Here is a 115,343-nt window from a genome sequence, read left to right as displayed (position 1 = left end):
CGACGATGGCGAGGTCGACGCCGCTGAGCAGCGTCGTCGTCCCGAACGCCATCGTCAGCACGGCGATCATCCTGGCGTCCAGCCACTGCCGGCGTGGGGGTCGTTCCGCAGCGGCGGCGTCCACCTCGTCCTGGGCGCGCATCGGTGGGTTGAGCACGGCGATGCCGACACCGCCGGCCAGGATCGCGGCGCCGACCCCCCACGCCACCACGTCGGGGGACACCGTCGCCGCGCCCAGGATCACCACCGCAGGCCCCACGATGTACGACAGTTCGCCCTGCACCGATTCCAGCGCGAACGCGGCCCGGCGCTGCTGCGCCGTCGTCATCGCGGCGATCGCCTGTCTGCTCACCGCCTGGGCCGGCACCATCAACAGGCCCGCCGCGAAGCTGGCGACCAGCAGGAACCCGTACGGCAGGACGGGCACGCCCAGCCAGAACACGACCTGCGCGGTGGCGGTCACCAGCAGGACGAGGCGCAGGCCCCGCGAGTCGATCATGCGGCCGAGCAGCGGCCCGCCCAGCGCCACTCCAGCCGTCAGGGCCGCCGCGACCCCACCGGCTGCCGCGTAGCTCAGCTCCAGGCCGAGGACGACGACGAGGGTCAGCGCCATCACGTCGGCCGTTATCGCGGTGCGGGCGAGCAACGAGACACCCAGCAGCGGTGCCATCCCTGGCACGGCGAGCACCTGCCGGTAGCTGGTCACCCGGTTGACGCTAGTTCCGCCCGTACGTCATAAGAAGACGCCATTTCGTTGAGGCTGGCATAATGACTGCTTATGGCAAGGGACCTGGAGACCGCCCTGCTGCGGTCGTTCGTCGCCGCCGTGCGGGAGGGCAGCATCAGCCGTGCCGCTACCGCTCTCGGGCAGACCCAGCCCGGTCTCAGCCAGCAGCTACGCAAGCTCGAAGGCGTCGTCGGTCGTCCGCTGCTGCACCGGTCGTCGTCCGGTGTGTCGCCGACAGGGGCGGGCGAAGAACTCCTGCCGTACGCCGAACGCATCCTCTCGCTCTCCGCACAGGCACTCGCCGAAACCGGACGCGCGCTCACCGGCCACTGTGGCGTCGGGTTGCTCGAAGACCTCGCCGCGGCCCACCTTCCGCAGGCCCTCGCCGACCTCGCCCGGCTGCATCCCGGGGCGACGCTGGAGGTGCTCAGCTGCTCCAACGCCGCCATGCGGGAGGCCTACGACGCGGGCCGCGTGCACCTCGTGCTCGACGCGGTACCGGACATTCCCGGGCCGCCGCGCTGGACGGTGCGCGCCCCGCTGGTCTGGGCGACCGGGCAGGGTGTGGACGTGAGCGCCGATCCGCTGCCGGTGGTGCTGTTCTCCAACCCGTGCTCCTGGCGTACGTCAGTGCTGGACGCGCTGGAGCGTGCCGATCGACGTTGGCGGGTGGCCTTCGAGAGCAACAGCCTGGTCGGGGTGCTCGCCGCGGTACGGGCCGGGCTCGGCGTGGCGGCGCTCATGCCCGCGAACCTCGAACCGGTCATGATCTGCCGTGACACGGCTGCCCTGCCCGTCCTGCCGGACGTCGAGTTCGGTCTCGCCCGGCACCCGCGGACCGATGGTGATCCGCTCATCGACGCCGTGGAGACGGTGCTCCGTCGCATCGTCTGAGCACCTGGCCCGGAGCCCCGGGGACGAGGACCCCGTCCTGTTCGCGAACGGTCAGCGTGGTCATCGGCTCGCCCTCTCCGGGCGCGACCGGGGCAGGCCGATGATGAGGATGACGCCGACGCTCAGGTGCAGCAGTGCGAGGGTCACCTTCGCTCCCCCGCCGACGCCACTCGGCGGCCCAATCACGAGTGACAGCAGCAGGACGGCGACCGCTGTCGAGGTCCACCAGACGCGGAAACGGTTGGTACGGCGTTCCAGCACCGCGAGCAGCGCCCAGCCGGCCAGCGCCGCGACTGTGGTGGCCACGATGACCGCGGCCACAGTGACCTGCCGGGTCGAGTTCGCGGACCTGACCGCCAGGTCGACGCCGGCCGCCACGTGCAGGAGCACGAACTCGACAACCGACACCACTATCGCGCCGGCCGCCACAGCGGCCCGTCCCAGGAAAAGGTTGTTCGTCATGGTCTGAGTCTGTGGACCGGGCCGGGCCGGACGCGTCGGTCCAGACGCCGCGGCGGGTACGTCCGCTGGCGCCTCGGCGTACTACCAAAGGAGGTGGTCCGGCCGACCGCGAGCCCAGTAGCGTGCGCCATGTGGAAGCGGCGACGTGCGAGGTCGAGCCGCCGCGGACGTGGCGTTCCGTTCCGGTGGTCGTGACGACAGTGGCGATCGGCGTCCTCGTCGCGACCATGTTGTGGTCGGCCACCCGGTCCAGCTCCGCCGGCCTGGTCGGCGTCGACGTCGCGCTGGCGGTGGCCGCCCTGGCCCTCGTCCCGGTGGTCGTCCGCCGCCCGCAGGTCGGTGGCGTGCTGGCCGGCCTGCTCGTCGCGTTGTCTCCGGTGGCCACGCCGGTGGCCAGCTTCGCGGTGCTGTTCGTCGCCCGCAACCGGCCGTTTCGGCAGGCGGCGGCGGTGGCGGCGGTCGGCGTGGCGGGCGAGGCGGCGCAGGCGTTCTGGCGGCCGGTGCCCAGCCTGACGTACGGGTGGCGGCTGGTGCTGATGACGATCGCCTACGCGGCCCTGCTCGGCTGGGGCACCTGGGCGCAGGCCCGCCACGCCCTGTTGGCCGCGCTGCGGGACCGCGCCCGACGGGCCGAGCAGGAGCAGGAGCGGCGGGTCGACGAGGCGCGGGCGGCGGAGCGCAACCGGATCGCGCGGGAGATGCACGACGTGCTGGCCCACCGGCTGTCCCTGCTGGCGGCGGCCGCCGGCGCGATGGAGTACCGGCCGGACGCGCCGCCCGAGCGACTCAGCGCCGCCGCCGGGGTGATCCGGGCCAGCGCACACCACGCCCTCGACGAGCTGCGCGAGGTCATCACCCTGCTGCGCAGCGACGACACCGAGTCGCCCACCGACGCACCACCCGGGCAGACCCTCGCCGACCTGCCGCGCCTGGTGGACGAGGCGCGGGCCGCCGGGCAACAGATCGAGGTCGACGACCCGCTCGGCCCGTCGGTCGAGATCCCCCCGACGGTCGGCCGCACCGCGTACCGGATCGCGCAGGAGGCACTGACCAACGCCCGCAAGCACGCGGCCGGTCAGCCGGTCCGGCTGGTGCTCGGCGGCGCGCCCGGCTCCGGCCTGAGCATCGCGGTGAGCAACCCGACCACGCCCGACAGCGGTGCCACCGGTAGCGCCGGTACCGGCCTGATCGGCCTCGCCGAACGGGCTGCGCTCACCGGCGGTCGGGTCGCCCACCAGGTCGACGCCGCGGGCCGGTTCCACCTCACCGCGTGGCTGCCGTGGCCGACGTGACGGGTCCGATCCGGGTCGTCATCGTCGACGACGATCCCCTCGTACGGGGGATGCTCACGCTGATGCTCGACGGCGCCGACGGGATCGTCGTGGTGGGCGAGGCCGCCGACGGCGCCACGGCGATCACTGCGGTGGACCGGCACCTGCCGGACGTGGTGCTGATGGACATCAGGATGCCCGGCGTCAACGGCATCACCGCCACCGAGCGCCTGCGCCGCCGCCACCGGCCACCCGAGATCATCGTGCTCACCACGTTCGACACCGATGAGCACGTGGTGCGGGCCCTCCGCGCCGGCGCGAGCGGCTTCCTGCTCAAGGACACCCCGCCCGAGCAGATCAGTCAGGCGGTCCGTGCGGTGGCGGCCGGCAACCCGATGCTGTCTCCGGGCGTGACGCGCCGCCTGATGCAGCGGGTCGCGTCGGGGGCCGAGTCCTACGAGCAGGCGCACGAGCGGTTGACACTGCTCACACCCCGGGAACGCGACGTCGTGCTGGCCATCGCGCAGGGGCGCTCCAACGCCGAGATCGCCAGCGAGCTGCTGATGAGCGTGACGACGGTGAAGGCCCACGTGTCGCACATCCTGACCAAGCTGGATCTCGACAACCGCACCCAGATCGCCCTGCTCGCCCACGACGGTCGGCTCCTCTGACCGGGAGCCGGTCAGGCCAGCACCGCCGGCAGGACGAGCACTGCGAAACGGATCACCCGCCCGGAGAGGCAGGCGACGGCGAACTCCCAGCGTCGAAGGCCCGCGGTGCCGGCGGCGAGGCTGACGACTGCCAACGGTGGAACCCCCACCGCCGCGGAGGCCAACACCGTCGGTAGGGCGGTGCGGCGGCGGGAGAGCCAGCGTCGGATCGGTTCGGTCCACCGCGCGGCCCGAGCCGCCGCGCGCCCTGACTTTCCCCGTTTCGCGACCCTGCGGGCCAGTCGCCCCGACCCGCGACGCGCCGACTCGAACAGCAGCAGCTTGCCGGCGGTCTGCCCGAGCGCCAGGGCGACCACCACGGCGACGAGAGCGTGGCCGCCGCGTTGCCCGGCGACCACGGCGAAGGCCTCGGCGTTGACGATCGGGACGAGCGCCGAAGCGACACCGTAGCCGAGCGCCACCACCGCCTCGGCGAGGCTGCTCATGCCCGGCCGTCCCGTTCGAGCAGCCGGACCACCGCTGCGACCGACCACAGCTTGACCACGACGACGGCGACGGCGACGCCCAGCGCGAGCAGGTACTGCCCGAACGCGATGGCGCCGATGACGCCGGCGGTGTTGGCGACCTTGGCCACTGGCGACCAGTTCAACGCCCACACCCGCCGGTCGACCCTGTGGAAGTAGTTGGGGCTGAGCACCGGCCAGCACAGGAACGCCAGCGACAGCATGGTGTCCAGCACCAGGAACGAGAGCAGGAAGACCACTGCCACGACAGCGACGTCCGGCACGAGGGAGACCAGGCCCACGCAGAGTACGGCGGTGCAGGCGCGGTCGCTCACGATGTCGAAGACGGCCCCGGCCCGGGTCTCCTGGCCGAGCCGGCGGGCGGCCCAGCCGTCGAGCACGTCGCCGAGCCAGTAGATACCGTACGATACCGCCATCAATGCCACCGATCCGGAGACGAGGGCCACGATACCGACGGTGACGGCGGCGACCGTGCGAACGGCGGTGATGTAGTTGGGAACCGTACGAAGCGGGCCGACGGTGATGGCGGCGCGGGAGTCGACGAGAGTCACCTCCGCAGAGTCGTCCGGCAGGCGTTTTCGCGGAACGTGCCAGGGTGCCGAAGTGGTTCCGAGGGCGGTACCGGGGTGCCGGCCGATCCGGTACCTGGGTACTGGCCGGCCTTCCGGCTGGTCACGGAGACTGTGCGGGTGATGACTGGAATCCGCGAACGGTTGCGCGACCCCGAGCGAGTGCGCCGGCTCGCGTACGGTGCGGTTGGTTTGATCATCGCCGCCGTGGTCACCACAGTCGAGGACGGCGTGTCCGTCCCGGCGGGCTGGGCGTGGCTGGTGCTGCCTGTCGGCCTCGGGGCCACGGCGCTGCGCCCCCGCTACCGAACCGCGGTCTTCGCGGTCTGCGCGGGGTTCGTGGCGATCGTGAGCACCGGCGAGTCGGTGCAGTTGGGCCTCGCGGCCGCCGGCCTGGTGTTCGTCTCGGTCTGCGAGGATCCGGCCCGACACCCGTGGCTGGGGTGGGTGGGTGGCCTGATCGGCGCGGCCGGCGCCCTCACCACCGCGCTGTTGAACGAGCGCGGGGTGTACGAGCAGCCGTTCTTCTTCGTGACGGCCGGCTACCTGCTGGCGATCCTGATGCGGTCGTGGTCACGCGGCCGTGCCCTGACCCGGGAGACGGACGACCTGCGCGGCCAGGCCGCCTGGCTCGAACAGCGCACCAATCTGGCCCGTGAGCTGCATGACGTGGTCGGCCACCACGTCACCGCGATGGTGGTGCAGGCCGAGGCGGGGCAGCTCAGTGACGACCCGGGGGCGGCGCTGCGGGCGATCGCGGGCAGTGGCCGCACCGCACTGAGCGAGCTGGACACGCTCGTCGTGCACCTGCGCGATCCGGACGCGTCGATCGCGGTGAGCGCCCCGCCGCGCCTGTCCGACATCGACGAGCTGCTCGCCCAGCCGCTGCGCCAGCAGGGCGTGACGGTGCGGGTCCAACTGGACCCGGAGCCGGGCCTGGACGAGATCGGTGTGTTGACCGCCTACCGCATCGCCCAGGAGGCCCTCACCAACATCGCCCGCCACGCGAAGGCCAGGGAGGCCTGGGTCGAGTTGGTCCGCGTCGGCGACCACGCCCGCCTGCGGATCAGCGACGACGGCGTCGGGCCGCCCCGGGCACCCACGAGCGGCTCGGGCCTGCTCGGCATCGGGGAGCGCGTCGCCGCGCGCGGCGGGAGCTGGGAGTTGAGCCAGCGCCCCGGCGGCGGCACCGTGGTGCAGGCCGACCTGCCGGTGGCGACCAGATGATCCGCGTCGCTATCGCCGACGACCAGGAGCTGGTCCGGGACGGCTTCAGCCTGATCCTGCGGTCCCAACCCGACATCCAGGTAGCAGCCGAGGCCGCCGACGGCCGGCAGTTCCTCGACGCCGTACGTCGCGACTCCCGCATCGACGTCGCCCTCGTCGACATCCGCATGCCGGTGCTCGACGGCCTGCAAGCCACCCGCGAGCTGGCCACGATTCCCCACGCCCCCGCTGTCATCGTCGTCACCACCTTCGACGACGACGCCTACGTCCTGGACGCCATCGCCGCCGGAGCACGAGGGTTCCTGCTCAAACGGTCCAGTGCCCGTGACCTGATCGCCGCGGTGCGCACCGTCGCGGCCGGCGAGGCGGTCCTCTCCGCCGAGGTCACCGGCGCCGTCCTCGACCGAGTCCGCGCGACCGGGCCGGCCACCCGCGTGGAGTTGGCGGCCTACCAGCTCACCGCTCGGGAGACCGACGTGCTCGCCCTGATCGGCGCCGGACTCAACAACAACGAGATCGCCGAGCGCCTCTACCTGTCCATGAGCACCGTCAAGACCCACGTGACAAACGTGCTGGCCAAGACCGGCAGCCGCGACCGCGTACGAGCCGCCATCCTGGCGATCCAGGCCGGCCTGACGCCGTGAGTCAGGGATCGGCGCGGGGGCCCACAGACTCTGCCTGCGGCCCTGTCGGCCGGTTCACATGGGGCTGGGAGCGCTAGCTGACGCGGTCGCGGCCGATCGGTCGTAGGGTTGCCGTATGGCACAGCGACTCGTCAGCGTGTGGCAACCGTTCTTCCTTGCTAGCGAGAGTCGGGGCGCGGCCATCGACGCCGCGACCGAGTTGGAGGATCTCGGCTACTCACGTATCTGGTTCTCCGGGGGTTTCGGCGAGAACGTCGCCAGCCGTTTCCGGGAACTCCTGGACGGGACCACGCGCATCGGGGTCGCCACCGGAATTCTGAGCATCTGGCATTCATCGCCACCCGAGGCGGCGGCGTTCGCGCAGGACGCGGAGCAGGCGCATCCCGGCCGGTTCCTGCTCGGTCTCGGCGCCAGCCACGCGGTGGTGGTGGAAAGTGGCGGCACCGACTATCGCAAGCCGTACTCGCGAATGGTGCAGTACCTCGACGGCCTCGACGCGGCCGGGCTTTCGCCCGAGCGACGCATCCTGGCGGCACTGGGCCCGCGAATGCTCGAACTCTCCCGCGACCGCTCCGCCGGGGCGCACCCGTACTTCGTCCCCGCCGAGCACACCGCCGAAGCTCGGGCGGCAATCGGGCCCGACCGGCTGCTCGCCCCCGAGGTCGCTGTGGTCCTCGACGCTGACGCCACCACCGCGCGCGCCACCGCCCGCCAGTACACGAGCGGGTACCTCGCACTGCCGAACTACACAAACAACCTGCGGCGATTCGGCTGGACCGACGAGGACTTCGCCGACGGCGGCAGTGACCGCCTCGTCGACGCCCTGATCCCGTGGGGCAGCGTCGAGAAGGTGGTGGCCGGGTTGGAGAAGCACTACCAGGCCGGCGCGGACGAGGTGGCGATCCAGGTGCTCAACGGCGGCGACGACACGGCGTTCCCCGCCGACGCGTTCCGCGCCCTCGCCGCAGCCCTGATCTGACCTCCGAAAATCGCGGCACCGTCGGCCGCCGTCGCGGCTCGGATGCCGTCAACCATGTGGACCGGCACCAACTGACCGCTCTCCTGGCAGGCAAGGGCGCTGTGCCGGGATGACGGGTGGGGTCTGACCGGCTGGTGGCATCGTCGAGCCATGCCTGGGTCGCCTTCGATGACGCCACGTGCGAACTGCTGACCGCGGCGCTTCAGGGTTGAGATTGGTGGCCGCGACACCGCTCAGACTCGCCCGACGAGATCGAGGCCGGTCAGGTCCGCCGACAGCGCCCACAGGCGGGCTGCCTCGCTGCTGTCCGTGGGGCTGCCGTCGGTGATGCGGCAGTCCACGCAGTAGTCGCCGCCGTTCGCGTCGAGGTGGGGTGACGTGGCGGCCCAGACCTGGGTCGCCGCGCCTTGCTCGACGGTCTTGAACAGGCCCGGCGCGGGAGTGCCGTCAGCGTCGATCCAGCCGGCGGCGACCATCTCCTCGGCTGCGAGGTGCCGTTGCAGGGCAGTGAGGATCCAGCCGGGGTTGACGGAGAAGGCACGGACGCGGTGCGGCCTGCCGAGCAGGTCGAGGTGGCGGGCGAACAGGATGTTCGCGAGCTTGGACTGGGTGTACGCCTCCCACTTGTCGTATCCGCGCTCGAACTGCACGTCGTCCCACCGGATACGCCACGCCGGGTTGCGCCCGGAGGCCACCGAGACGACGCGAGCCGTGTCGGGGGCGGTGAGCGCGGGCCACAACAGGTTCGTCAGCGCGTAGTGGCCAAGGTGGTTGACCGCGAAGTGCCCTTCCCAGCCGGGTCCAACCCGGGTTTCGGGGCAGGCCATGATGCCCGCACTCGCGATCAGGATGTCGAGCGCGGGGTGGCTGCGGAGGAACCGTACGGCGAAGGCGCGGACGGAGGTGAGGTCGGCGAGATCGAGCTGGTCGACCTCGACCCCGGGTACGTCGGCGAGTGCCTGCTGCGCTGCATTCGGACGGAGAGCTGGGACGACGACCCGAGCCCCCGCTCGGGCGAGCGCGCGGGTTGTGGCGAGACCGAGACCGGAGTAGCCGCCTGTGACGAGGGCGGTCTTTCCGGTGAGGTCGAGCCCGGCGAGGACGTCTCCGGCCGTACTGTGGGCACCGAACCTGGTGTGGGTCGTTTCGCTGGTCATGCCGCGGACGCTAGGTGCTAGACCGAGGTCTAGGTCAATGGCTACGGTCGAGGCCATGGCGGACGGCGGCCTGAGCATCGGGCAGGTGGCGCAGCGCACCGGGTTGAGCGTGCACACCCTGCGGCTCTACGAGCGTGAGGGCTTGCTAGCCAGCGAGGTGCGGCGCGACAGGTCCGGCAGGCGCGTCTACAGCGCCTGGGACGTCGAGTGGCTGGCAAACTGCGTGAAGTTCCGTGCCTCCGGGATGCCGCTCACCACGATCAGCCGCCTGGCCCAGCTCGTACGCGAGGGCAGCGGCAACGAAGCCGAGCGGCTCACGTTGCTTCGCGAACATCAGCGCCACATCACCGAGCAGCTCACGCAGCTGCACGACACCCTCGAACTCATCAACGGCAAAGTGGCCAGCTACGAACAGCACCTCGCCGCCGGCGCCTCCGGTGATCCCTGGCAACAGCAACCCCAGCCCGCCCCGACAGAGGGCACACCTCAGTTGGGCTGACGAACACCGCCGGCCGGACCGGGCTCGCTTGCTCTCGTGGCCGTTCGAGTGCCTGGTTGCGGTGCCTGGTTGGTGGGTAGGACCTGAGTGTCGGGCAGATGGGTACGCTGCACTGGCGGTGGCCTCGGCCAAGCACCTCCGCACCACTGCCACCCTCACCGCCCGGGTGGCACCACCGGCGTTCCCGTATTCGCAGACGAGAGGCGAGACCCACACCATGACCGCCGTACCAGGCCAACGGTCTACTGCTGCTGTGGGTTCGGCGGCTGCCGAGCAAGCAGCGGAGGAGGACCTGCGGGCGTTGTTCGGGCAGTCCATCGCCGTCTTCGCGTCTCTGGCGGGGCCGTCGCACCTGGTGGAGACGGCGAACCCGGCGTTCTTCGCCAGCATCGGCGAAGAGCGGGCACGGGTCGGGGTGGCGATCGCCGAGCTGATGCCCGAACTGGCCGGTCAGGGATTCATCGCGCTCCTGGACCAGGTCTTTCAAACTGGTGAGCCGTACACCGGCCGTGACGTCCGGGTCGTGCTGGGCAGCGGCCCGCAGGCGCGGGAGGCGTTCTTCGACTTCACCTACGAGCCGCGGCGGGACGCCGACGGCAACGTGACCGGGATCCGCGTGCTCGGCGTGGAGACCACACAGGTCAAGCATGCCCAACGGCTGATGGCCGAACACCGTGCCCTGCTGGAGCAGATCGCCCGTCAGGCACCCCTGACCGAGGTGCTCGACGGGATGGCCCGCTGTATCGAGAACCTCGCACCGCAGGAGGTGCTGGTTTCCGTCCTGCTCGCCGATCCCGACGCCCGACACCTGCGCCACGGCGCCGCGCCGAGCCTGCCCGACTTCTACAACCAGGCCATCGACGGCATCGCGACCGGCGAAGGTGTCGGTTCGTGCGGCACCGCCGCCCACCGGCGGGAACCAGTCATCGTCACCGACATCGCCACCGATCCGTTCTGGGACGACTTCCGGGACCTGGCCGACCAGGCCGGACTGGCGGCGTGCTGGTCCACGCCGATCCTGGCCCGCGACGGCGGCCTGTTGGGCACCTTCGCGATGTATCACCGCACCCCGCGCATCCCGCAGGACACCGACCTCGCCCTCACCCGGCTCTTCGCCGGCACCGCAGCCCTGGCCATCGAACGCCACCACATCGAGCAGGCGAAGCTCGCCGCCGAGGCACGCGCCAAAGCGGCCAACGACGAACTGGCCAAGGTGCTGCGCGTGGAGCGGGAACTGCGCGCCGAGGCGGAGCAACGCGCCGCCGTCGCCGCGGAACTCGCCACCCAGATGCGTGCCGCCGCGGCCGCGCAGGCCGCCGCGCCGCACCCCGAGCACTGCCAGCTCGGCGGCGCCGCCGGGTGCACCGCGCCGGCCGAGGTCAAGATCGCCGATTCGTGGGGTGACGCGGCGTGGGGCTGCCCCGCCCACGTCGAGGAGGCCATCCTCAACGTGCGGTCGGTGTTCATCGCCAGCGAGGAACTCGGCGGCCTGACCGCCTACCTCAACCGCTGATGGCTCACGGGCGCCTGCCGAACAGCTACGGGCGGGCGCCACTCCTTGCGGTAGTCGGGGTGCTCGTTGTACGACTGCACGAGCACTCGGAGCGCGTACGCGAGACCGGCGAAGCGCTCGTCGCCGGGGTCCATCGCCTCGTACTCCCGCGCCAGCATGTCGACCAGGTCGAGCATCGGTAGTTGGCTGTCGAGGAGAGCTTCGCTCCCGAAGCGGTGAAACACGTCGACGTACGCGTGGCCCATGTTCGTGACGAAGGTGAGGTGGCAGCCGCGCACCTGCTGATCCTCGTCCGCCGCCCGATAGTTGCTCGGCGACGGATCGTGGCCGCTGCCCGAGCGGTCTTGGCAGAGCCAGGAACCGTCGCCGCAGGTCCGGTGCAGGGTCAGGGCGTCCACCGTACGCCCGGGTTCACCCGCCCGGACCAGTCGAAGACGGCCATGTTGTCCCACTGGTTTCCGGTGCCGTTGATGTTGGCCGGGTCCCAGCCGTTGCCACGGACGGCGTACCAGGTCGGTTCCCAGTAGAAGACGCCGATGGCACCCGCGTTGCGGGCGGTGTTCTGCACCCAGTCGAACTCCTGGGCCTGCCCGGACCAGGTCGCGCTGATGCCGTCGCAGGTCGCGTCGCCGATGGCGTTCGGCTCGCTGTCCGCGTTGTTGCGGGTGAAGGGGTACGCGGTCTCCACGATCACCACCGGCTTGCCGTAGCGCGTGCGCAGGTCGACGATGGTGTTGTAGAGGTTCGCCAGGCTGCCGTGCCACATGCAGTAGTACGACTGGGCGGTGATGTCCCACTGCACACCCTGGGCGCGGATGCCGTCGTAGAACCATCGGGCGTTGGCGTTGCTGTCGGCGTTCGCGGTATGGATCATCACCGGGATGGCGCTGCCGCACGCCTTGGTCGCGTTGTAGCCCTGCTTCAGCAGCCCGGCCAGCGGGGCGAAGTCGTTGTTGACGACCTTGCCCTCGTTCCACAGCATCCCGACGTTGATCTCGTTGCCGATCTGCACACTGTCCGGTGGGGTGCCCTGCCCCCGGAGGCTGGCGCAGACGTCGTAGGTGAAGGTGTAGACGTCGGTACGCAGTTGGCTCAGGCTGTGGCCGGCCCAGGCGGCTGGCTTGTACTGCTTGCCAGGGTCGGCCCAGGTGTCGGAGTAGTGGAAGTCGACGAGCACCTTGAGGCCCTTCGCCCTGGCCGCCCTCGCCTGACCCAACACCGCGCTCTTGTTGTTGTAGCCACTGATCGGGTTGTTCCAGACGCGCAGCCGGACGTAGTTGACGCCGACCGACTTCAGGATGTCCAGCGGGTCGCGGGCTACCCCACCGGCGTCGTAGTACCTGGCGCCGAGATCCAGGCTGCGCTGCAACGAGGAGACGTCGGCACCGCGCATGGTGAGCGTGTTCGCTGCGGAGACGGGCGCGGGCGCAGCGGCGAGCGTGGTGGCGACGGTGACGATGCCGGCCGCGACAGCCCCGAGCAGGGCCCGCGCGCGGCGATGGTGGGGTGTGGCCGGATGTGTGTTCACGAGGCCCCTTCAGCCCACTGTGCAGGAAGCGCCGTTCAGCGAGAGGCCGGTCGGCGGCGCGTCGCTGACACTCCACCGCCCCTGGACGCCGAAGGTCGCGGAGCCGTTCGGCGCGAGGACGCGGTTCCAGTCGACGTTACGAGCGGTCACTGTGGTCCCGCTCTGGCCGATCGTGGCGTTCCACCCCGAGGTGACCTGCTGGTCTCCCGGGAAGTTGAAGGTGACGGCCCAGCCGTCGATCGGTGCCGCCCCGGCGTTGTGGACCGTCGCCGTGGCCACGAAGCCGCCCTGCCACTCGGACTGGTTGCGGTAGGTCACCCGGCAGGTCGAGGGCGGCGGGGGCGTCGGAGTGGTCGTCGTCGTGGGCAGAGTGACAGTGTTCGACGCGATCGACACGTTGCCCACCGCGTCGCGGGCCCGCACGTAGTACAGGTTCCGCAGCGGCGTCGACGCAGGTAGCGGCGTCGTGTACGTCGTACCCGGCACTGTGGCGACCAGTTGCGAGGTGAACCAGCCGTCGAATCGGTAGACGTTGTACCCGAGCACGCCGACGTCGTCCGTCGACGGCGACCAGGACAACGTGCCGGTCGAGGCGGTCACCTCGCCGACGGTCAGGTTCTGCGGCGCGGTCGGCGGGGTGGTGTCCGGGCCGGTGTCCGTCACCGGGGTGACCACTGTCAGGGCGTTCGACCAGTTCGAGCGTTGCCCGAGGCTGTCCCGGGCGATCAATCGGAACGTGTACTGCTGGCCCGGCCCGAGGGAGCGGGTGATCGTGGTGCTGGTGACGGCCCCGACGCTGGCGCTGAAGACGATGTCGCCGAACTCCTGGTAGTACGTGATGTCGTACCCGGCGATGGCGCAGCAGCCGGACATGGCGGCCGTCCAGGTGAGGGTGACCGACGCGCTCCGGACCTCGCTGGCGGTCAGGTTCGTGGGCGCACTCGGCGGGACGGGCGAGGTGCTCGGCGTACTGGACGGCGTTGGCGACGCGGTTCCGGCCGGTGCTGCGACGGACACCGCGGCCCCTCCGGGCGCTGGGGCGACCCCCGGGTACGCGGCGGGCGTCACGATGCCGGCGTCGGCCGCCGGTGTGACGCTCAGAGCGGTGCCGAGCACCACAGTCGACAGCACGACGGCGGTCAGCAGACCCGGCCGCAGGCGGCGGAACGGCGAGGACGAGCGAACGCCTGTCATACGTCGACGATGCCGCAGGAGATCGATGATCGCCAACGTGTCTCACGCCTCGGCCGACAACCGGACCGGCTCATGCCCGACTTCTTACCGAACCATGACGTGCAGGGTGACCGCTGACCGTTGACCGCCCGTTCGCCCGTACCGAGGGGAGACAGCACAGCACCGGAGCCCTTTCCGGCTTTGAGGAGATTCCGATGAACCGCAGAAAGAACGGGACCGCACTGGTCCAGACCCGGCCGGCCCGAATCGCCATGGCCGCGCTCGTGCTGGCGGCCACCGGCGCGCTCACCGCCACCTTCGTCTCCAGTGGTGGCAAGGGCACCGCGGATGCCGCCACCAGCCTGGACCAGTTCGTGTCGATCGAGAACGTGCCGCCGAACGTGCAGAACCTGAGGCCGGCCGCCGGTGCGTCGACCGGCCGGTTCACCGTCGACTGCGGCACGAACGGCAACGGCAAGTTCAGCCCGGACAATCCGGTGGCGCAGCCCGGCATCCGCAACGGCGCCGAACACGTCCACGACTTCGTCGGCAACCTGGCCATCACCGCGAACTCCTCCGACGCCGATCTGGACGCCTCCGGCACCACCTGCCGCAACGGCGACAAGTCGTCCTACTTCTGGCCGGTCGTGCGCATCGACAAGACCGTCCGCGGCGGCAAGCAGGTCCAGCAGGCCCTCGCCCAGACCCAGCCGATGGTCGTCTGCCCCTCGGTCGGCAAACGGCTGCGGGCCGTCCCCATTGGGGCCCGCGGCACCGTCGACCGTCTGCTGGCCGAGTTGGATCGCCAGCAGGCCGCCGCGAACCAGCGGATGACCGCCAGCCGGGGCCGCATCGACGCCGCATTCAACCGGGAGGTCATCGACTCTCTCCGGGCCCGCCGCGCCGCGATGATCAAGCAGATCAGCACCACGATCACCGCCGCCGGCGGTAGCCAGCCTGGCCTGGTCTCGCTTGTCGACTGTGACGTCAGCTACGACGACATGCACGCCCGGATGCCCGGCAGCGCCCACCGGGAGAGCGTCAAGGCAGCCCAGGCCGCGAATCCGCGAATTCAGTGCCCGGCCGTGCGGGACAGGTTGCCCGGCGTACCCGATCGGGCGCTCGCCGAGGTGAACCGCAACCTCGACGACCTCGACCGGCAGATCTCCGAAGCCAACGAACGCCTCGTCACCAGTCGTGGCCAGGGCGACCCGGCGTTCGTCGACAACGCCATCCTCGGACCGCTACGCGCCAAGCGGGTCGCCGTGCTCAACCGGATCGCCACCGCGATCGGGCGGCAGGCCCCTCGCCCGCAGGGTCTCGAAGCGCTCGCCGGCTGCACGCTGGACCAGGCCCCCAGCACCCCGACGGCACCGAGCAGCGCGCCCACCACCGCCGCCGCTGCGCTCCCCGACCCGCAGGGACCCAACCTTGAACTGCCCGGCAACACCGGCGGCATCGTCCGCCCGGCGCAGGTGCTGATCGAGTACCGCGGCAACCCCGTCAGCGCTGTGGTGCCGATGCCGAAGTTCCTCCGGGCCCTCACCGGCGACGCCAAGCCCACCAGCCGTGGCCCGGCCAACGCCCGTGCCACCTGGACCTGCTCGGGCTTCACCGACCGGCTCTCCGACAAGTACCCGATCTGCCCCGCCGGCAGTCAGGTGCAGCGCGTCCACGACTTCCCCGGCTGCTGGGACGGCCGGAACGTCGACAGCGACAACCACCGCAACCACGTCGCGTTCGCCGACAAGGCCACCGGCGCCTGCCCGCAGGGCTTCCGGGCGATCCCGCAGCTGCGGATCACCGTGGCCTACGACATCGCCCGCGACGTGCAGGTCAAGGGCCAGTACGCCCTCGACTCCTTCCCCGAGGAGAACCACAACCCCTTCTCCGACCACAACGACTTCGTCAACGTCAACTCCGCCCAGACGATGCAGCGCATCGCCACCTGCATCAACAAGGGCAAGAACTGCTCCTGACGCCGGGGCCGCGTCGCTCGGGCGGGGCGGGTCGCGGCCGGCTGCCGGCCGCGACCCGGTGTGTCGCCAATATCGAGGGGGGGACGATTCACTGGGAGCGATACCAGTGGGGCAAAATTCGACCCTCCCGATCGTTACACTCGCCGGAACGCCGGCACCGCCGCAGACCTCGACCTGCGCCAATCCCCATCGAATGGAGACGCCTGTGACCCGCGACAAGGCGGCACCCCCCGGTATCGACCCCAACATCCCCAGCGTGGCCCGGGTCTATGACTTCTTCCTCGGCGGCAAGGACAACTTCGAGGCCGACCGGAAGGTCGCCGAGCACGCTCTGCGGATCACACCGGACGGGCCGGCAGCCGGCCAGGCCAACCGGGCCTTTCTGCGTCGAGTGATTCGCTTCCTCGTCGGCGAGGCCGGCATCGACCAGTTCCTCGACATCGGTTCGGGGCTGCCCACCCAGGGCAACGTGCACGAGGTCGCCACCGAGCAGAACCCGAAGGCTCAGGTGGTCTATGTGGACAACGACCCGATAGTTCTGTCGCACGGACGGGCCCTGCTCGCCGCGGAGGGCACCGCGACGGTGATCCAGGCGGACATCCGTGAGCCGGAGGCGATCCTCAACCACCCTGACGTACGCCGGTTCCTCGACTTCGACCGGCCGATCGGTTTGCTGCTCTTCGCGATCCTGCACCACCTCGGCGACGACGAGGACCCGAAGGCGGTGGCGGCCGCGTTGATCGATGCGCTGCCCTCCGGCAGCTACGTGGCGATCTCGCACTTCCGCGACCCGGGCGAGCGAGACCCGGAGGGCTCCCGCAAGGCCCGCGAGGTCGAGCGGGTCTTCAACGAGTCGCTGGGCACCGGCCGCTGGCGTACCGACGAGGAGATCCTCTCGTTCGCCGACGGGCTGACGGTGCTGGAGCCGGGGCTGGTGCCGCTGGCCGAGTGGCGCCCAGAGCCGGACGCACCGGCTACGGTGCAGACCGACACCTATCACACCTTCGTCGGGCTCCTCGCCCGCAAACCGTAGGCGGCGTCTCACGTTGAGGTCCGTCGGCGGAAGCTCGCCCCGCCGACGGACTCGCCGCGTCGGATCTGACCCCCGGCGAGAACAAGGCCGCCAGTCCCCCGTACGTGGTGCGGCCAGACCCACCCCGGCTACTGCCGTCCGCTTCGGCCGTCCAGCCGCCCTCCTCAGCCTGGCGGCAGGAAGACGGCCCTGGCGCTGAGCGCCAGGGCCAGGCCTCCCAATCGATCACGCGGAGGCTGAGACATCAGCTCCCGGAGTCCGGGAACAGGTAAAGGTCGAACCGCATCCCCTGGTTGTCAAGCTCCAACTGCTGGCTGCCGTAAAGGCTGGGCGGGCCGGCGTACGTGCCGATGAGGTTGTACAGGCCCGGGTCGACAACGAACTGGAAGGCACCATCGGGGCCAGTCACGACCTCGATCCCGGCCGGCTCCAGCCGAATCGTCGCCCCCTCCAACGGCAGCCAGGTGGTGGTGTCGAACGCTTGGCCCTGGAGGCTCCAGATGGCAGACACCGTGAAGCTTCCCTGCGTCATGGGGCTCAGCCGGCCGCGGCGGTCGACCGCCACCGCGTACACCGGCCGCTCACCCGTCACGCTGCCTACGTCGATCGTCACACTGGCCGTACCGTCCGACGCCGCTTGGACCTCGCCGTCCAGATGCGTGTTGTCGACGCTGTAGCGGAACTTGGTCACCCGGGTGTCGCCGTTCGCGGCGAACGTGATGGCGATCTGGCCACCTTCGGCGGCGCTGTCCCCGCCCGGGAAGCTGATTGCCGGCTGAAGAGGCGCCTTCGTCCCGGACGGCCCTCGGACGGCCGCCGATGCAGGCGGCGCCACCAGCATCGAACCGGCGGCCAGTGCCAGCGACGCGGCCAACGCGGCAACACCACGGCGAGTGAGACGGGTGTGCGCACCCAACGTTGATCCGACGAACATTCCAGCCCCCGTATCATCAGAACGTCATAGCGCGCTCACCCTAGCCAGCAAGATGATCTACGTCAACGCTGTTCAATGCGTTGCTAATGGACTGTCGTGCGGCATGCCGCCGCCCACTTTCGCGGATGAAACGTCGCTTCGGCGACCGGGCCACCTTTTGGTGCGGGTGGGCGAGATCGCTCACTCCATGCGGGCGAGCACGCCGCGGGTGCACCGAGGTGACGTCACGTGCCTACCGCGCGGGTTCCAATACGACGACCGGAATCTGGCGGGTCGTCTTCCGCTCGTAGTCGGCAAAGCCTGGATACGCGGCCTTCTGAGCGCTCCAGATCCGCTCCCGTTCGTCCCCGGCGGTGACTCTGGCGACCAACTCGACCTTGTCCGTACCGATCTCCGCTTGGGCCTTCGGGTCAGCGAGCAGGTTGTAGTACCAGTCGGGATTGCTGGGCGCGCCGCCCTTGGACGCGAACACGGCATAGCCGCCGTCCACCTTCTGGTACATCATCGGGCTCACGCGAGGCTGGCCGCTCTTGGCACCGACCGTGTGCAACAGCAGTAGCGGGGCGCCAGCGAACTGGCCGCCGACCTGCCCACCGTTGGCGCGAAACTCCGCGATGATCTTGTCGTTGAAGTCGCTCATGCCTTCTCCTCACCCCGCGCATCGGCTCCGTCGACACGATTCTGACAGTCCCCGGCGCTCACTGCTTGCGTGCGCAGGCCGCAGTCGCCGAGTGCGCCAACGTGGCGTCCCGGCCATGGGCGAGGGTCGCTTCAGGCGCTATGACCGATGTTCCCGAATCAAGCGCAGGAAGATGCGCACCGCGAGCACCCCGAGCACGACCACGGCTGGAATGGCCAGAAGAGTCCACGGTCTATCGAGCAGGTTGGCGGTCCCGAGCAGGGCGACCGCGAGGCCCTCCCATAGCAACTCGCGTCCACTGAGAAGTTCTCTGCGAGGCGGCCGCGGGCCCCGCCGTCTCTCTGCCCGCAAGCGTCGAACCGCGTGCAGCGTGAACACCACGCCAAGTGCGAGACAGAGCGGGCCCGCCAGAAAGTCCAGCGCGTTCGGCACGACTCCTCCTACGGGCTTCTCGGCTGGCAGGGGGAAGCGCCGAGCGACGGACCGATCTTGCCATCACGGCGAATGTGCATCGCGAGGGTGAAGCTGGTTTGTTGCGCTGGTGCGCTGTCATGATCACGCCATGCGGGTACATCAGTACGTGTACTTCTGTGTGCGTTCGGACCTTCTCTCTGCGCGCGAGTTGACGACGCGGTTAGGCATCGAGCCAGACGAGATCAGCGTCAAGGGGAGCAAGCGGGAGAATCCTCCGGTGCCGGCTGTCCACTCGTGGAGGGTTGTGTGTCGTGACAGCGGCTTGACGGTCGATGAGCAGATCGACCGCATCATCGACCGCCTTGGGCCTATCGCTGATCAGATCGCGGCCCTCGTGAGAGTGATCGATGAAGCGGAGGGTGAGGGCATCACCTCGACACTCCAGGTGGTGCGCTACTTCAAAGACGACGATGGCGACCAGCATCAACGACTCGGCTGGCACCTCGATCGCCGAGCCCTGGAATTCCTACACCACACAAGGGCCGAGCTGGACGTGGACGAATACGGAGACGACTGAAGCACGGCTGGCACGCTTCGGTGTCAACTCTCGGCGAGCCGGTCGGATCGGGCTTGATGCGGGGTCAGACGGCCCGCTGACGCCCTTCTCGGCGCGGTTCGGATGGCACGATTGCTGCACTTGGCTGCTGTGCTGCCGGCTTCGACAGCTCGGTTTCCCTCGTCCATCCGAGGAACCGGCGGTGCAGCAAGCCGGCCGGGGTCCAAGGCATGTCCTCGGTTTGCCTGAACGAGGTAGGACCCCAGGTAGAGAGCCAGCGACACCGGAGCATCCGCATACTCTGCCCGCAGCTCGCGCTTCCTGGTCTGGCAGGGCCAGGGCAGGCCGCAGCCACCGCAGCTCCAGATCGGCAGGACCGGGCCATGGACGGTCACCGCACACCCGCCAGGAAGCGAGAGGTGATCCCCCGTGCCTGCCGGCTGCTCACCGCTCACCTTCCTGGGGCCAGTGGCCGCGACTAATCGGAATCCGGTGCCGGGCACGGCACGGCAGGTCGGCTCCGCACCGGCAGACATGCCGCCAGGATCGCCACGACCACACCGGCCGGTGCCTACGGGCGAGAGTCAGCGCGGTGGCCGAGAGGTACTCGTCATACGAGACGCGCCGCACGGACCCTCCCTCGGTCGAGCACGAGGACGGCTTCCTGCCCTCGAAGCTGAGAGACGCGGCGGCCAGGCAATACCGCACCGCCCGCCGCATCCCGTGAGCAAGAAGCTACGGTGGGTCGCGGAGCGGAATGGGTAAGATTCCTACCCCTGGATCACGTGAGAAGCCCGACCTTGATCGCAAGGTCACGGGCATCGTCACGAGTGGAACGTGGGCCGTCGAGCAGGTCCAAGGTGATCTGGCGGGCGTACCCGTTGAAGCGGATCGTCTCCGGGGCCGACTCGTACGCCTGCCGGAGGGTCATCACGGCCGCTTCCTTGTCGTCCTTGCCGTAGTGCGCCCGCGCGACCTCGATGAGATGGCGTGCCCGGCGCGGCCTCGACGGAATCGCCGCGGGGTCATGACGGCGTGCCTGCCGCACCGCCTCACCGGACTTCTGCAACTCCACCGCAACGGTCACCGCATGTGCGCCCATGATGATCCGCGAGAACGATGTCTGCGGCTGATAGAAGCCCTGCGGCAGGCGCTGCGCCACCTGATCCGCGCGGTCCCAGTACCGCCAGGCGTGGCCTTCCTCACCAGCACGGGCGGCGGTGTAGGCAGCCTCGAAGTTCAACGCACCCCAAAGCGCCAGCAGGTTCGTGTTCCCGTCGGCCGTACGCGGCTCCAGCGCCGACAGAAGGTCCAGGGTCACCGCCATCGCGGTGTCCCAGTCACCGGAATCCCGATGCACCTGGCACAGGAACCACCCCGCGCACGCCACCGCCTCCGGGTCGCCGGACTCCTGTGCCGCCACCATCGCTCGGTCCGCGACCCGCCACAACAACTCAGCGGCGGGTTGGTAGGCAAGGAACATCTGCGTCAGCCCAAACGTCTCGGCCAACAGGGCCTGAGCCTGCCGACGCTCATCACCCTCGTACGCCAACGCGGCGCGCTGCACGTCGCGCAACAGCCCCGGCAACAACCCGCCGAGCACCGTACGGTGATCCGACGCTTGGTGGCGTGCCCGCCATGCCGCCGCGAGCCGCTCCCTCAGGCTCGTCAGCGACTCCGGGGAAGTCTCGTCGGAGATTGCGAAGCGGTTCACGGCGTCCCGGACCGACGCCAGCGCCGGGTGCTCCGGCCCGTTGACCACAGCGGACCGGGCGCTCAACTCCCCGACCAAGGCAGACACCTCGACCTTGAGGGCACGCGCGATGCGATCGAGCATGTGAATGCGCGGCGGCAGGATGCGATCGGTCTCCACTGCCTTGACCCACTCGGCGCTGCGCCCCACCAACCCCCCGCGCACCGCACGGGTCTTCCCGGACCGCTCCCGGTAGACCTTCAACCGCTGCCCGAAAGTCAACTCCGGCAAGGAATCCATCCCGGACCTCCTCGTAGCGCGGAACGCGTCGTCGGCGCCCAGGCCGCCGTGCCACCCAACGCTACCGGCCTGGCTGCCGCCTTAGAACCCCTCACACGCCGGGCGCCGCCTTCCACGCCGACGCCCAGGTCCCTGGGACCCTCGCTCGTGAGTTCTCGGCGCTCCGTCCATGCGCGTCCGCGTTGCTGTCGACGGCACTGCGTGACCCACAGACCCTCCGCGCTCCCACTTCCGCCGCCATTCGACGCGACCTCGATGCGCCACAGCCGGGACATCCCCTCGCTGGACGTACAACACCTCGTCCTCAACCCACCAGACGTCGCCGGCACGAAGCAAGACTGGATCATCGTCACCGCACTGCCCGACGTCGATTCCCGATCCCGGAACGTCTCTCAGGTCGAACGCGGTCATCGACTCACCACGGCCCGCTGCGCCTGCCGTCGGCCAAACCGACCAGAGGGCCCACGAGCTAGGTCCAATGCGGCGTAGTTAGCGGTTGTGGCGGGACGTCAAGCGGGCGTGTCGATGCATATGGAACAACGGAAGCGGGGTTGTCCTCACAAGACACCCTTCGAGCTGACGCAGGTCGTGCCGTTCGAGATGGTTGATGACGTCCTCGCCACGACCGGCACGACACAGACCCGGATCCGGGACCTGCCGTCACGAGTCGTGGTCTACCTGCTGCTGGCCGCCGGCCTGTTCGCCGAGTCCGGCTACCGCAAGGTCTGGGCCAGACTCGTCTCCGGCCTCGGCGGTCCCGCCGTGGCCGCTCGGACGTCATCGGCTCTGGCCCAGGCCCGCCGCCGGATCGACGTCAAGCCGTTGGCCGCCCTGTTCACCCTCATCGCTGGCCCTGCCGCCGCAGCCGAACGGTGGCGGGGATCCGGCGCTGCGGGTAGATTCGGAACATGTCTTCCACATCTGTCACAGATGTCGAAGGGCTGCGCGCGCTGGCCCATCCCGCGCGGCTCCGGATCCTGGATCTGCTCCGCGTCCACGACCGGCTGACCGCCTCGGAATGCGCGGCGCAGCTCAATCTCTCTCCCAAGTCCTGCTCGTATCACTTGCACGTGCTCGCCAAACAGGGCCTGGTGGAGCAGGGCTCTCCACTTGCCGAAGACAACCGGCAGCGACCCTGGCAACGCCGTTTCGACGAGGTACGGACGCCCCTGCCAGGAAAGACCGGCGGCGCGGACTCCGACAGCGCCCGCACGGACGCGATCGGCGCCGCGGCCCGGCACGACCTCAGGCTCTTCCTCAGCTTCCTGGCGTCACCGCAGGCAGGGAGCGACGACTGGGCATCGAGTACCACCGTGTACACCCGGACCGCCCTCATGACACCCGCCGAACTCAAAGCCTGGGGCGAGGCGGTCGAAGAAATCACCCGCGACCACGTGGAGAAGGCGGGCCGGACCCGCCGCGACGGACGCGGCCCGGTCCGGCTGGCCGTGCGCGGCTTCGCTCAGACCGCACCAGGGACGGAGACTGCCGAATGACCGGTAACGAGACGACGGGCCTGCGCCGCTACGCCGGAGTGGTCGCGAACCGGCAGATTCTGGCGGCCCTGATCGGCGCACTCGTCGCACGGCTAGCCCAGACGATGTCGCCGCTGCTCATCCTGCTGCTGGCCAACCAGCGGTACGGCGGGTTCGCCATTGCGGGCGCGGCCGCCGCCACCTACGGGCTCTGCGCGAGCCTGAGCGGGCCGCTGATCGCCCGGCTGGCCGAGCGCTACGGCAACCTCGTCCTACTGATCGCCGGGATCCTGAGCAGCACCGGCCTGTTAGTCATCGTCCTGCCGTGGCAGTCGTGGAACTTCTGGGCCGGTGTCGTGCTGGCCGGTGCGGCGATCCCGCCGCTGAGCGCAACGCTCCGAGCCACGATCGCGACTACCATCGAGGACCCGCAGGAACGCATCGCCGCGTACGGCCTGGACACCGTGGGCACTGAAGTGCTGTTCGTACTGGGGCCTGCCCTCGTCGGGCTGGTCGTGGCCTTGAGCAGCCCGACGGCTGCCCTGGCCGGAACCGCGCTGCTCCCGGTTGCCGGTGCCACCACCCTGCTGCTCCAGCAGCGTCGCGTCCCGTCGCCGGAGTCGTCGCCGGACGCGCCGGAGCAGGCTGCGGACCGCCGGATGCTGATCCGGCTTTCCCCGTGGCTGGGCGTGGCGGCGGTCCAGATGGCCGCGATCGGTCTTGTGGAGGTCGCGCTGATCGCGGTCGCGGTCACGTTCAGCTCCTCGGCCGCCAGCGGGGCAGTGCTCGCGACGTGGGCGGCGGGCAGTGTCGTGGGTGGATTGTGGTACGGGGCGCGGTCCTGGCGCGCACCGGTGCGCCGGCAGGTACGGCTGCTGCTGCTCGGCAGCGCTGTCGGGTTCGCCCTGCTGCTCGCCGCCCGGTCCGCTCCGGCCCTGTACCCGCTGGCGTTCCTCGCCGGCGTGTTCATCACCCCGGCGGCGGCGGCCCTGCTGACCGATCTGAGCGAGAACCTGACGGGCGGGCATCGGCTGACCGCGTTCGCTTGGCTGGCGTCCGCGAACGGGCTGGCCGGATCCTTGGCCTACGCCGCGGGCGGAGTGCTGGTCACCGGCGCTGGGCCGTGGGCGACGATCGCCGTCGCCGCCACCCTTCCCGCGCTCGCGGCACTACTGTTCCGTAGCCGCGGTACAGGTCCCGGCATTCCACAGTGGACCCCCCAGAGTCAAGGACCACCGCCAGTTGATCGAGCCGGTCAGCGACACCTCGAGGGCCAACTCGACTCGGAGAAACATGGCGGGGCGCCGACTGGTGAAGGACCGGACCGACAATCTGGCCAGTCGGTTCTTCGCTGAGGCCGTCGCGCTCATCGACGTGGCGTGGTCGGCGGTCGCCGCCAACGACCTGCGCCTCCCGCAGGCTATCGGAGACCGGTCGATGCTCGACCCGCAACAGCGGCTCGAGTTCGTCGCGGTGCATCTCGTACGGCTTGGACCGCATGGCTTCGAAGAACGACTCACCTGGTTCGAACAGGCTCTCGCCACGGAACAGGGTGGCCTGGTCAGAGACGGTCCGCTCCGCATCTTGGAATGCGAAGCGGACCGCCTGCACAGCTAGGGATACGGCGGTTACACCATTCCGCCGCTAGGCCCTGTTTCCAAGGTTTGTTGGCGCGGTCGCGTCTGGGAGCTGGCGTTAGTCTGGGGTGTGGCTGATGATCGCGTTCGTGGGCTGGTGGCAGCGATTGCCGACGGGGTGACGGCTACCGGGGAGCAGTTGCAGGGTTTGACGCAGTCCGAGATCGACGAGATTGAACATGATCAGGCGGTGCCGCTCGTCCAGAGCTACCGGCGGTTCTTGGAGTTGGTGGGGCGCGGCGCCGGGCACTTTTTGCAGGGCAGTGATGTTTTCTACCCGTCGGTGCTGGGTTTGGGTCAGGCCGCTCGTGAGTTGTTGGAGGAGAACCGGGTCCCGTTCGTGTGGACCTCCGAGGATCGGGTGATCCTGATGCATCAGGGCTACCAGTTCGACTTCCTTCGGGGTGCGGGCCCGAATCCCGAGGTCTGGTCCTACAGCGAAGGCACGACAGTTGGCGTGCCGGTCATCAGCTACTCCTGCTTCACCGACTGGCTGCAGGCGCAGGTCGAGCAGCAGACCCAGGCATGGGCTCGACTCGTACCCCGGTACGAAGCCGAAAAGGCGAAGCCGCCAGGAGAGCGACGACTGTTCTTCGGTCGGGTGAACTCGGATGGCAGCATCACCGAAGGGCTGTAGTCCGCTGTTCAAAGCCATTCGTTGATGGCCACGATGTGGAGTGTGGCCAGGTACCGGACGGCGAGCTTGTCGTACCTGGTGGCCACAGCCCGGTGCCGTTTGAGTCTGTTGATGCCGCACTCGACCGCGTGGCGCCGTTTGTAGATCTCCGGTTCGGAGGTTGGTGGCCGGCCCTTGGACCCCCTCTTCCGCCGGTTGTCCGCCTGATCGACCTTGATCGGGATGGTGGCTGGGATGCCACGGCGGCGTAGGTGCTCGCGGTTTCCACCGGCGACCACGCTGAGGTCGCTTCGACGGTGACTGGACCAGCCGGACAGATCTTCGTCAAGGCGGCCTCCGGCGAGTTGAGCGTTCGGTCGCTGCGCTACGAACTGGCGGTAACCCGGGCCATCAACCGGCACCCGCCCGCAGTTCTGTGGCACTTCGAATCCGATGGCTGGCTGGTGGTGGGGACCGAGCATCTTGCCGGTCCCCACCCCGACCTGTCTCCCGGCAGCGCGGATCTCAATCTGCTCCTAGCCGCAGTGAAAGCACTTCAGGAGATGCCGGCGCCCGGCGAGACGTGGTTCACCCCGGCAGCCCGGCTCGGGTTCGCGCACCCGGCGATGGACGGCGGGACACTTATCCATTCGGACCTCAAGAACGCAACGAAGTGGGCGGCCAAGTCCCGGCAGAACACCGAGCGCTGGGTACGCGACCTCGCAATGTGGACCGGCGAGTGGGCGTATCGCCGACCGACGGCCAACAGTCAGCCCGTGAGCCACAGCGCGGGGGCACCCTCTCGTGAGGTGGGCGCCAGCCAGCAAGCCCTCTCGGGGACCGCAAATCAGGTCGCTCAGCCGGGCAGGTCCATGGCCTTCCGAACCGAGAACCAGCCGCGCCGCTCCCAATCTGCTCCCAATGTAAGCCGCACATACCGCAAAGCCCGTTACCGATGACTCCGGTAACGGGCTTCTGACCTGCGCAAACTGAGAGTGGGCGATGCTGGTATCGAACCAGCGACCTCTTCGGTGTGAAACAGGACGCCGCACCGACTCTGACCTGCGGGAACGTAGAGCCGCAGGCAGGGGTGGGTGCAGTTGAGCGCCGTTCGACGCCGTTGGGCGCAGTTCAAGGCCGTTCAGGGCACCCCGCTGCTCCCAACCTGCTCCCCCAAACCGGGCCCGCGCCGGGCCGCCGACCGCCGACCGACCGTGAAATGCCGGCCCAGTACCCATGCTTGGCGCCAGCGCTGGCTCCCGCAAGCCGCATCGGTCGACAAGGAAGCACGTCCACGATCGCCGCGCCTTGTCAGCGGCTACTTGTTTCATTGACCTGCGACCGTGGCCCGGCCAGGCTTCGGTCGAGGCGCCCGGGCTGTCGCTCTCATTGCGGCTGCCCACGCTGGTCGTGTGGCTCTCATTTGGCCTGCGCGGTCCGGGCGCCGCCCCAGGGCGGGGAGAGGCTCAAGAGGGGTTTGCTCGGCTCGAAGTAGCGTTGCCCTCCCGGCTCGACAACCCAAGCGGATCGAGCATCGGAGGACGCGGTGAGTGGCATGTCAGATCGTGTGGTCATCGGGATGGACCCGCACAAGCGCTCCGCCACGATCGAGGTCATGACCAGCGACGAGACTATCGTCGGCGGCGGCCGGTTCGACACCGACCGCGACGGCTACACGGCGATGACAAAGTACGCCAAGCAGTGGCCGAACCGGGTCTGGGCGATCGAGGGCTGCCAGGGCATCGGCCGGCACATCGCCAACCGGCTGCTCGCCGACGGCGAGCAGGTCGTTGACGTCCCGCCGAAGCTGTCCGCCAGGGCGCGGGTGTTCGCCACCGGCCAAGGCCGCAAGACTGATGCCACCGACGCCCACTCCATCGCGCTGGTCGGCACCCGCATGGCCGGGCTGCGCCCGGCGGTCAACGACGAACAGCTCGCCCTGCTGCGGATCCTGATCGACAGGCGTCGTTCCCTCGGTGTCGACCACACCCGAATAGTCTCCCAGCTGCACCAACTGCTGCTGGAACTGATTCCCGGTGGGGCGAAGAAGAGCCTGTCCGCCGCCCAGGCCAAGGCACTGCTGGCCAAGGTCCGACCCCGCGACACGGTCGGCAAAGCCCGACGCCGCGTCGCCGCGGAGCTGATCAGCGACCTCGAACGGGTCTACCAACGCACCAAGGACGCCGACAAGGAACTGAAAGAACTGGTCGCCTCCACCGGCACCACCCTCATGGACCTGCACGGCATCGGACCATCCGGCGCCGCCCGGCTCCTGGTCGAGGTCGGAGACATCACCCGGTTCCCGAACCGGGCCCACTTCGCCTCCTGGAACGGCACCGCCCCCATCGACGCATCCTCCGCCGAGCAGGTGCGACACCGGCTCTCCCGCGCCGGAAACCGGCAGATCAACCGAGTGCTGCACATCATGGCCACCGTCCAGCTCCGCAACCCCACCGAAGGACGCGCCTACTTCGACCGCAAGAAAGCCTCCGGCAAGACGTCAATGGAAGCGTTGCGCGCGCTGAAACGACGCCTGTCCGACATCGTCTACCGGTGCATGATCAACGACGCCGTGGCCGCCACGGCAGCGGGCCCGGGAGGACAACGGGGAACGACCACTGACTCCAGCGTGACCAGCTCGCATCCCCAAGCCGGCTCTTCGGAGAAGTCACTTCCCGGACCCGCCAAGACCCAGCTTAGAACTCCGCTCCCAGCGTTGTCTTGACACAGAGGGGAGCCAAATGCGGTTCGATTCCGGCCGTACGGCAGGATTGACGTCCTGTCCTCACGTGACCTCGATCAGGACTAGGTGCCGGTGGCCTGCCGCAGGAGTTCGATCATGAGCCGGTCCTGCGGCTTCAGCGCCCCCGGGCTCTTGTAGTCTGCCTCGCGGAACAGCAATTGCCGCTGACCGTTGCCGACCTCCCGATCGAGCATCCGCCGCAACGACCGCTCCACCCGGGCATGAACGTCATCCGCCGGCCGGTCGGCCAACAGTGACAGGGCACGGTGCAGGGCGGCCTCAGCGTCAGGCACGTACAGGTAGTCCGGGCCGCTCGGCAGGCGCTGCCGAGTCAGGTCCACGCCGAAGCGAAACGCCGTATCGACCAAGTCAGCACCAGAGAAATCATTACCGTGAAACTCGTTGGACTCCCGCAACGCAAGCGCCCGATACCCCGGAGGTTCCACCCGCCCCTGCCTCGCCAAAAACGCCAGATCGCTGGCGAACCGCTCCGCGGAGCCGGGCGGCGGAGCGCCCCGGAAGGTCGTCGACCTGATCCGTCCGGTGAAGACGCAGTCGACAAGCTCCAAATAGCTCGCCGTCAGATCACGGATCTCCGTGTCGCGGAAGGTGCAACCGACGAACCGGGAGTAGCCAGCCCCTCCGGTCAGCAGCGCACCATCGAAGGAACACTCGACGTACTGCGACAACTCCATGCCCGCGCCGAGCGCCACGTCTTGGAACCGCAATCCGTCGAAGCGGCACCGCTCGAAACGGGCACCGACGCCGACGAGCCCAGTCAATCCCTGCCGGGAAAAGTCGACCCCAACAATCTCCTCGTGCTCGACGATCAACCGGTTACCCTGCTCACCAGCCACGATCTGCCCTTACCGCTCGCGGCTCGTCCGGGACGCTGATCGCCACGCCGCCGGTCGCAGTGCAGCAGGCGCCGACGTTGCGGGACGCCGTACTGGCGGCGCTGCCTGGCGGAATGTCTTCGGCGCAGGTGCGCGACGCTGCGTACGCGAACGCTCCTTGAGCCGAGCAGCATGCCAGATCGGCGCGCCTCTTAGGGTAGATAAGCTGCGGATCATGACTCAGGTGGCGGTGAAGAGTACTGAGCGGTCCGCCGCCGCGGCCCGGTCGTAGAACGTCTGAACATCAACGAAGTTGTTCCAGGTGTACTCAAAATCTTCGTCGTCCTGGGCACCGTCGTAGTCGCGACCATCGATCGAATCGAAGCGGCGGCGTAGCCAGGTTCGGTCAACAGTTCGCAGTGCCTCGGCCACATCCCTCACCTCGGCGGCACTGACGTACACGACGTACCAGTCAACGTGTAGGTGCCGGCCACCGAGCACCGCGTGGGACCACGGATACACGCCGCCGTCTGGGTCGAGAGTGCCATCGCTCAGGCAGCGATGGATCGCGTCCCAGGCTTTGTCGGTGTCAACCGTCAAAGCGTCGTCTTCCCGAGACTCCTCTAGCTCCTCAAGGAACTCGCCCACCTTGTCGTCGTCCGCCGCTAGCAGCAAGCGCTCCTGCTCGGATGTAATGGCGAAGTGCACCCCTAACATGCCGGCGATCGTACGGGCGTGCACTGGACGCTGCGGGACGACTATGCCCGGCGATCCGGATGCAACCGCCTAGAGAGCGGTCACGTGGCGTAGGAAGGTGCACGACTTTCGGCATGAGCGGACACCGCCCCGGCCGCTGCAGAGAACGCCAACGCTGGCTCCTACGGGCACGCCGAAGAGGTCGCCACAGAACATGCGTTGGCTGTTCCACCGCCGGGTGGTGGTGTGGCAGGGTGACCGGATGATCGACAGCCGTGAGGCGTTGGAGGCTGTGGTCCGGCACGCCATGGAGCTTGAGGACGATTACGACGACATCGCGCCGACGGTCACGACACTGGCCGCATCCGGGGACACCACCTTGGTACCCCGGCTGCAGGAGGTACTGGACCGGTTCCTCGACGAGGGGAACTTCTACGGCCGGGACCTGATTGCCGGTGTCTTGGCTGGCATCGAGGGCGTGGCGGCGCTGCCGGTACTGCTACGCGCTTCGGCGCGCGACCTCGGGGACGACCAGGACAGCCTCCAGGCCGAGATCATCCAGCTGCTGCACGCAGACCGTTCGGCCAGCCGGCGTGTGGTCCGTGATTTCGCCATGGGTGATACGCCGGAGCTGCGCTGTGTGGGGCTGTGGGCGCTCGGGTTCGTGGTCGACGCACAGGATGTCGAGCTGCTCGCCGCGGCCGTGACCGACTCCGACCCGGAGATCAGGTCCATGGCGGTCGGCTCGATCCCTGACCCAGCCGGCGACGACTGGGCATTCGGCGCGCTCGTTCTGGCGTTGCGTGACCTGAACGAGCAGGTCCGGGTATCGGCCGCGAGCAGGCTTGGCTACACCCGCCGGGCTGAGGCGGTCGCACCGCTCGCTGCCCTCGCCGCCGACCCGACACCGCGAGTACGGTCCATGGTCGCCTACGCACTCGGACGACTCGGAAGTCACGAGGCGACCCCGGCCCTGCAACGGCTCCTCCACGACCCCGATCGGCACGTCCGCGAAAACGCTGCGGAAGCCCTCGGCTCAGTCGGAGGGCCAGCGGCGGTCGATACGCTACTGGCGCTGGCTGCCGACCAAGACCCACAACTGCGAGTCCAAGCCGCCAAAGCGCTGGCGAAGGCGGCTGACTCGGATCCCCGCGTGGCGCCGCAACTCACGATGCTGGCACGAGACGGCGAGGCCGCAGTACCAGCGGCGACCCTCAGCGGACTCGCCAGCGCCGAAGGCGGGCCATCACTCCGGGGGCGACTCCTGGTCGAATTGGCGGACGACCCAGATCCAATGGTCCGTCAGCGCGTCGCGGTCGTGGCACGACACCTCGCGCCCGACGCTGCCCCGGACATCCTCCACCGGTATACCCGCGACCCCGACCAGACCCTGCGCCAACTCGCCGCAACCGAACTGGGCCGACTAGCCAACCCCACCGCTCGCTGACCCGGCAGCCCACAGTCAGCAATCTGCTGGCGAGACTGTCGGGCGCCGCGGTTCCGGCCGCCCTGGTCGCGCTCGGCGCGTCGATGCACCGCACGGCGCCGTCGCGGGCCGAGCCGGCCAAGCCGGCCGAGCTGGCCGAGCTGGCCGAGCTGGCCGTGATCACCGCGCTGAAGCTCGTCGCACAGCCGGTCATCGCGTACGCGGCCGGGCTGGCCTTGCACCTATCCGCGCCGCAGTTGCTCGCCGTGGTGGTGTGCGCGGGCCTGCCGACAGCGCAGAACACGTTCATCTTCGGCCAGGAGTACGGGGTCGGCGAGGCGGTGGCCAACCGGGCGGTCGTGGTGACCACGACGCTGTCGCTGGCCACCCTGGCCGCGGCCGCGGCGCTGCTCGGGTAGGTCCATCAGCCGACTCGTCCAGCAATATGGTCAGTCACGCCGACCATGGCGCTGGCCGGCCAGGTCTGCAGCCACGATCATCGCCTGATGATTCGGCGGGCGATCTCGATGCCGCACTGGCCGTGGGAGTGTACGGACGGCTAATGCGCCATGTCGGCGGCAGATGTTCGCATCAGGTTGCGTGTTACTAGAAGCCGCGGAAGATGCCTTCGCCGTTCGCATTGTCGGCAAAATCTTCCCAGTCCATGTTCGAAATCGTGAGGTTGTTCTGAACCGACCACATCTCGGACGGCAGGACTCGGAACGTGGCACCGTACTGCGGCCCTTTGCCCTGGTCCTCTAGATCTTCCACGTAGTCGTAGAGGTTGACTACCAGGATCGGCCGATCAGGGTGGGTCAGCGCCTTCGTGTCGACGAGGAAGGCAACGGCATGATTGAAATCCGCAGGTACCACCTCCAGGAGCTGCGGCGGCGTGATCCCCTCGAACGCACGATCATCGACGAATGCAACGAGAGCGGTGAACCCGTCTTCTGTCTGCGGTTCAACGATCGCCGCCTGAATCGCTGCCCATTCCTGCGGATGGGCAAAATCGGTACGGATGACAAGGGAAACGTCGGAACTCTGGTGCCACATGCGCTCATCCACGCACGGGAGGATAGGCCACCGGCAGCATCGAACGCACTCTCATCGACATGAGCGGACGTCGCCCAAGTGACGGCCGGAAACCCCATGGCTGACATCTTCGGACCGCCGAAGAGGTAACCGTTCAGGAAGCCCTGCTCAGAGGTTCGCCAGTGGGATCTGGGTCTCAGCTCGCGGGATCCGTACCGACGCCACCGCAGGCACAGTCAGAGCCGTGCATCGATGCGGGCTGGCCTCGTGATCGGTGTCGGCAGGCGTCAGTTCAACAGCCAGCACCAACCAGTCGGAGTGCTGGAGGGTTGACCTCTTCGGTATCCACTGGGAGGTCAACCCCTCCGGAGCGCACCAGCTCTGCTGCTCAGCGGCCTGGCCAGGGCACAGCGGGGTGACCTCTTCGCTACGGTGACCACTTCGCCGAGCTGCACCCAATCTGCTCCCAACGCAAGGCCCAACCACCACACCAGGTCGCTACCGCCTTGACCTGCGCACACTCCCCCATCAGGGGAGATAGAGAATCGTTGAAGTCCGTCCAATGGCGTTGAGTACTCCGCAGTGAACCAGGACGCGGCACCAACTCTGACCTGCAGAAACGAGAAGGCGCAGGTGGGGGCAGGTGCCGTTGAGCGCCGTTGTGCGCTATTCGATGCAGTTCAACGCCGTTCAGCGCACCCAACTGCTCCCAACCCGCTCCCCCGATCGCGACCGCACATGGACCGGGCCTGCCTTTCGCTGAACTTGTGACGGCTGTCGATGATAGTGATGATCTGCGCCATGCCTGCGGGATTCCTGACGAAGGTCCCTCCTCGGCTGTGCAACCTGGTTGTCGACATGGTTGGGTCGCCCGCTGGTTCGGTCCGGATGCGGGCGCGGTTCCGCCCTCGACGGGGAGTTTTCCGGTGAACCGGCGCCGCCGACCAGGAGACATCGTCGCCGCGAACTCATCCTCGGCCAGGTTCCAGATTTAGGCCCGCGAACGCGGTAACAAGATCACGCTGCTCATTCGTTGGCAGGGCTTGCAAGTGGGCGAGCTTGTTTCGCGCCTGCCACAGGAGGTACACCGCATCGCGCAAGGCGGGCCGGTTCCGGCCGGACAGCGCTTTTACCGCCACGAAGAGCGGACCCACTTCAAGTACGTCGGACGCGCCGCCGATCACGGACTGCACTGCCGTCTTCCCGCGTGCCCGGAGCAGGTCCGCAGCGACCGCCTGGCGGCGCGTCTCAATCCAGGGCAGCAGGACTCGGGCCTGGGCAGCCCAGATGGCGTGCCGGACTGCCTTCGCCCGGTCGGTGGCTGACCGGATGGCTGGCATGCACTCGTCGTGCCAGAGGTCTACGGCGCCGTTATCCCAGTAATCGACCAGGTCACCCGTGGGTCGTCGCCCGGAGTTGCGCGCTAGCCGGCCGGGCGGGAATTTCGCGACGGCCGGCGCAGCGGCCTCGTCGATCAGTGCTGGCAGCAAGTCGGGGTCCCCGTCCCAGCCGTCGGCAAGAGCAGTGGCCAGACGTATGTCCCACCGGCAGACCTCGATCAGCGTCTCCAGGCGCACGTCTCGCAGGACACCGGGCTCGGACCGTGCCTCTATCGTCTGCTGGATCTGCGCCGCGACGTCCCACCTAGTCAGGCGTCCCCACCACCAGAGAGGCTCAAACGTCACGTCGGTGTGATCGGCACCGAGACGCGGTAGAGCGTCGCGGGTACAGATCAGCAGTAGGCGCGGTCGGTAGTCTGCAGGACGAGGCCTGGACTCGGTCACCAGACGGGTGACGGTGGCGGCAACCTCGTGGCGGAGCTTAGGGTGTAGCGGAGTGCAGTCGAGGACGGCCGTTTTACCCGCAGCCTCGCCATGGTCAAGCAACTGGGATGTGCTGAGCGGGCTCTCGTTGACGTCCAGGGCCTGGGCCAGCCAGGCCAGCGGCTCGCTGTCCTCCTCGTCCGTGGTAACCCGTCGCGGATCCTCGTTGGCCGCCCACAGCGCGGTGGTCAGGGAACTGGTCAGCCCGGACACGAAGTCCTTGTCATCACCGAGGACTGCTGGAAGCACCACTGCGGTGTGGCGGCCGCGTTTCACTTCCCGCACGGCTTCGGCGACCAAGCGTGACGGTCCGGGCAGTCGCCAGATGTCGTCGTCCATCGACTACGTGCCGCAGCTGAGTAGAGCGGCTGCGACGATTCGGTCTAGCAGCCAGCCCTTGCCTTCGGCGTCCTGCTCGGCGATGTCCAGGTCGAGCATGCGGTTGAGCAAGTGGTCGGCGTCCTTGTTCCAGATAGCCTCCAGGTCGCCGTGGGTCACCGGCTCCACGGCGATCCGATGGGTGACTGGGTCGATGGTGGCGCAGTACTGGGCCCACAGCATTGCCTCGTCGAGGTGCTCGGTGAGGCCGGCGCCGGACAGGAACGTCGCAGCGCGCTTGTCAGTACTGAAGGGGACAGTGAGGCTGTCCAGTACGTCCTCGGTTGATCGCCCCCTCGAAACCAAGAAGACGGCGTTCTCGACGAGGCCCGGCCAGCCGGACGTCAACTCATGCAGTCGGCGCCGCTCCTGCGGGTTGTCGAAAGGGAAGTCATGCCAGGCCCGCAAGCCCTCGGCCGACCAACGGCGCAAGTTCAGTCGCAGCACATCACCCGAGACCTCGGGATCCTCTACCGGGAGCGTGTAGTCGGCCGAGTTCACGACCATGATGGCACGGACGGTGCGTAGCGCGGCGACCGCCCGGAGCGCCCGCGCGTACTCTGCCTCGAACTGTTGGCGCCGTCCCGGTGGACACTCCACCAGAAGGAAGCGATGTCGTCCTCGGCTGCTGCCAGTGAGGTGCCGCGGTACGTCTGCAAGTGTCACTCTCTCGAAGTTCAGGTGCTCCCGCGATGCGGCACTCATGGTGAGGGCCTCCACCACCCGGTCGATGCCTAGCGCGGGCGAGCCGATCACCAGGGCAGTGGAGTACCGGGCACCCGTTCGCAAGACGCGCGAGGCGCTCCCGCTGTCGTGGTTACGCTCACCGATCAGGTCGGCGATGTCTGCGTCGGTCAGCGGAGAGCGCAGCGGACCGGACCCGCGGGCAGCGTTCGTCATCGCCGCGCGGCTCATCGTGGGGTTGTACTCGTAGGGCAACTCGAAATGCGTGGATGCCTCGCGCAGCTCTTGGTCGAGTGCGCTCTGCGTACCCAGCATGGGGGCCACGTTCGGCGAGCGCATGCCGTACGACTCGCCGCTGCGGCGCAGCACCCCCAGCCCGACCATCTCGTCGAGATAGCGGATGAATTCCTTCCGAGTGAGGACGTCGCTGGAGAACGCTTCCGGCCAGTATGTTTCGCAGTACTCGCGCAGGTCCTCGGGGTTGAACCGGGCACCGGCCGGCGACTCGTTGCCGAGCAGCGCGACCACGATGGCGATGACCCGGTACCGGTTGTCCAGGTTGATGGTCCAACGGAAGCGCTGCTCGATCAGGTTGCGGACGTCTCGGTTGGTGTACACCGCGTCGATGTCTTCGCTGGTGATGGTTACACGGCCGCCGGACGACGACAGCGGACGTTCGCGCAGGTGGTTAACCAGAGCCTCACAGAAGATCTGCACCAGGCTGGCCTGGTAGTTGGTGAACGCGGCGACCCGCCAGACAAGCTCGTTGCGCTCGAACTCGTACCCGATCGCCCGCAGCGGCTCCGCGACCAGCTTGCGCACCTCGGCCGCGCGCAGCGGTCCGATGAGGATGTCGGTGCCGCCGTGCGCCACCGGGGTATTGGCCGAGTCGTGAAACCGTTGTACCTGGTGCAGACCGGCGAACACTGGCTTGAATCGGCGGCCGGAGGACTCCATCAGGTTTTTCAACCGCTGGAGGGTCTGGAAGCGGGCCCCGGAGTCGGAGTCCTTTGGGGCGAAGTCGGCGGTCAGGAATAGGTCGGCCTCGTCCAGCAGCAACAGCAGCTGGTTAGCCTCGTGCTTGTCCAGCCAACGTTTAATGCCATCGGCAACGACCTGCGGGCCGGCGTTGGCAGCCATCCCGGACGGCAGCACCTCCAGCGCCTTGAGGTGGCGGTTGAGTAGGGCCCACAGCTCTTTGGGCTCGTGTGACTCGCCGATACCTTCCGACTTGAGGTCAAGGTAGAGGGCCACTCGGCGGCCGGTGGACGCTCGGCCGGTGGTTTCGGTGAAGAGTTTCTCTACCCGGCGCAGCAGTGCCGACTTGCCCAGCTGCCGGCCGCCGTAGACGAACATTGAGCCGGTGGGCGACTCCACCTCTGCCCTTTCGCGGTCACGTCCGACGAAGACCTCGTCAGGTACGTCACCGCCAGCGAAGGGCGTGTATGGGTTGATCGAGCTGAATGGCAGCGCGATCCGCTGGGTGAGTCGGAAGTCTGGCTCCTCCCGGGAGGCCAGCCAACCAACCACCGCCTCGTCGACTAGCAGCACGGTACCGCTGGTGTCGCGGCCCGGGCTGCTCAAGTTCCGCAGCTGAAGCCGCTGCTGGGCAGGTAGGGTGCCGAAGTACAAGATGATGTTGGGGCCGGTGCGGAGCCGGTCCGGGATCAGACCTAGCAGACGACCGGGCGTCGCCCGCTCCCACATGATCGCGACGTTGTAGCGGCCGTTGGCCTGCGTGCCGAACTGCGGCACGTACGAGCGGCCTGCCAGCTTCGCGCGTACCTGAAAGAGCGCGGACCGGGTGCGCGGCGCGTCAGAAAGAGTGTTGAGGTAGCTACCCTCGGCTGGAACCAAGCCCAGCATACGGAGCACGTCGCCGATCAGGCGGCGAAGGTGGGGAGTCTGGGTGTTAGCGATCTTGAGCTGGCGCAGCGTACGCCACGAGGCGATACCGTCCCGGATGATCTCCGACATCGGGTCGCCGGTGCCTAGCTTGCGCTGAAGCTGGGCGATGACGTCGTCCGTCGGATCGCCGACCGCTGCGGTCGCCTCTGTGGCCATCTCGACGACCCGGGGAAAGAACGCCGTGAAGTCGTCGTCGGTCGGCTCGGCGTCATCCTCCGGCAGCTGCTGGCCTGCGGCCAGCAGGGTGAGGAACTCCTCAGCGGTGACCTCATCGCCGTTGTCCAGCAAGTTGGTGATACGGGTTGCGTCGATAGGCGACTGGGAGACGTCGCTGATGCGCTCGCGCAGTTCCTCCCGGTACTCCGTGAGCTTCGACCGGGCCTCCTGGAGCACCGCGTCGAGACGCCCCATGGTCAGATCGAAACGGTCGACGAGTGTTGCGCGCAGCCCTTCGAGGTCCTCCTCAAGTCGGTGCGCGGTCTCGTCCCGGCCCACCGACCGCAGCTTGGCGATCGCCGACTCCACCGAGGCCACAGCCCTGCTGTGCCGCTGCCTCAGATCCCGCCGGGCCTGCTGGCAGGCCTGCCGCAGATCGTTCGGCTCGGTTCCGCTGGCTTCGTCGAGCAGTCGGAGGGCCAGAGCTACGTTTCCCCGCTTGAGATGGCCACGCACCGCCTCGGCAAGGGTTCTTCCGGCCAGTGCGCCCCGCAGTTGCTGCAGCGTCATCTGCTCGTCTGGGCGGCCGTCCTCGTCCCGGTCCACCTCGTACACGAGCCGGGCGGCGTGCTGTTCGAGGGATTCGACCGTTTGCACACCGACCGGGGCGGGTTCCGAGGCGATCCAGAGGGCAAGCTGATGCAGTGCCGCTGAGCCGACCGTGCGAATCTCCGCTGGCTGCCGGTACTGCCTTGAGGCCCGCCGCAGCGCATCAATTTGAAGGAACTCCATCGAGCGGTCGGGCTGCCGGATCGCCGCGTACAGGCCCATGGCTTGCTCGATGAAATCGCGGACCTCGTCGATCGACGCCTCTAGCCGGGTCCGGGCGTTCGCCACGATCTCGTTGCGAAGCTGCGATTTGGTGCTGACGCGGGCATCAGCTTTGTCGATCAGGCCGCGCACCTTTGACCGATCGTGCAGCTGGGCGGCAAGCCGTTGGAGTTGCTTGATCCGCTCGTCCGGGCTGCCGTTCGTCGGCAGGCCGGCGTCGGCGAGCTGCACGACTTGGGTAAGGGCAATGCCCAGCTCGTTGCCGTCCTTCACCAGGTCGTGCAGGATCCGTGTGGCCCGGTGCATCTTGATGTTGCGGAGTAACAACGACTGCCGCAGCTGCTCTGCTGCGGCGGCGAGACCCGACCACTGCTCCAGCATCTGCGGGAAGCTGGCATCATCGCCAGCAAGCCGCCGCTGTCCGCGGTGGACGGCCGGGACCGCGGTCACCACAAGCTCGTGGGACGGCTCGGACTCCATGCTGGCCCTGTCCACCAGCTGCTGCAGTCCCAGTGGGGAGTAGCCGGTGGTCAGCCCGAAGCGCAGGCACGCCGCGAGCAGCACTCGGGCCTCGTCCACGCTTGCGGTGTTGACTTCCTCCTCGTCCGGGGCGAACCCGGCCTGCTTTGCCGCCAGGTCGGCCGGGTCACAGCTCATCGCGGCCGCAAAGAAGTGCAGAGCCTGCCGCCGCACCTTCGATTCGCCCGCTGCCCGGGTGAGCAGCCAGGCCAGCCCGTACTCCTCCTCGAGCAACAGATTGACGATTGGCGGCGGTTCACCCTCATCCCAGGGTGACGCCGACACATCGGCCCCCATGGCTTTGAGCCCGACCAGGTGGTTGGGGGGCTCGGCCATGGCTTCGGCGGGCTCAGAAACCTCAACTACGGCTTCGGCATCGGCCTGTTCCGGGCCTACCTGCTGGGCTGGCTCTGGAGCGAAAGGCTCCTTGAGCTCCTCGATGAATGCCGGATCCATCGGCTCATCCGGCACGATCCCATCGACTTCCTCAGGCAAAAGGTCGGCCGGCACCTCGCTGGGCCCGTCGTCCGTGCCAGGGGTGTGGGATGCCGGAGGCTTCTCGACGTCCAGCTTCGCCAGAATCTTGTCGGCTTGGTCGTAAAGGCCGAGTTCGCGCAGCTTGGCCGCAGCCTCTGTCAAGACGCGCCGGCCCTCATCCTGCTTGCGGCGCTCCTCCTCGGCTTGCCGGACGCGCTCCTCCGCCTCATGGAGCGCCTCTTGCCGTTCCGCGAGCACAGCTGCCGCCTCGGCCAACGATTCCGGCTCCTTCCCGAGCAGCTCACCGATGGAGCTGATGACCTCATCCGCGCGCCGAAACCAGCCCGTGAGGTCGGTAAGCGAGTCCGCTGTCGGCCTTACCGAGTCGATGGTGTCCGCTTCCTCCCGCAGAGCCCGCGCCACCTCGGCGCCCTCGGCCCGGATCTCGGCCACCACAGTCACGAGATCGTCGAGCTCTTTAACGGGATCGGGCAAGGCGGTATCAGGCGGGCCAAGGTTGGGAGCGCTCGGATCGGACGGGTTGATATCCGGCACGAAATCGACCTCGCCCGTCAAGCGTGCCACGATCTCGTCCCAGCGATCATCGAGGAACTCGCCGCCCGACACGCCGCCATCGGCCACTGCGGCGAGGAAGATCACGGCTACCGCGTATGGTTCATGCTGGCGGAGGTGACCGACCAAGGCATCCATGCCTTCGTCAGAAGAAGTCACTCGGCCCCTACGCAGATCCTCCGGGAAACGGTCCTCGACATCCCGCAGAAGGGGCACAAGCCACGCTCGCAGGCGCGTGGTGTCGGCACGCATTGCCTCCGATCGGAGGGACCGCAATGCGCGGGGCCGTCCCCCCATTAGTTCCGCAGCCGTGACCCGTACCAGCGGTGCGACGGCCTGAGCGAGGGACGGGCTGGCCGCGAGAAGCTCACGGAGATCGTGATTATTCAAACCGGTGAAGGCCATTTTCAAGCGCGGCATGTTGCGTTTCCTTCAGACACCACTCGGGTTTCACTGGCCGTGGGGCAGTGAGGACTGAGGCGTTGGACGCTATCCGAGGCCGTGGAATGACACCAGCGGCCGAAGGGGTGGAACCCGCCATGCCGGCGGCCTTCCGCTGATCAGTCATCCATCGACGTTCCGCCGCCTAGTCCTGGCCCGCCTCGATGGACATCCGAGACCAGGAGCCGAGAGGTCTCAGGAGGATGTCCAACGGCGCCGTTGCTTTGAGTGATCGGCTGCCGTGTTGAACCATCTCGGTCCGAAGTCAGGTCGCCTGGGCGAGTTCGGTGAACGCAGCGGCGACCCGCCGAGCGGGCGGGGCGTCGACGGCGAGTTCGTACTGTCCCAGTGCAGGTTCGGCACGGACGCGTGTCCATCGATGATCACCCTGCGCTGCCTTGTCCGTTCGCAGACCCGTGCATCGACTTCAGCCGGTGTTCCAACTGGCTGAGATGAGCCTCGATTTGATTGTTGGCGTACTGCTCGACGTCGTGCCACGCATGCGGAATCAGCTCGTCGGGGACGCCGGGATAGCCGCAGCGGCGGCGGTGACTACCTCGGCGGGTGTCACCTTCAACGTTGACAGCGCCCATTGGAAGAACCGCCGGGCCACGCCGACGTCCCGGCGGGCCGAGATGAGCACGTCGATGAGCTGCCCATCCTGGTCGACCGCCCGGTAAACGTACCGCCACACCCGTTGACCTTGACGTACGTCTCACCGGCGTGCCCTCTGTCGCCTGGTGAGCGCCCACAGAAGCGGGCGGTGTGAACTATTCGGATGCGCCGAAGAGGTTTCCAGCCCGAAGGGCCTGGTCAGGGCACCGCACGTGGGATCGGTGTCTCGAATGACGGAACCGCGGCGGACTCCAGCAAGCTCGCCCGCAACACTCCACATCGATCTGCAGCACGCCTACAAGCATGGCCTAAGCGAACCGAGACGCCGGCCGGCGTCAACCATCCCGGGAGCAGCAACGCCTGACCACTTCGCCCGCTACCGGGAGGTCATACGGCACCGCTCGACCGCATCCCCACAGGTCAAAGCCCTCGTCGCTGTCCGGCGCCGATGAGCACTTCGGGCGCGGTGACCCCTTCGCCAACCTGCACCCAATCTGCTCCCATCTGCAAGGCCAGGCCAACCAACGGCTCCTTACCGCCTTAACCTGCGCACGCCGCCCTGCCAGGTGGCATAGCACCTCGTCGATCGCTAGGCAAAAGCGCGGAGCACTCCGCGGGAAACAGGACGCTGCACCGACCCTGACCTGCGGGAACGTGGAACCGCAGGCAGGGGTGGGTGCAGTTGAGCACCTTTTCGACGCCGTTGGGTGCAGTTCGAGGCCGTTCTGGGCATGCTGTTGCTCCCCACCTGCTCCCCCATTTGCAGTTCGCGCCGGCCCGTGGAACACCGATGCTATGGCCCCACGTATAAAGCACGTGTTGCCCAGGTTGGTGTCTCATCGCGGAAGCAGACGGCGGTATCGTGCCCTGCCAATAACAAGGCGCTTCCGCAACGGGAGGCGATCAGACTTGTCGGGAGGACTTGTTCGTGAGCATGGAGCTGATCGGGCGCCGACTGTCGGCCGAGGAACTGCGGGCCGTCTTGGATGATCCGACGACGGTCAGTTTGCTGCTCTTCGGCGACCTCGACGATGAAAACGTAGAGATGCCCGATCCCGAACTGGATCTGCACAAGTCCTGGCACGCCCTGTACTACCTGCTGGCCGGAACCGCCGGGAGGTCGGACGACCCAGCCGCTGCGGCCGTCCTCGGCGGCGAGGACATCGGCGAGGAGGGCGGTTACGGGCCGCCACGCCTCCTCGATGTGGAAACGGTCCGCGTCGTAGCCGCCGCGCTCGACATGCTGGACGTCGACACGTTGCGCGTCCGCTTCGACCCAGACGCCCTGGCGGCCGCGGACATATACCCGGGTGGGTGGGTTCGCGGCGTCGACGACTTCGACAGCTTCCTCGCACCGGCCTTCGCCGACCTCTGCCGCTTCTACCGCTCAGCCGCTGCCCAGGACCAGGCGATACTTCTTGCCATCGTCTGACATTGCCACTCGGACGCACGACCCGCAGGCATCCTCTACGGCCCCCGCGGCGGAGACGGTGAGGTAGAGAGGAACGACTGACGCTCAACAGTGCAGCAATCCCGAGACGCTCTCGAACTGCCCGCATAGTCGTCAACCAGACTGCAGCGCGCCTACGGCCAGCACGCTCTCTCAACGGCTATGAGCGCGAACAAGATCAAACGGCTAGTACTCGGTTCAGCGGGCTGTTTGCTCTCGGGCCCGTGTTCGTGCGCCGCCCTGCCTGGTGAAGCGCGATGCAGATCTGCGGGGCCGCGAAGAGGTGGGGCTCAGCCGATGGCGCCTTCGATCTTGTCGGTCAGGTCGAGGATGTCAGGTACGGCGCCCAGAACGGTGACCTCGACCAGGGCGCCATCGCGGCCGAACCGGCGGCGGTACTCGTCGTAGGGGTAGTCGGCGATCGGCACCCAGGATCGGTGTCCTCGCAAGGGGTGGTTCTTCTGCGTCACCGCCCCAGAGTTGAGCCGGCAGAGTTCGATTCGTGGGCCGTATCGCTCGACGAGGGCGCGGGTGTCGACGTGCAGGACGACTTGGTCCTCGGTGCGGTACTCCTTCGCTTGACGCAGCCGGTCCAGTCGCTCGGCGCTGGCCCAGAAGAAGACCCGAGAGTTGATGGCGGCGAGGTACTCGGCCAGCGACGAGTCCGGATCAATCTTCTCGGCGATGAATTTCATTGGCTTCTGATCGCGGATCACGGCCGGAGGCAGGCGGGGCGCGCGCAGAACGGTGGACTGCTTGCGAGGTGCACTCAAGAGTCGCTCACGCTCGCCAGCGTCGAGGCCGTACAAATCGATCAGTTGCCGCGTGGACAGCAGGCCGTGCCGTTGCACCGATGGCCAAGCAGTCGCCGACAGCGTGTGGAAGACCTGCGGATGGCGCGCGATCAGTTCCTCGACGTCCATGCCGGCCATGATGCCGAACGTCCACGAGTACGGGCCATCAGTGATCCGGTCGACATCCCCCATCCCCTGGTTGACGGGTCGTCTGCAGCGCTGGCGGTCTGCGGCGCTACCCTTACGCCTCCCGAGGCAGCCACTACCCGTAACGACCGGCTCGCCCCCATGAGCGCATGTTCAGGGTCAGGAAGGCTTGAGCGGCTGCTCGCGACTGGCGCCCGGGTCGACAGGCATGAGTTGTGTCGGTTGGCCGTGGGAGACTCTCGCGCCGTGGACGTTGACGAGTTTTGGGCAGTCGTGAAGTCGGCCGGAGCGGGTCTCGACGGGCGGACCGGCGACGACGGTGAGGCCGTTGCCGCGGCACTGGTAACGCGCTTGGCCGCAACATCACCGGAGGGCATCCTCGAGTTCCAGGAGCTGTTTGATCAGCTCCATGACGCGCTCTACCGCTGGGACGTGTGGGCGGCTGCGTACCTGATCGGCGGAGGATGCTCGGACGACAGCTTTATCGATTTCCGGGCCGGAGTCATCGCGCTAGGGCGCGAGTGGTACGAACGTGTCCTAGCCTCGCCTGACGGACTGGCTGACCAACCCGCGGTACGACAAGCGGCGGCCGAGGAAGACGACGGCGCGCTGTTCGCCGAGTCGGTGAACTACGTGGCAAGCGAGGCCTACGAGCAGGTCACGGGTGGCGACGATGCCTTCTACGAGGCGATGAAGTCCCGCCAGCAGGCTGCGGTCGACATCGACAAGGCCCGCGAGCCCGACATGGGTGAGGACTTCGACTTCGATGACGATGACGAGATGCGGAGTCGGCTCCCCCGGCTGGCCGAGCTGTTCCTCGACCCCGACGAGGATTGATCTCGGCAGCTGAGCCCCGACGCTTGGAGACGGCGCGGTCAAGCCAGGACAGGACAGGATCCCTTCGTGGTGTGCCCTTACTTCCGTCGCCGGTGAAACAAATCGCGGGGCGACGAGTTCGACATCTGGGGCGACGAACTGCCTCGAGACCACGAAGGACGGCTGGCCGGTGCGCCAGCTTGAGGTGCACGACTCGGGGCTCAATCCTCATCCTCGGGCTACTCAGAAAGCGCGACGTGCTCGTGGCTGGGAAGCTCATGCAGTCGGGTGCGAACCGCCAGGTCGAGAATTCGCCAGTACCGAGCCGGCGCCCGCGGACACGGTCATGATCTGCGCAGCCTGATCCGCTGGGAGATCAAGGAGTAGCCGCTACCGGCAACCGCCGTGCACGAAGGGCTGCACAGCCCAGTAATGAGCGGCGGCCGACGGCACCGGACCGACGGCGAGAACCCACTCGTCGCCGAGCGTGCCGATAACGAGGTCGCCGTCCTCGAACCGCAGTACGAGACCAGCGCAGACCTCGTCAACGTCCTGGCCGACGATCACAGCGCCGTCAGTGAGCCGGGCGCCGATGGACCCGGACAGCACGTCCGGGTGCCGTGCCGGGCCGACCCTGGTCTCTCCGTACTCGTCCATGTCGTAGGAACGGTACGGATTCTCCTTCGCGAGCAGGAGTTGGTCACCGCGACCGTGCAGACCGACCGGCATCGCGTTTCCGAAGAACAGCCACGCGTGCAGCAGGCACTCGGCATCCGGTCACGCCGTCCCTCACACCAGTACCGGGCCTCCGTCACGCCCTCGAGCCGTCGGCCCACCATGCTCTTCAGCCACGACGCGACCATCCCAGGATCGCTGAAACCCACGTACGGCACCGGGTACTCGACGCGCAACGCCTGCCACACAGCGCGGGCAGTGGCCTCGTAGACGTCGCCCACACTGATGTCGACCTCAGGGACGACCAGGTCGGTCACGATTACCCTCGCCGCCGAAGAGAGTCCACGCAAAGCCCACCGAGCGCCCAGCTCAGCTTCCCGCCGGTGCTCGTCGACCGCGACGGCAGCCACCTCTACGTCGGACCGGCTCGACGCGGCAGCCTCGACGGTGACCTTGGCGAATCGCGAGTAGCGATTCGTCTGCCGCAGCAGGCGGAAGGTCGTCACAGCTCTGATGGTTCCAGGCAGGTTCCGGCCCCAGCATGTCGGGGCGGAGCACACCGACCGGGGTGGCGATCGGTGGACGCAGCTCCCAGCGGAGACCAGCCATCCCGAGCAGACGGCCGGGCGCGCCACGAAGAACAACGTTCAATCTGCGGAGCTGGGGGTGTTCCTGCAACTGACGTTAAGCGACTACCGTCAGCGCGTGCTCGATCCCACGATCATCTTCGACACCTCCGGTCCGCTGGAAAGCCCGCTCACCGACAAGGTTCTACGGGAGGTGGAAGCGCAACTCGGGCGCAAACTACCCGCCGCGTACGTCGACCTAGCCCGGCGACACAACGGCGGGGTATTGGCTCGTGACGCCCACCCCTCGCCCGGCCGGACCTCCTGGTCCGCAAACTACGTGGCTGTGTACACACTGGCGGCGATCGGTCGGACTGCTTCCTTCAGCCTGTGCGGCGAGCTCGGGAACGCGTTCTGGATAGCGGAGTGGGGCTACCCCGACATCGGCATCTACATCGCCGACTGCCCCTCGGCGGGCCACGACATGATCGCCCTCGACTACCGATCCCCCGGCGAGCCGACGGTCGTACACGTCGACCAGGAATGGAACTACCAGATCACCGTCCTCGCCCCCGACATCGAGACATTCCTGGGCGACCTCGTCGACGAAACCGACTTTGATGGGGACGACTGATCGCCCGCTCGGCACCTACCCAGCGATCCTGAGTGCAGAGGCGAGCCCGTCACTGACGCCTTCGGGCTCGCCGAAGAGGTCTCCAGCCTGAAGGTCCTGGTCAGAGCACTGCCCGTGGGATCGGCGTCTCGATTGACGGAACTACGGCGGACTCCAGCAAGCTCACCCGCAACGCTCCACATCGATCCGCAGCACGCCTACAGACGTGGCATTAGGCGAACCGAGACGCCGGCCGGCGCCAGCCATCCCGGGAGCAGCAACGCCTGACCACTTCGACCTCTACTGGGAGGTCACACCGCACCGCTCCACCGCATCACCACAGCTCACAGCCATCGTCTCTCCGGCGTCGGTGAGCCACTTCGGGCGCGGAGACCACTTCGCCAACCTGCACCCAATCTGCTCCCAGTTGCAAGGCCAGGACAACCAACAGCTCCTTACCGCCTTGACCTGCGCACACTCCCTGGCCAGGCGACATAGGGCGATGTCGACTGCTGCTTAGAACCGCAGAGCACTCCGCGGGAACCAGGACGCCGCACCGACTCCGACCTGCGAGAACGTGGAGCCACAGGCAGGGGTGGGTGCAGTTGAGCGCCGTTCGATGTTGTTGGCCGCAGTTCAAGGCCGTTCAGGGCACCCCGCTGCTCCCAACCTGCTCCCCGCAAACCGGGCTGGCACCGGGCCGCCCACCGATCGTGAGCTGCCAGCCACCGGTGCCCTGGTTTGGCACCAGCGCTGACTCCCGTAGTCGCATCGGTCGACCGGGGAGCACGCCCACCGTCGCCGCGCCTTGTCAGCGGCAGATCCGTGCACCAGAGGTGGTGCGCCCGGCTGGTTCGGTGTGGAGCAGCCTCTGTCCATGAGTGACGAGTTGGCGGAGGCCCGGATGAGCCGTGTGCGCGGTGCCGATCCGTGGGGCTCCGGTCGCAGGGCCTCCTCGGTAGCGATCAACGTTTCGATGCCATGATTCGACCGGGCATTGAGCTTTTCGCTTATTGGCACCTCAATCCGTCGTGCACGGCCTTCTGACATCGTCCTGAGTACGCGGACGGATGCGCGGTGGCGGGCACCGATGTTCCTCTGTTCGCTATGCCACGAGACACCGACGCCACTCGACGGACCCTCCCTGTTAATCGAGGCACGGCGACAGTCGTCTGCGGGCTCCTGGCCTGCCTCCCTGTGATCTCATCGGCTGGTTGCGCCTCCGCCCACCACCGTGCCCGTGAGCAGGTGCTGCAGCGGGCGGAGCAGGTCGCCCACGAGACCGAGCCGTGGGCCACCGACTCGCACAACTTGGAGGGCTGGAAGAGCAACGAATCGGTACTAGAACGGCTGCTCCTTGAGACAGGCGGCACGCAGCTCACGTCCGTGGTCCACAACTCCGATGAGCATGGGGTAGGTCTACTGGCCACGGTCGAGCTTGTGATGACGGGCGCGACCTCCGATGGTTGGTTGGGTGGTCAAGACGTCCACTACAACATCTGCGTGCGTTTCAAGGTCAGCCGGGAGGCCACCGGGCCGCGCGAGATCATTCCGATCACGATCGACTGCCCGCCCACGGTCCCTGCTACTGAGTCAGCCGGCGACGTAGGCCGCAACTGACGCCGCGACTTCAGGTGAGGAAGCGGAGACCGAGCCAGATGGCCTTCCGGTAGCCGTCGCCAAAGGCAGGGCGTTGAAGCGGCAAAAATTATGGATCGTGAGCTTGCGCCGGGCCCGTGATGAGGCTGCCGATAGCAGCGTCAACAGTCGGTGCAGATAGGGCATGATCAGTCAGCGGGTCACCACAGCATCCATCGCAGTGCCCCGTGCTCGATGCGGCATGAGCGTGCATTCGAAACGACGGTTTGCCGCATCACGATGATGCGTTTCGTGGTGGGTTGCTACTGCCCGCCGGTGTTTGGCGCGGCGGGCTGTCGTCAGGTGTTGTTCGCTCTGTCTAGGGCTAGCGCTATCGATGCCTGGGCTTGCTCGAGTGTGTCGCCGGCTCCAACCGCAAGGTCCCGTAGGTACTGGGGGAACTCGTCATCAGACGGGTGGTTTGAGGTGAGGTAGCCGGCGAGTTCGAGGCTGACTAGTCCGTGCAGCTGACACCACATGCGCCGGGTGATGGACCAGGGGTCTGCGGGACGGAACCGGCCTGCCTGGATGCATCGGGGGACGGTATCCCTGGCTACGCGCAGCGTGTAGAGGCCGATGCGCCGGTCTTCTTCTGAAAGTTGGAACCCGGCGATGCTTGAGCCGCCGAACATCACCGCGTACAGGTGGGGTGCCAGGTGCGCGGACTGCCGGTACGCGATGGCCAACTGGAAGCTGTCGGCGACTGGGTCGTCGCTGGCATGCACCGTCGCCAGCCGGTCAGCTAGCCGGGTGAAGCCTTCCCGGATGACGGCCCGTACCAGGCCTGGCATTCCGCCGAAGTACGTGTAGATGGCCATTGTGGAGGTGCCCGTCTCGCGTGCTAGTGCTCGCGCGGACAGTGACCGGGGTCCCTGCTCGGTCAGCAGCCGAGCGGCGACTTCGACGAGTTCCTGCCGCGGATCGCTGCTTGCCCTTGACATGAGCTCATCATAACGGTGTTATTGACATAACAGTGTTATGAGGGGGAGGCGATTGGATGTTGGGGCCACGACGGATCCGAGCACGGATCCCGCGACTTGCCGAAGCGCAGGGAGATGACTGGGGAACGGTGGCCGGCGGCGGAGAGCCCCTTCGGCTGGCCGTGCTCGGTGACTCCGCGGCGGCCGGGGTCGGTGCTGCCGATCATCAGACGGCCTTGGCCGGTCAGACTGCGGCTGCGCTCGCCGCATTGACTGGGCGGCGCCTGTCCTGGCGGGTCGTGGCACGATCGGGAGCGACGGCCAGAACGATCCGAACAGACCTGATGGACGGCATTACAGATCCACACACGCGATGGAGCCCGCAGGTGGTCCTTGTGGTGGTGGGGGTCAACGATGCGGTCCGGCTGCGGCGGCCCCGCCGGTTCCGGAGCGAGGTCGAGCTTCTGGTGGCGGTGATTAGGCGTCGGGTCGGTGCCCCGATCCCTGTGCTATTGGCGGGGCTGCCCCCCGTGCACCGCTTTCCCGCCCTGCCCGCGCCAGTGCGGCTGCTGCTTGGGACCCACGCGCGCCGACTGGACCGGCAACTCAGGCGCCTGGCTCGACGGGACACGGGCGTGTTCCACCTGCCGGTCGGGCACTTGCCCTTCGAGCGAGACGACTTCTTCGCCTCGGATCGCTTCCATCCCGGCCCAGCCGGATACCGCGTGTGGGGCCGAACGCTGGGTGCACAGACGGCCACGATCGTCGATGCAGTCCTGCCTATGACCGTGGAACCGAACGTTGCCAGTCAGCGTGACGGCGACACGCAGGGCGCAACTGCAGAAGAAGCCGGCCGGAGGTAGCCGGCGGGCAACATCCGCACATCGGCATGAGCGGACACGCCCTACCGCCGCCGTGGAGCGACGTTGACGTCTTCGGGTCCACCGAAGTGGTCGTTACAACGGATGTGCTGGTTAGGGCACCACGGGGTGGCATTGCTGTCTCAGCTGACTACACCAGTTACCGATCCGGTGACGCCGGAAGCCTTCGGCTCGCCGCGCCCTGTCCGGGCCTTGCTGGTCGGTGCAGGGATTGCGGGGCTGCCCGAGCGGGCACGTCACCGCCGACGTGCAGGGGCCTGGGTTACAGGATGCGGGTCAGCTCGTGCATCGCGGCGAACTGCGTGTCCGGACGTGGTGGTGGTAGCCGCAGAAGGTCATCGGCGTCGCGGTCGCGGTGTTGGCTGCCCAGCACGATCTCTGCGCGTTCGAGTGTCGGGTGACCAACGAAGGGGACGACCGCGTCGACTGGCAGATGCGGCGCTGCAACCAGGAGTTCCCGCAACTGTGGTGCCGCGGCGAGGCCCTGGAGGGCTGCCGGATGGCGGAGGTGACGCATCCCGAGGCATTCGGCCCGCGCCAGCACCGTGTTGGAGCCGAAGTCCGGAAGCCGGTCGACGGTGAGCGTTTCCAGCCACAGCCACTGCAGTGAGCGCAACCGTGTCACCGCGGTGAGGTCGCTGAGCTTTCGCACCTGGCGCAGTGCCAGGTAGCGAAGTGTGGGGATCTGGGTGAGCCATTCGCTGTTTGTCAACGAGCCGAGGGTCAGCGCCAAGGCCTGTAGGTGTGGCAGGGCAATGACGGGCAGGACTTGGTCGACGGGGAGCCGCCACAGCGACAGGTCCCGCAGACCCGGGTTGGCGTGCAGCAGCTCGGGAAGACCACGCCGGTGCTCGACGACCCTCAGCCAGCGAAGCCGACGAAACTGGGCAACAGGAGCGAGGTTGAGAGGCTTTCGGGTCTCGCCGATGTCAAGGAACTCCACCTCAGCGCTCAACTGATCCAATGGGGTCAGATCGGTCAGGTGCCACAGGCTCGCGACGCTGAAGCGGCGAACATGTGGAAACCAGCGCAGGAACCGCAGCGTCGCAAGGTCGTCATCGAAACCGTAGACCCGCAGTGGGACCATCGGATGATCCACCAGGAGCGCGGCCACCGACCGATACTCGGCCTCGGTGAGCGGCTCACGGAGCTGGACGACATCCGCATCCCCTAGCCGGGCGCGGAGCTGCGTGACGTCGACCGGGCTCCGCACCTCCACGACACTGCCCATCCCCGCATGATCCCGTACCGCCTACCGCCCGCGGCAACCGGAACGTGTTCGTGGTCTGGGCCGCCGCGGCAGATCCGGATACTCGGCGACGACCTGGAGGATCCAGGGAAGCATGGGTCCATGACCGAGCGCGTGGAACCGACCGGGCTGATCGAGCAGACCGGCACGTGGCTGCTACCGGTCGGCGACGGCGTCGTGACACAGCTGCGGATCGACTTTGCATTCACGCTCATAGTCGAGTCGTGGATCGAGATCCGCATCGAAACTGAGTTCTCCTACGGCGCACCCGGCGCCGAAAGCCGGTTCGACCCGTCGACGTCGACAGGTCTGGCACCGTTGCTCGCCCGGCACCAAGCGCAGATCACGGCCGCCGAGATCCGCAAGAACGGTCGGTTGACTCTGACCTTCGCCGACGACGCAGTCCTCGTCGTCGAGCCGGACGATCAGTACGAGGCGTTCACCGTCACGAGTATGCCGCCGCCGGATTTCGGGGGATTCCGCTTCGTCGCTGTCCCCGGCCGCGGCCTCGCCACTGGGTAGCCGAACATAGACAGTGATGCACGCCTTTACGACCAGCGACAGGTCCGTGTGCCCGATCTTGACCACGGTCCGTTGGTCCGACGGCCCAACGCCGCAGTTGGAGCAGTTGGACTGGACTACCCGCTGTTGGCGGGACGGGCTCCTCCCTAGCATGTTCCGCCATGCACCGCATCGTCATCAGGCCACGCATCCAGATCCCGGTCCTAGTCGTGATTTTCGCCGTATGGACCCTGCTGGGCGTCACGTACTTCACCTCCGGGGACGTACTGGCCGAGCGCGACTGGTTCGGCATCGTGCTGGGATGCCTACTCGTCACGAGCGGCATGGCCGGGATCTGGCGGACCCTTCGACTCGGCGTGGTAATCGGCGAAGAGGGTGTCCGTGTCTGCGGCTTTGACAGCCGTGACCAGGTCACACCGTGGAGCGCTATCCAGTCGGTCGACTGCGTGCAGATCGACGTACGGGGAGGCTTACCGCTCTACGCTCCCGTCCTCCGTCTCGGCGACGACGCCATGCCTCTCTCAGCGCTCGGCTCGTACTCACGGCAGGACGCCGAGCGCAAGGTCGCACAGCTGCGGAGCCTCAAGGCCAGCGTCGCGCGTTCCTGACCGGGATGCAGAGGCGGACGCCCGACCAGCGGCAGATCCGTGCGCGGCTGATCGATCGGCGTCGTCTCGGTGGTCGAGCCATTGACGTGCTGCCACGAGGTGGATGTCGGTTGATCCGAAATATGGATCGACGCGGTGCAGTAGCGCCGGTTGGGGACGGTTTCGAGGCTCGCTAAGCCCGCCGGGGTGCTGCCTCTTGGCCACAGCTATCGTCCCGGCGTGAGTGACTTCTGGTCCTTGATTGAGGATTCTGCGGGGCACGCGGACCGGGCAGGGTGGATCGAGTGTCGGCTCGCGGCCCGGACGCCGGCCGAGATCGTGGAGTTCGACGTCGCCTTCACCGCGGCGCGTCGCCGGGCCGAGACGTGGACGATGTGGGCCGCCGCATATCGGATCACGTCCGGACTGTGCTCCGGCGACGGCTTCTGGTATTTCCTACCGTGGCTTGTCGGTCTCGGCCGGGACAGCTTCGACCGCCTCACCGCCGACCCCGACGCGCTCGCCGAGGTCCCGCAGGTGCGCCGGCTGTCCACCATGAGGGCGGACCAGTTGACCGACGATGACTGGCCGGAGTGGGAGGCGCTCAACTATGTCAGCCGTCAGGCGTATGACACAGCGACCGGTGAGAGCGAGGGCATCATCGACGCGTTGCGGGCACTCCACCACGACTATCCGGAAGACCCGGCGCCCACCGGGAACCGGTGGGCCTTCGACGACGAGACCGAGATGAGCCGGCGCCTCCCGCGGCTCAGTGCGCTATTCCCATCCATGCGCTAAGCCTCGAACACGCAGCAGACGGGCCACTTTTGAACACCTGAAGGCAGACGGTCAACTACCTCGGGTCTCGCAGGACGCTGCACCGACTCTGACCTGCGGGAACGAGAACGTGCAGGTCGTGGTGGGTGCAGTTGGGTGCAGTTGGGTGCCGTTCAGGGCCATTGGGCGCCGTTCAACGCCGTTCAGTGCGCCCGTCTGCTCCCATCCCGCTCCCCTAATCTCGGCTAGGACAACCGCCGGCGGCTGACCGACGGACAGGGTCTACTGCCGCTTATACCGGCACTGGTGCGGTGGCCGGATGAGCCGGTGTCAGGCCAGCTGCCGCGAATGGGGGCACTGCCTCCCGCGACACCGCATCCAGCAGCTCCCAACCCGCTCCCGGAGGGCGTCCGTCAGCCAACTCACCGACCCGAACACAGACCCTGACGAGTGGGGTATCAGTTGATGGCACCTTCGATTTTGTCGGTGAGGTCGAGGATGTCAGGGACGGCGTCCAACACGGTGACCTCGACCAGGGCGCCATGGCGGCCGTAGCGGCGTCGGTACTCGGCATACGGGTAGTCGGCGATTGGCAGCCAGGATCGATGCCCCCGCATGGGGTGGTTCTTCTGCGTCACGGCACCGGAGTTGAGCCGGCAGAGTTCGACTCGTGGGCCGTGTCGTTCGACGAGGGTGCGGGTGTCGACGTGCAGAATCACCTGGTCCTCACTGCGGTACTCCTTCGCCTGACGCAACCGGTCCAGCCGCTCAGCGGTGGCCCAGAAGAAGACCCGGGAGTTGATGGCCGCGAGGTACTCGGCCAGCGAGGAGTCTGGATCGATTTTCTCCGTAACGAACTTCATGGGCTTCTGATCGCGGATTACAGCAGGCGGCAGGCCGGGCGCGCGCAGAACGGTGGACTGCTTGCGAGGGGCGCTCAGGAGTCGGTCGCGCTCGACCGGGTCGAGGTCGAACAGCTCGATCAGTCGCTGCGTGGACAGGAGGCCGTGTCGTCGTACCGATGGCCACGCGGTCGCCGACATCGTGTGGAAGACCTGCGGACGCTGCGCGATCAGTTCCTCGACGTCCATGACGGTCATCATGCCGAACGCCGCGCCGACGGGCCATCAGCGAGCCGCGCGACGACTTCCCGTCACCTCGCGGCCGGCCTGCTGTCAACGCCCTCACTAATCGTCAGCCTGCCGGGCCTCACATCCAGGCATTAAGGCTTCTCATCTCAGCTACGAGGCTGGGCAGATCAAGACTCAGCCGGTCTTGAACCTTCTTAACCTCGGCTGGCTGGGACGGCAGTGGGAAGACCCGGGCGTTGGGCGGCGGGCCAGGGCAGTCGATCGTCATCGAGAGCGGGGTGCGAGTGCCAGACAACGAGTAGAGCCGCCAGACGGCCATTCGGGAGTCGACTAGGACCATGGTCTTGTCGGCCACGGCGATGAGGACGGCGCACCGTGAGTTTCGGGCGATCGCTGCTGCAGCATCGTCGATCCGCAGCAGCTCGGTGACAGTCCGCGCCGCCGCTCGGTAGGGGTTCGTGAACCCGCCTTCTACCCGCCATATACCGTCCTGCAGATCGACTGCAAGGCCGGCATCGGCAAGCGTCACTCGTACCTCCGCATATGGGTCCTGACGGGCCTCCCCCGCGAGTCTGACCGTCTCATGAAGCTCCTCCGCGGTCGCTACGCGCGCGAAGGGCTGAGTGGCAGGCAGGAGAAGTTCGTCAGCAAGCGAGACATCTGCTTCCGCTACCCACTCGGCTGCGTCTGCCCAGGCATCGGTGGAAGGAATATCTTCCTCGCGTCCTCCGTATAGGTGAGTGCCCTGCCGCAGGGTGGTCATGGCGACGGCGAGTAGCGCGTAGAGATGGTCGAAGGCTTCAGCAGGAAGGGCGTCGAGCATGTCGTCGTCAGGGACCAGCGACCAGATCAGCCACCTGAGGTCGTGGCGCCACGCGTCGTCTTCATGCCAGACACCGGCTGCTAGCAGCGTCAGATAGAGCTGGGTGACGACCATGCGCAGGTGAACGGGCGGCAGGGTAGACCAATCGTTCTCGATGGCCGGTTCTGTTACCGCGGTCACCCAGCGCTCGGCGAACCGCCGGTACTTGGCGCGCTGGTCCGGACGGATCTGTGGGACATGCGTCGCACGTTTCTCCTCTTGCTCGCGCGCCACGCCGTCGAGTACGTCGTCATCTTCGTCCTCCGTGACCTCCGCTTCGTCGACGTCATCGATCGACCAGTGAGTCGCCGAGCCCTGGTCACCAGCATGCTTCTTCGGAAAGATGAGCCCGGAGAGACTTGGGCCGAGTGCGTGTTCGCACCGCTCAAGGTAATCGGCCCACCGGTCACCCGCCTCGACGGGAGAACTAGCGGAAGTGGTGGATGTTGAGGGCAGAGTGCGGCCGCGCAGGCCCACCTGCTCGACGAGTCGTCCTAGCTCGTTGGTGAAGCGCTGTGCCAGCATCGGGTCGCTAAAAAGCTCTCCCACCTCGCCTGACCAGGACAGGCGCGGTTCGTCGCTGGTGTCTTGGCGGGGCCGGCAGCGGGAGCTATCGGTGATGAAGACGGCCGCAGATACCAGCCGTGCGCCGGCAACCTCCATCACCGCGCGCACCGCGCCTCCGGTCAGCTCCGGCACCAGGAGGCGTGCGAACTGTTGGTTGGCGGGGACGGCTCCCGCGACGGTCCATGACCCTGGCGCGCCGGTCGGCGAGGTTTCGATGACGACCCTGTCTCCGGCCGCCACGGCTAGTTCCACTAGAAGTGCGCCGTCGACCAGGGCACAGCCGAGAAGGACGGGTCCTGAGGCGCTTGCGGTGCTATCGGCGGGCGGCGTCGACCTCAGGTTCTGGATGGCGCTCGGTGGCTGAGGGTCGCCTTCTGATGGGAAGAGCACGGAGCCGTGCGGTGCGATGACCGCCAGCTCGCAGTTGCCACCCTGCGCGGTGCTCATCAGCATCGCGGAAGCGGTGATATTCGCGCTGCCGGTCATGCCGGCACACGTTCCGTCAGGGGCGCGCCACTCAATCAGCTTTCCGTGCCAGGCTCTCCCGGCGCTCAGCAGGGTGAAGGTCTGATCAACGGCAGGCGCTGCCGCACGGGCCAGGGCGGCGCCGTCGAACATGGCGCTGGAGGGCTGAACGGCGATACGTACGGCTTGGGGCTTCATCCGGGTGACGATGGTCGTCGCTGCGCGGGCTGGCGGGTCGTAGAACGGAGCGACGAGGCGCAACTCGTCCACCGCGTGCGCGGGCAGGTGGTTCAACAGCGGTTCGTGGAGGTTGCCGAAAGCCCGCACCTGCGACCACTGTTCATCGACCTTCTCTGGCCGCATCCGCTCAGCGAGGTGCCGGATCGTCTTGGCGATCCAGCTAGCCAGATCGACCGCTTCTGGGAGGTCTTGCAGCCAGTCCGCGATGTCGTGGATGAGTTGCGGTCCATGATCGATGCTTCCGTATGCGGTGACCCACAGCTCGTGGTTGTATCCCCAGCCGGACAGCGTCGGGTTGCCCGATCCGACGGCGAGCCACACGTCCCGGTCGCCTAGTAGGACTACCAGCTTGGGGTGGAATGCCCTGGAGCAGACGGCGTGGCCGTGTTGGTAGGCCACGCCGGCCCGACGTACGTCCACCGGGTCGTGTACAGCCTGCCCCGGGTCGCTAAGGACCGTGATCCGCGCGCCGAGAGCCCGGGCGGTGGGAATAGCGAACTTCTCGAGGAACCCCAGGTCGATCGTGTAACCGGTGATGAGGACCTCGCGCAGTCGTGCGCCGTCAACTCGATCCCGCCACTGCTGCAACAGAGTTAGTGGCGACCGGAGGGCATGGGTGATGGCCTCGCTCATGAGGGCAGGTCCAGCAGCCGCTGCCCCTCAGGCGTCACTGGCTCTTCGGGGTGCGGTGTCAGCAGCCCGACCTGTACCGCGATCTCAGCCAGCTGGGGAAGACGCAGACCGATGTTGCCGCTGCCCTCGTCAGAGTCAGCGAAGTACGCGCCATTGCGCTCGTGGAGTCTGCTGAACAGTGAGATCGTGCCGTCCTGGTTGAACTTCACCTTCCGCAGTGCTACCCGCCGCGACTGGGCGAGCATATCGTCTACGAGGCGTCGCCCCAGCTCGGCGACCGAGCGCTGCCCATACTCGTACCGGAGCTGCGCTATCCAGGTGGGATCAAGGTAGGTGGGCCGTTTCCCCTTGAAGGTGCGCAGGGTGACGCCGTTCAGCGAGTCGAGGCGCCGGGCGCCCAGCAATAGCAGCGCGACGTCGGTAACCGTGCCGCCGTCGTCGCGCAGCAGCTCATCCTCGGCCGGTAGGGGGTCACGACGGTCGTCAACGACGGCAGGCAGACTCGCCTCGAACTCGGCGACAGCACTGCCGGGCAGCTGGGCGCTGATCCACTCGTGCAAGTGGCTACGAGAGGCGATCTCCGTCCCTCGTACCTCGTTGACCAAGGCCGCCCAGAGATGTCGCCACGCCCCGACAGAATGGTGACGAAGGACCACCCCTCGCCACGCGGTCGTTCGTTCTTCGCCGGCCAGCAGCGGGTCCTCGCGTGCGGCCGAACCGTAGGCCACGGCAGCGGCGAACGCCTCCTGCCAGGTGGCCGCGCCCGGATTGAGCTGCCACGACCGGGCGAGTATGCGGAGTGTGGCACGCCGCGTCCGATCGTCCCCGGTCCAGGATTCCGGGTCGTGGCAGCCACGTGCCGTGGCGCTGAACAACGAGCTCAGCGGTTCCAGATCACGGGTGTCCGTGTCTTGCTGAAGGCGCAAGCGCCCGAGCGCCGTCGAAGGGAGTGACAGACCACCTCGATGCTCGGCAACCTCAATGAGGGGCCCGTACATCTTTGAGATTTCTGTCGGGCAGGGATGGCGCCCGACCCGCAGCGCACCGCTGTCCACCGTCACGGTCCCGAGCGTCACGCTTGGGCCGTTGTACTGCGACCAGAAGCCCCAGGTACGCGGGGAGTAAGAACCGGAACCGCTGGAGTCGGCAACTGAGAACTCCCCGCCTTGACGAGGGGCGAGCCTGGCTATCGCGTCCACGCCATGAGCGAGCCCCGGCGCGCCTTCCGGATCGTCGTACTCCTGCGAGATCCGCGCCAAACCCACCTCCGCCCGACGGACGAGGCGCTGACACGCCTCCCTGTCCAAGCCCTTCCGGTCCGCGTACGCGGCAAGAGCCCAATACAGGCTGTAGTAGCGGGCATATCGGGTCACGGTCGACACGCCTGGAACGAGCATGTCGACGCAGGCCATGACCGGTGCCTCAACGGCCAACGGGTATCGGCCTGCCCGGGCCAGCAGGCCAGGCTCGCACCACCTGGGCCCCTCGACCCCAGATCTCAAAGACGCTGCTGAGCCGGCCGTCACACCGGTCATTCCGCTGATCGTGGTGGCCATCTGAGCTGACTCAGTGACGCCGACGATTACTGTCCGGTTGCCCGATCGGCCTTGCAGACACGCTTTCGGTGGTCTCCGTCGGATATTCGCGGTGCAGATCTCGGACCGGTTCCTGGCGCCAGCGAACCGACTCGCTCCGAACCGCCCGCACAGTGGGTACCTGGCTATCCCGCCTCTTGCGGCGCTCCGCTTGAACACGGTCACGCAATATCCGGACAGCATCACGGTTGTTGCCGACGTCCGCAATCGCCCTCATTGTGGTCGCTACCGAGCTGTACAGCTGCAGCAGCCTCTCAATGTCCTCAGGCATGGGGACAGAGATCGCCCTCGCGGAAGGCAATGGCTCGAAGGACACGATTGATGGTCCGCGCTCATCCATGCTGACCCATACCTGTACGGGACTGCCGCGCCGGCGCGGTGCGGGAGCCACATAGGGCACGTCCTCCATGGACTGAGCCTAGGTCAGTACCGCCCCGTCCGATAGGTGGGAGCTGTTCGCACCCTTCAAGCCGTGAGCGGCGTGAGCAGCAGACGCTCGCGACCGAGGCCGAGTCTCCGATATGACACCCCCGGGCCCAGCAGACCATACTTGACCTCTTCGGCGTTCCCTGGAAGGTCACGCCGAACCGCACGCCGGCATCACCGCTGGTCAGAGGCCTTGGCGTGGCCCGGAGCCGGTGAGCACTTCGGCTGCGGTGACCTCTTCGCCGGTCTGCGCCCAATCTGCTCCCACCTGCAAGGTCACTCCATACAGCAGCTCCTTACCGCCCTGACCTGCGCACACTCCCCCGCCAGGCAACATAGAACGCTGTCGAATAGCAGCCCGAAACGCGGAGCACTCCGCGGGAAACAGGATGCCGCACCCACTCTGACCTGCGGCAACGTGGAGCCGCAGGCAGGGGTCGGTGCAGTTGAGTGCCGCTCGATGCCGTTGGATGCAGTTCGAGGCCGTTCAGGGCGCGCTGTTGCTCCCCACCTGCTCCCCCATTTGCAGTTCGCGTCGACCCGCGGAACACCACGATGCTCTGGTCTCACGTGTGAAGCACGTGTTGCCCAGGTTGGTGTCTCACCACCGAAGCAGACGGCGGTAGCGTGCCCCGCAAGAAACAAGGCGCTTCCGCAGCGGGAAGCAACCAGACTTGTCGGGAGGACTTGTTCGTGGGCATGGAGCTGATCGGGCGCCGGCTGTCGGCCGAGGAACTGCGGGCCGTGTTGGATGATCCAACGACGGTCAGCCTGCTGCTCTTCGGCGACCTCGACGATGAAGACGCAGAGATGCCCGATCCCGAACTGGATCTGCACAAGTCCTGGCACGCCCTGTACTACCTGCTGGCCGGAACCGCCGGGAACTCGGACGACCCAGCCGCTGCGGCAGTCCTCGGCGGCGAGGACATCGGCGATGAGGGCGGTTACGGGCCCGCACGCCTCCTCGGTGTGGAAACGGTCCGCGTCGTCGCCACCGCGCTCGACATGCTAGACATCGACGCGTTGCGCGCCCGCTTCGACCCAGACGCCCTGACGGCCGCAGACATCTACCCGGGCGGGTGGGCTCGCGGCGCCGACGACTTCAACAGCTTCCTCGCACCGGCCTTCGCCGACCTCTGCCGCTTCTACCGCTCGGCCGCCGCCCAGGACCAGGCGGTACTCCTTGCCATTGTTTGAGATTGCTACTCGGACGCACGAGCTGCAGGCATCCCCTCTCTGGCGACTGTCGATGTTCCGGCCAGTGCGCTGTTTCACCGCCGGGTGGTGGTATGGCAGGGTGACCGGATGATCGACAGCCGTGGGGCGTTGGAGGCTGTGGTCCGGCACGCCGTGGAGCTTGAGGACGATTACGACGACATTGCTCCGACCGTCACGGCCCTGACGGCGTCCGGGGACACTGCCTTGGTGCCCCGGCTGCGGGAAGTGCTGGACCGGTTCCTCGACGAGGGAAACTTCTACGGCCGGGACCTGATAGCCGGTGTCCTGGCAGGCATCGAAGGTATGGCGGCGCTGCCGGTGCTGCTCCGCGCCTCGGCGCGCGATCTGGGCGACGACCAGGACAGTCTCCAAGCCGAAATCACCGAGCTGATGCACGCAGACCGGGCGACCAGCCGGCGTGCGGTGCGTGACTTCGCCACGAGTGACACGCCGGAGCTGCGCCGCGTGGGGCTGTGGGCGCTCGGGTTCGTGGTCGAACCGCAGGATGCCCAGCTGTTCGCTGCGGCCATGACCGACGCCGACCCGGAGATTAGGTCCATGGCGGTCGGCTCGATCCCTGACCCCGCCGGAGAGGACTGGGCATTCGGCGCGCTCGTGCTGGCGTTGCGTGACCTCAACGAGCAGGTACGGGTGTCGGCTGCGAGCAGGCTGGGCTACACCGGCCGGGTCGACGCGGTCGCACCGCTCGTTGCCCTCGCCGCCGATCCGACGCCGCGGGTACGGTCCATGGTCGCCTACGCACTCGGGCGACTCGGCAGCCACGAGGCGACCCCGGCCCTGCAACGGCTCCTGCACGACCCCGACCGGCATGTCCGCGAGGACGCCGCGGACGCCCTCGGCTCGGTCGGAGGGCCAGCGGCCGTCGATACGCTGCTGGCGCTGGCTACCGACCATAGCCAGAAGCTGCGAGTCCAAGCCGCCAAAGCGCTCGCGAAGGCGGCCGACTCGGATCCCCGCGTGGCGCCGCAACTCACGATGCTGGCACGAGACGGCGCGGCCGCAGTACGAGCGGCCGCTTTCAGCGGACTCGCTAGCGCCGGTGGCGGGCATTCGCACCGGGAGCATCTGCTCGCCGAATTGGTGGACGATCCGGACCCGATGGTCCGTCAGCGGGTCGCAGTCGTGGCACGACATGTCACGCCTGACGCCGCCCCGGACATCCTCCGCCGGTATACCCTCGACCCTGATCAGACCCTGCGCCGACTCGCCGCCACCGAACTGGACCGACTGACCAACCCCACCGCTCGCTGACCCGGCAGCCCACAGTCAGCGATCCGCTGGCGAGACCGTCGTGGACGTTCCCGCAATGCTGTCCACCCGGGCCCGGGTGCTCGCCACCGGCTAAGGGCCCCAAGCCGGACCCGGTCGACGCCCGCAGCGTCGCTGTGGTCGCCCTGCGCACCGAAGTCTGCGGCTGCCATTGGTGCGGCACGGGTGTCGGGCACACTGATCGCATGGACCTCCCGTACCCGTGTGTCTGTTGCGGCTACCGCACCTTGGGGGATCCGCCGGGCTCACACGAAATCTGCCCTGTGTGCCGCTGGGAAGACGATGTTTATCAGCTGCGTTGGCCGCACCGGGCAGGCGGTGCGAACAAATCCTCATTGATTGACGCGCAACGCAACTTTGGCAGGTACGGCGCCTGTGATGAGGACAGCCTCGTCGAGAACCGAGCCGACCCGGCCGACTACGACCCAGAACCGCACTGGCGGACGATCGACCTTCACGGGGACCGCTTCGAGCCACACGGTGGTGCCCTGGCGGCTTGGCCGAATGATCGGAGCGTCCTGTACTGGTGGCGCCGACGCACGGGCCGGACGTGGTGGGACGACACGCAGGCCATCAGTTTCCCCGAGCCCTCGGTCGACGACGCCAATCGAACCGGCTTCGCCGAGGCAGTCCGCGCAGTCGCATCTGTGGCAACCCCGGCCGATCCGGACAATCTCTCGGGCATGTCGATCGATTTCGACCACTACCTGTTCCGGTGCCCTTCGATCCGGGAAGTGACCGTGACCACAGGCCTCGACCCTGCCCAGCAGATCACGGCTTCCTGTATCGCCGAGCCGGCGGCGTCACCGACACGTGTCGCGGGAGAGGTTAAGCAAGCCTGGCTACGTGACCTGCGGTACCGCCACTGGGAAGTCCACCGGTTACGCACCACGGCGACGACAGTCGAACTCGACGTTGCCACCCGCGTCGACGAAGACGGCTACTACATCACCGGGCTGATCGTCGTGCGGTGGCCGCCCGCAGGAAGCGGGAACCGCTCGTGACAGCGGACTCGCGCAAATGCTCCGTGCACTCGCGAAACTGATTGAGACGCGGTGGGTAGCCGCTCTTCGACATGTGCCGACGCAGCCCCACCACTCTCGGCCTTGCGATGTATCTCGTGGACGGCATGCTGCGACACCTCACTGATTCAATCCCCTTCCAAGGGCGGCATCCACCGGCCGCCCTCTTACCCCGGGTCCTGACCTCGATGCCCGGCATCGGCGAGCCATGACCATCACCGTCGCCGATAGCAGGCGACGGGTCAGCTCTCTGCTTTTGCTCAGAAATCCGATCCGATCCACGCCCTGCGCTGGCCACTCTGGCGCCGCCAACGACAGCAAAGAACCCAGGCAAGCCATTGCGGGCAACGACATCAATTCGAACTCAATTAATGAGCTCGCCATGCCGGTGCTGCACTACAAGGCGACGCCGAGGCGATGGAAGACATCTGATTTCCTGACGAAGACAATACTTGGAAGGTCGGCGGCATTCAGCTCTTCTTGGCCTTCGAGCTCAAGCGAGCAATATGGGCAGACAAAGCGCTCGGCTTCCAGGATCGCTTCAGCGTCACTCGGACGGATCTGAGATGGTGGATCACCACCGTCCGCAAGGACTGTTACTGCCTCATAAACAGCACCATAGAAGCCCACTAACCAGCCTTTATGCGAGCATGCGGGACATCGTTGTTCCTCGGCGTGCGTTTCGTTCGTGATGAATGCAGGAAAGGCAAGGCCCGGAGCTTCAGCCACCTCTGCCAACTGAGCGGTTGACAGGTGCCCGAACCGCATCGCGAATATCCTGCCCGCCTCGGCGAGACGCAGCCGCACCGCGGTGCCGATCGAGTCGGCGCGTTCGGCAACCAGCACTCGGGCGGTGTCTGCGTACCCGCCCCAGAACTCCGCAGGATCGACATCAAGCGCATCGAGGATCTGGCCAACGGCTGTCAGTGCAAGCCGCACCGTCCCCGCGCCTGCGTCAGGACGCAGTGCTGCGTGCACGGCGCCGTCCCGAGCGTCGACGACATGCTTTAGCTCTGCCTGGGCGAATTTGAATTTGGGGAGGACTTTCGCGATCCGCTGTAACGCCTCAGAGAGGCTGATCGTTTTCGTCTGGTGATTTGGGCTTGCGAACTCGGGATGGCCGCAGGCCTTCAGAAGGCTGTCGAAGTCAGCCTTATCTCCTCGTAAGATGTAGACCGGATGCAGGCCGACCAGGTGAGCCTTCGAAAGGTGTTCGAGCATCACGCCGGCATGGAGAGCAGCCAGGTCCATACGGCCGGCGGCCTGGTCCTGGAAGACGAGTTGGCCCAACTGTCGGGCGGATTCAATAAACGTCTCGCGTTTCACCGGGCCAGCGTAGACCGCGCCAGCGACCGATCGCGATACGGCACTGGAACCTGGCCGAGTATCAGCCTCTGCTTGCCGATTCGCAGCCCGGCTCGATGGATCGTCACCGCGACCGATGCGAGTCCCGCTTGGCCCACCGCTTCGAAGGCCGGCTTGGCTATGACAGACGACATCGGCTCCACCGGAACGGCCATAACCTGCCCCACCAGCAGCCCAACCGGTCGATGCGCTGCGACCACTTCGGGCTCGCCGAAGAGGTCGCCGATCAAGGGCTCCTGGTCAGCAGGATGCCAGTGGAATTCGAATCTCAGCTCCCGGGATCCATGCCGACCGCAGCCACCTAGTGTTGCGTGTCTGAAGTGGTTTGACGGTTGCGGTGGGTGACAATGAGGCATGGCTGTCGCTGCTCCGTTGGTACTTCGCCCCGGTGATGGCGTCCGTCTGCAGGAGTTGACGCGTTCGTCTGCTGCGCCGGCCGGGCTTGTGCAGCGGGCTCGGATGGTGTTGCTGGCTGCCGAGGGCCTGCCGAACGCGGAGATCGGCCGGCGGGTGGGAATGACGCGGCAGACGGTGATCGCCTGGCGAACTCGGTATGAGGCCGGTGGGATCGCCGCGCTGGCTGACCTACCACGCTCGGGTCGGCCGGGCGGATCGATGAGGCGGCGGTGGTCGTTTCGACGCTGAACCCGCCGCCGTCGGACTTGGCGGTGACGCACTGGTCGGCGCGGCTGCTCGCGGGACAGCTGAGCAGGGCTGGGATGCCAGTCAGCTTCGCCGAGGTAGCCCGGATCTGGCGGGCCTGGGGTCTGCAGCCGCATCGCGTGGAGACGTTCAAGTTCTCCACGGACCCGCAGCTGGAAGCCAAGATTCGTGACGTGGTGGGCCTGTATCTGGATCCGCCGGCGAACGCGGTTGTGGTGTGTGTGGACGAGAAGTCGCAGATTCAAGCGCTGGATCGGACCGCGCCGCTGCTGCCGATGCGCTTCGACGCCGCCGAGCGCCGCACCCATGATTACCGACGGCACGGCACCACCACGCTGTTCGCCGCCCTGGAGGTTGCCACCGGGAAGATCACCGCGGACGCCTGCTACGACCGTCATTCCAACGCCGAGTTCCTGGCCTTCCTCAAGCAGGTCGCCAGGGCCCACCCCCGCGTAAAGCTGCACGTGGTGGCGGACAACTACGCCACCCACAACCACCCGAACGTCAAGGCCTGGCTGGCCAAGCATCCGCGGATCACCATGCACTTCACCCCGACCAGCGCGTCCTGGATGAACATGGTCGAGGTTTTCTTCGGGATCATCAGTCGGCAGGCGATCCGGCGCGGCAGCTTCACCAGCGTCAGCGACCTGATCGGCGCGATCCGCTCGTTCATCGACGGCTACAACGAGCGCTGCCAGCCGTTTCGCTGGACCAAGACCGCCGACCAGATCCTCGCCAAGGCCATACGCGAGTAGTCAGAACGCTTGACCAGCGACACCGCTGTAGCCGATCAACCCGTACCGCCCGGCCAGATCGAAGATACCGTCAAGCCGGTCAAGCATGCCTACCGGCAAGGTGAGCAGGACGTACTTTGCGCGATCTTCGGGCACCTCAAGCAAGTCGTCTTCCGTTGGCTCGAGCACGTCCACCAGGTCGGGCCACCGCGACAACAACTCGCCGCGGAACCAGGAGACGTCGGAGTGCGGCTCAAGCGCCTCGGTGCCCCCGTCAGCCAAGCCGTCGAAGATCCCGCTGGGGTCGCCCCGGCCAACCTTCCAGAACGCGAAGTCACTACTCACGACGACGATGCTAACCGTCAAAGGAAATCAGACACGCGACACTAGTCGCACCCAATTAGGCCTGGCGAGAGCTCGAACACGCATTGAATGTTCTCGGCGCGAAGGAGGGCCAGCGGGTCTGCTCCCCAAACCGGGCCCGCACCGGGCCGCCGACCGATCGTAGGTTGCCGGCCCAGTGGCTGGCACCAGCAGGGCTAGGTGGAGAGGTCAACGGACATCTTGCGGCAGTCCACCTACACAGGTTGTCGGTGGGTGCATCTAGGTTGTGGCCGGTGACGATGCCGCTGTTCGACCTCGATGCCGCTCGGGCGCCCGCGCCATCAGTCACCCGACCTGGCCGGCGCCGGACAGTTGACCCGCAGGCGGCAGCCGCTGTCATGCGCGCTGCCGGCCTGGAGCCGCTCGAGCCGTATCCCGGATCCAGCAACCCGTGGCGGTGTACCCACACCCGCTGCCTACGCGAGGTCACACCCCGGTACAGCAATATCGCGAAGGGCCAGAACGGGTGCTTGCACTGCGCGGGCCGATACACGGACCCACAGGCTGCCGAGGAGATTATGCGCGCCGCCGGCTTGGAGCCGCTCGGGCCGTATCCGGGCGCCAGCAAGCCGTGGCGGTGCCGGCATGTGCCCTGCGGCCGCGAAGTGGCCCCCCGATACAGCCACGTGCGCACCGGTCGCGGCGGCTGCCTGTTCTGCCGCAACGGTGCCCCGGTCACCGCTGCGGACGCGGAACATGAGATGCGGGAAGTTGGCATGGAACCGGTCGAGCCCTTCCACGGCCTCGATACCAAGTGGCGCTCTCGGTGCCTGACCTGCGGAACCGTCGGAGAACCGCGGTTGATTAGCATCAGGCACGGGCAGGGCGGCTGTAGGCCATGCGGCCGCCGCAAAGCGAACGCCTCGCTGCGCGGTGACGCCCACGAAGCCATAGCCAGAATGCGGGACGCCGGCCTGGAACCGCTGGTGCCGTACCCCGGCACGGGCGAACCGTACAAGGCGCGGTGCACCCGCTGCGACGCGACCGTGTACCCGCGACTGCAGAAGGCGAGGACGCCAGCCTGCCGGTATTGCGTCAACAAATCACGCGGCAAGGCACAACGGCACAACGCCACCGAAGCGGAAGCGAAGATGCGTGCGCTCGGCCTCGAGCCGCAGGAGCCGTACCAGGGAATCAAGTACCCGTGGCATTGCGTATGTACCGGCTGCGGCCGAACCACCTCACCCACGTACGGATCGATCCTCGCCGGGCAATCTGGATGCCGACGGTGCGCCGACCTGCGGGCGGCCGTCGCCCGCCGGGAAGACCCTCACAAAGCGGCAGCCTCCATGCGTGAGGCGGGCTTCGAACCGTTGGACCCGTACCAGACATCGATGACGCCATGGCGCTGCCGGCACACGATCTGCGGAAAGGAAAGCCATCCCACGCTGGCGAAGGTCCGATCCGGACGCGGATGCCGCTACTGCGCGCGGCACGGCTTCCAACGCGGAGAACCGGCCCGGGTGTACGTCGTCGTCCACCCCAAGCTGAGTGCGGTGAAGATCGGTGTCGCTGCCGCCGAGCAGCGCAACAACGACCGGATCACGCAGCACCGCCGATACGGATTCGAACTGCATTCGCAGTACCCCGTAACGACCGGGGACGACGCCCTGGCGATCGAGCAAGCAATCATTCGACGCCTACGCGCAGACGGTCACGAACCGTACCTGACGATCCAGCAGCTGCCGAACGGATGGTCGGAGACGTTTGATGCCGCACGTGTCAGCCCGGAATGCCTCGATGCACTGATACACGCCGAGCGGGAGAGGGTGACAGCAAGACCGGTACCGTAGCGAAGTGATTCCAGCCTGCCCCGAGTGCCACACGACGGGCGTCCCACTACTTTTCGGCCTCCCGGTCCCAGAAGCGCACATTGCCGCTGCCAACGGCGACCTTGCCCTCGGCGGGTGTCTCGTCCCCGAGGAACCGCCGCCGAACTGGCAGTGCACACACCGGCACCGATGGCTCGACGCCGATGAGAAGACGTGGCAAGACCAGCTCCGGGCCGTGCTACTCACACACGGCTACTTTGAGCCAGACGGCGACGCCTGAGCTGGCGGCCAGGACGACGAGGCCGCAGCCAACGCCGCCGCAGCGCTTCTAGATCGCCCTGCACGTCGTCGACCCAAACACTGGCCAACAGCGCCGTTGTTTCCCGAATCAGCGCGAGCGGCAAGTGAAGGTCGGCGTGGGCGTCATGGCTCCGAGGCTCCGAGGACGAGCGACGGTGGCAGTGATGATCTACCCCCAGCGGCGGCGCCGATAGACCGGGACTTCACGCACGGGCATCTCGGACCAGTGCAGTGGCCGGTCGACGACGGGTCGGGCGAGGTAAGGGGTAATCCGGTCGCGTTCGTGTTCCTCGGCGAATCGTTCAGCCTGCGTGGTGTCACCGGCGACGTCGAGAGCTTTGATGAGTTGCACGACGAGGAGGTCGAGGCGGTGGTTCTCGGCTTCAGCGGCTGTGAGGCGTTCGTGGGCTACGACGGCGCGGTGGCCGCACCATTGCCGCAGGAGTTCGTGCTCGGGCCGGACATGCTTGCGATACCACCGATACTCCCATTCCGGGCTGGACTTCTCGCCCTTGTGGATGGGATGCGGGCCGCCGTGTTTGCACTTGTGCCGGGCTTCGGCCTCCTCCTCGATCACGTGCTGCAGGATGGTGTGCGAGTGGGCTCGGCAGGCGGCCTCCGCGATGATGACAGCGCCCGCGGGCGAGACGATCGTGGCGTCATCGGTGGTGAACCACTGAACCGTCGCGAGGATATCCTCCACGGGCACCTGAAGGATGTCGGTCAGCTTCGCGCGATCCTTAATGATCGTTGCGTTCTCGACCGGACGCCAGTCCAGGTCTGCCACATCCTCAGGGATGAGGGCGGAGTAGACGGTGAGAACCGCGCCCCGCTCGACGGAGTCGAGCTCGAAGTCGTCGATGCGCTGCCAGTCCGCTTGCCGGGCGTCGTAGGCTTCAACGTCGGCCCACCGGGCTTTCAGGCGGGCTGACGACACGGTTTGCAGACGACGGCTGGCGCCGTCGTCATCGATGAATTCCACCTCGATGCTCGCGCTGGCCTTCTTCGGTGTGACAGCTCTGATGCGCACGCGTTCCGACGGTGCCGTGTCCCGCGACCGGTACGCCCAATCGTCGCCGACGACGTACTGCGATGCATCGAACGCCACCTCAACCGCCCTTCGAATACTGCCCCTGCCATCTCCTAGTGTGACCTGCTCACGAAGCGCTCTGACATCAACTGATGGCCAACGCTCACTAGATCGTGAGGGGCTCTGCCCAGAACGAAGCTCGTCGGCATAACCGACCGATGGATGACATCGCGGTGAGTGGTTGGTGCTCTACGCCGGCTGCTGGCTGAAGACTCTCCTCATTGCTGTCAGGGGCCTACGGGTTTGCGGCAGCACTATCGGGACGGTGGTGACGCCGGGCTGCTGTGCCGGGCTAGACGACTGGCGCGACAGCCCAGTAACGAGCGGCGGCCGCCGGCACCTGGCCGACGGCGAGAACCCACTCGTCGCCGAGCGTGCCGATAACGAGATCGCCGTCCTCGAACCGCAACACAAGACCAGCGCAGACCTCGTCAACGTCCTGGCCGACGATCACGGCACCGCCGACGAGCCGGTGAGCGTTGTCAAATTGGCGCAAAGGTGCATGAGTGTCGGCCTGCCGCGGTGGGCCCATTCCCGACCGGCGAGACCCCGCAGCACAGTAAATCAAGCTGCCCATTCACACGTCTGCAGTCGGCCGCCCGGACGAACCTTCCCCAGACAGGACGCCGGATCGATTCCCCATGACTCAGAATACATTCTTGCAAGATCAGCAACGTTGCTGCTACCTTGCAGCTAGACGATGGGGAGGGACTTGGGATGGGTAACGAGGATGTCGGCGACGCAGAGGTGGGGCACCGCCTCGCGCAGCTGCGGGAGCAAGTTGGGCTGAAGCAGGCCGACCTGGCTCGGAAGGTGACTTGGAGCCAGGCTGTCCTGTCGCGGGTCGAGGCCGGCGACCGCACCGTCTCCGACGACGAGCTGAAGATGCTGCTGGCGGCGATCGGCACCGACGACGCCGCCGAGCTCTCCGCAATCCTGGCACGCAACTGGCGGCACCTACCCCGGCCACCCCTTGACCACCCAGACCAGCAGCTACTCTGGCGGGCCGAGGAGATGGTCGCCGGCCTGGTCACCGCCGGCTCGGAGGCCGACACACATCCCGCGTTTCGCGCCCGCCTCGAGGAGTACGTCAAGGATGTGGAGCGGCTGGCGCAGCTCCTCCTCCGACGCGAGCACCAGATCGCGTTCATCGGTAGCATCGGCATCGGCAAGTCGACCGCGATCTGTCGGTCTACCGGCCTCGAGGTCACGAATGCGCAGGGGCGCACGGTGTCGGTACTGGAGACGGGTGCCGGCGGCATCACGCTGTGCGAGGTGCGGCTGAGCCGCGGACCGGGTTACGGCATCAAGGTCGAGCCCCGGTCGCTCGACGAGATCCGCTCCGACGTCGACGACTTCGCCGACCAGATCCTGCAGGGCCGCGTACCGGTGGAGGAGGACGACTTCACGGTTGCCGTCCCCCGCGAGCTGGAGCGGGCGATCCGCAACATGGCCGGTCTGACGCAAAAGCGTTCGAAGGGGCCTGATGGCAAGTGGGTCCGGACTGACCCGGCGAAGGAACTGGCCGCCGAGTTCCCCGACCGGCGCGACCTTGCGGTGGAGGTGCTGGCGCGCATGGCCCTGCACCGGCGCGACCGGCGCGACGCGTGGCACACGGCGGCGGCCTCGGCGACGCCGCTGGAGTGGTTGCGCCAAACGTTCGAAGCGATCAACAACGGCCGGCATCCCGAGTTTTCGCTGCCGAGCCGGATCGACATCGTTGTTCCCGCGTTGATCGACATCGACGACCTCGACGTCGGGTTCATCGACACCCGTGGCATCGACCAGCCGTTGGCACGGGCGGATCTCGAGACGCTGCTCGAGGATCCGCACACGGTGTCGATCCTCTGCTCGGGCTTCAATGACGCGCCGTCGCAGTCGGTCCAGCACCTGCTACGGCGGGCCCGGGACATCAATAACCCGCAGGTCGACACAAACGCCGGTTTGCTCGTGTTAGCCCGGCCGGACGAGGCGATGGCGGTCAAGGACGAGACCGGTGCCGGCGTCTCGACCAGCGAGGAAGGGTACGAGCTGAAGGGCGAGCAGGTCGGCACGGCGCTGCTGCCGTACCGCCTCGGCGACATCCCGACACTGTTCTTCAATTCCCGCGAGGACGACGCTGAACTGCTGCGGGACTTCCTGCGCGACCAGGTCCGCCGCACGCGGGCCGAGTTCCGTTACCAGCTCGACGAGGTGCTCGTCCGGACCCGGTCGCTGCTGGACAACGCCGCCCGTGAGCAGGTGCGCGCGGTCCAGCGCGAGGCCGGTAAGCATATGGCGAGCTGGATGAAGCTCCACCCGTCGCCGAAGCCGCTCAGAGGCCACATCCATGACGCGCTGCTCGACGAGCTCAGCCGCGCCCATTCGAGCACGGTCAACGCGACGATCCGCCGCAACGGCGAGTGGCGCTCCCTGAGCTACTCGCACCAGCTCGGCCACGGCGCTCGAAGGCTCGCCGTTCTTGCCCTGCAGGACTCAGTCACCGAGTTCGCCGGCTTGTGCGACACGCTGTCGGGATCGATGCCCGAGGCGCGCGAGCTGCTCTTCCAGGCGCACCGGCTGATGGCTTCGGCCTACGAGGACCTGCTGCGAAAGATGCAGCTTAACGGCCTGGGCCTGTACCGCGACCAGCTCCGGATCGCCGCCCAGTTCTGGATCGACAACGCCAACGAGTGGGGGCGCGGCTCCGGTTATGTCAACCGCGTCTTGCGGCGAAACCGGACATGGTTCGAGGAGGCATCCCGGCAGGAGCTCGAACAACAGCTCGGCGCGTTCCTCGACCGCGAGTGGCGGGTGCTGCTGGAACGGGTGGAGGCGATCTTCGAGCAGAGCTGAAGCCCTACAACCCGGGGGATGGGCTTCACGAGGCGCCCCGGAGCAAACGCTGGCGGGCGGCGGAGGCTCAGTTGCCCGGCCGCTCGACAAGCCCGACATGCTTGAATGCGTCCCACAGTTGCGGATCCTGAATGGTGTGGCCGCGCTCCAGGCTCTTGATCTGGACAGTGGCGATTTGCGGCACGCTGTCGATGTGTAGGGTCTCCCAGCTGCGGCACTTCGCGCATCGTCGGCGGATAAGGAACGGGCGAAGTAGGTGCAGACGGCCATCTTCGGTCGCCAGATAGAGGCTTCCGGCTTCGAGGTCACTAGACCCGTAGGTCCTCTCCCGCACCGCAACCAATACGTTGTCTCCGGTCAGCTCCTCGAACTCCACGCTTGCAACCCTGCGGAGAGAGTCCCAGCGAACGTGGTTGACATAGACGAGAGGGAGATCGGCGAGGAACGACGCCCGTTGCAGGAGGGTGGTCAGGTCGGCGTGGGCTTCGGCAATGGCGTCGGGCAGGTCCTCGACCTCGACACCGCGTAGGTGCGCCTCGTCGTTCCGGCGAAGCGCCAAGCCTTGGCGTGCCGCTATCACCTCGGTGCCGGTGAAGGCGTCGCGGAAGTCTGTCAGCTGATCGCCGGGGACCAGATTTCTGAACGCCTTTCCTGTCGCGACTTCTTGGAGGATCGCCGTCCAGTCCCCGAAACCGGGGCCGTTCGTGCCTCCGCGGGATAGGCGTTTGCGGAGGTCGGTGGTCGCGCCGATCCGCAGGTCGGCTTCTTGGGCGAGTGCAAGGGCGACGAGTGCGCAGTAGCAGAGCAGGACCTCGGCCGCTTCCAGGATGGCGTCGTACGCCGGTCCGTCGGCGCCTTTTGAGAGCAAGACCTGTGCCCTGCTCCAGCGGTAGGCGACGGGGTGTGGGTAGCGGGTTCTTACTTGGTGGCTGAAGTCGTCTAGGAGGTTGGCGGCGTCGGCGCGCATTCGCAGCAGCCGACCGGACTGCATGATGCGCCGTCTGGCGTCGGCAGCGTTCTCATCGTGGAAGACCGAGCTCAACAGCCCTTCAGACTCGTTGTGCCATTGCTGCAATCGGTTTCGCGCGGCTTCGAGGCCTTCGAGGGTGGCCGTCAGCGTCTCGTCCGGCTGCGGGACAGGAACGCGACGGAAGACGGGCGTGTTGATCCGGACATGGCCTCTGGAACTGTCCAGGTATGTGCGTACCAACGGTGAGGCTCGCAGGAAGAGCAGGGCCATCAGTCGCTGAGGTCGGCTCAGAGGCATCGCTTCTCGGAGGATCACGACGGTGTGACTCGCGGCTAGGGGCAAATCACCCTCGGTTACCTCCGCTACTGCGACGTTACGACCAACCATTGCCGAGAAGTGCCGGGGCAGAACGATGTCCCCCGCCTTCAACTGCCTGTCGGGCGGCACCTCTACATAGCGTGACGAGTCGTCCGGCCCTGCCAGAGTGCCGTCACGTCTCACGTCACGGCCTGATAGGACACGCACGGTGTGTGGCTGCGGCTCATCATGGGCGGGAGGTCTGTCTCGACCCGGCATCACTCCAGGAGCCGGAGTGTCGAAGAGGTCGCCTAGTGGCACTGGTGTTCCCCACACACCCAGCTCTTTCCACCGCCTGGTGGTATCGGGGTGGTTGAGGTCGAAGGAGAGCCCCTCGCCTGCCCCGGGTTGGTCGGCCAGCACATAGCCGAAGGAGCTGGTGCCGCTCTTGCGCCTGAGCAGGGTTGCGAAATCTTCGGACATTGCTTGCTCGTCCCCCTGCGGTGGGATCCGGAAGAACCTCAGAGGCTTCGGGTCTGAGGGGCGCGCTGCCAGGAAGACCGTCGTCAACGAAAGCCCTGCATGCCAGCCGTCCGGAACGAAATCCGCATAGAGCAGGAGCATCGGTTGCCAGAGCCGGCTGACCTGTTCCCGGAACGCCTCGCCCCCAACTGATGCCAGCGCACCGCTGGGCAGGACCACGGCCAGGACGGATTCAGGGGTTGTCGGCTCTATGCCGACCAGCGTGACTTCGAACGCATTCCTTGGTCCTTCTGGCGTGACGAGGCGAGCCCATGACGGGATCAGCAGCACCGGGCGATCTGGAAGCAAGCTTGTTGCGAGCCTCGCCAGATCTGCAGGAGAGGTTCCCGAACGCGATTGCCATCCGTGCGATAGCGGGGGACCCGAGTCCGCAGCCACGACGACCGGCTCGTCGCGGGTGATCTCTTCGAAAGCCAGACGCAGCAATCGTAGGAAGTTGGTCTCGCCGGCGCCCTGGTCCACGGACGTAACCCTAAGGGCAGATGAGGCTCGGTCGGTCTCCGCAACGAGGCGTTCGGGTTCCAACCCAGGGGTGTCCGCACCTGCCGCTGTTACGGAGTGGAATCCCTGAATTGGCCGGGGTGACAGCCGGGTTGTGGGAGAACATCGGGAACGCTGAGCCTGTCGGTCACTGACCAGGCGTTAGCCTCAGTCACTGGACGCGAGCCGCCGGCCGACCATCTGGGCGGCAACGCATGCCAGCGACATTAGGGACTCAAGGCCTAGCTGACCTCCACCGGCCGGACAGCGTCGGGTCAGGCAGGAAACCAGGATCCCGGACTCCTTCGGGCGCGCCGAAGAGCCGCCAGACTGAAGGGCCTGGTCGCGGCGCTGCCCATTGGATCGGCGTCTCAAATAACGGTCGGGCCATATGAGGGCGGCAAGCCCGATAACGATGGCGAGCGGGCGCGTCGGGAGTGCGCGGGCGGGAAGGGCTTTCGACCTGTTGAACCACGCCGCCGGCCACACGTGGCACGCCGGTGCCGAGTCGGTGCACCAGTTGGGTGGCGAGGGCGGCCCTGCTGCGGCAGGCCAGAGCGAGCATCGGTTATCTGATGAGACACGGTCTGGAGATTTCCTGCGGCGGCGAGCCGGATCATCGATTTCGATTAATCCGGGCTGGCTGACATCGGTCGAGTCGGACGCACCTGCAGGCTGAGCTGCGTCGACCAGCATGAAGGAATTACTCGACCGCGCCTCGACCGTTCAGCTGATGTTGACCTTGCGGGGACCCGTCGGGCAGACGCGCGTAGCTCGTGGGGTGGGTCGGTGATGACGGTGCTGTCGGGCATGCGAAGGCGACAAGGAATCGGGTGCCGCGTTTCTCCATCCAAGCCATGGATTACTCCGATCGGCGGCGCGCGCCCGGCCGGCCAATCAAAGTCAGATTCCCGACTCTGGCAGACTGCGCTGCCCTGCCGCTGACAATCAGCGCAGACTATCAGAACTCAGTCTCCATCGCCCATACAGGGCAACTGGGCTCTGCGCTCGTCGGCGCTGTCACGCGGAAGCCCTCACCCTGGCGTTGACGTCCGTTCACAGTCAAAGCGTCGTCCCTTCTCGGTCATTGGGTGGGCCTCTGCAATGAAGAACTCTGCACATGTCCTCGGCCCGGTATCGCCGGTCGGCCATGGCCCAGACGACAGTTGGACTGGTGAGCGGATCAGCGCCCTGGGCGCAGTCACCGATCTGACGACCACTGCGCGGATCATGGGACTGTCTCGTTCGGTCGCGTATGACCTGGCCAAGTCCGACCGGTTCCCCGTCCCGGTGCTCCGATTCGGTAACCGCTACCGCGTGCCGGTTGCGGCCATCCTTCACGCCCTGCACCTATCGCCCAACCAACGCGGGGAGCCCTCGGGATCACTGCCGGGGCACAACGCGGTCCCAGGCGGCGAGGCATTCCTGGACCACCCCCGACATAACCCGCAGCCACCTGCTGCCGCATGCTCGGCCCGAGGGACACACCTGAACAGGGCGGGAGGGCCCATCTTCAAACGCTGTTGCTGCCGCGACGGCGAGGGCCGCAAACTCGGCAGCCGCTGCCCGCAGCTTCGCCGGGCGAGCGGAGCGTGGAATCCCACGCACGGCCGGTGGGCCTACCAACTCGAACTGCCCACCCACCCCGGCCAGGCGCGCCGGCAACTACGCCGCAGCACCTTCGACACCCGCGACGCCGCCACCGGCGACCGGGACCACGCCAAAGCCCTGCTAGCCCTCGCCGCTGACGACCCCGCAGTCGCCGCCGAGATCGCCGACATGCTCCTCGCCGTCACCGCCGGCGCGCCACTGCCGGACCGCGACACCATCGCCCGACGGGTCCGCGCCGGACTGCCCGCCACCGTCACGACCACCGTCGGCGAATACCTGCACTCGTGGCTGGCATCCCGCCGCAGCCTCAGCAGCGTCCAACCCAACACCCTGCTCGCCTACGAGTCGCACATCCGCGTCCACCTAATCCCGCACCTCGGCGCCATCGCCCTGGTGAAACTACGGGTGGAGCACGTCGAGGCCATGTTCGTCGCCATCGCCGAGGGCAGCGCCGCCATCGAGATCGCCCGCCAGAGCGACGACCCCGTCATCCGCGCCAACGTGCGCGGTCTGCGCACCACCAAACCGGCCAGCATGCACCGCATCCGCGCCACCCTGCGCAAGGCGCTCAACGACGCCATCCGCCGCGGCAACAACCGACTCATCGACTTCAACCCCGCCGCCCACATCGAGCTGCCCTCCGGGGTACGCCCCAAAGCCCGGGTATGGACCACCAAAGCCGTACAACGGTGGCGCGACACCGGCGAGCGGCCCAGCCCCGTCATGGTCTGGATCCCGCAGCAGGCCGGCGCGTTCCTCGACCACGCCGAAGAGCACGACATCGCCCTCTACCCACTGTTCGCGCTCATCCTGCACCGCGGACTGCGCCGCGGCGAGGCCGTCGGACTCACCGACACCGCCGTCGACCTCGACAACTCGATGATCAGCGTCACCCAACAGATCGCCACCCACGGCTACACGCCAGTGATCAAGAAAGTCAAATCCGAGTCCGGCAACCGGATCATGGCGATGGCCAGCATCACCCGCGTCGTCCTGCGCGCCCACCACGCCCGCCGCGCCCAGTGGAAACTCGCCGCCGGCCACACCTGGCCCGACACCGGACTGTTCTTCGTCCAACCCGACGGGCAGCCCTGGCACCCCTACGCCGTCACCGACCGCTTCGAGGTCCTCGTCCGTGACGCCGACCTACCCCCGATCCGACTGCACGACCTACGGCACTGCGCCGCCACCTACCTCAAAGCCGCCGGCGCCGACCTCAAAGACATCCAGGAGCTCCTCGGGCACTCCTCGGCCGCCATGACCGACGTCTATACCTCGGTCATCGCCGAACTCGACGTCGAGCGCGCCAAAGCAGAGGCAGCCGCCGAGCTACTGCCCCGCCACCGAGAGCATCCATCGGTGCCGGCCTCGTCTATCGAACCTCCTCCCGGTGTCAGGATCGACGTGGCGCGTGATGCGCATCGGTAGATAGACGGCTGCCGCTATCGCGCGGCGATGCCCGGCCGCGCAACAGACACCCGCCATCTGCTCGAGCACCTCTAGGAGCGTCGGCCGCTCATTGCGGCGGTCGAGCCGCTCTGACCAGCCGGGTCAGGTGCCGCCATCACTTCGGCGGCCGAGATACGGCGTGAGGCACGGGCAGTGCTGGACAACGCCAAGGTGTGCGAGCTGGTCTGGCAGGCAGTTGCCAACCAGGTGAGCGACCACCGGCTCGACCCGGCGGCGGTGCTGCTGGTGCGGCACCGAGCGTCCGGTGGCCTCGCGTGGGCCGTGCTCCGGCGACGGCTCCGCCGTGTCACACCCTGCTTTGCGCCTGAGTCGTAGACTCCCCTGCCGACGGTGATTTTCTCACGCGGAGAGGTGTGTCAGGTGGCTAGTCGGGGTGTCGCCTCCTACAACGAGCCCGAACGCAAACCGCCGCGTCTTGCCACGATGCCGACTCCCTTTGTCCAGGGCTTCCGATCTCGACTAAAGGGGGTCATGGCGTCCATCGATGGTGCCAGCGGACAGAATTTAGGCAAGTGCATCGGCGTATACGGCTTTTACGACTACGACGGTGAGCCGATCTATGTGGGACAGACGTGGGCAAAATTTAGCGAACGTATCGGCAGGCATCTGACCGGACAGCGTACCGACACGTTGGCGTATCGCATCCTCGATCCCTTCGAGGTCGCGGAGGTGGAGCTGTGGCCGACCGAGTTCCTACGCAACGATCCAGATAAGAAAAAGAAGCTTAACGCGATCGAATACTCGGCGTATCGGTCGGCCATCAGCGAGTCGAAGTATCGCGCCATATTGAACGAGAAGATCCCGCTTGTTGCCGAGCCTGTAGTCCTGCCACGCGCGTATCGCTTCAACTTGATCCCGGAAGACTTACGGGAAGATCGCGAGCACCCGGACGTTCGGATTGCCCGCCGCGCCGAGACCCTGGCCAGAGTCTCCGCTGTGGCGCACGAGCGTGGAGAGGTCTCCCCTGGCCTACGGCGCGTCATTGTGATCCAAGCGGTCCGGCTTGCTGACTTAGCGGCGGCGAGATTAGCGTACGCGGAGGGCCGAAGGAGGCCATCCCCGAAAGCCATCGACGTGCACGAGCTCGTCGGAAACGTGCTCCGAGAGTCGAAAGCCGAGGCTTCTTCGGACGCCTAATTGACGCTACACACGGTATAGAGTCCACAGGTTGTTGACTCCCGAGGTGGCGGGCTTGCCGAGGGTCGGGTTGGCCGCGGGTCGCGCGGTAGGCCATGCCGGCGGTGGCCGGCCGGTGGATGTTGGCTTCGGAGGCGTCGGGTGGCGTTCGTAGTCGCGGGCGACCCGCCGGTGGGCAGTGGGCCGGGCAAGCGTGGCGTTCTACCGCGCCGGTGCGGCTGGACGGCGAAGCCAGGCTGGTCGGTGGGCTCGGCGGGCGATGTCCGACGTGGTGGCAGGCTGTGACGGGGCCCATGCGTGGCTCCTCCTGCCGGAGACTAGGCGCTGCACCTATCGTATGGTTGGATCAGTAACAGGCTGGCGTCGTTCTTCGTCAGTTCGCCATTGCGGTTATATTGTGCAGTGATGATCGGCGATGGAGGGTGCATGGAGACCACGGTTATCAATGCTGCAGAGTTTTTTGCCGGCATTGGACTCGTGCGCACCGCTCTAGAGCCCCTCGGGGTGAACGTCGTCTGGGCTAACGACATCAAGGAAGCTAAGCGCGACGCGTACCTCGCCAATTTTCCTGACGCGAAGGACCATTTCGCGCGCAGCGACATTCGCAATGTCAAAGGCGAGGACCTAGATAAGCTGCCTGAGATAGAGCTGGCGACCAGCAGCTTTCCCTGCATCGACCTATCTCTTGCCGGAAATAGGCGGGGGCTCGTCGGAGATCAGTCCGGCATGTTTTGGCACTTCGCACGGGTCCTGGAACAAATGCAGGATCGGCCGCGGCCTCGGGTGGTGCTCCTCGAAAATGTCCACGGCTTCGCGACAAGCCATGGTGGAAAAGATTTAACGGAGGCGCTCGAGCGGCTATCGCAGCTAGGGTATTCGCTCGACGTTCTAGCCATCGACGCGAAGCACTTCGTTCCACAGTCTCGGCCGCGCATGTTCATCATAGGAATCATGCCTGCCGATTTGCCGAAGAACGCACACGTCGGAGTTCCCGAAATCAGCGACGTCCGACCTGCCTGGGTGACGGCGATTCACAAGAAGCACTACGAAGCTTTCAAGATGCACTATCTAGATCTACCCGCTCTTCCACAGGGGCCGTCGGACCTGAACGCGGTGATAGATCGGGAAGTGCCAGAAAGCGCCTGGTGGGACGACCGTCGAGTCAAAGCCTTCGTGGACTCTCTTAGTGATGGCCAGCGGATTCGGTTTGAGGCGCTGCGCAAAGCGGACCAGCTTTCCTACCGAACTGCTTACCGGCGCACACGGCAAGGCGTGTCGATGTGGGAACTGCGACGCGACGCTATCGCCGGCTGCCTACGTACGACCGGCGGCGGCTCGAGCAAGCAAGCGCTGGTCGAGCTCGGGCACGACCGCGAGCCGCGCATCCGATGGATGACGCCCCGTGAGTACGCCAATCTCATGGGGGCCACGGACTACAAGCTGCTTTCCGGGACGCCCAACCAGCAGCTGTTCGGCTTCGGAGACGCCGTCGTTGTCGACGTCGTGCGATGGATCGGTGAGCACTACCTGCTGCCCGTGCTGCGGCCAGACACCGAGTCAGAGGACGAGTAGGCTCTCCGGCGAGCCAGTTCGTTCGCCCGGGGGTTTGCCGTTGTCTACGCGCCATATCGACCTTGCTACGACGCTTCTGCCTCGTGAGGTGCACGCGATCCGCGACGCAATCACGGCCGCGCTCAGGCAGCCAGACCCACAACGGCCTAGCCAGACAATCGGGAAGGCGAAGGCGGGCATCTACGCGTTCTACGACTATGACGGCGAGCCCATCTATGTCGGGCAGACCGCCGAGGGCTTCGGCGTCAGACTTGGGCGACACTTGACCGGCCAGCGGTCCGACGCGGTGGCCAAGTATGTGCTCGACCCGTTCGAGGTGCACACCGTCTCGATGTGGTCACTGCCTCATATCGGCGATATGCCACCTAGGGAGCGGAAGGCAGCGCTGGACCCGTACGAGTACACCGTCTACCAACAACTGCTCGAAGGCAGCGCCTTCAACGCGATCCTCAACGAGGGCGACATTCCCGAGGCTGTGGCGCAGGAGCTGCCCGATCCCTTGACTTGCGTTATCATCCCGGACGGGATCCTTCCCGACCGGAGCCATCCCGACATCCGCATCGCCAGGCGCGCACAGACCATTTCTCTACTCGCCAAAAACATCAGCGAGCGGAAGGTCTCCCGAGGGTTGAGGCGCGCGCTACTGACGCAGACTGAGCGCCTCAATGCCCTCGCCCGTGCCCGGTACCAGGCCCTCGACGGCGTCGTCGAAGTCGAAGGCGCCGAAGGAGTCGTGGACGAGCCCGAAGGCCTCTTCCCGACACCTTGACAGGTACTCGCATGTCCACCGATAAGCTGCCACCGGCTCCGCCGCCGTCCGCGGCGACGAAGTCGATGAAGGCGAACCGAAGCTCAGGCACCAAGCCTGAGCTGGCGCTCCGGCGGGAGCTGTTCCGGCTAGGCCTCCGCTACAGAGTGGGTATCCAGATTCGTCTTGCCAGTAGGAAGGTTCGCCCTGACGTCGTCTTCCCAAAACGCAAGGTAGCGATCTTCCTGGACGGATGTTTCTGGCATGGCTGTCCGCTGCATGGGCGCATGCCTACCGATCCGACAGGTTACTGGCGTGCCAAGATCGGGAGGAACCGGGACAGGGACGCCGCCGACATGAGAGAGCTGGAGGCGGCGGGCTGGCTCGCAGTCAGGATCTGGGAGCATGAGGTAGCTTCAGAAGCGGCCGCGCGGGTGAAGAATCTTGTCTCATGTCGCTAGATTCCCTGCCAACGGCGACTGTCACTCTGGTCACGGGCGCTCGACCGCCCATGGCCGTGCTTGGTCGGTGGCGTTTGTAGTAGTCATCATCGACAGTGTTTTCAACCTCTCCGAATCCATCGCGAGCCGTAGTGCTCATTTCTCGTCCTCGAGCGTTGAGATGGTGAACACTATTCCTAGGAACTCGTGCAGCAGCCTTATCAACCTTCGACCGCCGATTAGTTGTATGTCGCAATCAACAATAGCTTCCTGAGCCGCCTGCGAAAACTCGCTTGTGGTGACCACTATCCCAGACTCGGCTGCGTATTTCAGCATTGCGTCCTTAAGGGCACGAATTGCTTCACCCCCAACTGGCTCCGAATAGTGTTCAACCTTCACCAAAATAGTTCCGTCACCGGAAGTTGAATGGGGATGCGTCGCGCGGATGCTGGGACCCGGAGCCAAACCGTCTGCTATGGAGTCGACGTCCTGGTACCCCATTGCGATAAGGAGCGCAAGAACGAGCTGTTCAAACATGAACGGTGGCAGCGATAGCAGGTCCGAGTCAAAGAGATCCCTGTCGGTAGCACGGAGCACGCTCACCGTCTCCGCAATCCGCGTCATCGTTTCCGACCTACGAACTGAGCGGACTGTCTCGTCACTGACGCTCCCTGGAAACTGATCGGCCGCTGCTTTGAGAAAACCAGAGAGAGTCAACAACCGCAGTTGTGCGCCGGTACATTCAAACATCTCCTGGCGAAGCTCGGGGCGAGCCTCTATAGGCTCACCATTCTTGTCGAGGATCCACCAGTCGCTCTTCACATCATTTGTCACGAGCACTATCAGGCCGTGACGTGGCTCCTCTGAAGCTCGATCCAGGACCTGACGCCAAAGGACATAGTCGCCTGCAGCCCTGTAGGGAGACTTCTTTTCGGCGTCTTTGTATCCCGGAGGTATCTCGTTGGGAAAGCGGAAATCAATAGCTTCACCTACGATTTCCATGAGGTGTCGTTGGGAGTACGGCCTGCCCAGCTTCCCTCGCGTTATAACATCGAGCCTTTGAAGAACCGGATCTTCAATCGCAACATCTCCGGGGCGGATGTCGTGTTCGTCTTGCAAGGCTTTCAGTTCAGCCAAAGCCGAATCCATAAGCCCGTCTAGCCTCTTTTGGATGGACTCCTCGTCCAGTCCATGCTCTTGTGGGTCCCAGTCTCTATCCGCCATATTATACTGTCTAAATTCGACTAGGCGAATAACTGATTTTCTAAGATTCGACACGGCATCAGAGCTCGCCTGCGAAAGCGTCGATCGCATTTCCTTAAACCGGGCCATCTTGCCGTTAACTACCTCCAGCCGATTTCGGTGGAATTCGACGGCAGCCTGATGCGGAACCCAGAGGCGCTCCTCTACCCGCGCCAGTGTCGAAAGGACCTGCTCTCTGGCCGCCCTAGTTACTCTATAGAGATGAAGCAGGGTATTTGCATCCAAAACGACCAAGCCGTCCAGGAACGAGGCCGCTAGGTCCGGCCCTACCCAGGCGCGGAAGGCCTGATGCAGTCCCAAGTTGTTCAGATCAGGGATGTCGACTGAGTCGCTCACAGCCACAAACTACGCGGTTCCCCAGCTACCCGTCGAGCCCTCGTTGATGCATATCGACTTCGCTGCGATCCACGAATACCGGGGAGGCCCCCACTGGTGAATGTTTCTCAAGTAACAGGAGGAGCGCGCCGAGTGGCTATAACAGTTACACGCGGCAACTTTCTTTTGAACCTTCGGGCCGTCTTAGACGCCGGGGCGGGCTGGCGAATGACACCTTGGTGGAGTCCAACTCCTATGTCCACGCTGCACCGGGAAGTCGAGGGCCGGTTGCCCGCTCGATTACGCAGCATCGGGACGCCTTGGTTTGTCCAGCGGTCGTCACCGAGCAGCCTCCCCGCCGCTCTAACGGCCACACTAGGAAGAGGGCTCGGGACGGCGGACCCATCGGCCACCCGCAGCCACATCGCCAATGGCATGAGATCCGTGGTTCTGACGTGCCTGTGCGGCGTTTATCGTGAGGCGGCGGCAAAGGGTTACTTAGAAGCAGACAGCGTTTAACTCACCTGGAAATCATGCAAGTCAGCGCGCTAGACCTGGCAGCGTGACGTCGGCGACCGTATAGGGGGCAGGCCTCCATGCCGTGCTTCGTGGGCTGATCATCGCCGAGTCGGTCCACATGAAACTCGTAGTATCCGGCGGTACGGCCAATGCGATGTCGCGCGCGTTCACCTGGAATATGCCCTCTATGTGTCCTGGCTTTAAGACCGCCGAGACGAAAGCCTCACTTCTGAAGACGACCTGGGTTAAAACCCACTCTTCGCCGAACAGTTGGCTCTTGTTGTACTCATTGCGGCTGAGGTGGAAGCTACCGCGAGTGCTGACGCTGCATCCCTTGACCTCCAAGCGAAGCATGGGGGGGCCAGCAGACTCGATGTCGTAGCCGAATGTGTCCGAGATCGGAGACACATGGGTGGCATGCCGACCGGCGGCTCGCAACGCCGCCAAGATCACCGCCTCGGCCGCATCGCCGATCCGCCTACGGATCTCGGTGCCAGGGGAGAGGCTCACCGCGCGGAACACGTCCACGAGCATGTCATCGAGTTCGGGATCAAGCCATTCCAGGTCACTTAGAACGTCCGTAGGGATGTATTGGCGAGAAACTCCACGGGGCGACACCGCAATCGACAGCCAGGAGGGTGCGTCGAACGTCAACAGCACCCGGGCAACATGACGCAACGTCGGGGTGTCGGCAATGCTCGCGATTCCAGCAAGCGGCGGCGCTACAGAGATCGTTTTGGTTTGCTCGGCGAGCCCTACGGCCAACAGACGTTTCGCAGGCGTCATCAAGTCCGTGGCGGCCGCGAAAAATCCACCCTGGGCCTTGGCCGCACCTACCCAGTCTGCGACGTCGCGGCGTGGTGCGAGCTGAGCGGCATGGCAGAGGAGCAGAACTGCTTGGGCTGTACCGCGCCTAGGCAGCATCGAGCCGTGCCCTAATATGTGACACGATGGCCTCCATATCGTCCGAGGCCGCCGGCTGTTCGGGCTTGTCATTGTCCTGCTCAGGAAGGGCCACGCGCACCAGGCCTGGATCGTCCATTAAGGCGGACAACGCAACAACCTTGTCACGCAGTCGAACGTTAACGGCCTCGTCGATGCTGTCCTCGCTGAGCAGCAGTGTGAAGCGTGTGGTCACGTCGTCCTTCAGTCCAAGCCGGTGGATGCGGTCTTGGCTCTGCAGAAAGTGGCCAGCGTTGAAAGTCCGATCCAGATAGACGGCGTGATGGCACCAGTGGTGCAGGCTAATGCCTTCACCGCAGGCAGCTGGGTTGGCAAGGAGGACATGGCAGTCTCGGTCGTATCGGAAGCGATCCAGCTCGGCCTCGCGGGTCAGCGACCCGTTCGGCGCGCTGTCTCGGGTGGGAATTCCGCCGTGCACGATGGCCGGCTGGAAGCTCTTGAGGTGCGTGGCTAGCGACCGGATATTACGGACGAAGGTGGACCAGACGATGACTTTCTCGCCGCGGTCGCGCGCTTGCTCGACCATCGCTTTGACCTGCTCATACTTCCAGGGCGTTTCATAGTCACGGTATCGCGCCAGCAGCTCGGCGAGCGGCTCGCTACCCTCTAGCGCGAGCGGCGGATGTATGAATCCAAGCTCATCGGCGTCATCCGAGCCGGCGACCAGCAGCATGGGGTTGGTCGCAGCCTCCAGAAGGTACATGGTGACCCGCCCGAGCCGGTCGAATTGACGGCGGGCCTGACGGTCCAACTCGAAGTCTCCGCGGTAGCGGCCTAACAGCGCATTGTAGATGGCGTGTTGAATCGGGCTCATCGTTTGCGTAACGACATCGAAGGTAGTATCCGGCAGGCCGAGGCGCGACTTAGGTGTGCGGACAAAGTAGCGTTGGATCGCGGCGCTGGTCTCACTCAACACATCGTCGTCGCGACCCGCGCGCTCGTTATACGCGCTGGCTGGCAGGATTTTTTGGTCTTGTCCTGGGTAGAGAAAGCGCATGAGGGCGATCAGGTCGAATGCACCCTGGGGGGCTGGGGTGCCGGTCAAGATGTCACGGCGCCGAGCGGCGTAGGCGAGGTCCAGCACCGCGCGGCCGTGCACGCCCTGGGCCCCACGCTTCACCCGGTGAGCTTCGTCGAGAATGACGTGGGTGGGCCGACGGCCGACGTACTCCCGGATGCGGTCGTAGTCGGAGGCGACTCGGTTGTAGCTAGTCAGTAGCACCTCAACATCGCTATCGATCAACGAGGTCCCGGTATGGGTCGCGATACGCGGTGGCCGCTCGAAGCATGCCGCAGAGTCCTCACGCCATGCTTCGAAGGCGGCAAGGGGCGCGATGACGAGAAGTTGCTCAACCTCCTTGCGGGTTCGCGTGAGGGTGTAGTTGGCTAACGCGACCGTGGTCTTGCCCGCACCGGGAACGGAGAAATCCGCACCGTGCGGGAGCCGCTGGATCAGCGCGAGGTTCTCTAACTGGAAGCCGCGCAATTGGCGGCGGAAGCCCGCAGCGGCTAGCTGAGCCGCTAGCTCATCCGGTGTCGCCGGGTGGGCCCCGGATGCGACCTCCTCCCGGCGTCTCTGGTCGCTGATGAGCGAGCGGATCTGCTCCTGCAGCGTTGGGCCAAGCTGAATTGGCTCAGAGAAGATCGTCCGGATCTCACGCAGCGCCGTCAGCTCAGCCAGAAATACATCGACGCGCACCTCCAGCCGGTCCGCCGACCCGCCGACGATGCCGCGGGACATCGAAGCCTGCAAGCGGGCCCAAGCACCGGCGACGGCTGGGGCCTTACGGCTAACGACGACAAGCGGGCGCCCCTGCTGATAGAGCTCAGCGGCAATCACGCCTAGAGGCCCTCGATCTCGTTGAGAAGTCCTCTGATTTCGGCGACCTTAAGACCGAAAGGATGCTCATCCCACTCAGCTTGAGCTCGAGCTTTCGGGAGATCCTTGCGGATCCGCTTAAGCGCGGTGATCGCCTTATCGGCCTGGGACAGTGGGGCCCTGACGGCTGACTGGTCTGCCGCCTCGTCTGCGGCCTCATCTGCGGCAGCGACGATCGCGCTACGCAGCGAGCTGAGAACCTGACGGGTGGAGACTTTGTCCCCGTTGCTGAGTGGCAGGTTCGCGTCGGGTGTCTGAGCAGCGACCAAGCCCAGCAGCTCGTTCAGAGACTGTGCCGGTGCGTCCTCGCCAAGCAGGTCATCCAGCAGATCGTCGCTGGAATCGGCGACGTCGGCGGAGCGGGCGGCGTCGAGCACCGGTTTGAGCGCGGGATCGCGCTCGATCTCACGCTGAACCAACTGTGCCGCGTCTGCGCGTCGCAGGTGCCGCAGCTTGCGATACTCGACGTTGGCCAGGGTGCCGAGGAAATATGCCGAGCGCACGCTGTCGGCCTCGGCTGCGGGCTTGTTTCGAATGTGCCCGGTAAGCTCGGTAAAGGCGGACTCGTTCTCGGTAAAGTCGACGTGCAGACGGGCACCCTTCGACAGGTCCACTAGTTGGTGCACCTGCTGAAGCTTGTCGTGCAAGTCTTTTACTTTTGCAACATCCCTATGCATACGCCGAGCGACGCGTCCAAAGTCTTTGCCCTCGCGGTCGTAGAGCTCCTCGATGAGGAAAGCCTCATTGATCCAGGAGTACTCCTGTTTGAAGTCACGGGCGATCTGCAGTTCTGCCTCAAGGTCGACGAGCTCATCAATCTGGGCATCTTCAGGCAGGACAAGGCATTGGACGTAACGCGCTTTAAACCAGTCGTCGTCGCGATAGAGTGAGCGCAAAGCTGCGGTTCGCCGATTGCCGTTGATAAGGACGCCCTCGGCGGTGATGATCGCCGGTTCTTGTTGACCGCGATCCCGCAGGTCAGCTTTAAGCTCTTTAAAGCCTTCCTGGCTGGTGAGGATACGGTACTGCGCCTTTTGGGCGGCAGGGCCGAGCGGGTCAGCGGTAAACAGGTCGGCTTGTCCGGCGCGGTGGATTTCACGGCGCTGCTCGGCCTGGGTGCGATGGTTGAGCGTGGAAAAGCGGACCCAGGCAACCTCAACCTCGACCTGCGGCAGCTCCTTCTGCTCACGCGGCCAGGCCGGAACCAGTACGTGCCGCATAGGCTCACGATTCCGGAGCATCCCCACGCGCTCCTGGTCCAGCATCGGGTTGGGCAACCGGATCATCTCCTGTAGGTGGTGGAACGGCCGACGCCGAATCTAGCCGAAATGGTGGTGCGGACCTCACCGTTCTTGCGCTGGAAACCAACGTGCCCCAGATATGCCGGCAGGGCTTCCTGATCGATGCCGAAGAGGCCAAGCAAAATGCCGGGGAAAAAGCGCTGCTGTCGGCCCGCCCAATTCAAATCCGTTGTGCTGTTGTCGGGCATGACATATACGCACGGCGGCGGCACCGGCTGCCCGCCAATCTGCACAGCCCGGCCCTGCTTCGGGCAACGGCGCTTGGGCGTGCCGCAGAGGTGATTGTGGAAGATGACGCCGTCAACGGTTCGGTCGGTCGGGTCGAGGTAGCGGCTGCGCATGCGCTGGATTCCCTTAGCGATGTGCTCGCCCGGTTCGGCCTTCATGCTGTCGCACAGCCACCAGAGGTACGTCTCGCGTGCCCAATCCGGTACCGACCAACGGATGCTGCTATGCGCGCCGTCCGGGCAGCCCTTCTGAATGATCGCCACGCTGCCGAACCCGGAGACCGCCAGCCGGTAAACAGTGTCATCGCCGTACTGAGGTTTGGTGACGCTGTCTACCAACCCCGCCGCCAGCAGCGCCTCCAGGACGTCGAGCAAAAATCGACGGCGGCCGGCGTTGCTCGCGCTCATGCTGCCACGCGCTGCTTCGATCGCCGCAGGCATAGCGTCGCGATACTCCTCGACCGTCAGCCCGTACCGTGCCAGCACGTCGGCATCTGTGACCAGGTTCTGGATCAGGTATTCCACCCGCCGCACGGCATCCGGCGCGGGTGCCCCCGCATGGCGACATGGCGCAGCGTCGTCCGGCAACACTGTCGTTAGCCTCCCCTATGTCCAGCTTCGTCAATCCACCAAAGCCGTTGGGCGATCCACCAAGCCGGTCTCGTTCGAGCAATGACCTTCAAGTCGGCACTAGCGCTTGCTGACGATCCAGGCCGTGGCACCTTCATGTCGCTGCGGACCCACTAGAGCCCCACATCCCACAGGAACGATCGCAGGTCGCAGAATAACAGTCTGCGGCCGAGCACTAGGGCCGCCCGGAGGCCCCTCAGCCTTGCGCCTGCGGCTGACCTCAGAAGGACGAAGAACTCGATGACGCGCGACCATCGGTCCGTGCGGCAGCGCTGGCCCTCGCAGACAGCCGGTGTTTCGGGTTCAGGGCATGGCCTTGGGATGTGGACTGAAACTCCCTAGGGAGGTCTCGGGATTTCGAGTGTCCGTCTCATGACGACGGTCATCGAGGATACGCGGGAGCAGGTGCTGCCCGTAGCTCGCCGAGTGGATCTTTCCGCTGACGAGGGAAAGCCCTCGCTCCGCCCCGAGGCGGTCCGGGTGGACGGGACGCGGGCGCTGAAGCCCGCCCGGGCCAGCGGTGGGTCCTGGACCTGCCGGATCGGGTGTAGCTGGCGGGCGCGTACTCGCGCACGGATCTGACCAAGCGTTTGATCGACCCGTTGTTCGGGGTATCGCACTTCGCGGTGCATGGGCGATCAACACTCTCGGCCCGCTGCACGCCGTGGTGCCGTTGCGCTGGCCACCGGTCGAGCAGATTGCCATCGTCGGCGGCGCCCTTGTTCCATTGTGTGATCAATACCGGAGCGCATAGGGCTGGCCGCGTCGCTGCGGCTGTCCGCGCGCGGCGGCGCATGGCCGTACGGCAGGCCTTGCGTCCGAACGTCTGGGCGTCGGCGAGCGGCTCAGTCAGCGCAATCGGACCGGTTTCCCCGGTAACGACGTCCTACCCGCGGGCGGGGCAGGGTACCGCGAGTTGATGAGCATTCACGTACGGTGGTTCTGCTTCCGGAGATCGGACCGTTGGATGCCCGCTGGTTGATTTAAGGGAACTGAGGGACGGATGAGGGACAGACGCGGACCACGGCCGTCGCTGGCAAGCCTCGACTTCCTCGGTGACGAGTCAGCGCTGCAGCGGCGGGTCGAGCGTGCGCTGCAGGAGGACCGGCATCATTCCCGAATCGGTGGTACCCGCGGATCCGACGCCACCGGATCGGTTGCAGTAGTTATCGGTGCGCAATGCCGCGTTGAAGCCGTCGTGGTTGGCCGTGAGTGGCGCAACGAGGTAGGGGTGGCTCGCTTCCCGGCGGCGCTCTTCGAGGCCTACACCGCCGCCGTCGGCGCCGCACTCGAACAGGCCGCCTTGACGGAACTTCAGCAGGGGCAGGCTCCACCAACACCGTCACGCCGAACCGTGGTCCAGGCGTCTCATGAGTTCGACGAGGACGTGTGGTCGCGGGCGACCTGGCGCACGCTGCAGGGCCTCGACACGGAGCTAGATCGGGTGGCGCAGCTGCGCGTTACTCCAGTCGAGCGGGTCATAACTAGCCCCAACGGTTGTCTGACGTTGCGGATTCGCGCGAGCAGCATTGTCGGTATCACCGGAGACACGGGACGGATCGCCCGTGCCGACGCCGGTCAGCTGCAGTTCGAAGCACGGTCCGTCCTTCGCGCCTTCGATCTTGCAGGGGCAGATCAACACGACCTTGAGGGGTGGCCAGGTGGATGAGCTGAACGTCATCACCGACGCGTTGCGTACCGAGGGCGGCAAGTGGTTGCAGCTGTCCGACAGCGCTACTGCCATCATGGGCGCCACGGAGGGGCTGAGCTTGGACGCCTCTGCCTTCTACATCGGCGACGTCAACGCCGGCGTCCATGCAGCTGCCTACCGCGACTTTCACGCCTTCATGGTCGCGATCCTCGCCGGGGCGGCGACGGAGTTTGAGCAGGTCGGTGAAGCCCTTCGGCGTGTGGCCGACGCCTACGACCGGGCCGACGAGGTGATCTCGCTGGACCTCAACACGATCTACAAGGCCTAAGCCCGGACGTTACGACCCGGAAGGATCCAAGCTGATGCAGCCCGCACCGCCGGACCTGGAATACGGCGAGCCGTTCAACAAGGCCTTCGACCAGATCCGCGTCGGCGTGGACCTTGCCGTCGAGGGGTTCAACGACGTCGTCTCGCAGGTCAACGAGTGGGCGTGGCTCATCGGCCCGGCGGCGCTGCTGTGGATCAAGCGCAACATTGACGCCGCGCGCCGCGGCCTACGGGAGGTCATGGATCGGGTTGATCACGCGTTGGAGCACCAGCTGCCGGTGCTGTCGCTCATTTCGATGAGCTTCCGGTGGATCACCGAGGTGAAGACGCCCGTCTCCCAGCTGTCGTTCGCGATCAGTGAGCCAATCGACCAGAACTTGGTCAAGTGGACCGGCGACGCGGCGCGTGCCTACGCCGACAAGGCGGCCAAACAGCGGGCGGCGGTTGACGAGTCCGTTCTCAAGGCGGAGTTCATCAGTCAGTGGCTGTTCAAGATCGCTAGGGCCAACGTTGACTACGCGGTCGAGCTAGCGACGATCGTCACCAACCTGGCGGGTAAGTTCGCCCAGGCCGCCATCGACGCGACAACAGTCATCAACATTCCCTGGGCCATCGACACGTTGGCCAAGTCTGTCGGCGATATCGTCACCGCGGGTTTGGACACCCTCCTGCGGATCGGTGAACGTTTCGTTGACGCGCTGGGTAACGTCCGGGACATCGCGACGCAGGTCGGTGACTACTCCAAGCTCCCCGGCGGCCGTTGGCCCGAAGCCGTCCGCGGGTAGAGCCAGTCGTCAGGCGTGCGGCACGGCTGTGAAGGTCGCCTTGAGGATCGTCAGCGCTTTCGCGGCGAGTGCCTCTTTAGGCAGGTAGGAATCGCCGCCGACCGCGAGCCAGACCTTCACCACCAGGTTGGCGCCCCGGGCGTGGACCATGTACTCGGTGTACTTGAAGCCAGGGTCCGATCGCTTGACGAACCCCTCGGCTTCCTCGCCGACGTCGGCGACGGGGCCGTCCGCCGTCATGCCGGTCACCTGCTGGGTCGCCGTGTAGAGGCGTCCGGCCTCCTCGGCGCTCGTCAACGAGGAGGCTTCCACTAGCAGGTTCGCCTGGTGGTCGTCCGCGGTGCGCATCTCGAACAGGCACGACGAGCCCTGCCGCGCCAGCGGCGGCTTCGGATCGGTACGAGCGACCCGCACCGATAGGTCCGCCAGGGGTGCCAGGTCGGTGCGCCGGCACAGGTCGAGGTTGTTGGCGTCGTACAAGGAGTCAGCGGTGGGCGCCGGGCTACTTGTGGCGGGAACACCAACGATCGGCGAGGTGGTGACGGCACCGGGCGTGGCTGATCCGCCGTCGTCACACCCGCCGGTAACCGCGAGCGTTACCAGAAGTCCGACAACCAGCGCCGGAGTCCGGGACCGAGCTTCCACGCCGTTCACCATACCGTCGGCTGGGCCGGCGTTCGCCCGTGCTGGTTGCCTTTATCGTCGAGGCATGCCCCGCGAAACCATTGAATCGGTCGCTCACTCCCGCGCCATCACTGCGGCGGCGGTTCTGCAACAACTGGTCGATCTGCGCGCCTACCCCCACCGGCACCTTGCCGTGGCCGCCTATGCCCCTGGCGGGGCCAGCATCAGCCAGGCACTCGCCGCCGCCGACTACCTCAGCCACACGGGGTGGGAACTCATTAATCTGACGGAGGTTGGAAGCAGCAGGACACTGCACGCGATCATGCGACGCAGGTAAGCCACCCGGGCAAGGACAGCGCACCCGACTGTTACGCCATCACGAGAGCTCGGCACCCGGTCCGGACCCAACCTAAAGGCTGTCATCTAGGCTTGTCTTCTTTGGGCCAGCGCTGCCCGCAGCCGGAATGCGATCCTCGGCTTCACACATCATCGGGCCACCAGTGCGGGTCGAGGCTCTTGCCGTGGCCTCGAGGGCATTGCCCGTATCCGGTGCGCGACACGTTCCAGTGGTGGTAGCAGTACGGGGCATCGCACTCACCGCAGAATCCGGCGTCGTCGTAGAAGTCCGCGGAGGCTACAGCGGCGTACCGGTACGGCTGGGCGAAGGCGTTGGTGAGCCGTTCCGCCTCTGCCAGGTCCACCGGTCGGCCGGATCCGTTGCCCGCCTCAATCCCGGAGAACAACAGCCACCACTGCTGGTCATCGTGACGCTCTCGGGCAGCGTTGTAGGCGTCGCGCTGCTGCGATGACCAGCGCTGCCAGTTCGCGGGTGGGGCACCGGGTGCGACGAGTTCGATGTGGGCTGCCGGTCGCCCACACACACCGCGCACGGTGGTGTCGCTACGAAGGCCTGGAGCATGACTCATTTTCTCCTGCCTGTTAGGCAACGGCGCGCAGTCGTCGGACAGTGTCGCCGGTGCGGTCGGGCTGGGTGGTTTCCCACCGGCGTTGAAGGGCGTCGACGACGGTGGTGATCATCGGTTCGGTGACGTGGCTGTAGATGCCGCGCACGCCGGCGAGGCGGTGACCGAGGCGGCGGGCTTGGGCGATCTCGGGGATGCCGTCCTCGATGAGCCAGGTCTTGTGGGTGTGGCGCAGGTCGTGGAAGTGCATGCCGGGCAGGACCGGCGGGGTGCCTCGTTGAGGGTTGCCGGCGACGGCGGGAGTCCAGGCGCGGCGGTTGAAGTTGGAGCGTCGCTGGTGGTGACCGCGGGCGCCGGGGAAGACGATGTCGTGGGGTTGTTCGGCGAGGTGGGCGGCGAGGAGGGTTGTTAGGAAGCGGGGCAGCCGGATGTGGCGGACGGAGTCGTTGGTCTTGGGTGGGCCGAGGAACAGCTTGCCTTCGACCTCGTGTAGCGCGCCGACGTCGGGGTGGACGTGGATGCTGCCGGTGGTGAGGTCGACGTTGTCGCGGGTGAGGCCGGTGAGTTCTCCCCATCGCATGCCGGTGTAAGCGGCGGTGAGGATGAGCAGCCCGTCGCTGGCGCGGGCTTGGCGGGCGACGATCGCGGCGACCTGCTCGGCGGTGGCATGCGGGCGCTCAGCGCGGATGCCTTTGGGGATACGGACTCCCCGGCAGGGGTTGAAGGGAACGCGTCGGTCTTCGACGGCCTCTTGCAGAACCATCGACAGAACCATGATCACGTCGGCGACGGATCGTGGTGACAGGCGTTTACCCAAGGCGACGGCGAGGGTTTTGACGTGTTGGCGGCGGATGTCGACCAAGGGCAGTGGGCCGAGGGCGGGCAGGATGTGCAGCCGTAGGTGACTGCGGTAGGCCGCCCAGGTCGCGGGGCCCGCTTGGTGGGTTGTTTCCCAGATCGGGACCCAGTCGGAGAGGGGGATGCGTCCGCCGCGGGGGTCGATGAAGGTGTCCCGGGCGGTCTCGACGTCGATTTCCTTGGCGCGGATTACGGCGTCGGCGCGCAGGTCGTGGGATGAGTCGGTCGTGACGGTGCCGTCGGGCATGCGCAGCCGTACGCGGAATCGGGTGCCGCGCTTTTCTACCCAGGCCATGGTGTGGTCTCCGCTCGGTCGGTGTCGGGTGCGGGGGTGATTGACGCGTGGCTGTCGGGGTGGGGCAAGTCGCCGGCGGGGTGCCGGCGGCGGCGGGTACCGCGCCGGCCGGTGGGGGGTTGGGCGGCGGCGGCGATGATGGCGGCGAGGTCGGCGGGTGAGAAGCGCAGGTGCTTGCCGAGGAAGGTGCAAGGGATCTGGCGACGGCCGGCGCGTCGGCGCAGCCATGACTCCGGCACGCGGAGTCGGGCGGCAGCCTCAGCTGGGGTGTAGAGCTGCGGTTCCTGCTCGTCGTGACCGGCTGTGCGATGGTCGAGGGTGGGGGCGGCCGGTGGTGGTCGGCGTCGGGCTCGGGGCAGGTTGGCAGGCATCGGTGGACTCCCGAACGTCGGAGGTTCTGGCGGCTGGACACCCGCGGGTGGTGGCTCGTCGCGGACGGTGTGTGGATGCGCCGCGACGAGCCACCCGGGGGCTGGCAGTGGCTAGGTGTGCTGGCAGAGGAGGAGTCGCAGGGCGGTCGCCGCTTGGGCGGGGACGACGCCGTTGCCGAGGACCCGCAGTGCGGTGGTGCGGGGCAGTCCGAGCGTGGGATTGGTGACCCAGTGCTCGGGCAGGCCCATGAGCCACTCCACGAACGGCGGTGCGAGGACGGGTTTGCCGTGCCGGCCGGTTTGCGTGGGTTCGGGTGCGGGACGGCCGAGCAGCAGCTCCCAGCGGGCGACCGCGTCGGCGTAGCCGCCCCACCGTTGCTCGTCGGGCTGCCCGAGGGCGGCGATGGTGGTGCGCAGGTCCGCGCCGCCGTCGCCGTGCCGTCCGGGGCCGCGCCCATCGGACGCGCGTGGGGTGGGCAGGGTCCGGGCCGGAACCCGTACCGCCGCGGAGGGGAGGGTGAGGTCGCCGTGCGAGCCGCGCTGCCCTGGGCAGCCTTTCTCGCCGTCGGTGGCCCGCGGGGTGGGCAGCAGCACCTCGGACAGCGGGGGCCGGAACCCGGCACCCGCGCGTCGTCCGGGCGTGCCGGTGTCGCTCGCCCTGGGGGTGGGCAGTAGCCGCGCGGCGGCGGTGCGTGTGTGCCCGTGCTGACCGGTGCGAGTGATGTGCTCTGCAGTGGAGGTGGGTAGGAGGCCGTGGGTGGAGCCCGACGGTTCGATGAGGTCGGGCAGGCCGTGCTGGTGGCCGGGCCCTTTGCCGTCACGGGCGCACGGTGTCGGCAGCGTCCTCACCTCCGCCGCTTCGTGGGGTGGGTGCGGCCAGCAGGAACAGCCGGTCGCGGCGGTGGGCGGCGCCAATGTCGGACGCGCGTAGGCATAGCCAGCGCGTGTCGTACCCGATCGCGGCCAGGTCGGCTTCGACGACGTCGAATCCTCGCCGCAGGAGGGCTGCGACGTTCTCCACGAACACGAGCGGCGGTCGAAGGACGCGAACGGCGTCGGCGACGGCACTCCACAGGCTGGAGTGCTCTCCGGTGATGCCGGCGCGCTTGCCGGCGTTGGAGATGTCCTGGCACGGGAACCCGGCGGTGAGGACGTCGACGGGCGCGACGCGGGTCCAGTCGACGGTGCGGATGTCGCCGAGATTGGGCACGCCGGGCCAGTGGTGGGCGCAGACGGTGGCGGCGTGCCGGTCGGTCTCGGCGTACCAGGTGAGCTGGCCGCCGAGCACCAGCTCGACGGCCATGTCGAGGCCGCCGTGGCCGGTGCACAGCGATCCGATGCGGGGGCCGGTGGTGTGGGCAATGCTCACGCCACCTCCCCGTGCCCGGCGTCGCCTGTCACCGGCTCGCCGTGCGGGCAGGACCAGGGGCCACAGCCGGGCGCTTCCCCGGGTTGAGGACGCGGGCGCAGCTGTACTTTGTCCAGCGGCACTCGCTGCCGGTGCAGGAAGAACTGGCCGCGCAAGGGGTGTCCGTCCGCGTTGGCCCGGGCGGAGCCGTTGCGGATGGACCGGTCGAAGGCGACGGCGTCCGCCCACTCCTGCGGGCTGTGCTCGCGCAAGGCGAACCAGAAGCCGTCGTCGTGGAACGGGCAGCCCACGCACGACGACTTCGGGGTATCCGCGAGGCCATGCTCGGCCAGGAAGCGCAGGCAGTCGGTGCGTCGCCAGCCGACGTCGAGCAACGGGTGCACGTTGTGCATGTAGACGACGTCGGAGTCCCGGGCCCGACCGATCTCGTCAAGGCTGATCCCGATCGCGACCTCTGCCCGGACCCCTGCCGGGACGCGCCTCGGGTGTGGGTAGCCCAGCCGGCGCCGCACCTCAGCCTTGATGGGTTTGATCTTGTATTCAGAGGTGCACTGCCGGCGGGCCATTCCCCGCTCACCATTCGGGCCGAGGGTGAACAGGGGCATGGAGGCGAACCGGTGGCGCGGGTCGAGCGCGTCAGCTCGGATGTCACCGGCGCTGACCCGCACCACCTCGATTCCGGCCCGCTCGGCGATGCCGGTCAGTCGGTCCAGGTGCCGGTAGACCGCCACCGGCTCCCAGGAGGTGTCAGCGAAGATCGCCGCCTCGAACCCGGGAATCGTGCCCTGGGCGGCGAGCAGCAGAAGCGTGGAGCTCTGCACACCGGCGCCCAGGGACAGGTAGCGATGGGTGGGTGCGCTCACGCGACCACCCCGGATCCGTCCTCAAGCGAGCGCTTGGCGAAGATCAGAACGTCTTCGTGTGCGATGAGGTGCATCGGCACCCCGGAGGAGCGGGCCTTGCGGACCTGTTGCAGTTGGAAGAACGACGGGCGGGCGACGAGCTGCCCGTGACGGACGGCGGCGAGGAGAGCGACGCACCGCTCGGTCGGCACGAGTCCGGCGCGCAGGCCAGCGGCGATGACGGCGCTGGGCAGGTCGACCAACTCGCCGCGTTTGCGCCACGGACGGGCGGTGACCGCGACGGCGCCGCCGGGTCGTAGCAGGGTGGCGCAGCCGCGCAGGATCTCAGCGAAGCCGTCGGCGAGGCCCGTCAGGTCGCGGTAGGCGAGGTTGCCCTTGTCCTCGCCGTCGTTGTACCGGTCGTCGTACTTGACGACGCCGTGCTCACCGGGGCGGACGAGGCCGTGGACGGTGGGCCCGTACGGCGGTGAGGTGACCACGAGCGCCACCTGCCCGGTGAGGGCCTTCGGCACCAGCGACATCAGCCGGGTCGCGTCGCCGCGGATGACCGACGCGCGTCCGCTGGCGCCCTGGTCATGGGCGTGGCGGATGTTGGCGTCGGCGATGTTCGACCATTGCGGCTCGTACTCGACGCCGAAGGCGTCGCGGCCGGCGTGGACGGCCTCGACCAGGGTCGTGCCGATGCCACACATCGGGTCCAGGACCAGATCGCCGGGCTGGGTGTAGGCGGCGATCGCGTGGGCGGCGATCGCGGGCAGCATCCGGGCAGGATGCTTGCCCGATTCCGGCACGTACCGGCCGCGTCGCTGGACGGGGCCGGTCGACTGGGCGGTGGCCCAAACGGACAGGCCGTCGGCCGCAGAGGAGCTGTTGGTGACCGGCTCGGTCGCGCTGGAGGATCCCGCAGTGGTCTGCTCAGCCACAGCGCTCACCACCGTCGCGGCCACGGCGCCGTCCCACCCCAGCGGCAGGAGTCGAGTGCGGGGTGAAGACCATCAGGTCGGCGTGCACCCGCAAGTGGGCGACCGACCACTGCTCGGGGTTGGCGTGAGCAAGGGTGAGCAGTTCCTCGTCCGTGCCGTGGTAGTAGATGAATTGGTCGCCGTCGGTGTCGGCCTCGACGGCGACGATGTGCTGCAGGTAGCCCAGTCCCGCTGCAGAGGCGGCGGCCACGAGCGGCCCGAAGTCCTCCGGCGTGGGCTGCGTGCCGGCGGGGACGCCGACGATGAGGACGAGGCAGCCGCCGGGGCGCAGCAGCCGCGCGCAGGCAGCGAGGAGCCAGGCGAGGCGGACCCGGCCGATCGTGCCGGCCTCGTGCAGCGGCCAAGAGGCGACCACCAGGCTGATGGCCGCGTCCAGCGGGCCGTCGTCGGGCGGCCGGACGACTGCGGCGTCGGCGCCGGGCAGGTCGGGGTCGGTGAGGTCGTCGCCGAACCAATCGATCAGCTCGGGTGGGTCGTGCGCGTCGTCGGCCTCCGGCTCGCCGGGCGCGGTGAGCGGGTTGGTTGCGGTCGTGGGCGCCGGCGGGCCGGCGGTGGCGGGTCCGATGATCAGGCTGGAGCTGTCGGTGAACCAGGCGCGGTGGTGCTGGCGCCCGCCCTGGGCGCAGATCGGTGCGAGGACGTGGTCGGTGGTGAGGTCGGCCACGGCCTCCCCGGGCCGGCTGTACGCGGCGACGAGGCGGTAGGCCAAACGGGTGGGCAGGCTGGTGCGCGGATCGGCGTCGGTACGGGCCGTGCGCCAGACCGTGATCGGAACCGGCGGGTCGCCGGCGATCACGTCGATGAGCGTGGAGTCGGCCGGCTCGGTGTGATCGGCCTGCGGGTGCGGCGTGTGCTCGCTCATGTGCTGTCGGCTCCGCGCCGCGCCGTGAAGCGCTGACACCCCCAAACCGCGCTTTGTGAGCCCTGGCGAACACTTGCCGAACCCACAAGCGCTCACAGCGCTTGACCCGGCAACGGGCTTGTCCTGCTTTGTATCTGCCCTCTCGCAGTTGGCCTGCGCCGTTCTCAGTTCTTCTGCTCCGACCGCCGGGCTTTCTCAACCAACCTGCTCCACTACGGATCAACTGCTCGACGCCGTCCGTACCTAATAACCTCTTGCACCAAAGACCGGCTGGTGGTTCTATAGTCTTTAAGTCGAGCACGCACGAACCACTTGGAGGTCCACCTTGTTGCGTATCAAGCTGAGTCAGCGCACGTACGTTGGGGACGAGCAGGGTTCGCACCCATTCCTGCCCCGCCAACACGCTGGATGGGATCCGACCATGTCGGAGAAGGAGGTCTACGACGCCGCCCGCGGCTGGTGGCGGCTCAATCAGCGCGCCGAGCAGGAGCGCTACGCCGTCGTCGTAGCCGGCGGGCAGAGCGTGATGGCCATCCGGATCGCGGAGTGGCGGCAGGAGGGTGACCGGCGCGCGTTCGCTGGCGACATCCTGCAGTCTGGCGACCTTGTGCATGACAAGTTCGTCGGCAAGCCGGACCCAGCGGAGTCCACCAGCCGGTTCCCGGTGCTGTACCTGGCCGACCCAGTTGACATGGCCACCTGCCGCTGCGGTTGCGGCTCGGCCGTCGCCCGCGGCGAGTGGCTGCAGGGCCACGACCAGCGGGCGATCCATGACCGCATCCGCGCCGACTTCGGCGGGTCGGTTAGCAAGTTCATTGACTGGTACGACGCCAACGGCCCTTTCACGGCCGACGAGTGACCATCTGAGGCCCGGCCGCACTGGGTCGGGCCCATCCTCGGTCCCGGAATCGGAGCAACTCCTGCTCAACTTCCGATTCCGTGGGTGAGGATACGGAACTGAAAGATTGAGGTGCTCGTTCGTCAGGTTCCTGGGGGTGCTGTCAGTGTCTCGTGCTTACGACGTCAGGACAGCCATCGGCAGCCGCCCACACAACGGAACCGGCCTTCATCCCCGCCCCCTTCTGTCATGACGCTGTGTCATCGACAAAAGGCGCTGGCGGTTGCCGGCGTCGGCGCGGAGGACGCTTCGGGCGTCGACGTGGACAAGGGCGTTGACCAGCGCTGCGACACGTCATCGAGCGCCGCGCCTTGGTCCGATGCCATCGGGCGCGGCAGTGCCTATCACACGGCGCAGGATGTCCAGCGGTGACAGCCTGCCCGCGATTGTCACGGGTACCTCGGCAGACCGCACGGGCCACCCGCACCGGGCGGTGACAGTAGCGCTGTGAGCCGACCCGGTTGTCACAGCGGGCCGGGCACGTCCTCTGTGAGGTCGTCCACGCCGTCTCACGGGCCACTACGGCCTGTGCCACCACCTCCGAACCGCGCGGTCAAAGGCCCTGTCAGGGGGTGTCACAGGCCAGGTCAACCGACCTTGGTCAGAGTCAATGACAACGATCAGCGGCGATGGCGCGCCGTGTGGGCGGGCCACTGACAGAGGCCCGGCTGAGGGAGACGAACAGCGCCCTGAGCAGCTCTGTCAGTACCGTGTGAGCCCTCTGTGGCGCAATCGATGCCACCGATTGCCGTGACAACTCCGGCGACGGCATTCGAATCCCTTCGGTGTCACAGGAGTGTTGACATGAGCGCGTCCGACCCTACGAACTGGCCGACTTCCGCCCTCGACGCGGCGGCGACCGCCTTCGCCGCGCTGACCTGCGAGCCCGCGCCGTTGGCTCTCGACTGCGCGGCGTTCTTCTCCGACGCAGGTCTGCCGCGGCCGGTGATGCCGCTGCCCGCGCTGCGGGACTGGCTGTTGCGCCACCCCCGCGCCTACACGGCGCGTGACGAGGTGTGGCGGGAGCTGATCCGACGTGCCCGGCTCGACGGGCCGCACTGGGTCGTCGCCGCGGCCGGCATGGCGATGCCGGCGCTGCAGCAGTACGCGGCCCACCTGTGCGAGGGCTACACCGGCGACCCTGCGGATATCGACGCCGAGATCCTGACCGGGTTCCTGACGGCGCTTCGCGACCGGGCGGACCTGACCAAACCCGCGCCGTACGCGAGCCTGTGCAAGGCGGCGTGGCGAGCCGGGCGGGACCTGCGGCTGCAGCAGCGTGAGTACCTGCCGGTGCAGGACATCGAGCACCTCGTTTCCGGTTCCCGCACTCCGCCGGTGCCGTACGGGCATCCGGATCTCCTGGTCCGCCGCGCGGTGACCCTCGGGATCCTCGATCCCGAGGACGAGCAGCCCTACATCGACGTGCGGCTCGGTCGACGTGCGATCGAGCCCATCGCCGCAAGGAATGGTGTCAGCGTCGACGCCCTGCGCATGCGGCTGTCCCGCATCGACAGCCGCGTCGCGGAGGCCCTCACAGACGGGCTGCTGACCGGGGTCGCGTCGCCGCAGACTATGGCGCGGCTGCGGCAGCAGGCCGAGCAGCGCGGCGGGCGTCGCGCGGGACGTGCCGCGGCCGCCCGCCGCGAAGCCGCCCGGCAGCACGCTGCGGCAGCCGCCTGACAGCCACCGGCACGGCTGTGGCCCGACGTACCACGTCGGGCCACAGCCGTTTCCGCGTGCCGAGCGCCCGTCCCAGTAGAGCGGCGGCAGCGCGCTGCGCTGGCAGCAGAGAACCAGCGCAGGATTGCCAGCCGACTTGCCCCGCTGGCACGTTTGCGGCGCAGGCGCCGCTCGGCCGTCCCCTCCGCTCCGAGGATCAGAACCTCTCCGCCATCCTCCTAAGCATCCCGGAAGGAACGAACCGATGCGGCCGTGTCAAGAGCTGTGAGTCCCGGCGGCACTCACACCGCCCGCGGACACCCCGTTCCGATCCGGCTGTGGGTCCTCGCTCGCGGGCAACGCTGTCGACGGTGAAAGGCCTTGACCTGGCCTGTGAGCCCTGCCTGGAGCTGGGTGAGCGTGGCAAGTGTTCGCCAGGGCTCACAAATCCCGGTTTGGGGGTGCGGGACTTCAGCGGGCCGTACCGCTCGCCGGTCCCGTCCGCCGCCGGGCGACACGAGCAGCCGCGATCCGCGCGCCTCGGGTGCCGCGCCAATTGATGCGCTGACACCACATTGATGACCGTAACCCACCCATGAGGGAGGACGAGCTCCTCCCGGGGCTCACGCGGTTCGCGCCTTGTTCACCTGCGCCCGGCGGCGGTCCCATCGGACCGCTTCGAGTAGTCGCCGCCCCCGGTCACACGTCTTCGTGATCGGGGGCGGCGGGAGGTGAACCGCAATGTCCCGCACCCCACAGCACACTCTCCGAATCCCGCGAGTCGTTCGTCTCGCACTCCGTGCGGCCGTTCCGCTGGTCGGTATCGGCCTGTCACTCGCCCTCCCGGCCGCCGCGTCTGCCGATCCGGGCGGCGCCGTCTACCTGGCGGCGAACTCGCTGCCGGTGGTGATCGCCAATCTGCAGGCCTGGGTCATGGGCATCCTGGCCGCTATCGCCACCCTCTTCCTCGTCCTGGCCGGCGTGTACTGGGCCACCGCCGGTGGTGACCCGTCGCAGGTCGAGAAAGGCAAGCTCGCCCTGCGCAACGCGTTGATCGGCTACGGCCTGGCCGTCCTCGCGCCGATCTTGCTGCAGGTCGTCCAGGGCATCGTCGGGGGCTGATCGTCGTGGGATGGGTCCTCGACCAGGTTCTTGATTGGCTCACCACGGCGATCCTGGCCTGCCTCAACGCGATCTTCGACCTCATCACCGGCATCCTGCTCACCACACCGAAGGTCACCGTGCTGCCGCAGGTACAGGCGCTCACCGGCCGGTCGGTCTGGATCGTGGACACCGTCTTCGTGTTGGCCTTCGTCGCCGCCGGCGTGCTCGTCATGGTCGCCGGCGGCGACGAACAGTCCCGCTACACAGTCAAGGACCTCCTACCGCGGCTGGTCGTCGGGTTCACCGCCGCGCACTTCTCCCAGTTGGCCTGCGACCAGCTCATCGATGTAGCCAACGCCCTGACCGCGGCGATCAGCGAGGGCGGCTACGACGGCGACGGCGCGTTCACCGCGATCCGTACCCACCTCGCGGCGGCACAGGACCGCACCGTCCCGTTGTTGTTCCTGGTCCTGATCCTGCTCATCACCGTCCTGGTCGTGACGGCGGCGTTCCAGCTGATCGGCCGGTTCGTGGCGCTGCTGGTGATGACGAGCATCGCGCCGCTGGCGCTGGCCTGCCACGCGCTGCCGCAGACCGACGGCCTCGCCCGGCTGTGGTGGCGCGCCTACGCCGGATGCCTGGCGATCCCCGTAGCGCAGGCGTTCTTCCTCACCGCGGGGCAGCAGACACTGCTCGACCCGGCGACCATGCTGTCCGTGTTCGGCCTGCCCGTCGACCCGGGCGGCACGCTGAACCTCCTGGTCGTGGTGGTGCTGCTCTGGACCACCGTCAAGATCCCCACACTGTTGGCCCGCTGGGCGGGCCAGACCGGACGTAGCACGAGCACCATGCTCGGCGCGGTGGTCCGCGTCGTCGTGGTGCAGCAGCTCGCCCGCACCGTCCCCGGCCTGAGCACCCTTCGGAGGACCATCAGATGACCCGACCTGATCCCGAAGCGCCGATGAGGGCGCGGATGCCGGCCGACGTCGACGCCCCCGACAAGGTGGCCTACGGGCTGACGTTCCACCAGCTGGCGATCGTCGCCGCCGGTGCGCTGCTGTTCTACGCCGCGTGGCGCACGCTGCACGATGTCGTGCCGGCGCCGGTGTTCATCGGCGCAGGCGTGGTGCTCGGCGGGCTGGTCATCGGCCTGGCGCTGGGCCGCCGCGACGGCCTGTCGCTGGATGTGTGGCTGCTGCACGCGATCCGCCACACGCGCACCCCCCGGTCGCTGTCGAACGCCAGCGTCGCGGCGGACACCGGGACGCCGGATTGGGTCGAGACCCCCACCAGCGGCCGGGTGCCGCTGCCAGCGCCGTTGCGGCTGCCCGCCGACGCCATCGACGACGACGGGGAAATCAGCCTCGGTGACGCGCGGGCGGCGATCGTCGGCACCACCACGGTGAACCTCGCGCTGCGCACACCCGGCGAACAGGCGGCCCTGATCGAGGGGTGGGGGCGGTGGCTCAACAGCCTGTCGACGCCGACGCAGATCGTCGTGTCCGCGCAACCGGTTGACCTGGCCTCCCACAGCCGGGCTCTCGCCGCCGCCGTGGACGCCCAGCCGCATCCGCGGCTGCGCGCGGCGTGCGCCGATCACGCGGAGTTCCTCGGCGACCTCGCCGCCCGGCGGGACCCGCTGCGTCGGCAGGTCCTGGTCGTCACCCGCACGGCGGCCGGCGAGCGCGCGCATGCCGCGCGGCGGCGAGCCGATGACACGGTGCGGGCGTTGGCCGGCCTCGGCGTCAGTCCGCGGGTGCTGGACGGCTCGGCGGTCACCGCCGCCCTGGCCGGCGCCGCCGACCCGTACCGGCCACCGCAGCCTGGCCGCCTGGCCGCGCCCGACGCCGTCATCACCGCCGCTGCCCCCACCCGCAGGACAAGGAGCCAACGATGATCAGGAAGAGACGGTCCGGCGACGACGGCGCACAGCCGCGGCCGGGCTCGCTGGCGTCGGCGGTCGCGCCGGCCGCCGTCGAGGTCACGCCCCGGTGGCTGCGCGTGGGCGACGGCTTCGCCGCGACCCTCGCCGTGACGGGCTACCCGGCCGAGGTCGGCCCGGCGTGGCTGGAGCCGCTGCTGTCCTGGCCGGGCCGGCTCGACCTCGCGTTGCACATCGAGCCGCTGCCGGCCCCGATCGCCGCCGACCGGCTCCGCAAACAACGAGCACGGCTGGAGTCCTCCCGGCGGACCGACTCCGAACGCGGCAAGCTCGCCGACCCCTACGTCGACGCCGCCGCCCACGACGCCGGAGACCTGGCCGAGCGACTGGCCCGAGGAGCGGCGAAACTGTTCCGCGTCGGCCTGTACCTGAGCGTGCACGCCCGCACCGAAGACGAACTCCTGCAGGCGTGCGCGCAGGTCCGGGCCGCCGCCGCGTCCACCCTTCTGGAGGTGCAGCCCGCGACATGGCGGCAGCTTCCCGGCTGGACCACCACCCTGCCCCTCGCCTGCGATGGGCTGCGGATGCTGCGCACCATGGACACCCAGGCACTCGCCGCCGCCTTCCCCTTGTCGAGCCCGGACCTGCCCGCACCGCTGCCCGGCGACCCGCCGGCCACCGGCGGTGTCCTCTACGGCATCAACCCGGCCAGCGCCGGCATCGTCTGGTGGGACCGCTGGACGCAGGAGAACCACAACTCGATCGTCCTGGCCCGCTCCGGAGCCGGGAAGTCGTACTTCGTGAAGCTGGAGATCCTGCGCAACCTCTACCAGGGTGTCCAGGTCGCGGTGGTGGACCCCGAGGACGAGTACCTACGCCTCGTTGACGCGGTCGGCGGCAGCATCGTCCGGTTGGGGATGCCCGGCGTGAAGATCAACCCCCTGGATTTGCCCGTCGGCGACCGGCGACCCGACACGCTGACCCGCCGCGCTCTGTTCCTGCACACCCTGGTCAGCGTGCTGCTCGTCCACCAGCCTCCACCGGCGGAGCGCGCCGCGCTGGACCGGGCCATCCTCGCCGTCTACCGGGCCGCCGGGATCACCGCCGACCCGGCCACGCACCACCGGCCCGCGCCGCTGCTGCGCGACCTGGCCGCCACGCTACGCGCCGACGACGACCCGGCCGCCGCGACGCTGGCCGCCAGGCTCGCACCGTGGGTGCAGGGCAGCTTCGCCGACCTGTTCGACGCACCCACCACCCATGCCCCGGTTGGCCACCTGGTCGTGTGGTCGCTGCGGCACCTGCCCGACGAACTGCGCACCGTCGGCACCCTGCTCGCGCTGGACTCGATCTGGCGCACCGTCGACGCCCCACAACGCCCGTCGCGGCGGCGGCTCGTGGTGGTCGACGAGGCGTGGCTGCTGATGCGCGACGGCGAAGGCGCCCGCTTCCTGTTCCGCATGTCGAAGGCGGCACGTAAGCGCAACGCCGGGCTGACCGTCATCACCCAGGACGCCGCCGACGTGCTGAGCACCGACCTCGGCCAGGCGGTGGTGTCCAACGCCTCCACCCAGGTGCTGCTGCGGCAGGCGCCGCAGGCCATCGACGCCGTCGGCGAGGCGTTCGGGCTCACCGACGGTGAACGGCGGCTGCTGCTCTCGACCCGCCGCGGCCAAGGGCTGCTGATCTCCGGGGCGAGCAGGACCAGCTTCGAGTCGATCGCCTCCAACGCGGAGCACGCCCTGTGCACCACTGATCCGGTCGAGCTGGCCGACCTCGACGAAGAGGAGGGCGATCTGTGACACCACCGACCGAAGTCCTCAACTCAGCGCTCGCGTCACCGCCACCGGCTCCCAGCCCCACCATCGGGCCGGGCTCCGGCCCCATCCCGCCCCCTACCGGAGCAGCGGCCGTGCTGCTCGACGCCGCCGTGTGGGCCACACAGCGGCCGTGGCTGGCGGCTGTCGCCGCCGGCGGGCTGATCGTGTGGATCGCGGCCCGCAACCTGGTCGAGATCTGGCGGCACCGCCACCACGCCCGTGGCGCGCGCCTCGTGACGATCGCGCCGCCGCCGGAGGTTGACCCGCACAGCGCGCCAGCGTTGTGGGCGAACCTGGCCGGCGTGCTGACTCCGTCACGGCGGCGGCGCTTGCTCTACGGTGCCCCGCACGTCGTGTGGCAGTACACGTGGTCCGGCCGGCACCTGCTCATCTCGATCTGGGTTCCCGGCACCGTCCCTGCGGGAGCGGTCGAGGCCGCGGTGCGGGCAGCGTGGCCCAGCTCGGCCACCACCACCGACGACAACCCCCCGCCGCCAATCCCCCTGGACGCCCACCCCGCAGCCGGCGGGCACCTGCTACCCGTGTACGCGGAGTGGCTGCCGCTGGCCACCGACCACGACACCGACCCGCTGCGCCCGCTGATGGCCGCCGGCGCGCAGCTCAAACCCCGCGAGTACGCCTGCGTGCAGATCCTCGCCCGCCCGGCCACACCCCGACGGGCGGCACGGGCCCGCCGCGCGGCCGGGCGGCTCCGGGCCGGCACCACCGCCGTCCCGGCGATCAACCCGGCCGCGCCGGTGCGGTGGCTGCTGGACGCATTCCTGCCCGGCAGCGGCGGCACCGGCCGCGCTACGGCGCCCGTGTCCCGGCGGGATCCCATCGTGGAGCGCGACGTCCGGGCGATCCTGGACAAGACAGCGCACCCGCTGTGGCAGACCGGAATCCGCTACGCCGTCGCCACCACCAACCGGCGCCCCGGCGCCGACCCGACCGGCCGGCTGCGGGGCATCGCCGACACCCTCGCCTCGGCGTTCGCCATCCACACCGGCCGCAACCGGCTCACCCACCGCGCCCGCATGCGAGCACCGGTGGCCGTCCTCGCCGCACGCCGCCTCGGCCCCGGATTCCTCACTTCCGCCCCGGAACTCGCCGCCCTCGCGGCCCTACCGCAGGACCTCGCCGTGCCCGGCCTCGACCGGGCGCGGGCCGCGTCCATGCCGGCACCGGTCGCCGTCCCCGGCGGCGGCCGTGGGGTGAAGATGCTCGGCGACGCCGAAATCGGTGGCCACAGTGTCGGGCTGACGGTGGCAGACGCGAGGTATCACCTGCATGTGATCGGTTCCACGGGCTCCGGCAAGACCACCCTGCTGGTCAACATGGCCCTCGACGACATCAACGCCGGCTGCGGCACCGTCGTCATCGACCCGCACGGCGACCTCGTCCTGGACATCCTCGACCGGCTCCCCGCCACCGTCGCCGACCGCGTCGTGCTCTTCGACCCCGACCAGGACAACCCGCCGACACTGAACCCCCTCGAAGGCGACGACCCCGACCTGGTCGTCGACAACCTCGTGTCGATCTTCGGGAACATCTTCGCCAAGGCGTGGGGACCGCGGATGGACGACGTCATGCGGGTGGCCTGCCTGACCCTGCTGCGCCACAACAACGTCACCCTGCAACACATCCCCCCGCTGCTCAACAGCCCCCAGTTCCGCTCGGCGATGACGGTGGACCTGGACGACCCGGCCGGGCTCAGCGGCTTCTGGCAGTGGTACGACAGCCTCAACGACAGCCTCCGCTCCCAGGTCATCGGACCGGTCCTCGCCCGGCTGCGCGCGTTCCTGCTGCGCGACTTCGTCAAACGCACCATGCGCTACCCCAAATCGAGCTTCGACATGGGCCGCGTCCTCGACGGCGGCGTGCTGCTCGTCCGCATCCCGAAGGGTGTGCTCGGCGAGGACACCAGCCGGCTGCTCGGCTCCCTGATCCTCGCGCAGGTGTGGCAGGCCACGACCGCTCGCGCCGGCACGCATCCCGACCGGCGCCGCGACGCGACCCTGATCATCGACGAGGCCCAGAACTTCCTGACCCTGGCCAACTCCCTGGACACGATGCTCGCCGAAGCCCGCAAGTACCGACTGTCACTCGTGCTCGCCCACCAGGACCTCGCCCAATTCCCCCGCGACCTGCTCGCCGCAGCATCGGCCAACGCCCGCAACAAGATCTACTTCACCGTCGCGCCGGAAGACGCCAAGGTGCTGTCCCGGCACACCCTGCCGGAACTGGGTGAGCACGATCTCGCTCACCTCGACGCGTACACCGCCGCCGCGCGGCTGGTCGTCAACGGCCGCCAGACCCCGGCGTTCACGATGAAGACTCGGCCGCCGAAGCCGGTCGTCGGCGAGGCGACCGTCATCCGCCAGGCCGCCGCCGCGGCGGTACCGAGCCAGGACACCAGCGCTGTCGACGCCCTCGTCGAACGGCTCAGCCGCAAGCCCGACGACCGTCGATCCCGCCCGAAGAGCGACCGGAGCTAACTGTCTCTGTCAGACGGTGGCGTCGCCCGGGTCGCGCACCGGCTCACCATCGGGATCGTCACCGGTGACCGCCGGGCATCCGCAGCACAGTGCTGACCTGGGCTGTCAGTGCCGCACACACGCCGTGACAGGCCCTCCGCACCGACCTCCCTCGTCCCAGACACCCCTCCCGATCGGGAGGGAACCCCATCCTGCCCAGGAGCAACCGTCGTGTACTCCCGTGTACCCCCCGCCTCCCGCAACCCCGATCCCCTAGCCGTCTTCGGTCGCATCGTCCCCCGCGACCACGCCCTGCTGGCTCTGCTCGCCGAGCACTACCTGCTGTCCACCGACCAAATCACCAGCGCCCTCTTCGACACCCGGCGCACCGCCCAACGGCGGCTGACGATCCTGCACCGCCTCGACGTGCTGCACCGCTTCGGCCGCAGCGGCGCCCACGGCCGGTACGGGTCACTGCTCTACACCCTCGGCCCCGTCGGACTGCAGCTACACCCGACCGTCTACCACGACCCCACCGGCACCGGCGGCAAGGCGCCGCGCAGCTCCCTGGAGCGGGCCAAGCGGATCGCCGCCAGCGGCCAGGTCAACCACCTGCTCGGCGTCAACCAGTTCTTCACCGACCTCATCGCCACCGCCCGCCACACACCCGAGACCCACCTGTCGCGCTGGTGGTCCGAGCAGCACGCCACCACCGTCTACGCCCAAGCGGGCATCCGCCCCGACGGGCACGGCGTGTGGACCGTCGGCGACACCTCGACCGGCTTCTTCGTCGAGCACGACAACGACACCGAGAACCTCGCCCGGGTCGTGGCCAAGCTGCGCGGCTACGAACGCCTCACCACCTTCGGTCCCCGCTACCCCGTGCTGTTCTGGGTCCCCAGCCGGCGCCGCGAGGCCAGCCTCCTCGGGGTGCTCGCCGGACTGCGCACCGCCAGCCCGATCGCGACCGCCGTGCACGGCCCCGACCCGGCGGGTCGGGTGTGGACTCTCGTCTCGGACCCTACCCACCGGCGGTACCTGCACGAGCTGCCCTGCAACCACGGCCCCGACACGGCCACCAACCCACAGCGCTTCGACCACCTGGAGAAATCGAACCGTAGGCCATCTGACTACCAGTAATAGTCCGCAGTCCGCTCGATAACTAGCACCGACCCCCAGCCTGCTGGACGGCTGCCGTCCCTGCGGTTGCAATCTTCGGTTAGGGATTCGCCAGACCCAGGCCGAACTTGGCTTGGCGAGAACAGGTCCGCCGCTCTATTGCCTCGCGGTTGAGCCGCACGAGGTCAAGGTCGTCGTCGACACGACGCTCGAGCACGGCGGCTCCGGCACACTCTGCGCCTCGCCGATCCCGGCCGGACGCCCCGAGCGCAAAGCTTGAGGTCCCAGGCTGGACTCGCAGGGTTCCGGCCACGTCATGGACGTCGCCGGAACTCACGGATCAGGTTTTTCAGCCGCCGCGACCGCGATTCGTCACTGAGCACCCAGCACAATGCCAGGACCGGGCCCACCGCGGCCATGGCAACCATGATCAGTGCGGGCCATTCGATCAAGGCAGCGGTACCGGCGGCAGCGCTGCCCAGCCCGGCCAGCCATCTACGCATGGACGACCGCCCGTGCACCTGCGAGGGCGATCGTCAACTCGACGTTGTCCAGCAGCCAGTGCTGGTGGCCGGCGGCGCAGAAATCTGCGCAGTGGTGATCAAGCTTCACGACCACATCGTGACATTGGCATTTGCGCAGGTCAAAGGACTGAAAACTACGTTGGCAGATTGGCAAGAAGTCGATTGCTGAGGGCGCACATCACGGAGGCAGATTGCTGACAGTACGATCCCGGATGGGTAACATCTCGACGCTGGCAGGAAGTAATTAGGAAAGAACTACTAGGACCCCGTGTACGCCATGTACCCCGGAACCGCTGTTCTCCCGTCTACAAAGGTGGGTCCATTGTCAAGATCTTCTGCAGCGGCGGTCACAGCGGATAGCCGGAGGCTGCTGAAGCAACTCATCAGCCGATCGAGCCGGACCAGCGGTGTCCAGTTTCCGCCCGCATTTCTTCGGGACGACGACGGGCTCGATCCACCCCTCTCCCGGATCCTGCGCGGAGGGCAGGGCGGCGACGTGCGACTCAAGCTCTATCTGACGATGACCCTGCTCGCGGCCAGACATCCGCACGACATCCGCGGCATTCCGGCCGCTACGTGGGCACATGTGTTGGGGCTACCCGAACCCAAAGTCAACGGTGCGCGGCGCATCGGTGACGCCCTGGACTTCCTGGCCGGGATGAAACTCATCGGGATCGCTGGAGGACAAGGCAGGCCGCGGAACGTCCTGCTCCGCGACCCGAGCGGCAACGGCACGACCTACAGTTGGCGCGGCAACAGATACATCAGCATGCCGCTCGGCTTCTGGGCCAACGAGTGGATCTACCGGCTGACCGGATCGAGCGTCGCACTCCTCCTGGTTCTGCGCGACATGCGTAGCAACCGACAGCCCTCGGATGCGCCCTGGCTGACCACGGACCAGAAACGGCGCTACGGCCTCTCCGAGGCGACCTGGACCCGTGCGACCAAAGAACTGACCAACAACGGCCTGCTCATTGTTCGACGCAGGCCACAGGGTAGAGACTTCGACTACCGACGACTCCGCAACACTTACTGGGTGTCCACGGAGCGGCTGGACGATTCAACCTCGCCACCGGCGACGCCACCGCAAGAGTGACCGCCGGCTGGGCTGCCGAGCAGATCACACTTGCCAGGCGGCCATGGAGATCGATGTCTTCGCGACTGCTCCGGGCTCGGTCGCAATCCCTTGCCGGGGCAAGGTCTGATGCCAAATCCGTGGGAATCAGCGGCAAACCACCGCTGGCACAGCATGAGGCTAGACAACGGCGGCACCCAAGCCTGGCGCCAGCTACACAGATGTGCCGACGGTCGTCGATGTCTGTCAGCCAATGGGATCATTTGTGAGAGTCGTGAAGTCCCACAGCGCCCGCGCCGACGGCGACTCCATACTGGCCAGAGTGCCTCACAGCGCAGGTCAATCCCACTTTCCAGCGATCAACTAGTCGGATCGGCCTGACAGAACAGGCCGCTACCGTTCACGGCACAACACCACCTCATAAATCTCCACCCCGGTCCGGTCCCACCCCGGAACCACCGCCGCACCGACCGGTGCGCCTCGCCCACCCGCCCCTCCCGGGACCGGTCGGCGCCGCGCCGCGCGGCGACCCCAGGTCGCACCGCACCAACCCGCACCCACACCTCTCCCGCAACCGACCCACGCACCCAGTGGGCCGGTCATCTGCGCGCGCCCTGACGCGCCACCCCCAAGGAGGACGATTCATGCCCAAGAACCCGACCAGGAAGGCCACCTCGCCGGCTACCACACCGACGGCAACGATCCGCACCATGATCGTCTGCGTGCCGGGCGACCTGCCCCGCGAGTCCCTGACCGCACACCAGCTCGACCGCAACTTCGGCGTGCAGGGCACGCTGTCGCCCCGCTTCTGGGCCAGCCCCGCCCTACATCTGTGGCAGCGCAGCCAGATGTTCGGACTGCGCAAGGGCCGCCCGGCCTACTGCGCCGGCGGACCAGCGCGACTGCTCGATCTGACCGGCATGCGCCAAGCCGCCGGTGTCGGGGCGGGCATCCGCCACCAACTGTTCAGCCGCGCCGTGCACGGCACCCGCAACGCCACTCCGTGGCACGTCTACGAGGCCCGCCACCTGGCGGACCCGCAGCAGTACCCGTGGGACACGGCCGTCGCGGACTTCACCCATCAGCCCCGTGTCAACGCCATCCGGATGCACAACGCCGCCACCTACGGCGCCGGGCAGATCCGCCTCAGCGAACTGGAGATGTACCAGGCCGGCTGCATGGCCTACCAGCACCACAGCGCCCTTACCGCCCTCGCGGGCGATGCGCTGATCACCGCCGAAGGGGCGAAGCTGGCCCCGGCCAGCGACGCCATGGCCGACCGGGTGACCTACCTCGAACAGGCCAACCGGCTGCTCGCCGGCATCGACCCCGACCAGCGACTGCTCGCGGTCGCGCTCTGACAGAGCCAGCCAATGGAGACACGCCCGACGGGCCCGTCATGGTCCTGATCGACGAGGTCGAGCGCCTCGCCGCCGCCTGCGTCCGCGCCCCGCGCCGCAGCGTCGCGAACCGCTAGCCATCCACGCGCACCTCATCGCACAGCTTCAGGTTGCCACAGGCACTGCCGCAAACGCCCTGCTCACCATCCTGGCGACCGGCTCACGTGTCGGCAGATACCCGCGAGCCGCCGCATCTCGCCCCGGCGCGCCAGCCGCTCCTGGCAGGGGCGCTGACAGCGCTGCCGGCCAGCGAGACGGCCGCCCTTTCCCTCTTGCGCGTAAGCCGGCGAGCGCCGGCCACAACCCCTACGCACCGCACCGAGCCGTCGGCGACCAGGCCCTGGTCGCCGTCATCACCCTGTCTGAAGGGACACCGCTCCATGATTCAACTACCGATCTGCCCCGTCTGCGATGAGCCGGTGGCAGACCAACCCGCCACGCACTGGACCAACGCCTACCGCGGGGGCATCCCGTGGTGGCACCTGGCGGACAACAGCCCCATCTGCGCGGCTGCCGACGGCCAACACTCCCAGCCGGCCCTCGTCGCCGACCCGCTTCCGGTCGACAGTCAGACCAACACCTGGCTCGACGAGATGAGCCGCCTGTTCGCCGTCGACGGTCCCTACGACCCCGCCCGTCTGGGCAGTGCCATCACCGCCGCCGAGCACCTCAGCCGCTGGCTGTACACGGCCACCGGACCGTTCAGCGCGCTGCTCACCCTGCCGGCACCCTCCGACGCCGCATCCCTGATCGGGCACCTGCACCGCAGCACCCGGCTGCTCGCCCGGGTGCACGCGCAGACCGGGTCCTACCTCCTCGACCAGGCCCGCCAGGCACACCTCGCCAGCCTCGATGACAGCGAAGGGCGCAGCGAGGTCATCGACGCCGTCGACGACATCCGCGCATGTTTGCAGGACGCGGCCGACTCGCTCGCCCAGTCGGCGCAGGCGTCAGGGATGGCTTGGTCCAGCGCCCGCACGGTCGCGGCCGCGAGTCACCTCGGCGCCTCCTCCACCGCTGGCGATATTGACCCGTAGGAGGGCCAGCAGTGACGAGTCCTGACTACACGCCGCGTCAGGGCAGTGCAGCCGTCTTCTCCGGTCGGTGGCTGCGCTACGAACCGGTCCCTGGCTTCCACCGGTACCACGAGGGATACCTCGCGACGGTGACCGGTTGGTGGAACGGCAGCTTCGAACTCGCCCTCGACCACGAGGCCGTGACCGCCCTTACCCAGACGTTCGCCGCTATGGCCACCTACGTCGGCGATGACTGGCGCACCGTCGGCTTCGACGGACACACCCTCACCATCGCCCGTCCGGTGTCCCTCGGCGGCGGCGTCCACCTCGTCGAGCCCACCGGCGGGCGGTACCGGATCGGCTGGGGCCTGCCGTGGTTACCGGTCGACCCGAGCCGCTGCGACCGCGTCTTCGGCCAGCCATAGCCGCACCGCCCCACCAGCACGGGGCTTGGCAGGCCCGAGCGTCGATGGCATCCCGAGATCCGGTCACCGCACTTGATCACGAGGCGCCATCGAAGCGTGCATCAGTGCACGCCCCCATCCAGGCAGACGCAACAACAGCCACAGGGAGGACTCATGGACAACCCCACCGATCAGACCGCGGCGCCCAGCGCCCTCGACAAGGTCGCCGCCGCTCTGGCAGCACTTGGCCAGGACACGGCCGCCGCGATCGCGCAGCGCGCCGGCGTCGGCTACTCGACGGCCACCAAACGACTTCGCACCCTGGCGGAGGCAGGCCAGGCCGAACCGTTGCGCGCCGACGACGGCCCCACGCTCTGGCGGCACCTGCCGAACACGGCGACCAGCACCGACAGCGGCGACCCGCAGGCGACCACGACCGACGCCAGGCGCGACCCGCCGCCCGCACTGACGGACGACAACGCGGACGAGGCTCACGGACCGGACGAGGCCCCCGGACCGGTAGAGGAGGCGGACACCGCCATGGCGGCGGGACCGGACGACGAGTCGACCAGTCTCCAGCCGGACGACGAACGCCGACCAACGCCGGACAGCGACGCGGGCCCAGCCCTACAGGACCAACCCGCCAAGCCGGACCACGCCCCCGACGCACCGACCACAACGGAGGCGAGCGAGGCTTCCCCGGCCGACGCCGAGAATCCGCCCGCAGCCGACGCGTCTGGTCAGACAGAACCCCGGCTCAGTCTGGACCCGACAGGCAGCGACGAACCCATTGCGCCCAGCAGCCCGTCCGAGGCACCAAGCGCGTCAGGCAGCGGGAAGCCGCGCCGGTCCAAGGGCAGCCTGCGCGGGGCCATCCTCGACGTGCTCGAAGCCCACCCCGGCCAGCCGTTCAAGACCAGCCAACTGTGCAAGGCCATCGACCAGGCGAACGAGGGCACCGACTCGGCCAAGGCCAGCGCGGGCGCGGTCGTCAACGCCGTGCACAAGCTCGTCACCGACGGTGTCGCCGTTCAGGTCGCCGAGAAGCCGGCGACGTTCCAACTCGCCCCGGCGACCACCTAGCAGACCCCATACCGCTGGTAGCCCGGGGCGGGCGTCGAACTTGGCGGAACCACGCCCGCCCCGGTGCTCCTTAACCCACAAGGAGCGACGTCAAGTGTGTCACCTGAGCTCGTACCTCACGGCGGCCGGCGGAGTCCTCGCCGGTCTCGCCGTCGCCGCGGCACTGCTCGCCCGGCAGCGGCACATCATTCACCATCAGCGTCAGGCGCTGGCTGCCCGCGACCGTGACCGGTCCTACTGGCACCGGCTGGCCACGCACAACGACACGACCGACCTGCCGAACCGGCGGGCCCTGTGGACCCACCTTCAGGCCACGTTCTCGCTCGGGGAACCGCTCGGGCTCGTCCTCATCGACCTCGATCGGTTCAAGCAGGTCAACGACACCTACGGCCACGAGCACGGCAACGACCTGCTGCGCGAGGTCGGACGCCGCCTGAGGGCCCTCAGGCCGTCGGTCGCCCTGGCCGCGCATCTCGCCGGCGACGAGTTCGCCCTCGTCGTGCACAGCGACGACGGCGAGGTCGAGACTGCCGCCGAGGCCGCCCACCGGCGTATCGCGGAGCTCCCGTACGAGATCGCCGGGCAGCAGGTGATCGTCACCGCCAGCGTCGGCTACGCGCTCGCCGAGCCGGACATGCTGCCCCGCGACCTCCTGCACGCGGCCGACCAGGCCATGTACCTGGCCAAACGCAAGCGCTGTGGCGTCCGCGCCCACGACCCGGACCACGCCACGCCGCCGGGAATCGTCATCCGCTACCGCGACCTGCGGTAACACGCCCTCGGCACCAACCGCACCACGTCCCCGCACGCACCAGAAGCCCCGCAGGCCGATCCGGCCTGCGGGGCTTCTGCGTATGTCAAGGAGCCCGATCCCCATGATGTCCTTCAACACCGTTCACACCCTGACCGGGTGCCTGCTGCACATTGAGGCCAGCGCCGACCTTGTCGGCTGGGGCCGCCCGCCTCTCCTTCTGCTCGTCCAGGACCGGCCGGCCCCAACCGCACCGCGCGGCACGAGACGCCAGATGCGGGCCGTGCACCTACCGCTCAACGACACCCGCATGGGCCGCTACCGCGCCGGACTCGCCGACCTCCTACCGGACCTCACCACCGCGCTCGACATCAACCAGGCGGCCGCCCGGCCGACCCTCGCGGCCTGCGTCGACATCGGCCTGATCACGGACCTCCTCGCCGATCCCACCCCCGGACTTCGCCTGCTGGCCTGGGCCGTCTGCTACGAGGACGTCCTCGTCGAGTCCGACGACCTGCACGAGATCCGCCGCGTTGACGCGGTCGACGCCGACCGCCGCGGCTACCGGATCACGAGGCTGCGGGGCGAGCCGCACCCCGTGGTCCGCGTTGACGACCACGTCGACCACGACGCAGCGGCCACTCGCTCCGCACTGGCGCGTCTCGTCCAGACCACCAGCAGTCCCGGCCGAATCACGCCGACGGCCTCCTGACGGCCGCCGACGCCCCCGCTGGGAGCGCGGGTCCCGACCTCGCCCGCGCGCCGCACACCTGTGCCCTACGGCACCACCCAGGGAGACGACTTGACCTTCATCGAGAGAGAAGCGTCGATCAGCTAGGTCATTGTCCGGGGCTGCCATCAGGCATAACACGACCGGCCCCGACCGGACGGTGATCCCTGCCCGAAACTTCGACGGAAGGTCACCCCGCCATGTCTGACCGCAGCCGAACCCGCCCGTCCCACCGCACCCTCCTCCCCCGTGACGTCACCGACCCCCTGCTGTGGCGGCTGGCCGTGGACGTCCTCACCGCCCACCAACCCGGACCCGGCAACCGGTGCGCCAACCTGCAGTGCGCCGACCAGGCTGGGCCGTGTTCAGCCGCCAGGCAGGCACAACGGGCGATGCGCGCCGCGCGAGCCACACCACCGCCACAGCCGGCACCCGCCCGCGAACCCACACCACAACGGCCGGCCCGCGACTCCCTCGGATTCGTCGGCTGGTTCGCCAGCGGTCTCGCCGCCGCTGCCACGCAATTACTGCCGCGGGTCCCGCAGCGGCTGCCCCGCCGCGTCCCCGGGGCGACCCTGACCGCCGCCTACGCCGCGTAGCCGCAGCCCAGACGCAACGACCAACGCCGCCCGGCCCGGACCACGAGACCTCACGACCTTCGACCGCGTGGCCCACCACGGCC

104 protein-coding genes and 4 pseudogenes (1 of these 108 running past the window's edge) are annotated in these 115,343 nt (G+C 67.5%); 61 read left to right on the top strand and 47 right to left on the bottom strand.

All coding sequences use genetic code 11. The features are described 5' to 3' along the window. A pseudogene (locus OHB44_RS10545) lies at positions 1 to 670 on the bottom strand (MFS transporter) (its annotated part extends 443 nt beyond the left edge of the window); the annotation flags it as partial. A gap of 108 nt (positions 671 to 778) precedes the next feature. On the opposite strand from OHB44_RS10545, the gene OHB44_RS10540 reads away from it, so the two are divergent. Then, positions 779 to 1,621 (top strand): LysR family transcriptional regulator, encoded by an 843-nt coding sequence (locus OHB44_RS10540; protein ID WP_238686517.1) that lies wholly within the window; start codon positions 779 to 781, stop codon positions 1,619 to 1,621. A 60-nt stretch (positions 1,622 to 1,681) separates the two neighbouring features. Here OHB44_RS10540 and OHB44_RS10535 read toward each other — a convergent pair whose 3' ends face one another. After that, positions 1,682 to 2,083, bottom strand: a complete 402-nt coding sequence (locus OHB44_RS10535) for a DUF6069 family protein (protein WP_330440636.1) — start codon at positions 2,081 to 2,083, stop codon at positions 1,682 to 1,684. Positions 2,084 to 2,214: 131 nt separating this feature from the next. Here OHB44_RS10535 and OHB44_RS10530 point away from each other — a divergent pair, with 131 nt between their 5' ends. Both OHB44_RS10530 and OHB44_RS10525 read left to right on the top strand, forming a co-directional pair. Then, the gene (locus OHB44_RS10530; RefSeq protein WP_330440634.1) at positions 2,215 to 3,375 is read left to right on the top strand and encodes a sensor histidine kinase; all 1,161 of its coding nucleotides are present in this window, start codon (positions 2,215 to 2,217) and stop codon (positions 3,373 to 3,375) included. Continuing rightward, entirely contained in the window at positions 3,363 to 4,025 is a 663-nt protein-coding gene (locus tag OHB44_RS10525) for a response regulator (RefSeq protein WP_266303246.1), read from the top strand. Before OHB44_RS10530 ends, OHB44_RS10525 begins: the two co-directional genes overlap by 13 nt. Positions 4,026 to 4,036: 11 nt before the next feature. Here the strand turns inward: OHB44_RS10525 and OHB44_RS10520 are convergent, their stop codons facing one another. Beyond that, complete coding sequence (locus tag OHB44_RS10520; protein ID WP_266303247.1) at positions 4,037 to 4,510, bottom strand: VTT domain-containing protein; 474 nt, start codon at positions 4,508 to 4,510, stop codon at positions 4,037 to 4,039. Beyond that, positions 4,507 to 5,100, bottom strand: a complete 594-nt coding sequence (locus tag OHB44_RS10515) for a CDP-alcohol phosphatidyltransferase family protein (RefSeq protein ID WP_330440633.1) — start codon at positions 5,098 to 5,100, stop codon at positions 4,507 to 4,509. The genes OHB44_RS10520 and OHB44_RS10515 overlap by 4 nt, the downstream gene beginning before the upstream one ends. Before the next feature lie 141 nt (positions 5,101 to 5,241). Between OHB44_RS10515 and OHB44_RS10510 the strand changes: the two genes are divergently transcribed. The 3 genes from OHB44_RS10510 to OHB44_RS10500 all read left to right on the top strand — a co-directional run bounded on the left by OHB44_RS10510 (position 5,242) and on the right by OHB44_RS10500 (position 7,968). Then, the gene (locus OHB44_RS10510) at positions 5,242 to 6,345 is read left to right on the top strand and encodes a sensor histidine kinase (protein ID WP_330440632.1); all 1,104 of its coding nucleotides are present in this window, start codon (positions 5,242 to 5,244) and stop codon (positions 6,343 to 6,345) included. Next, complete coding sequence (locus tag OHB44_RS10505) at positions 6,342 to 6,989, top strand: response regulator transcription factor (protein WP_112585182.1); 648 nt, start codon at positions 6,342 to 6,344, stop codon at positions 6,987 to 6,989. Before OHB44_RS10510 ends, OHB44_RS10505 begins: the two co-directional genes overlap by 4 nt. A gap of 115 nt (positions 6,990 to 7,104) precedes the next feature. Further along, positions 7,105 to 7,968, top strand: coding sequence for a TIGR03620 family F420-dependent LLM class oxidoreductase (locus tag OHB44_RS10500; protein ID WP_266303249.1), 864 nt, complete (start codon positions 7,105 to 7,107; stop codon positions 7,966 to 7,968). Positions 7,969 to 8,201: 233 nt separating this feature from the next. On the opposite strand, the gene OHB44_RS10495 is transcribed toward OHB44_RS10500, so the two are convergent. Then, complete coding sequence (locus OHB44_RS10495; RefSeq protein WP_266303250.1) at positions 8,202 to 9,125, bottom strand: oxidoreductase; 924 nt, start codon at positions 9,123 to 9,125, stop codon at positions 8,202 to 8,204. A gap of 37 nt (positions 9,126 to 9,162) precedes the next feature. Here OHB44_RS10495 and OHB44_RS10490 point away from each other — a divergent pair, with 37 nt between their 5' ends. Together OHB44_RS10490 and OHB44_RS10485 are read left to right on the top strand one after the other, a co-directional pair. Beyond that, positions 9,163 to 9,624, top strand: a complete 462-nt coding sequence (locus OHB44_RS10490; RefSeq protein ID WP_238686547.1) for a MerR family transcriptional regulator — start codon at positions 9,163 to 9,165, stop codon at positions 9,622 to 9,624. Positions 9,625 to 9,742: 118 nt separating this feature from the next. Further along, positions 9,743 to 11,137, top strand: coding sequence for a GAF domain-containing protein (locus tag OHB44_RS10485; protein WP_330440629.1), 1,395 nt, complete (start codon positions 9,743 to 9,745; stop codon positions 11,135 to 11,137). Here OHB44_RS10485 and OHB44_RS10480 read toward each other — a convergent pair. Genes OHB44_RS10480 through OHB44_RS10470 form a run of 3 tightly spaced genes read right to left on the bottom strand, consistent with a single transcriptional unit; the run spans position 11,122 to position 13,859 of the window. Then, positions 11,122 to 11,535 carry a DUF6221 family protein gene (locus OHB44_RS10480; RefSeq protein ID WP_238686550.1) on the bottom strand — a complete coding sequence of 138 codons (414 nt, stop codon included), beginning with the start codon at positions 11,533 to 11,535 and terminating at the stop codon, positions 11,122 to 11,124. The genes OHB44_RS10485 and OHB44_RS10480 overlap by 16 nt on opposite strands. After that, positions 11,523 to 12,665, bottom strand: coding sequence for a glycoside hydrolase family 53 protein (locus OHB44_RS10475; RefSeq protein WP_330440628.1), 1,143 nt, complete (start codon positions 12,663 to 12,665; stop codon positions 11,523 to 11,525). Before OHB44_RS10475 ends, OHB44_RS10480 begins: the two co-directional genes overlap by 13 nt. A 9-nt stretch (positions 12,666 to 12,674) precedes the next feature. Beyond that, entirely contained in the window at positions 12,675 to 13,859 is a 1,185-nt protein-coding gene (locus OHB44_RS10470) for a cellulose binding domain-containing protein (protein ID WP_330440627.1), read from the bottom strand. 194 nt (positions 13,860 to 14,053) lie between these two features. Between OHB44_RS10470 and OHB44_RS10465 the strand changes: the two genes are divergently transcribed. Together OHB44_RS10465 and OHB44_RS10460 are read left to right on the top strand one after the other, a co-directional pair. Next, positions 14,054 to 15,817, top strand: coding sequence for a DUF1996 domain-containing protein (locus OHB44_RS10465; RefSeq protein ID WP_330440626.1), 1,764 nt, complete (start codon positions 14,054 to 14,056; stop codon positions 15,815 to 15,817). 205 nt (positions 15,818 to 16,022) lie between these two features. Further along, on the top strand, positions 16,023 to 16,850 hold the full coding sequence (locus tag OHB44_RS10460) for an SAM-dependent methyltransferase (RefSeq protein WP_330440625.1): 828 nt from the start codon (positions 16,023 to 16,025) through the stop codon (positions 16,848 to 16,850). A gap of 244 nt (positions 16,851 to 17,094) precedes the next feature. Here OHB44_RS10460 and OHB44_RS10455 read toward each other — a convergent pair whose 3' ends face one another. From OHB44_RS10455 to OHB44_RS10445, 3 genes are all read right to left on the bottom strand, one after another. After that, positions 17,095 to 17,724, bottom strand: a complete 630-nt coding sequence (locus tag OHB44_RS10455; protein ID WP_238686556.1) for a carboxypeptidase-like regulatory domain-containing protein — start codon at positions 17,722 to 17,724, stop codon at positions 17,095 to 17,097. Between the two features lie 292 nt (positions 17,725 to 18,016). Next, positions 18,017 to 18,424: a nitroreductase family deazaflavin-dependent oxidoreductase gene (locus OHB44_RS10450; RefSeq protein WP_330440622.1), complete on the bottom strand. Its 408-nt coding sequence runs from the start codon at positions 18,422 to 18,424 to the stop codon at positions 18,017 to 18,019. A 138-nt stretch (positions 18,425 to 18,562) separates the two neighbouring features. After that, positions 18,563 to 18,856, bottom strand: coding sequence for a hypothetical protein (locus OHB44_RS10445; protein WP_330440621.1), 294 nt, complete (start codon positions 18,854 to 18,856; stop codon positions 18,563 to 18,565). A 130-nt stretch (positions 18,857 to 18,986) separates the two neighbouring features. On the opposite strand from OHB44_RS10445, the gene OHB44_RS10440 reads away from it, so the two are divergent. Next, a complete protein-coding gene (locus OHB44_RS10440) occupies positions 18,987 to 19,415 on the top strand; it encodes a DUF4279 domain-containing protein (RefSeq protein ID WP_330440620.1) in 429 nt (142 codons plus the stop codon). A 64-nt stretch (positions 19,416 to 19,479) separates the two neighbouring features. On the opposite strand, the pseudogene OHB44_RS10435 reads toward OHB44_RS10440, so the two are convergent. Next, positions 19,480 to 19,789, bottom strand: a pseudogene (locus tag OHB44_RS10435) (hypothetical protein). Positions 19,790 to 20,175: 386 nt separating this feature from the next. Continuing rightward, entirely contained in the window at positions 20,176 to 21,387 is a 1,212-nt protein-coding gene (locus OHB44_RS10430) for a helix-turn-helix transcriptional regulator (RefSeq protein ID WP_330440619.1), read from the bottom strand. A gap of 525 nt (positions 21,388 to 21,912) precedes the next feature. Here OHB44_RS10430 and OHB44_RS10425 point away from each other — a divergent pair. The 5 genes from OHB44_RS10425 (at position 21,913) to OHB44_RS10405 (ending at position 25,136) form a co-directional block, all read left to right on the top strand. Beyond that, on the top strand, positions 21,913 to 22,395 hold the full coding sequence (locus OHB44_RS10425; RefSeq protein ID WP_330440618.1) for a transposase domain-containing protein: 483 nt from the start codon (positions 21,913 to 21,915) through the stop codon (positions 22,393 to 22,395). Continuing rightward, positions 22,296 to 22,883, top strand: a complete 588-nt coding sequence (locus tag OHB44_RS10420) for a winged helix-turn-helix domain-containing protein (RefSeq protein ID WP_330440617.1) — start codon at positions 22,296 to 22,298, stop codon at positions 22,881 to 22,883. Before OHB44_RS10425 ends, OHB44_RS10420 begins: the two co-directional genes overlap by 100 nt. Beyond that, positions 22,880 to 24,217: an MFS transporter gene (locus OHB44_RS10415; protein WP_330440615.1), complete on the top strand. Its 1,338-nt coding sequence runs from the start codon at positions 22,880 to 22,882 to the stop codon at positions 24,215 to 24,217. Before OHB44_RS10420 ends, OHB44_RS10415 begins: the two co-directional genes overlap by 4 nt. Then, complete coding sequence (locus OHB44_RS10410) at positions 24,174 to 24,479, top strand: hypothetical protein (RefSeq protein WP_330440614.1); 306 nt, start codon at positions 24,174 to 24,176, stop codon at positions 24,477 to 24,479. Before OHB44_RS10415 ends, OHB44_RS10410 begins: the two co-directional genes overlap by 44 nt. A 90-nt stretch (positions 24,480 to 24,569) precedes the next feature. Continuing rightward, entirely contained in the window at positions 24,570 to 25,136 is a 567-nt protein-coding gene (locus OHB44_RS10405) for an SMI1/KNR4 family protein (RefSeq protein WP_330440613.1), read from the top strand. A gap of 8 nt (positions 25,137 to 25,144) precedes the next feature. On the opposite strand, the pseudogene OHB44_RS10400 reads toward OHB44_RS10405, so the two are convergent. Continuing rightward, a pseudogene (locus tag OHB44_RS10400) lies at positions 25,145 to 25,405 on the bottom strand (IS5 family transposase); the annotation flags it as partial. Between OHB44_RS10400 and OHB44_RS10395 the strand changes: the two are divergent. Then, positions 25,388 to 26,074: a hypothetical protein gene (locus OHB44_RS10395; protein ID WP_330440610.1), complete on the top strand. Its 687-nt coding sequence runs from the start codon at positions 25,388 to 25,390 to the stop codon at positions 26,072 to 26,074. The pseudogene OHB44_RS10400 and the gene OHB44_RS10395 overlap by 18 nt on opposite strands. Positions 26,075 to 26,670: 596 nt before the next feature. Further along, entirely contained in the window at positions 26,671 to 27,840 is a 1,170-nt protein-coding gene (locus OHB44_RS10390) for an IS110 family transposase (protein WP_330440609.1), read from the top strand. Between the two features lie 80 nt (positions 27,841 to 27,920). On the opposite strand, the gene OHB44_RS10385 is transcribed toward OHB44_RS10390, so the two are convergent. Both OHB44_RS10385 and OHB44_RS10380 read right to left on the bottom strand, forming a co-directional pair. Next, entirely contained in the window at positions 27,921 to 28,715 is a 795-nt protein-coding gene (locus tag OHB44_RS10385; RefSeq protein ID WP_330440608.1) for a hypothetical protein, read from the bottom strand. A 219-nt stretch (positions 28,716 to 28,934) separates the two neighbouring features. Beyond that, positions 28,935 to 29,411: a YfbM family protein gene (locus tag OHB44_RS10380; RefSeq protein ID WP_330440607.1), complete on the bottom strand. Its 477-nt coding sequence runs from the start codon at positions 29,409 to 29,411 to the stop codon at positions 28,935 to 28,937. A gap of 241 nt (positions 29,412 to 29,652) precedes the next feature. Between OHB44_RS10380 and OHB44_RS10375 the strand changes: the two genes are divergently transcribed. Both OHB44_RS10375 and OHB44_RS10370 read left to right on the top strand, forming a co-directional pair. Then, on the top strand, positions 29,653 to 30,837 hold the full coding sequence (locus OHB44_RS10375; RefSeq protein ID WP_330440606.1) for a HEAT repeat domain-containing protein: 1,185 nt from the start codon (positions 29,653 to 29,655) through the stop codon (positions 30,835 to 30,837). Beyond that, positions 30,834 to 31,235, top strand: a complete 402-nt coding sequence (locus OHB44_RS10370; RefSeq protein WP_330441215.1) for an AEC family transporter — start codon at positions 30,834 to 30,836, stop codon at positions 31,233 to 31,235. Before OHB44_RS10375 ends, OHB44_RS10370 begins: the two co-directional genes overlap by 4 nt. A 187-nt stretch (positions 31,236 to 31,422) precedes the next feature. Here OHB44_RS10370 and OHB44_RS10365 read toward each other — a convergent pair whose 3' ends face one another. From OHB44_RS10365 to OHB44_RS10350, 4 genes are all read right to left on the bottom strand, one after another. Continuing rightward, positions 31,423 to 31,881, bottom strand: a complete 459-nt coding sequence (locus OHB44_RS10365; protein ID WP_330440605.1) for a DUF6924 domain-containing protein — start codon at positions 31,879 to 31,881, stop codon at positions 31,423 to 31,425. Positions 31,882 to 32,816: 935 nt separating this feature from the next. After that, positions 32,817 to 34,010 (bottom strand): hypothetical protein, encoded by a 1,194-nt coding sequence (locus tag OHB44_RS10360; RefSeq protein WP_330440604.1) that lies wholly within the window; start codon positions 34,008 to 34,010, stop codon positions 32,817 to 32,819. A gap of 3 nt (positions 34,011 to 34,013) precedes the next feature. Then, positions 34,014 to 39,284 carry a hypothetical protein gene (locus OHB44_RS10355; RefSeq protein ID WP_330440603.1) on the bottom strand — a complete coding sequence of 1,757 codons (5,271 nt, stop codon included), beginning with the start codon at positions 39,282 to 39,284 and terminating at the stop codon, positions 34,014 to 34,016. An 862-nt stretch (positions 39,285 to 40,146) separates the two neighbouring features. Then, positions 40,147 to 40,332, bottom strand: coding sequence for a DDE-type integrase/transposase/recombinase (locus OHB44_RS10350; protein ID WP_330440602.1), 186 nt, complete (start codon positions 40,330 to 40,332; stop codon positions 40,147 to 40,149). A gap of 855 nt (positions 40,333 to 41,187) precedes the next feature. Here OHB44_RS10350 and OHB44_RS10345 point away from each other — a divergent pair. Further along, positions 41,188 to 41,685 carry a YfbM family protein gene (locus OHB44_RS10345; RefSeq protein ID WP_330441214.1) on the top strand — a complete coding sequence of 166 codons (498 nt, stop codon included), beginning with the start codon at positions 41,188 to 41,190 and terminating at the stop codon, positions 41,683 to 41,685. Between the two features lie 308 nt (positions 41,686 to 41,993). On the opposite strand, the gene OHB44_RS10340 is transcribed toward OHB44_RS10345, so the two are convergent. Then, positions 41,994 to 42,626 carry a DUF7002 family protein gene (locus OHB44_RS10340; protein WP_330440601.1) on the bottom strand — a complete coding sequence of 211 codons (633 nt, stop codon included), beginning with the start codon at positions 42,624 to 42,626 and terminating at the stop codon, positions 41,994 to 41,996. Positions 42,627 to 42,890: 264 nt separating this feature from the next. Between OHB44_RS10340 and OHB44_RS10335 the strand changes: the two genes are divergently transcribed. Then, on the top strand, positions 42,891 to 43,481 hold the full coding sequence (locus OHB44_RS10335) for a DUF4240 domain-containing protein (protein ID WP_330440600.1): 591 nt from the start codon (positions 42,891 to 42,893) through the stop codon (positions 43,479 to 43,481). A gap of 369 nt (positions 43,482 to 43,850) precedes the next feature. On the opposite strand, the gene OHB44_RS10330 is transcribed toward OHB44_RS10335, so the two are convergent. After that, positions 43,851 to 44,189: a hypothetical protein gene (locus tag OHB44_RS10330; RefSeq protein ID WP_330440599.1), complete on the bottom strand. Its 339-nt coding sequence runs from the start codon at positions 44,187 to 44,189 to the stop codon at positions 43,851 to 43,853. A gap of 651 nt (positions 44,190 to 44,840) precedes the next feature. Between OHB44_RS10330 and OHB44_RS10325 the strand changes: the two genes are divergently transcribed. Then, positions 44,841 to 45,335 carry an SMI1/KNR4 family protein gene (locus tag OHB44_RS10325; protein ID WP_330441213.1) on the top strand — a complete coding sequence of 165 codons (495 nt, stop codon included), beginning with the start codon at positions 44,841 to 44,843 and terminating at the stop codon, positions 45,333 to 45,335. A gap of 1,227 nt (positions 45,336 to 46,562) precedes the next feature. Next, positions 46,563 to 46,934: a hypothetical protein gene (locus OHB44_RS10320; RefSeq protein WP_330440598.1), complete on the top strand. Its 372-nt coding sequence runs from the start codon at positions 46,563 to 46,565 to the stop codon at positions 46,932 to 46,934. Positions 46,935 to 47,251: 317 nt separating this feature from the next. Here OHB44_RS10320 and OHB44_RS10315 read toward each other — a convergent pair whose 3' ends face one another. Next, positions 47,252 to 47,893, bottom strand: a complete 642-nt coding sequence (locus OHB44_RS10315) for a TetR/AcrR family transcriptional regulator (protein WP_330440597.1) — start codon at positions 47,891 to 47,893, stop codon at positions 47,252 to 47,254. 56 nt (positions 47,894 to 47,949) lie between these two features. Between OHB44_RS10315 and OHB44_RS33470 the strand changes: the two genes are divergently transcribed. Beyond that, entirely contained in the window at positions 47,950 to 48,735 is a 786-nt protein-coding gene (locus tag OHB44_RS33470) for a GDSL-type esterase/lipase family protein (RefSeq protein WP_442932663.1), read from the top strand. 280 nt (positions 48,736 to 49,015) lie between these two features. Here OHB44_RS33470 and OHB44_RS10310 read toward each other — a convergent pair whose 3' ends face one another. Further along, entirely contained in the window at positions 49,016 to 49,984 is a 969-nt protein-coding gene (locus tag OHB44_RS10310; protein WP_330440595.1) for a hypothetical protein, read from the bottom strand. A 120-nt stretch (positions 49,985 to 50,104) separates the two neighbouring features. On the opposite strand from OHB44_RS10310, the gene OHB44_RS10305 reads away from it, so the two are divergent. The 3 genes from OHB44_RS10305 (at position 50,105) to OHB44_RS10295 (ending at position 51,909) form a co-directional block, all read left to right on the top strand. Beyond that, positions 50,105 to 50,524: a DUF6188 family protein gene (locus OHB44_RS10305; RefSeq protein ID WP_330440593.1), complete on the top strand. Its 420-nt coding sequence runs from the start codon at positions 50,105 to 50,107 to the stop codon at positions 50,522 to 50,524. A 161-nt stretch (positions 50,525 to 50,685) separates the two neighbouring features. Further along, a complete protein-coding gene (locus tag OHB44_RS10300; RefSeq protein ID WP_330440591.1) occupies positions 50,686 to 51,132 on the top strand; it encodes a hypothetical protein in 447 nt (148 codons plus the stop codon). A gap of 219 nt (positions 51,133 to 51,351) precedes the next feature. Continuing rightward, entirely contained in the window at positions 51,352 to 51,909 is a 558-nt protein-coding gene (locus tag OHB44_RS10295; protein WP_330440589.1) for a DUF4240 domain-containing protein, read from the top strand. Positions 51,910 to 52,346: 437 nt separating this feature from the next. Here the strand turns inward: OHB44_RS10295 and OHB44_RS10290 are convergent, their stop codons facing one another. From OHB44_RS10290 to OHB44_RS10280, 3 genes are all read right to left on the bottom strand, one after another. Further along, positions 52,347 to 52,979 (bottom strand): DUF7002 family protein, encoded by a 633-nt coding sequence (locus OHB44_RS10290; protein WP_330440588.1) that lies wholly within the window; start codon positions 52,977 to 52,979, stop codon positions 52,347 to 52,349. A 118-nt stretch (positions 52,980 to 53,097) separates the two neighbouring features. After that, positions 53,098 to 55,746 (bottom strand): hypothetical protein, encoded by a 2,649-nt coding sequence (locus tag OHB44_RS10285; protein ID WP_330440587.1) that lies wholly within the window; start codon positions 55,744 to 55,746, stop codon positions 53,098 to 53,100. Next, entirely contained in the window at positions 55,743 to 57,158 is a 1,416-nt protein-coding gene (locus OHB44_RS10280) for a hypothetical protein (protein WP_330440586.1), read from the bottom strand. The genes OHB44_RS10285 and OHB44_RS10280 overlap by 4 nt, the downstream gene beginning before the upstream one ends. A gap of 1,308 nt (positions 57,159 to 58,466) precedes the next feature. Between OHB44_RS10280 and OHB44_RS10275 the strand changes: the two genes are divergently transcribed. From OHB44_RS10275 to OHB44_RS10265, 3 genes are all read left to right on the top strand, one after another. Then, positions 58,467 to 58,964 (top strand): YfbM family protein, encoded by a 498-nt coding sequence (locus tag OHB44_RS10275; RefSeq protein ID WP_330441212.1) that lies wholly within the window; start codon positions 58,467 to 58,469, stop codon positions 58,962 to 58,964. A 108-nt stretch (positions 58,965 to 59,072) separates the two neighbouring features. Then, positions 59,073 to 60,257 carry a HEAT repeat domain-containing protein gene (locus tag OHB44_RS10270; RefSeq protein ID WP_330440585.1) on the top strand — a complete coding sequence of 395 codons (1,185 nt, stop codon included), beginning with the start codon at positions 59,073 to 59,075 and terminating at the stop codon, positions 60,255 to 60,257. A 203-nt stretch (positions 60,258 to 60,460) separates the two neighbouring features. Next, complete coding sequence (locus OHB44_RS10265) at positions 60,461 to 61,279, top strand: CPCC family cysteine-rich protein (RefSeq protein ID WP_330440584.1); 819 nt, start codon at positions 60,461 to 60,463, stop codon at positions 61,277 to 61,279. Between the two features lie 414 nt (positions 61,280 to 61,693). Here the strand turns inward: OHB44_RS10265 and OHB44_RS10260 are convergent, their stop codons facing one another. Together OHB44_RS10260 and OHB44_RS10255 are read right to left on the bottom strand one after the other, a co-directional pair. Further along, complete coding sequence (locus OHB44_RS10260) at positions 61,694 to 62,623, bottom strand: hypothetical protein (protein ID WP_330440582.1); 930 nt, start codon at positions 62,621 to 62,623, stop codon at positions 61,694 to 61,696. Further along, positions 62,620 to 62,892 carry a hypothetical protein gene (locus tag OHB44_RS10255; RefSeq protein ID WP_330440581.1) on the bottom strand — a complete coding sequence of 91 codons (273 nt, stop codon included), beginning with the start codon at positions 62,890 to 62,892 and terminating at the stop codon, positions 62,620 to 62,622. Before OHB44_RS10255 ends, OHB44_RS10260 begins: the two co-directional genes overlap by 4 nt. Positions 62,893 to 63,016: 124 nt before the next feature. Between OHB44_RS10255 and OHB44_RS10250 the strand changes: the two are divergent. Continuing rightward, positions 63,017 to 64,080: pseudogene (locus OHB44_RS10250) on the top strand (IS630 family transposase). On the opposite strand, the gene OHB44_RS10245 reads toward OHB44_RS10250, so the two are convergent. Next, complete coding sequence (locus tag OHB44_RS10245) at positions 64,081 to 64,404, bottom strand: hypothetical protein (protein ID WP_330440580.1); 324 nt, start codon at positions 64,402 to 64,404, stop codon at positions 64,081 to 64,083. It lies immediately after the preceding pseudogene. 755 nt (positions 64,405 to 65,159) lie between these two features. Between OHB44_RS10245 and OHB44_RS10240 the strand changes: the two genes are divergently transcribed. Continuing rightward, positions 65,160 to 66,236 carry a hypothetical protein gene (locus tag OHB44_RS10240; RefSeq protein WP_330440578.1) on the top strand — a complete coding sequence of 359 codons (1,077 nt, stop codon included), beginning with the start codon at positions 65,160 to 65,162 and terminating at the stop codon, positions 66,234 to 66,236. 448 nt (positions 66,237 to 66,684) lie between these two features. On the opposite strand, the gene OHB44_RS10235 is transcribed toward OHB44_RS10240, so the two are convergent. Further along, positions 66,685 to 67,623, bottom strand: coding sequence for a hypothetical protein (locus tag OHB44_RS10235; protein ID WP_330440576.1), 939 nt, complete (start codon positions 67,621 to 67,623; stop codon positions 66,685 to 66,687). Positions 67,624 to 67,897: 274 nt separating this feature from the next. Continuing rightward, positions 67,898 to 68,059: a hypothetical protein gene (locus OHB44_RS10230; RefSeq protein WP_330440575.1), complete on the bottom strand. Its 162-nt coding sequence runs from the start codon at positions 68,057 to 68,059 to the stop codon at positions 67,898 to 67,900. A 263-nt stretch (positions 68,060 to 68,322) separates the two neighbouring features. On the opposite strand from OHB44_RS10230, the gene OHB44_RS10225 reads away from it, so the two are divergent. Then, a complete protein-coding gene (locus OHB44_RS10225; RefSeq protein WP_330440573.1) occupies positions 68,323 to 70,440 on the top strand; it encodes a helix-turn-helix domain-containing protein in 2,118 nt (705 codons plus the stop codon). A gap of 67 nt (positions 70,441 to 70,507) precedes the next feature. Here OHB44_RS10225 and OHB44_RS10220 read toward each other — a convergent pair whose 3' ends face one another. After that, positions 70,508 to 72,712 (bottom strand): hypothetical protein, encoded by a 2,205-nt coding sequence (locus OHB44_RS10220; RefSeq protein ID WP_330440572.1) that lies wholly within the window; start codon positions 72,710 to 72,712, stop codon positions 70,508 to 70,510. Between the two features lie 1,248 nt (positions 72,713 to 73,960). Between OHB44_RS10220 and OHB44_RS10215 the strand changes: the two genes are divergently transcribed. The 5 genes from OHB44_RS10215 to OHB44_RS10195 all read left to right on the top strand — a co-directional run bounded on the left by OHB44_RS10215 (position 73,961) and on the right by OHB44_RS10195 (position 79,729). Next, complete coding sequence (locus OHB44_RS10215; protein ID WP_330440571.1) at positions 73,961 to 75,769, top strand: tyrosine-type recombinase/integrase; 1,809 nt, start codon at positions 73,961 to 73,963, stop codon at positions 75,767 to 75,769. A gap of 513 nt (positions 75,770 to 76,282) precedes the next feature. Next, on the top strand, positions 76,283 to 76,948 hold the full coding sequence (locus OHB44_RS10210; protein WP_330440570.1) for a GIY-YIG nuclease family protein: 666 nt from the start codon (positions 76,283 to 76,285) through the stop codon (positions 76,946 to 76,948). Positions 76,949 to 77,374: 426 nt separating this feature from the next. Continuing rightward, positions 77,375 to 78,520: a DNA cytosine methyltransferase gene (locus OHB44_RS10205; RefSeq protein WP_330440569.1), complete on the top strand. Its 1,146-nt coding sequence runs from the start codon at positions 77,375 to 77,377 to the stop codon at positions 78,518 to 78,520. An 88-nt stretch (positions 78,521 to 78,608) separates the two neighbouring features. Next, positions 78,609 to 79,289: a GIY-YIG nuclease family protein gene (locus tag OHB44_RS10200; protein WP_330440566.1), complete on the top strand. Its 681-nt coding sequence runs from the start codon at positions 78,609 to 78,611 to the stop codon at positions 79,287 to 79,289. 11 nt (positions 79,290 to 79,300) lie between these two features. Then, entirely contained in the window at positions 79,301 to 79,729 is a 429-nt protein-coding gene (locus tag OHB44_RS10195; RefSeq protein WP_330440564.1) for a very short patch repair endonuclease, read from the top strand. Between the two features lie 135 nt (positions 79,730 to 79,864). On the opposite strand, the gene OHB44_RS10190 is transcribed toward OHB44_RS10195, so the two are convergent. The 5 genes from OHB44_RS10190 to OHB44_RS10170 all read right to left on the bottom strand — a co-directional run bounded on the left by OHB44_RS10190 (position 79,865) and on the right by OHB44_RS10170 (position 86,700). After that, entirely contained in the window at positions 79,865 to 81,307 is a 1,443-nt protein-coding gene (locus OHB44_RS10190; protein WP_330440562.1) for a PIN-like domain-containing protein, read from the bottom strand. Between the two features lie 519 nt (positions 81,308 to 81,826). Then, positions 81,827 to 82,591 carry a protein NO VEIN domain-containing protein gene (locus OHB44_RS10185; protein ID WP_330440561.1) on the bottom strand — a complete coding sequence of 255 codons (765 nt, stop codon included), beginning with the start codon at positions 82,589 to 82,591 and terminating at the stop codon, positions 81,827 to 81,829. Positions 82,592 to 82,718: 127 nt separating this feature from the next. Next, on the bottom strand, positions 82,719 to 84,509 hold the full coding sequence (locus tag OHB44_RS10180; RefSeq protein ID WP_330440560.1) for a DEAD/DEAH box helicase: 1,791 nt from the start codon (positions 84,507 to 84,509) through the stop codon (positions 82,719 to 82,721). Positions 84,510 to 84,610: 101 nt separating this feature from the next. Next, on the bottom strand, positions 84,611 to 85,867 hold the full coding sequence (locus tag OHB44_RS10175; RefSeq protein WP_330440559.1) for a ParB N-terminal domain-containing protein: 1,257 nt from the start codon (positions 85,865 to 85,867) through the stop codon (positions 84,611 to 84,613). Positions 85,868 to 85,929: 62 nt separating this feature from the next. Then, positions 85,930 to 86,700, bottom strand: coding sequence for a hypothetical protein (locus OHB44_RS10170; protein WP_330440557.1), 771 nt, complete (start codon positions 86,698 to 86,700; stop codon positions 85,930 to 85,932). A 1,108-nt stretch (positions 86,701 to 87,808) separates the two neighbouring features. Here OHB44_RS10170 and OHB44_RS10165 point away from each other — a divergent pair. From OHB44_RS10165 to OHB44_RS10155, 3 genes are read left to right on the top strand one after another with little or no spacing between them, the layout of a single operon-like run. Further along, positions 87,809 to 88,474, top strand: a complete 666-nt coding sequence (locus OHB44_RS10165) for a hypothetical protein (protein ID WP_330440555.1) — start codon at positions 87,809 to 87,811, stop codon at positions 88,472 to 88,474. Next, positions 88,467 to 88,784, top strand: coding sequence for a hypothetical protein (locus OHB44_RS10160; protein WP_330440554.1), 318 nt, complete (start codon positions 88,467 to 88,469; stop codon positions 88,782 to 88,784). Before OHB44_RS10165 ends, OHB44_RS10160 begins: the two co-directional genes overlap by 8 nt. Positions 88,785 to 88,818: 34 nt before the next feature. After that, positions 88,819 to 89,568, top strand: a complete 750-nt coding sequence (locus tag OHB44_RS10155; protein WP_330440553.1) for a hypothetical protein — start codon at positions 88,819 to 88,821, stop codon at positions 89,566 to 89,568. Positions 89,569 to 89,577: 9 nt separating this feature from the next. On the opposite strand, the gene OHB44_RS10150 is transcribed toward OHB44_RS10155, so the two are convergent. Continuing rightward, positions 89,578 to 90,048 carry a hypothetical protein gene (locus OHB44_RS10150; RefSeq protein ID WP_330440552.1) on the bottom strand — a complete coding sequence of 157 codons (471 nt, stop codon included), beginning with the start codon at positions 90,046 to 90,048 and terminating at the stop codon, positions 89,578 to 89,580. A gap of 229 nt (positions 90,049 to 90,277) precedes the next feature. Here OHB44_RS10150 and OHB44_RS10145 point away from each other — a divergent pair, with 229 nt between their 5' ends. After that, a complete protein-coding gene (locus OHB44_RS10145) occupies positions 90,278 to 90,529 on the top strand; it encodes a transcriptional regulator (RefSeq protein WP_330440550.1) in 252 nt (83 codons plus the stop codon). 142 nt (positions 90,530 to 90,671) lie between these two features. Here OHB44_RS10145 and OHB44_RS10140 read toward each other — a convergent pair whose 3' ends face one another. The 8 genes from OHB44_RS10140 to OHB44_RS10105 all read right to left on the bottom strand — a co-directional run bounded on the left by OHB44_RS10140 (position 90,672) and on the right by OHB44_RS10105 (position 96,716). Then, positions 90,672 to 91,118, bottom strand: coding sequence for a hypothetical protein (locus OHB44_RS10140; RefSeq protein WP_330440548.1), 447 nt, complete (start codon positions 91,116 to 91,118; stop codon positions 90,672 to 90,674). Between the two features lie 13 nt (positions 91,119 to 91,131). Beyond that, complete coding sequence (locus tag OHB44_RS10135) at positions 91,132 to 92,268, bottom strand: tyrosine-type recombinase/integrase (RefSeq protein WP_330440546.1); 1,137 nt, start codon at positions 92,266 to 92,268, stop codon at positions 91,132 to 91,134. Then, positions 92,256 to 92,639: a helix-turn-helix domain-containing protein gene (locus OHB44_RS10130; protein ID WP_330440544.1), complete on the bottom strand. Its 384-nt coding sequence runs from the start codon at positions 92,637 to 92,639 to the stop codon at positions 92,256 to 92,258. Before OHB44_RS10130 ends, OHB44_RS10135 begins: the two co-directional genes overlap by 13 nt. 111 nt (positions 92,640 to 92,750) lie before the next feature. Continuing rightward, on the bottom strand, positions 92,751 to 93,488 hold the full coding sequence (locus OHB44_RS10125) for a hypothetical protein (protein ID WP_330440543.1): 738 nt from the start codon (positions 93,486 to 93,488) through the stop codon (positions 92,751 to 92,753). Continuing rightward, positions 93,457 to 94,008, bottom strand: coding sequence for a DNA cytosine methyltransferase (locus OHB44_RS10120; RefSeq protein ID WP_330440541.1), 552 nt, complete (start codon positions 94,006 to 94,008; stop codon positions 93,457 to 93,459). Before OHB44_RS10120 ends, OHB44_RS10125 begins: the two co-directional genes overlap by 32 nt. Then, positions 94,005 to 94,871, bottom strand: coding sequence for a hypothetical protein (locus tag OHB44_RS10115; RefSeq protein ID WP_330440539.1), 867 nt, complete (start codon positions 94,869 to 94,871; stop codon positions 94,005 to 94,007). The genes OHB44_RS10120 and OHB44_RS10115 overlap by 4 nt, the downstream gene beginning before the upstream one ends. Continuing rightward, on the bottom strand, positions 94,868 to 95,794 hold the full coding sequence (locus OHB44_RS10110; protein ID WP_330440538.1) for a TRM11 family SAM-dependent methyltransferase: 927 nt from the start codon (positions 95,792 to 95,794) through the stop codon (positions 94,868 to 94,870). The genes OHB44_RS10115 and OHB44_RS10110 overlap by 4 nt, the downstream gene beginning before the upstream one ends. Beyond that, a complete protein-coding gene (locus OHB44_RS10105; protein ID WP_330440537.1) occupies positions 95,787 to 96,716 on the bottom strand; it encodes a hypothetical protein in 930 nt (309 codons plus the stop codon). The genes OHB44_RS10110 and OHB44_RS10105 overlap by 8 nt, the downstream gene beginning before the upstream one ends. A 421-nt stretch (positions 96,717 to 97,137) precedes the next feature. Between OHB44_RS10105 and OHB44_RS10100 the strand changes: the two genes are divergently transcribed. The 18 genes from OHB44_RS10100 to OHB44_RS10015 all read left to right on the top strand — a co-directional run bounded on the left by OHB44_RS10100 (position 97,138) and on the right by OHB44_RS10015 (position 115,260). Beyond that, positions 97,138 to 97,575: a hypothetical protein gene (locus OHB44_RS10100; RefSeq protein ID WP_328372811.1), complete on the top strand. Its 438-nt coding sequence runs from the start codon at positions 97,138 to 97,140 to the stop codon at positions 97,573 to 97,575. A 228-nt stretch (positions 97,576 to 97,803) separates the two neighbouring features. Then, the gene (locus OHB44_RS10095; RefSeq protein ID WP_330440536.1) at positions 97,804 to 97,986 is read left to right on the top strand and encodes a hypothetical protein; all 183 of its coding nucleotides are present in this window, start codon (positions 97,804 to 97,806) and stop codon (positions 97,984 to 97,986) included. Between the two features lie 432 nt (positions 97,987 to 98,418). Next, entirely contained in the window at positions 98,419 to 99,297 is an 879-nt protein-coding gene (locus OHB44_RS10090; protein ID WP_330440535.1) for a hypothetical protein, read from the top strand. 720 nt (positions 99,298 to 100,017) lie between these two features. Then, positions 100,018 to 100,398, top strand: coding sequence for a pilin (locus tag OHB44_RS10085; RefSeq protein ID WP_330440534.1), 381 nt, complete (start codon positions 100,018 to 100,020; stop codon positions 100,396 to 100,398). A 5-nt stretch (positions 100,399 to 100,403) separates the two neighbouring features. Next, the gene (locus OHB44_RS10080) at positions 100,404 to 101,318 is read left to right on the top strand and encodes a conjugal transfer protein TrbL family protein (protein ID WP_330440533.1); all 915 of its coding nucleotides are present in this window, start codon (positions 100,404 to 100,406) and stop codon (positions 101,316 to 101,318) included. Between the two features lie 35 nt (positions 101,319 to 101,353). Next, positions 101,354 to 102,277: a PrgI family protein gene (locus OHB44_RS10075; protein ID WP_330441211.1), complete on the top strand. Its 924-nt coding sequence runs from the start codon at positions 101,354 to 101,356 to the stop codon at positions 102,275 to 102,277. Continuing rightward, complete coding sequence (locus OHB44_RS10070; protein ID WP_330440532.1) at positions 102,274 to 104,064, top strand: VirB4 family type IV secretion system protein; 1,791 nt, start codon at positions 102,274 to 102,276, stop codon at positions 104,062 to 104,064. Before OHB44_RS10075 ends, OHB44_RS10070 begins: the two co-directional genes overlap by 4 nt. Next, positions 104,061 to 106,580, top strand: a complete 2,520-nt coding sequence (locus OHB44_RS10065; RefSeq protein WP_442932662.1) for a type IV secretory system conjugative DNA transfer family protein — start codon at positions 104,061 to 104,063, stop codon at positions 106,578 to 106,580. Before OHB44_RS10070 ends, OHB44_RS10065 begins: the two co-directional genes overlap by 4 nt. Before the next feature lie 210 nt (positions 106,581 to 106,790). Beyond that, positions 106,791 to 107,699 (top strand): replication-relaxation family protein, encoded by a 909-nt coding sequence (locus OHB44_RS10060; protein WP_330440531.1) that lies wholly within the window; start codon positions 106,791 to 106,793, stop codon positions 107,697 to 107,699. Positions 107,700 to 108,095: 396 nt separating this feature from the next. After that, entirely contained in the window at positions 108,096 to 108,371 is a 276-nt protein-coding gene (locus tag OHB44_RS10055; protein ID WP_330440529.1) for a hypothetical protein, read from the top strand. 153 nt (positions 108,372 to 108,524) lie between these two features. Next, on the top strand, positions 108,525 to 109,298 hold the full coding sequence (locus OHB44_RS10050; protein WP_330440527.1) for a hypothetical protein: 774 nt from the start codon (positions 108,525 to 108,527) through the stop codon (positions 109,296 to 109,298). Positions 109,299 to 109,921: 623 nt separating this feature from the next. After that, positions 109,922 to 110,638 (top strand): hypothetical protein, encoded by a 717-nt coding sequence (locus OHB44_RS10045; protein WP_330440526.1) that lies wholly within the window; start codon positions 109,922 to 109,924, stop codon positions 110,636 to 110,638. Positions 110,639 to 111,096: 458 nt separating this feature from the next. Beyond that, positions 111,097 to 111,714: a hypothetical protein gene (locus OHB44_RS10040; RefSeq protein ID WP_330440525.1), complete on the top strand. Its 618-nt coding sequence runs from the start codon at positions 111,097 to 111,099 to the stop codon at positions 111,712 to 111,714. Between the two features lie 11 nt (positions 111,715 to 111,725). After that, entirely contained in the window at positions 111,726 to 112,118 is a 393-nt protein-coding gene (locus OHB44_RS10035; protein ID WP_330440524.1) for a hypothetical protein, read from the top strand. A gap of 153 nt (positions 112,119 to 112,271) precedes the next feature. Continuing rightward, positions 112,272 to 113,180, top strand: coding sequence for a MarR family transcriptional regulator (locus OHB44_RS10030; RefSeq protein ID WP_330440522.1), 909 nt, complete (start codon positions 112,272 to 112,274; stop codon positions 113,178 to 113,180). A 94-nt stretch (positions 113,181 to 113,274) separates the two neighbouring features. Further along, positions 113,275 to 113,952 carry a GGDEF domain-containing protein gene (locus tag OHB44_RS10025; RefSeq protein ID WP_330440521.1) on the top strand — a complete coding sequence of 226 codons (678 nt, stop codon included), beginning with the start codon at positions 113,275 to 113,277 and terminating at the stop codon, positions 113,950 to 113,952. A 103-nt stretch (positions 113,953 to 114,055) separates the two neighbouring features. After that, on the top strand, positions 114,056 to 114,643 hold the full coding sequence (locus tag OHB44_RS10020; protein WP_330440519.1) for a hypothetical protein: 588 nt from the start codon (positions 114,056 to 114,058) through the stop codon (positions 114,641 to 114,643). A 218-nt stretch (positions 114,644 to 114,861) separates the two neighbouring features. Further along, a complete protein-coding gene (locus tag OHB44_RS10015; RefSeq protein WP_330440518.1) occupies positions 114,862 to 115,260 on the top strand; it encodes a hypothetical protein in 399 nt (132 codons plus the stop codon). The last annotated feature ends 83 nt before the right edge of the window (positions 115,261 to 115,343 follow it).

Source organism: Micromonospora sp. NBC_00821 (genome assembly GCF_036347035.1).
GTDB lineage: Bacteria > Actinomycetota > Actinomycetes > Mycobacteriales > Micromonosporaceae > Micromonospora > Micromonospora hortensis.
Note: the sequence above shows the minus strand (reverse complement) of the source record. Positions and strands in the feature narration are given on the sequence as shown.

What these genes read in the sequence shown, in the direction of transcription:
- OHB44_RS10085 (WP_330440534.1), top strand. Translation starts at nt 100,018, where the DNA reads ATGTCCCGCACCCCACAGCACACTCTCCGAATCCCGCGAGTCGTTCGT.
- OHB44_RS10090 (WP_330440535.1), top strand. Translation starts at nt 98,419, where the DNA reads ATGAGCGCGTCCGACCCTACGAACTGGCCGACTTCCGCCCTCGACGCG.
- OHB44_RS10540 (WP_238686517.1), top strand. Translation starts at nt 779, where the DNA reads ATGGCAAGGGACCTGGAGACCGCCCTGCTGCGGTCGTTCGTCGCCGCC.
- OHB44_RS10345 (WP_330441214.1), top strand. Translation starts at nt 41,188, where the DNA reads ATGGAGCTGATCGGGCGCCGACTGTCGGCCGAGGAACTGCGGGCCGTC.
- OHB44_RS10130 (WP_330440544.1), bottom strand. Translation starts at nt 92,639, where the DNA reads ATGCCTGCCAACCTGCCCCGAGCCCGACGCCGACCACCACCGGCCGCC.
- OHB44_RS10440 (WP_330440620.1), top strand. Translation starts at nt 18,987, where the DNA reads ATGCGGGTACATCAGTACGTGTACTTCTGTGTGCGTTCGGACCTTCTC.
- OHB44_RS10390 (WP_330440609.1), top strand. Translation starts at nt 26,671, where the DNA reads ATGTCAGATCGTGTGGTCATCGGGATGGACCCGCACAAGCGCTCCGCC.
- OHB44_RS10380 (WP_330440607.1), bottom strand. Translation starts at nt 29,411, where the DNA reads ATGTTAGGGGTGCACTTCGCCATTACATCCGAGCAGGAGCGCTTGCTG.
- OHB44_RS10095 (WP_330440536.1), top strand. Translation starts at nt 97,804, where the DNA reads ATGACGCTGTGTCATCGACAAAAGGCGCTGGCGGTTGCCGGCGTCGGC.
- OHB44_RS10305 (WP_330440593.1), top strand. Translation starts at nt 50,105, where the DNA reads ATGACCGAGCGCGTGGAACCGACCGGGCTGATCGAGCAGACCGGCACG.
- OHB44_RS10175 (WP_330440559.1), bottom strand. Translation starts at nt 85,867, where the DNA reads ATGCGGCACGTACTGGTTCCGGCCTGGCCGCGTGAGCAGAAGGAGCTG.
- OHB44_RS10045 (WP_330440526.1), top strand. Translation starts at nt 109,922, where the DNA reads ATGCCCAAGAACCCGACCAGGAAGGCCACCTCGCCGGCTACCACACCG.
- OHB44_RS10265 (WP_330440584.1), top strand. Translation starts at nt 60,461, where the DNA reads ATGGACCTCCCGTACCCGTGTGTCTGTTGCGGCTACCGCACCTTGGGG.
- OHB44_RS10290 (WP_330440588.1), bottom strand. Translation starts at nt 52,979, where the DNA reads ATGGACGTCGAGGAACTGATCGCGCAGCGTCCGCAGGTCTTCCACACG.
- OHB44_RS10360 (WP_330440604.1), bottom strand. Translation starts at nt 34,010, where the DNA reads ATGGACGACGACATCTGGCGACTGCCCGGACCGTCACGCTTGGTCGCC.
- OHB44_RS10285 (WP_330440587.1), bottom strand. Translation starts at nt 55,746, where the DNA reads ATGAGCGAGGCCATCACCCATGCCCTCCGGTCGCCACTAACTCTGTTG.
- OHB44_RS10495 (WP_266303250.1), bottom strand. Translation starts at nt 9,125, where the DNA reads ATGACCAGCGAAACGACCCACACCAGGTTCGGTGCCCACAGTACGGCC.
- OHB44_RS10470 (WP_330440627.1), bottom strand. Translation starts at nt 13,859, where the DNA reads ATGACAGGCGTTCGCTCGTCCTCGCCGTTCCGCCGCCTGCGGCCGGGT.
- OHB44_RS10505 (WP_112585182.1), top strand. Translation starts at nt 6,342, where the DNA reads ATGATCCGCGTCGCTATCGCCGACGACCAGGAGCTGGTCCGGGACGGC.
- OHB44_RS10015 (WP_330440518.1), top strand. Translation starts at nt 114,862, where the DNA reads ATGTCTGACCGCAGCCGAACCCGCCCGTCCCACCGCACCCTCCTCCCC.
- OHB44_RS10075 (WP_330441211.1), top strand. Translation starts at nt 101,354, where the DNA reads ATGCCGGCCGACGTCGACGCCCCCGACAAGGTGGCCTACGGGCTGACG.
- OHB44_RS10180 (WP_330440560.1), bottom strand. Translation starts at nt 84,509, where the DNA reads ATGTCCCGCGGCATCGTCGGCGGGTCGGCGGACCGGCTGGAGGTGCGC.
- OHB44_RS10490 (WP_238686547.1), top strand. Translation starts at nt 9,163, where the DNA reads ATGGCTACGGTCGAGGCCATGGCGGACGGCGGCCTGAGCATCGGGCAG.
- OHB44_RS10510 (WP_330440632.1), top strand. Translation starts at nt 5,242, where the DNA reads ATGACTGGAATCCGCGAACGGTTGCGCGACCCCGAGCGAGTGCGCCGG.
- OHB44_RS10205 (WP_330440569.1), top strand. Translation starts at nt 77,375, where the DNA reads ATGGAGACCACGGTTATCAATGCTGCAGAGTTTTTTGCCGGCATTGGA.
- OHB44_RS10240 (WP_330440578.1), top strand. Translation starts at nt 65,160, where the DNA reads ATGGAACCGGTCGAGCCCTTCCACGGCCTCGATACCAAGTGGCGCTCT.
- OHB44_RS10310 (WP_330440595.1), bottom strand. Translation starts at nt 49,984, where the DNA reads ATGGGCAGTGTCGTGGAGGTGCGGAGCCCGGTCGACGTCACGCAGCTC.
- OHB44_RS10430 (WP_330440619.1), bottom strand. Translation starts at nt 21,387, where the DNA reads ATGGATTCCTTGCCGGAGTTGACTTTCGGGCAGCGGTTGAAGGTCTAC.
- OHB44_RS10415 (WP_330440615.1), top strand. Translation starts at nt 22,880, where the DNA reads ATGACCGGTAACGAGACGACGGGCCTGCGCCGCTACGCCGGAGTGGTC.
- OHB44_RS10145 (WP_330440550.1), top strand. Translation starts at nt 90,278, where the DNA reads ATGCCCCGCGAAACCATTGAATCGGTCGCTCACTCCCGCGCCATCACT.
- OHB44_RS10140 (WP_330440548.1), bottom strand. Translation starts at nt 91,118, where the DNA reads ATGAGTCATGCTCCAGGCCTTCGTAGCGACACCACCGTGCGCGGTGTG.
- OHB44_RS10105 (WP_330440537.1), bottom strand. Translation starts at nt 96,716, where the DNA reads ATGAGCGAGCACACGCCGCACCCGCAGGCCGATCACACCGAGCCGGCC.
- OHB44_RS10020 (WP_330440519.1), top strand. Translation starts at nt 114,056, where the DNA reads ATGATGTCCTTCAACACCGTTCACACCCTGACCGGGTGCCTGCTGCAC.
- OHB44_RS10100 (WP_328372811.1), top strand. Translation starts at nt 97,138, where the DNA reads ATGTCGGAGAAGGAGGTCTACGACGCCGCCCGCGGCTGGTGGCGGCTC.
- OHB44_RS10155 (WP_330440553.1), top strand. Translation starts at nt 88,819, where the DNA reads ATGCAGCCCGCACCGCCGGACCTGGAATACGGCGAGCCGTTCAACAAG.
- OHB44_RS33470 (WP_442932663.1), top strand. Translation starts at nt 47,950, where the DNA reads ATGTTGGGGCCACGACGGATCCGAGCACGGATCCCGCGACTTGCCGAA.
- OHB44_RS10195 (WP_330440564.1), top strand. Translation starts at nt 79,301, where the DNA reads ATGTCCACCGATAAGCTGCCACCGGCTCCGCCGCCGTCCGCGGCGACG.
- OHB44_RS10225 (WP_330440573.1), top strand. Translation starts at nt 68,323, where the DNA reads ATGGGTAACGAGGATGTCGGCGACGCAGAGGTGGGGCACCGCCTCGCG.
- OHB44_RS10315 (WP_330440597.1), bottom strand. Translation starts at nt 47,893, where the DNA reads ATGTCAAGGGCAAGCAGCGATCCGCGGCAGGAACTCGTCGAAGTCGCC.
- OHB44_RS10055 (WP_330440529.1), top strand. Translation starts at nt 108,096, where the DNA reads ATGGCAACCATGATCAGTGCGGGCCATTCGATCAAGGCAGCGGTACCG.
- OHB44_RS10270 (WP_330440585.1), top strand. Translation starts at nt 59,073, where the DNA reads ATGATCGACAGCCGTGGGGCGTTGGAGGCTGTGGTCCGGCACGCCGTG.
- OHB44_RS10330 (WP_330440599.1), bottom strand. Translation starts at nt 44,189, where the DNA reads ATGCCGGTCGGTCTGCACGGTCGCGGTGACCAACTCCTGCTCGCGAAG.
- OHB44_RS10215 (WP_330440571.1), top strand. Translation starts at nt 73,961, where the DNA reads ATGGGACTGTCTCGTTCGGTCGCGTATGACCTGGCCAAGTCCGACCGG.
- OHB44_RS10425 (WP_330440618.1), top strand. Translation starts at nt 21,913, where the DNA reads ATGCATATGGAACAACGGAAGCGGGGTTGTCCTCACAAGACACCCTTC.
- OHB44_RS10465 (WP_330440626.1), top strand. Translation starts at nt 14,054, where the DNA reads ATGAACCGCAGAAAGAACGGGACCGCACTGGTCCAGACCCGGCCGGCC.
- OHB44_RS10535 (WP_330440636.1), bottom strand. Translation starts at nt 2,083, where the DNA reads ATGACGAACAACCTTTTCCTGGGACGGGCCGCTGTGGCGGCCGGCGCG.
- OHB44_RS10500 (WP_266303249.1), top strand. Translation starts at nt 7,105, where the DNA reads ATGGCACAGCGACTCGTCAGCGTGTGGCAACCGTTCTTCCTTGCTAGC.
- OHB44_RS10280 (WP_330440586.1), bottom strand. Translation starts at nt 57,158, where the DNA reads ATGGCCTGCGTCGACATGCTCGTTCCAGGCGTGTCGACCGTGACCCGA.
- OHB44_RS10070 (WP_330440532.1), top strand. Translation starts at nt 102,274, where the DNA reads ATGATCAGGAAGAGACGGTCCGGCGACGACGGCGCACAGCCGCGGCCG.
- OHB44_RS10420 (WP_330440617.1), top strand. Translation starts at nt 22,296, where the DNA reads ATGTCTTCCACATCTGTCACAGATGTCGAAGGGCTGCGCGCGCTGGCC.
- OHB44_RS10275 (WP_330441212.1), top strand. Translation starts at nt 58,467, where the DNA reads ATGGAGCTGATCGGGCGCCGGCTGTCGGCCGAGGAACTGCGGGCCGTG.
- OHB44_RS10165 (WP_330440555.1), top strand. Translation starts at nt 87,809, where the DNA reads ATGAGGGACAGACGCGGACCACGGCCGTCGCTGGCAAGCCTCGACTTC.
- OHB44_RS10450 (WP_330440622.1), bottom strand. Translation starts at nt 18,424, where the DNA reads ATGAGCGACTTCAACGACAAGATCATCGCGGAGTTTCGCGCCAACGGT.
- OHB44_RS10340 (WP_330440601.1), bottom strand. Translation starts at nt 42,626, where the DNA reads ATGGACGTCGAGGAACTGATCGCGCGCCATCCGCAGGTCTTCCACACG.
- OHB44_RS10300 (WP_330440591.1), top strand. Translation starts at nt 50,686, where the DNA reads ATGCACCGCATCGTCATCAGGCCACGCATCCAGATCCCGGTCCTAGTC.
- OHB44_RS10135 (WP_330440546.1), bottom strand. Translation starts at nt 92,268, where the DNA reads ATGGCCTGGGTAGAAAAGCGCGGCACCCGATTCCGCGTACGGCTGCGC.
- OHB44_RS10030 (WP_330440522.1), top strand. Translation starts at nt 112,272, where the DNA reads ATGGACAACCCCACCGATCAGACCGCGGCGCCCAGCGCCCTCGACAAG.
- OHB44_RS10185 (WP_330440561.1), bottom strand. Translation starts at nt 82,591, where the DNA reads ATGACGCCTGCGAAACGTCTGTTGGCCGTAGGGCTCGCCGAGCAAACC.
- OHB44_RS10520 (WP_266303247.1), bottom strand. Translation starts at nt 4,510, where the DNA reads ATGAGCAGCCTCGCCGAGGCGGTGGTGGCGCTCGGCTACGGTGTCGCT.
- OHB44_RS10375 (WP_330440606.1), top strand. Translation starts at nt 29,653, where the DNA reads ATGATCGACAGCCGTGAGGCGTTGGAGGCTGTGGTCCGGCACGCCATG.
- OHB44_RS10210 (WP_330440570.1), top strand. Translation starts at nt 76,283, where the DNA reads ATGGCGTCCATCGATGGTGCCAGCGGACAGAATTTAGGCAAGTGCATC.